The sequence below is a fragment of the Roseateles sp. AC306 genome (assembly GCF_979253795.1).
In genome coordinates this window covers 1-111,176 of record NZ_CEEDEB010000009.1, presented here as the reverse complement: position 1 = coordinate 111,176, position 111,176 = coordinate 1, and the positions used below count along the sequence as shown (strand labels likewise).

Below are 111,176 nucleotides of genomic sequence, written 5' to 3'. Positions count from 1 at the left end.
CGTCGCCGCCGGCCGCCCGCCCATCCAGGTGCATGCCCTGCCGCAAACGCTGGCCACGCTGCAACAGCACATCTTCAACGGCGCCATCTGGCCCGACTTCACGCGCCTGCCCAGCCGCGAGGCACCGGTGCTGAGCCTGCATCCCTTCCAGATCGGCGACCGCCTGGACCTCGGCGGCCGTGTCATCGAGGTACTGTCCGCCGTCCACACCGTGCCGGCGGTCGGCTTCGCCGTCGATGGTGGCGAGGCCAGCGGCCATGCCCATTGGGTCTTCACGGGCGACACCGGCCCCAACCCCGCGCTGTGGCGCCGCCTGGCTGAACTCCGCCTGTCCCACCTCGTCATCGAGACGGCCTTCAGTGACGACGAGGCGGAGGTCGCCCATGTCAGCCAGCACCTCTGCCCGTCCGACCTGGGACGGGAACTGGCCCAACTGGCCGGCAGCGTGGATGTACGCATCACCCACATCAAACCGGGCGAAGCCGAGGCGGTCATGCAGGGCGTGCAGACATTGAACAGCCCGCACCGCATCAGCGCGCTGGAGGCCGGGCAGGAGATGGCGCTGTAGGCGCAGGCGCTTTCATCCGTCAACGGCGCCTCGGGCGCCGTTTTTCATGGCTGACGTTTCTTGCTCTTCAGGTGACGCCTGACAAAACACGTCACGCCGAAATGACGTTTTTTGTCAGAACGGCGTCGCCAGGGCCTCCAACCGTGCGCTTTCGCACGCCACGGCGCGTCGTCTGGGCTGGCACGCCCCCTGCATTCATGGGGTCTGCCTCCCTCCCAAACACTCGCTGGAGTAACCGACATGCAACTGAAAGCACGCGCCCAAAAGGGCTTCACCCTGATCGAACTGATGATCGTCGTGGCCATCATCGGCATCCTGGCTGCCGTGGCGCTGCCGCAGTACCGCACTTACACGTCCCGCGCCAAGGCGGCCAACGCGATCACTGTGGGCGATGCCTACAAGAGCGCTGTCGCCTTGTGCATCCAAGAACAGGGCGGCAGTGCGACCGGTTGCGATCTTGGCTCGAAGGGCATCCCCGGCACCGTGAAAACCAAGGAAGTCGAGAAGGTTGAAGTCTCGGGCGGCAAGATCACCCTGACGCTGAACGACATCGGCAAGGGCACAGCTGGCAAGACCATCACGTTCGATGTGGCAAACGTTGTTGGCGACGCCGTGATCTGGACGACCGATACGACCATCGAAGCTGCCGACAATTCGGTTCTCATCGAATCGATCAAGAAGAACAACGCCAGCAGCTGATCATGACGCTGTAAGGTGCCGCCTCGGCGGTACAAACAAAGAAAGGGGCCTTGGCCCCTTTCTTTTTGCCTTGTGAATCCATGCTCAACCCGAGTCGACTGCAAAGCCTCGCCGCGCTGCTTGCGATCACAGCCTGGGTGCTGCTCGCCCACCCCTACGAGGGCCTGCGCCATGACGGCATCCTCTACTTCGGGCAGGTGCTGCTCAACTCTCGCGTCCCGGCGCTGAGCGACGACATCTTCTTCGCCGGCGGCTCGCAGGACCGCTACTCCATCTACTCCCACCTGATGGTGCCGCTCTACGAGCACCTCGGCGTGATGGCCGCGAATGTCGGCGTGCTGCTGGCCGGTTGGCTGCTGATGCTGAGCGCGGTGCTCGCCCTGCTGCGACGCTTCGCACCTACTCACCATCTCCCGCTCTGGGGTCTGCTCGCATTTGCCGTGATGTCTCCGGTCTACGGCGGCACCTGGGTGTTCAGCTATGGCGAGACCTTTGTCACCGCGCGCAATTTCGCGGAGCCCGCACTGCTGTGGAGCCTGGTGGCGCTGCTCGCCGGCCGGTGGCGGATCACGGTGGCCTTGCAGGTGCTGGCCGCGCTTTTCCATCCGCTGATGACTCTGCCCGTCATGGCGATGAGCTGGTGCTATCTGGCCGATACGGACCGGCGCTGGCTGTGGCTGCTCGCCGCGATTCCTATCGTGCTGATCGCCGCGCTCGCTGGCGTGCCGCCCTGGGACGGCTTGCTAAAAACCTATGACCCGTATTGGTGGGCGCTGGTCGAGACCGGCAACCGCCAGGTGCTGCTGGGCAACTGGACGCTCCAGGACAGGCTCAGCGTCGTGCTGGATGTCGCCGTGCTGCTGGCAGTGACTCGGCTCAGGCCGGCGGATGCATGGACCCGCCTGCTTTATGCCGTCGTCGCCACCACCGTCGCGTTCATGGGCCTGACCGCGCTTGCTGCGGACGGCTGGCACGCGGTGCTGCTGACGCAATTGCAGCTCTGGCGGGCGCATTGGGTGACGCATCTGCTGGCCATGGCGCTGTCGCCCTGGCTGCTCGCGCGCCTGTGGCGACTCGGCGGGCTGTGGCCGGCCAGCGCCTGTGCTTTGGCGCTGGCGCTGTTGAACGCCCACATCGGCATGGACCATGGCATCGCCGCCCTGGCCCTGTGGGCGTTGGCTTCGCTGGCGGCCTGGCGGGTGCACGAGGGGTCGCGGACCCTCGTGCGGCTGTCGTGCACCTGCATCTTGATGTGCGTGCTGGGCATGTCGGTCTATCAACTCGACGCGGCGGTGCAGCAGCAGAGCTGGCAGTTTCCCGAGACCGCCTGGAGTGACGGCCTCAGCAAGATGGCTGCCTTCCCGACCGTGGCGGCGTGCGGTTTCGCGGGGCTGATGTTCGTTGCGGCCAGGCGGCGTGTCGGCGCGCTGATCGCCCTCGGCCTGAGCGCGCTGCTGCTGATCGCCTCGGTCAGCGGCTGGGACCAGCGCCTGGACATCGTGCGCGCCGTGGAGTCTCCCGCCGCTTCCGCGCACCCCTTCGCCGCCCACCTGCCTGCCAACGCCAAGGTCTACTGGCCCCACCATCTCGTGCCGGTGTGGAGCCTGCTGGAGCGACCCAGTCACTACGCGCCGCAGCAAGGTGCCGGCGTGCTGTTCAACCGCGATACCGGGTTGCTGTTCGGCCCTCGCAAGGAGATGTACCGGCTGATCAACGACGATCACGAACGTTGCCTGACCGGCGCGTCGCTCAGCCGAAGCCGAGCCAACCGCCTCAGATGCGATGCGCCGGCGCCGCACCGTCTGACGGCGCTATGCAGCCAAGCCGATGCACCGGACTTCGTGGTGCTGCTAGGGCGGCTGCCGGTCGAGCCGCTGGCCACCTGGCGTCCACCCAAACACCGAGACCTGCCGCAGACCTATGCCCTCTATGCCTGCTCACAGCTCAAGCCCACCGAAGGCCTTTGACATGCCCACCAAACTGCGGGAGTTCCTGCTCTATTTCGCCGCCAGCGCCGCTGCGCTGGCGCTGGACACCGCCGTGTTCAGCCTGAGCCTGCGCCTGGGCGTGCACCTCGCCGTGGCCGCCTGCCTGGGCTTCAGCTTGGGCTTGATGCTGGTCTACACGATCAGCACGCGGGTAGTGTTCTCTCAGCACCGCTTGGCCGACCGCCGCAACGAGTTCGCGCTGTTCGCCCTCATCGGCGCGGCTGGCCTGCTGTTGACCGAGGCACTGCTGTGGCTGCTGGTCATGCAACTCGGCATGGCCCCGCTGGCGGCCAAGCTGACCAGCGCCGGCGGCGTCTTCCTCTTCAACTTCGCACTGCGCAAGGCCCTGCTGTTCACCGCCCGCGCCAAGGCGCTCAGCGCGCAGCCATGACCCAGCCCTCCACCCTGATCATCGGCGCCGGCCCCGCCGGCCTGACCGCCGGCCTCGAACTGCTGCGTGCCGGCTACCCGCAGGTCACCATCCTCGAGGCCACCCAGGAGATCGGCGGCATCTCCAAGACGGTCAACTACAAGGGCAATCGCATCGACATCGGCGGCCACCGCTTCTTCTCCAAGTCCGACTGGGTCATGGACTGGTGGCGCGACGTGCTCCCGGTCGCCAAGCCGGCCAACGGCAGCATCGACGCGCGACTGGCCTACCAGGGCAAGGAACGACTGCTCGGCGGGCATGAAGCCACGGCCAGCGAGGCCGACGACTCGGTGCTGCTGATCCGCAACCGCCAGTCGCGCATCTATTTTGGCGGGCAGTTCCTCGACTACCCGCTCAAGCCCGGCATGGACCTCGTGCGCAAGATGGGCCCGGCCCGCTGCCTACAGTTCGCCGGCAGCTACATGGCGGCCGCCGCGCGGCCCATCCAGCCCGAGCAGACGCTGGAAGACTTCTTCATCAACCGCTTCGGCCGCCAGCTCTATCTGCAGTTCTTCAAGACCTACACCGAGAAGGTCTGGGGCGTGCCCTGCCGCGACATCAGCGCCGACTGGGGCGCGCAGCGCATCAAGAGCCTGTCCATCGGCAGCGCGGCGAAGCAGGCGCTCAAGAAGATCGTCACCGGCAAGACCGACAGCCAGCACACCTCGCTGATCGAGAGCTTCCTCTACCCGAAGTACGGTCCCGGCCAGATGTGGGAGACAGCGGCGGCCGAGTTCGAGCGGCGCGGCGGCCGGTTGCTGCGCGGCTGGGCGGTGGATGAGATCCACCGCCAGGAGAGGCGCGTCGAGCGCGTCGTGGCGCGCGATGCCGAGGGCCAGCGCCAAAGCTTCAACGCCAACGCCGTCGTCTCGACCATGCCCATCCGCGAACTCGCCCAGGCCCTGCGCCCGGCACCCGACGCGCCGGCGCTGTCCATCGCCTCCGGTCTTGAGTACCGCGACTTCATCACCGTCGGGCTCCTCTACCGCCGCATGTCCCCCAAGGTCGCCGGCAAGGCCCGCTACGTATCGGACAACTGGATCTACATCCAGGAGCCGGGCGTCAAGGTCGGCCGCGTGCAGGTCTTCAACAACTGGAGCCCCTACATGGTGGCCGACCCCGACACGGTCTGGCTGGGGCTGGAGTTCTTTGCGCGCGACGACGACGAGTTGTGGGCCATGAACGACGAGGCCTTGAAGGCCCTCGCCGTGCGCGAGATGCAGCAGATGGGCATGGCCGATGAGGCCGAGCTGCTCGACGCCACCGTGCTGCGCCAGCCCAAGGCCTACCCGGGCTATTTCGGCTCGGCCTTCGAGCGCTTTGACGAGCTGCGCAGCTGGCTCGACGGCCTCGACAACCTCTTCCTGTGCGGCCGCAACGGCATGCACCGCTACAACAACCAGGACCACTCCATGCTGTCTGCGCGCCTCGCCGCGCAGGCCATCATGAACGGCGGCACGGGGCGCGACGCGATCTGGTCCGTCAACATCGACGACGACTATCACGAGGAAGCAGCGTCAGAAAAGTGAAGACCGGCGTGCCATCATCCGCGCCCATGTCGTCCCAGCCCCACGCCGCAGCGGCCGATGCCGCGCCTTTCAGCCTCGTCGTTGCCGCCGCGCTGCCCCCGCTGCTGGCCTTCAACCAGACGCCGGCCGCCACGCTCTACAACCAGTTGCTGGCGCTGGCCGGCTGGGGGCTGGCGCTGCTCTTCTGGGCCTCGTCGTCCCCGGGCTGGCGTGTCAGCCTGAAAAGCCCTGCGGCGCTGGCGATGGCGCTACTGCTTGTCGCGCCACTCACCTCCGTCACGTGGCGCGCGCTGCCGTTGTCGCTGGGTCTGGGCGCCACCGCGGTGATCGGCGCGGGGCTGGCCGTGCTGCTGCTGGCACAGGGCCTGTCGCGAGAGGCGCGCCACACCGCCGCCGAGGCACTGTGCTGGGGCCTGCTCGTCGCGGGCGTATTCAGCGTGGCCATCAGTCTGGTGCAGGTATTTGCGCCGCAGTGGGCCGACGGCAACGTCATCGCCCGCTCGGGCGTCGTGGGCAGCGCGGTCAGCAACCTGCGCCAGCCCAACCATCTGGCCAGCCTGGTGATGTGGTCGGCCATCGCCGCTGTCTTCATCACGGAAAAGCACGGCTGGCGCTGGCTGCTGCCGCCGCTGCTGTTCGCCTTTGTCTTCACCATCGTGCTGAGCGCCTCGCGCACCGGTTTCATCGGCATCGCCATGCTGGCGGTGTGGGGCCTGGTGGATCGCCGGCTGTCGCGCAGCGCCCGGCTGAGCCTGTTCGCCACCACACTGATGCTCGCCGCCAGCTGGTGGCTGATGGCGCAATGGGCAGCAGAAAGCGGCCATGCCTTCCGGGGCACGTCCCGGCTGGCCGAGGGCGCCGGCTCACCGTCGCGGCTGGCCATCCTGCGCGATGCCTGGGCGCTCACCGTCGCGAACCCGTGGCTCGGTGTCGGCTGGGGCGAGTTCAATTTCGCGTGGAGCCTGACCCCCTTCCCGACCCGGCCCATCGCCTTCTTCGACCACACGCACAACATCGCCTCGCAGCTCGCCGTCGAGCTGGGCCTGCCGTGGGCGGGCGCGGTGCTGGCGCTGCTGGGCTGGGCTCTGTGGAAGGCCTGGCGCGGTGCGGCGCTGAGTGCCGACGACGCACCGCTGCGTCGCGCGGCGCTGATGATCGTGCTGACCATCGCCCTGCACAGCCTGCTGGAGTACCCGCTCTGGTACGCCTATTTCCTGTTGCCGGCCTGCTTCGCCTTTGGCCTCGCGCTGCCGGTTGACGATACGTCGAAGCCGGCGCCGGCGGCACCCGGCATCTTGCTCGGCGCCTTGCTGATCGCCGGCAGCCTGTTTGCCGTCTGGGACTACCAGCGCATCGTCTCGATCTACGCGCCCGGCGCCCGCGCCGCGCCGCTCAACGAGCGCATCGCCACCGGCCAGGGCTCCCCGCTCTTCAGCCACCAGGCCGACTACGCTGCCGCCACCAGCCAGCCGCCTGGCGCCGAAGCCCTCGCCGCGTCCCGTCGCACGGCTTTCAGCCTTGTCGACGCCCGGCTGCTGATGCACTGGTCGCGTTCGCTCGAAGCCACCGGCGACCCCGAAGGCGCACGCTATGTGGCCGACCGCCTGCGCGAGTTCCGCAACCCGACGGGCGACAGCTGGTTCGAGAGCTGCATCGAACCGGCCTCGGCGCCGGTGATGGTGCAGTGCCAGCCCGCATCGGCCGTCATCGACTGGCGCAAGCTACGCTGACCAATCCCCCGACTTGCCGCCGTGCTTCTCCAGCACACGCACGTTGCCGATGACCATGCCGCGGTCGGCCGCCTTGCACATGTCATAAATCGTGAGCAAACCCACCTGCACCGCGCACAGCGCCTCCATCTCGACGCCGGTGCGACCCAGCGTCTCGACCTGAGCGCGGCACAGCACCCGGCTGGCGGGCTCGTCCAGCTCGAACTCGACCTTGACGCGCGTGATCGGCAGCGGGTGGCACAGCGGCACCAGGTCGGCGCAGCGCTTGGCGCCCTGGATGGCGGCGATGCGGGCCACGCCCAGCACGTCGCCCTTCTTGGCCGTGCCGCTGGCAATCAGCGCGAAGGTCTCGGGCCGCATGTGGATCTCGCCGGCCGCGACCGCGACACGGTGCGTCTCGGCCTTGGCCGACACGTCGACCATGTGGGCCTGGCCCTCGGCGTCGAAGTGGGTCAGTGGGGCGCTCATGTCAGCCGCGATTCATTTTCAGGAAACATTCATGGGGCAAGTTGAAGGCATCATAGACAGCCAGCCCGCGCTGGCCGGAGCCCCTGCCTGATGAAGAAGTCGTTCTCCCCCCGCCCCTTGCTCTCCCTGCTCGCGGCCGCCACGCTGGCCCTGCCGGGCGCACCGCTGAATGCGCAGGTCAACCTCCCGGCGCTCGGTGATTCGGTGTCGCAGGATCTCGACCTCGGCGCCGAGCGGCAGCTGGGCGAGCGCTACATGCGCCAGATCCGCCTCGACCCGGCCGTCGTGCAGGACCCGCTGCTGCGGGAGTACATGGCCACCATCTTCGATCCGCTGATCTCAGCGTCACGCAAGCTGGGGCACATCGGCGACGACATCCAGACTCGCTTCGCCTGGGAAAGCTTCCTGGTGGAGGACAAGAGCGTCAACGCCTTCGCGCTGCCGGGCGGCTTCATCGGCACCCACCTGGGTCTCATCGCGATGACGGTGTCGCGCGACGAGCTGGCCTCGGTGCTAGCCCACGAGATCTCGCACGTGACGCAGCGCCACATCGCGCGCCGCATTGCCGGCGACTCAAAGAACAGCATGATCGCCCTCGCCGGCCTGCTGCTCGGCGTGCTGGCCGCATCGCGCGGCAACATCGACATGGCCAATGCCGGCATCGTCGGCGGCCAGGCGGCAGCGCAGCAGATGTCGCTGAACTTCTCGCGCGACATGGAGCGCGAGGCCGATCGCGTCGGCTTCAACGTGCTCGTCGAGGCCGGCTTCGCGGGCAGCGGCATGGTCAGCATGTTCGAGCGCATGGAGCAGGCCTACCACCTGATGGACAACGGCGCCTACCCCTACCTGCGCTCGCATCCACTGACGAGCGAGCGCATCGGCGACGCCCGCACGCGCCTGGCGCTGGAGCCCTTCGCGCGCCCGCGTGGCCTGGCCGAGCATGCATTGATGGCGGCACGCGCGCGCGCACTCATGGACCCGCGCGTGGAAGCCTGGAAGGTGCTGGAGAACTACGACGCCGGTGCCCGCAACATCCGCGAAAGCGGCGGCTACGAGCAGCTCGGCGCGCGCTATGCGGCGACGCTGGCGTCCATCAAGCTGCGCAACTTCGACCGCGCGGAGGCGACGCTGCGCAGCGCCGAGGTGACGCTGCAGCTCATCAACCCCAGCCCCTCCGAGACGACCTCGGCCAGCCGGCAGTTGACTTATCTGCGCGCCGAACTGGCGCAGGCGCGCGGCCGGGCGATGGAGGGAGTCGCCGCGCTGGAGACGCTGGCGGGAGAGAAGTCCCGCCCGATGCTGATGCAGCGTGTGGGCCTGGCGCTGGTGGCGGGGCCGTCATCGCCCACCTTGCGCGAAGCGGCTGACGCGCTGCAGACCCATGTGAGCCTGGAACCTCGGGACTCCCTCGCCTGGGCCCAGTTGGCGCTGATCTGGCAGAAACTGGGCCAGCCGCTGCGGGCGGTGCGCGCCCAGGCCGAGGTCTACGCCGCCGCCGGCGACCTGAACGGTGCCATCGACCGCATGCGCTCCGGGCTGCGCCAGTCGCGCGGGCCCGATGCCGACCAGGTCGAGGCCTCGGTCATCGACGCCCGGCTGCGTGCACTCGTCTACGAGCGCCAGTCCCTCCTGGGCGAGATGTACCGCGGGCGCTACATCCCCCCGGACGTCGAACTGCCGAACTAGGCGGCAGCGCGCTGCTCTTCCTGATAAAGCGCGAACTCCTCGCGCGTCGCCCGTATCACCGCGTCGCGCTGGTTGATGCGGCGGTGAAAGGCTTTCACTGCCGGCCACGGCGCGAGGTCGACGCCGGCATGGGACGCCCAGTTCAGAACCACGGCGAGGTAGATGTCGGCGATGCCGTAGCCGCCCTCCAGGTGCTCATGCCGCTGCAGGTGCGCCTCCAGCACCGACAGCCGCAGGGCGGCCTTCTCCGTCGCATAGGCCTTCACGTCGGCGCTGGCTTTCGGGTCCAGCAGCGGCACGAACACCGCCTTGTGCAGCTCGGTGGCGATGAAGCCCAGCCACTGGCGCATGCGGGCCTGCGCATCCACCTCGGCGGGCAGCAGGCCGGCTGCTGGGAAGGCCTCAGCCAGGTATTGCAGCACCGCCGCGTTTTCGGTCAGCAGCCAGCCTGCTGGCGTCAGCAGCGCCGGTACCTGGCCCATGGGGTTGATCTGCCAGTAGTCGCGGCCATCGGCCGTGCGCTTGGACTTGTCGACGTGAATCAGACGCGCCTCGGCGTCCACTTCGTAGAGGACGATGCGGCTGGCCAGCGAACAGGCCATGGGGGAGAAGAACAACTCCATCTCAGTCTCCGACAGTGTTTTTGTACTATATTGAACAGAAATCAATCTGGTCAATGAATTTCATGCGTCGTGGTACAAAAATCTGAAGAGACCGGCAAACCTGCGCCGCGTCCACGCGGCCGGCCGCGCAGTTTTGACACCGATGCCACGCTGGCCCAGGCCACGCTGACCTTCTGGCAGCGCGGCTACGCAGCCACGTCGCTGGACGACCTGAGTGCTGCCACCGGCCTGAACCGGCCCAGCCTGTACGGCGCGTTTGGCGACAAGCACGCGCTGTATTTGCAGGCGCTCAAGCTCTACACCGAGCAGTCCGACGCGGCCATTGCGGCGGCGCTGGCGGGGCGGTCAGTGCGCGAGGGGCTGGTGCGCGTCTACGAGCTGGCCCTGCAGCTCTACTGCCCGGCCGACGCTGCCGCGCGGGGCTGCCTGCTGATCGGCACGGCAGCCACCGAGGCGCCGCGCGACGAGGCGATCCGCCAGGCGCTGGGTGATGCGTTGCGCGGCTTCACGGCCGCCTTCGAAGCCCGGCTGCGGCGGGCAATGGACGACGGCGAGCTGCCCGCCAGCACCGATGCCGCCATGCGCGCTCAGCTCGCCTCGGCGGTGCTGCATTCGATGGCGCTGCGCGCCCGCGCCGGGGATGCGCGCGAGGCGCTGGCGGCGCTCGCGCTGGCGGGCGTCGACATGGTCGTCAGTCGCTAGGGAACATGCGCTCGACGACGACGTCGATGGCCATGCCGCACAGGCTGTAGATCAGCGAGCCGATCAGCGCGGCCCAGAAGCCGGTGACGGCCAAGCCGTCCAGCAGCGACGCCGCCGCCCAGAACATCAGCGCGTTGATGATGAACAGGAAAAGCCCCAGGCTCAGCACCGTCACCGGTAGCGTCAGCAACACCAGGATGGGCCGCAGCAACGTGTTCAGCAGGCCCAGCACCAGCGCCGCGATCAGCGCCGAGGTGAAGCTCGTCACCACGACGCCGGGGTAGAGGTGGGCGACCAGCAGCAGCGCACCAGCCAGCAGCAACCAACGAACGAGGGTCTTCATGCCGCAAGCATATCGGGCCGTCAGGCCGCGCGGACTGTCGCGTGCTCGCGTCAATCCTCAAATGGGAATCGTTCGCATTCGTGTTAATATTTTTGTCCTGTCAACGTCTGCTGCTGCCCCGTCTTGAAGACCGCTCTCGCCTTTGTCGCCCCATCCCCGGTTGCCGCGCCCGTGCCGCACCTGGCAGTGGTGCGTACGCCGCGCGAGCCGCGAGCGAGCTATGCCGAGCTGTCCCGTGCGCCACGCAGCCGGCGGCTGCTGCTGGTGGGCATCGCGACCTTGCATCTGCTGGGCTTGTGGGGCCTGAGCCGCGTGCAGGATGTGAAGCGCATCGCGGCCCAGGTCGCGCCCATCGTCGTGCGCCTGGTGGCTCCCGCCGAGCCGCCCAAGCCACTGCCGCCCACGCCCGTGGTCATGCCCGAGATGAAGGCGCCCGCGCTGACGCTGATCGAGCCACCGCTGATCGCCATCGCCGCAGCGCCGGCCCCGTCGCCGGTCGTCGCCGCCCTGCCGCCACCGCCCCCCACGCCCACGCCTGTGCAGCTGACACCGGCCCCGCCCGTGCAGGTCACGCCGCCACCTGCGCCGCCGGCCCTCAAGCGAGTCCCGGCCAGTGCCGTGCGCTGGCTGAGGGAGCCGCGCATGACGGTGCCACTGATGTCCAAGCGACTGCGTGAGTCGGGCATCGTGCAGGTGCGTGTCGTCGTCGACGTGAACGGCATGCCGCGCGAGGTGGCATTGGCCAAGTCGTCCGGCTTCGCCCGCCTGGACGAGCAGGCGTTGCAGGACATCCGCAGCGCCCGCTTCGTGCCGCAGACCGAGAACGGTCAGGCCATCGAGTGGGAGGTCATCGCACCGATGTCCTACGAAGTCGACCGCTAGACCCCTTTTCCCTTCCCCCCTTCCAGCCATGCCGTGGGCGGTGCTTGACGCCGTCGTGGGCAAAGCCATGCCCATTCACGATCCATCGGAGAGATCCATGTCCCGCAACAACAACTCGAAATCGTCGGCGCTGCTGCCTCTACTTCCTCTTGGCGCGCTGGCCGCCGGCTTCGGCTTTGCCTCCGTGGCGCTCGGCCAGACGGCCCCCGCCAAGGAAGAGAACGTCCTGCCCGTCGTGCGCGCCAAGGCCAGCGCCGAGAAGCAAGGCAAGGACGACTACCAGGCCACCGAGACCCGCATCGGCAAGGGCAAGCAGGACATCCGCGACATCCCGCAATCGCTGACCGTCGTCACCGAGAAGCTGATGGATGACCGCAACTTCACCAACGTGAAGGAAGTGCTGAAGAACACCTCGGGCATCACCTTCCTGGCGGCCGAAGGCGGCGAGGAAGACATCAAGATTCACGGCATCTCGCTGCAGAGCACGGGCGACATCTTCATCGACGGCATGCGCGACCCGGCCTTCTACGACCGCGACACCTTCTTCCTCGACAAGCTGGAGCTGCTGCGCGGCTCGGCCTCGCTGCTGTTCGGACGCGGCTCCACCGGTGGCGCCGTCAACCAGGTGACCAAGCAGGCACAACTGGCCGACCAGAACCAGATCGACGTGTCCATGGGCAGCCACGGCGCTCTGCGCGCTATCGGCGACTTCAACCAGCGCACCGGCGAGAGCGCGGCTCTGCGCGTCAGCGCGATGGTCAACAGCGCCGACAGCAACGGCGCCGGCTCCAGGATCGACAAGCGCGGCGTGGGCGTGAACTACCGCTTCGGCGTCGACGAGACGGACGAGTTCGGCGTGACGCTGTACGGCCTGCAGAACGACAACGGCATGAACTACGGCGTGCGCTGGATCCGCCAGAGCCCGACGGACCCCATCGCCAACCAGGTCAACACCAAGATGGACCCGGACGCGTACTACGGCCTGTCCAGCGACTTCAATAAAGGCACGGCCTACTACGGCATGCTCACCCACACGCACCGCTTCTCCAAGGACACGGAGCTGATCACCAAGGTCCGCCGCGCCGAGTACACCCGCGACCAGCGCGCCACGCTGTGGAACTACGCCGCCGCCACGCTGCAGCCGGGCGGCCTGGCCGTCTCGCTGGACACGCTGAGCCCTGCCACCATCATCACGCGCGGCTTCCAGCCCAAGAAGCAGAACATGCAGACCGTGACGGCGCAGAGCGACCTGAACACCAGGTTCAAGGCGCTGGGCGTCGACCACACGCTGCAGGCGGGTGTCGATTTCGCGCACGAGAAGAAGCAGGTCTTCCAGCAGGTCTCGATCGCGCAGGGCGGCGTCGTGCCGGTGCGCCCCAACACGACGGTCGGCACGCCGTACGACGGCGCCAGCATCGACGAGAGCCAGCGCCGGTACCGCGACTTCAGCGCCTACACCTCCAAGGCCTATGGCGGCTATCTGCAGGACATGATTCAGGTGGCGCCGATGTGGAAGCTGCTGGCCGGCCTGCGCTATGACAACCTGAAGGGCGACTACGACGGCTTCGCCGTGCCGAACAACGCGCTGACGCCGGTCACGACGTCCACGTATCAGATGAAGATCTCCGAGGTGAGCAAGCGCGCCGCCGTGCTGTTCCAGCCGAACGAGCAGTGGTCCTTCCACCTGATGGGCGCCACGTCCTTCAACACCTCCGGCGACGCCTACTCGCTCAGCGAAGCCAATGCCGACGTACCGCCGGAAAAATCCGTCAACGTCGAACTGGGCGCCAAGTGGGACAGCGCCGACGGCAAGCTCAGCCTGCGTGCCAGCGCCTTCCGCAACACCAAGCTGCACGAGCGCAACCAGGACTGCCCGCCCGGCACGCAGAACTGCCCGGTCACGCTGTCCGGCAAGCGCCACGCCGCCGGCCTGGACTTCGACGTCGTCGGCCGCATCACGCCGCAGTGGGAAGTCTTCGGCAACTTCACGTGGATGCCGGTCGCCAAGATCGACATCTCCGGCGCCACAGGTGGCGAAGTCCAGGGCTCGCGCCCCTCGCTGACGCCGCGCTACTCCGGCAGCCTGTGGACGGCCTACCAGCTGCTGCCGCAGCTGCGCCTCGGTGCCGGCCTGAACGCCCGCAGCGGCCAGACGCCCAACCGCAACCCGGTCGGCATCGTCGCGCCCAAGTTCGTCACTGGCGATTTGATGGCTGAGTTCACGGCGGTGCCGGAGACGCTGCTGTTCAAGCTCTACGTCAGCAACGTGGCCAACAAGACCTATGCTGACCAGCTGTACACGTCGTTCTACGTGCCCGGCACCGGCCGCGTGACCAGCCTGACCGGCACTTACAAGTTCTGACCCCGACGGAGACCCGCGCCACGCCATGCTGCTGAAGATCCCCCAGATCCTCGACACCGGCGGCGCGGCTCGGGCCCGCGAACTGCTGGCCTCGGCCCCCTGGGCCGATGGCCGCGCGACCGCCGGCCGCCAGGCCGCGCAGGTCAAGAACAACGAACAACTCCAGTCCGGCAGCGAGCAGCACCGCGAGCTTCAGGCCCTGGTGCTGCAGGCGCTGGAGAAGCACCCGCTGTTCTTCTCCGCCACGCTCCCGAAACGCGTGCTGCCGCCGCTGTTCAACCGCTACGCCGGTGCCAGCAATGCCTACGGCAGTCACGTCGACCAGGCGGTGCGCTATCTGCCTGGCAGCGCACAGCGCGTGCGCACCGACATCTCCTGCACGCTGTTCCTCAGCGAGCCCGACGACTACGACGGCGGCGAACTGGTGATCGACACCACCTTCGGCGAGCAGCGCGTCAAGCTCGCGGCAGGCGACCTGGTCGTCTACCCCGGCACCAGCGTCCACCGCGTCGAGCCGGTCACGCGCGGCGAGCGTCTGGCCAGCTTCTTCTGGATCGAGAGCATGGTGCGCGCCGACGAGCAGCGCCGCCTGCTCTACGAGATGGACATGAGCCTGGTGCAGCTGCGCGGCGAACTCGGCGAAACGCCAGAACTCGTCCAGCTCACCGGCACATATCACAACCTCTTGCGCATGTGGGCAGACACATGAGCACACCGGCCATCGAGGCCCTGCCCGAGGGCCTGGCCAACCTGGCCGACTTCGAAGCGCCCGCCGAAGCCCGCGTCGGTGCCAACGCCTGGGCCTATCTGAACGGCGGTGCAGCCGACGAGATCACGCTGCGTGCCAACCGCGCCGCCTGGGATGCCATCCAGCTCCACCCGCGCGTGCTGCGCGACCTGTCCGGGGGCCACACGCGCGTGACGCTGCTCGGCCGCGAGCTGCAGCACCCCGTCCTGCTGGCGCCCATCGCCTACCAGCGCCTCTTCCACGCCGACGGCGAGAGGGCAATAGCCCACGCCGCCGCCGCGCAGGGCGCCGGCGTGCTGCTCAGCGCCCAGGCCAGCGTGCCCATGGAAGACGTGGCCGCACCCATGCTGGCCGACCCGACCGCCGGCCCGCTGTGGTTCCAGCTCTACTGGCGCGACGACCGCGACTTCATGCGTGCGCTGCTGAAGCGCATTGCGGCCGCCGGCTACCAGGCCGTGGTGCTGACCGTCGACGCGCCCGTGCATGGCGCGCGCGACCGCGAGCGACGCATCGCCTTCAAGCTCCCCGACGACATTCGCGCCGTCAACCTCGGCGGCCTCAAGAAGCCGCTCGACCTGCGGCCCGGCCAGAGCGCGCTGTTCGACGGCCTCATGCCGCGCGCCGCCACCTGGCGCGAGGTCGACTGGCTGCGCGCCGAAAGCCCGCTGCCGCTGCTGCTCAAGGGCGTCACGCATGTCGACGACGCACGCGACGCGCTGGCACGCGGCGTCACCGGCTTCGTCGTCTCCAACCACGGTGGCCGCGCGCTCGACACGCTGCCACCCACCACCGAGTTGCTGCCGCCGCTGCGCGCCGCACTCGGCCCCGACGTCCCCTTGCTCGTCGACGGCGGCATCCGCCGCGGCACCGACGTGCTCAAGGCCATCGCCCTGGGCGCCAATGCCGTGCTGCTCGGCCGCCCCTATGTGCACGCCCTTGCGGCCAGCGGCGCGTTGGGTGTTGCCCATGCGCTGCGCCTGCTGCGCGACGAGCTGGAGATCGCCATGGCCCTCAGTGGCTGCAAGACCCTCGCCGACGCCGGCCCGGCGCTGCTCTGGCCCGGCACCTTTCCCCAAAGGACTTCCTGATGAAACGCCTCCTCGCCACCCTCGCCCTCACCGCCTTCACGGGCGCCGCCTTCGCCCACGGCGCCGTCTCCTGCCCCGTCGTGCCCAAGGAAGAGAAGAAGGGCCAGATGGAACTGCAGAAGAAGCTCGAAGGCGACGGCTGGAAGGTCCGCAAGGTCCAGAACTACAACGGCTGCTACGAGGTCTACGGCTTCGACGGCCAGGGCAAGAAGGCAGAGGCCTTCTTCAACCCCAAGACCTTCGAGCGCGTCTACCCCGAAGGCGAGCAGCCCGCAGACAAGAAGTAAGCCGTGCGCATCCGCGTCTGGGACGTGCTCGTGCGCGTCCTGCACTGGACGCTGGCTGGCGCCGTCGCCACCGCATGGATCAGCGGCCACTGGCCGCCGCGCGGCTTCGATGCCTGGCACCACACCGCCGGCTACGTGGCCGGCGCCGCCGTCGTGCTGCGTTTGATCTGGGGCTTCGTCGGCGGCCGCTACGCGCGCCTCGCCCAGTTCGTGCGCGGCCCGCGCGCGGTGCTCGCCTATGCCCGTGCCATCCGCGCCGGCCGCGAGCCGCGTCACCTCGGCCATAACCCGCTGGGTGGCTGGATGGCGCTGGCGTTGTGGGCCACGGCCGCCGCGCTGAGCCTGAGCGGCTGGCTCTACACCACTGACTGGCTGTGGGGCTACGAGTGGCTGTCGGACCTGCATGCATGGCTTGCGTGGGGCATCGCAACCCTCGTCATAAGCCACCTCGGCGGCGTCGTCGTGACCAGTTGGCGGCACCGCGAGAACCTCGTGGCCGCCATGTTCAGCGGCGACAAGCGCGCAGCCAATGGCGACGACATTTGCTGACACAAATGCCCGCAGAACCCAGGACTGATGCGGCCCCGCGACAGGCAGGGCCCGAAAGGCCCGATTTCATGGGCCTCTGCGGGTCATCCCCTCTATGAAAGCCTTCTATTCCCCCAGGGAGCGCAGTACCATCGCCGCCGCAGGGTGCTAGCGAGTATTGAAGGTCTACTGGGCCTTCACCCACGCCCGGCACATCAACAACTTTTGATGGAGTGAATCGACATGGCAACTGCGAAGAAGGCCGCGCCCGCAAAGAAGGCTGCGGCTCCGGCGAAAAAGGCCGCACCGGCGAAGAAGGCGGCAGCACCTGCAAAGACGCCTGCAGCAAAGAAGGCAGCAGCGCCCGCAAAGGCACCTGCAGCGAAGAAGGCAGCTCCGGCCAAGAAGGCCGCAGCACCCGCCAAGAAGCGCACGCCCAACGCCGCCTTCATGAAGGCCCTCACCCCCAGCGCCGCTCTTGCGGCCATCGTCGGCGCAGCACCCCTGCCGCGTACCGACGTGACCAAGAAGGTCTGGGAGTACATCAAGAAGAACAAGCTGCAGGACGAGTTGTCCAAGCGCGTCATCAACGCCGACGCCAAGCTGAAGGAAATCTTCGGCAAGGCCAAGGCCGACATGTTCGAGATGACCAAGCTGATCAACAGCCACCTGAAGTGAATCGGCGCCGCGCTTGCGCGGCCTCGTGAACGCAAGCCCGGCACTGCCGGGCTTTTTTGTTTCTTGCCCAATGCCAAGCAACGCAGGGCGTGCGCGGCACACCTGCGTCGACGACGTCGTCGACGCGCCTTAAGTCAGCAAAGCCGTGAGGCTGGCCTGCAGGCGAGACACGTCGATGGGCTTGAGCCAGTAGTCGGTGAAGCCCGCAGCGCGCGCGGCACGCACAACCTCACCGGGGTTGTCGGCCGACAGGGCAATCCAGTGCGCGCCGTCCAAGGCGGCCGACAGGTCGGCATCCGCGGCGACGCGGGCACGCAGCTCCAGGCCCGTCATGTCGGGCAGGTTCATGTCGATGAGCAGCAGGTCGGGCCGGCATTCCGCCAGCGCCGCCAGCGCCTCGGCGCCGGTCTCGGCGCAGCGCAGTTCCCAGCCCGGCAGCATCCGGAACACCTCCTCCATCAGGATCAGATGGATGCGGTCGTCTTCGACGTAAAGCACCAGCGGCGCGGCGCGGTCGGGCATGGCAAATTGGGCGGACAGATACAGCGGTCGGCACGATAGCAGCAATGCCAGGGCGTTCGCGGGCCTCGCCTCGCCATCGTTTCCTGCGCTTTGCGTGATATTTCTCACCTGCCGCCCACCCTGTCTTCGGGGGTCTTCAACGCGTGGAAACCCTGGAATTCCCTAACACTAGGGATATGCGCCCCTGGTTTGGGGTGCGCCGTGTTTCCACAGGCCCTTCGATGTCCCTGATCGCCACCCTTGCTCTCGCCGTTTCCGCCGGTTCCACCCTGCCTGATTGCAGCTGGGACCGCCCGGGCGTCAACCCCTTCATGGGCGACGTGGTGGCGGCCGTGGACCGTTACCAGGACATCCCCGCCGCCACGCGCGACAAGCTCAAGGCGCGCATGAAGGCGCGCAGCTACGACGACATCGCCCTCATCGAGCGCGACACGATCAAGGGCCAGGCCAGCTACGCGCCGGAGATCCGCGACATGCACTTCGGCCCCGGCGCCGTCTGCAAGACGGTGACACGCGCCAGGTGGACGGCCAAGACCCAGGAGCGCGGCCTTGTCTACTGCGAGGACGGCCAGTGCATCCTCGTGCCCACCGTCTGCCGCAACGTCAGCCGCATCCGCCGCCTGGAGGCCAAGCCGGCCGCCGTGGCGCCGTCCGGCGCCGCCAACGTGGCCTCAGCGACCCGCGAGGGTGAGAACACACCGCTGGAGTTTGAAGCCCCTGCCGCCGGCCCCATGGCTGCGGCGGAGCCCGACAGCTTCTCCGGCCAGTCGGGTGGCGCGTCACTGGGCAGCGGCTCGGCGCCGGCCCAGGGTGGCAGCGGCTTCGCCGGCCTCGGCGGCGGCTCGCCCGGCCCGGTGGCCGGCTCTGGCGGCGGCATGCCGCCTCTGGCCAGCCTGGGCATGCCTTTGCTGCCGCCGGGCACGGTGCGCGTGGCCGAGTCGCCCAACCTGCCCGGCATCGCGCCCGCAGTGCCCGAACCGGGCACGTGGGCCATGATCGTCAGCGGCCTGCTTGTGATCGGCTTTCGCGCCCGTCAGCGCCGCCGCTGATCAACGCCTGAGCAGCGGCGCCAGGTAGCGCCCGGTGTGGCTGGCCTCGCAGGCCGCCACATCTTCCGGCGTGCCGGCCACCAGCAGCTGGCCGCCGCCGGCGCCGCCTTCCGGGCCCATGTCGATGAGCCAGTCGGCCGTCTTGATGACGTCCAGGTTGTGCTCGATCACGACGATGGTGTTGCCCGCGTCGCGGAGCTGGTGCAGCACCTTCAGCAGCAGCGCGATGTCGGCGAAGTGCAGGCCGGTGGTGGGCTCGTCCAGGATGTAGAGCGTGCGGCCGGTGTCGCGCTTGCTCAGCTCCAGCGCCAGCTTGACGCGCTGGGCCTCGCCGCCGGACAGCGTCGTGGCGCTCTGGCCCAGCTTCACATAGCCCAGGCCCACGTCAAGCAGCGTCTGCAGCTTGCGTGCGAGCGCGGGCACGGCGTTGAACAGGTTGAAGGCATCCTCCACCGTCATGTTCAGCACGTCGGTGATGTTCTTGCCTTTGTAGAGCACCTCCAGCGTCTCGCGGTTGTAGCGCCGGCCCTGGCAGACGTCGCAGGGCACGTAGACGTCGGGCAGGAAGTGCATCTCCACCTTCAGCACGCCGTCGCCCTGGCAGGCCTCGCAGCGGCCACCGGCGACGTTGAAGCTGAAGCGCCCCGGGCCGTAGCCACGTTCGCGCGCCGTGTTCATCTCGGCGAACAGCTCGCGGATCGGCGTGAACAGGCCCGTGTAGGTCGCCGGGTTGGAGCGCGGCGTGCGGCCGATGGGGCTCTGGTCGACGTTGATGACCTTGTCGAAAGCGTCCAGGCCCTCGATCTCGTCGTAGGCGGCCGGATCGGCGTGGCTGTTGTAGAGCTTCTTGGCGACGGCGGCGTAGAGCGTGTCGTTGACCAGCGTGCTCTTGCCCGAACCCGACACGCCGGTCACGCAGGTCAGTACGCCGACGGGGATGTCGACCGTGACGCCCTTCAGGTTGTTGCCGCGCGCGTTGACGATGCGCAGCCTCGGCTGGCCCTCGGCGACCTTGTGGCGCTGCGTGGGCACCTCGATGCGCGCCGCGCCGCTGAGGTAGCGGCCGGTCAGCGAGTTGGGGTCAGCCGCCACCTGGGCGGGCGTGCCCTGCGACATGATGTGGCCGCCATGCACGCCAGCACCGGGGCCGAGGTCCAGCACCCAGTCGGCGGCGCGGATGGCGTCTTCGTCATGTTCAACAACGAGCACCGAATTGCCGAGGTCGCGCAGGCGCCGCAGCGTGGCGATCAGCCGGTCGTTGTCGCGCTGATGCAGGCCGATGCTGGGCTCGTCGAGCACATACATGACGCCGGTCAGCCCGGAGCCGATCTGCGAGGCCAGGCGAATGCGCTGGGCCTCGCCGCCGGACAGCGTGTCGGCGCTGCGGTCCAGGCTGAGGTAGTTCAGGCCCACGTCGTTCAGGAAGCGCAGCCGTGACGCGATCTCGCGCACGACCTTGTCGCCGATGTCGGCCTTGTTGCCCTTGAGCTTGAGCGTCTCGAAGTAGTCCAGGCATTCGCGCAACGTCGAATGCTCGACCTCGAAGATCGGCCGGCCCTTGACGCCGGGCGGCGCGTCGGCCGGCTGCAGCACCACGTTGCGTGCCTCGCGGCGCAGGCGCGAGCCCTCGCAGGCCGTGCAGGGCTTGGCGGCCATGTAGCGGGCCAGGTCCTCGCGCACGGCCGCCGAGTCGGTCTCCTTGAAGCGACGCTGCAGGTTGGGCAGGATGCCTTCGAAGGGATGCTGGCGCTTGACGCTGCGCTTCTTGCCCGAAGCCGTTTCGGCCTGGTAGACGAAGCTGATGTCCTCGCTGCCCGAGCCGCGCAGCAGCACGTCCTGCGCGGCCGGCGGCAGGCTCTCCCACGGCGCCTCGACATCGAACTTGTAGTGCGCCGCGACCGACTCCAGCAGCGAGAACGTGTACGGGTTGCGGCGGTCCCAGCCCTTGACGGCGCCGCTGGCGAGCGACAGCGTCGGGAAGGCGACAACGCGGTCGGCGTCGAACACGGTGACCTGGCCCAGGCCCTCGCAGCTCGGGCAGGCGCCCACCGGTGAGTTGAACGAAAACAGGCGCGGCTCCAGCTCGGGCAGCGAGTAGGAGCAGGCCGGGCAGGCGAACTTGCTGGAGAACAGCGTCGTCTGGTCGCTGTCCATGTTCATGACGAGCGCCCGGCCTTCGGCCTGACGCAGCGCCGCCTCGAAGCTCTCGGCAAGGCGCTGGCGCAACTGATCGTGTGAATCAGCGCGCAGCTTGACACGGTCGATGACGACGTCGATGTCGTGCTTCTCGGTCTTCTTCAGCGCCGGGATCTCCGGAGCTTCCACCGTCGCGCCGTCGACGCGAAAGCGCACATAGCCCTGCGCCTGCAGCTCGGCGAACAGCTCGACGAACTCGCCCTTGCGGTCGCGCACCACCGGCGCGAGCAGCATCAGCTTGCTCTCGTCCGGCATGGCGAGCACGGCGTCCACCATCTGGCTGACGGACTGCGCCTCCAGCGGCAGGTCGTGGTCGGGGCAGAAGGGCGTGCCGGCGCGGGCGTAGAGCAGGCGCAGGTAGTCGTGGATCTCGGTGACCGTGCCAACGGTGGAACGCGGGTTGTGGCTGGTGGCCTTCTGCTCGATGGAAATCGCTGGCGACAGGCCCTCGATGATGTCCACATCGGGCTTGTCCATCAGCTGCAGGAACTGCCGCGCGTAGCTGGACAGGCTTTCTACATAGCGCCGCTGGCCTTCCGCGTACAGCGTGTCGAAGGCGAGCGACGACTTGCCGGAACCTGACAAACCGGTGATGACGACCAGCGCATGGCGCGGCAGATCAACGTCGATGTTCTTCAGGTTGTGGGTGCGCGCGCCGCGCACGCGGATGAAGCGGGATTCGGGAACTGCGGGCAAATCCGGGTGGGGCATGGCAATGTCTACAAGCGAACCGGCCATGATAGGCGGACGCTTCATCGCCGTCGCCTGCAGCTCAGCACGCGGCTCTTGCGCTTCATCGCAGCACCCTGGCGACGCACCGGTCCGTTGCCGAAACTCCTTCCATCGACACAGCAATCCCGCTGTGAAAACCCCGAAGGAAGCACCATGAAGACCACCGCTCTGATCCAGGCCGCCGCTGTTGCCGCATTTGCCTTGACCGCCTTCACGGCCAGCGCAGCGCCCCAGGAAGTGCAGAAGCTGCCCCGCGTCGTCATCACCGGCAAGGCCGTCAAGGAAGTTGCCCCCCAGGTGGCGCAATTGCCGCGCGTCGTCGTCACTGGTTATGCCGTACGTGAAGTGGCTCAGTTGCCCCGCGTGACCGTTATCGCCCGCCGCGCCTGAACTGCATGACGCTGGTCCTGAAACAACAGTTACGAGCCGAGTCGCCAGCGCAGCAGGCCGATAGCCTGAACTGCGCCGCCGAGTCGGCTTGTCTCTCGCGGCAAAAGCCGTTTCTGTGAAAGACAATCGGGCTTCTTAACGGAGCCTGCTTGTGAAAGAAGAGCTGCGCCAACGCCGGTCCTGGCTGGATGGCTTCATGGCCTATCCGGCCCCGGCAGGCCTGAGCGAAAACCAGCTTCGCGAAAACATCATCCTGCTGGACCAGGCGCTCTACGCGCTCTGGAACCTGGGCGACAACCTCCTCTTCGGCTGGACGCCCGAGGCGCGTGGCCTGCGCGCCATCGTCGCGCCCCATCCGATGCTGACGGAGTTCGCCCTGGGCGACGGCAACCTGCCTGAGGCAGAGCTGACGCGCCGCGCGCGCCTGCTCGACAAGCTGCTGTCCAACCAGGAGCACCTGGACGCCCACGCCTTCGACGCTGTCAGCGCCGCCCTGGGCGTGACGCCGCGCTTCATCGAGCTGCCCTTCGCTCCCGAGAAGGGACTGGGCCTGCCGCTGATCGCGGCCATCGCCGCGCGCTACGGCGTGCGCCTGGTGGAAGACCGCGCCGTCATCCTGTTCGACGCCGTCGGCTTCTCGCTGCTGACGCCCTTGCAGCAGGTGGTGCAGCTGAACAGCCTGTCCTGCTCGGTCAACGCGGCCTACGCCAAGCTGCTGGCCCAGGAAATCAACATCAACTTCGCCCGCACGACGACGGGTGACGGCTTCTACATCTGGAACCGCATGCGCGGCGTCGAGGCCAATGTGGAGCTGTACCAGCTGATGCAGTTCATCCTGGCCGACAACGCGCTGGCGCAGGAGCGTGCCACTCGGCCGGAGTCCGTGCCGCGCCTGCGCGCCTGCTTCCACGTCGGCTCGCACTACGAGTTCTATCAATCCGAGGGGCTCAACCCGACTTCGTTCAGCTACTTGGTGGGCCAGGTCACGATCGAGCTGGCGCGCATGGTGGAGAACGCCCAACCCGGGCAGATCCTCGTCGGCAAGTTCAACACGCTGATGCACGACGAGACGACCGGCGACGACGTGCGGATCGACAGCCTGGACTTCGTCGAGCGCACGCGCGCGCCGCTGCGCAGCCTGAACGGCCTGCGCCTGGCCGGCTCCGAGGTCGACGAGATCGCCTGCTACCTGACCGGCCGGCGCGACGCCACCGGCCTGTGGGGCATCAGCGAATACCAGATCGCCGACAAGCACGGCCTGATCCACCGCGTCTACAACGCCAAGATCAACATCCACCGCCGCAACGGCGAACCCATCTACCTCGGCCTGCGCGAGGAAGACCTGCCCCCGGACGCGCCGCGCACCGTGGCCGACACGGATTTCCAGCCACTGCCGGCCTGATCACGGCTTGACGGGCGCAGTGACCGAGACCCCTGTTCCCTTCGCTGCCGCTGGCGCCGCCAGCGCTCCCGGTGCGGCCGGCCAGCGCCGGCTGCTGACCCTGCTTTTCGTCGACCTGAGCGGCTCCACCGCCATGGCCGAGTGGATGGAGGCCGAGCATTACTCGGCCATGCTGACCGGCCTGCGCGGGCTGTACGAGCGCATCGTGCCCCACCACGGCGGCGTCATCGCGCGCATCCAGGGCGACGGCATGCTGGCCGTCTTCGGCTACCCCGACGTGCGCGAGGACGACGGCCGCCGGGCAACCGAAACCGCGCTGGAGCTGCACGCCGCCGTGCGCGGCATCATGCCGCCCGGCCCCCGCCCGGCCGACTTCCGCGGGCTGACGTTGCACAGCGGCGTCCATGCGGGCATCGTCCTCGTCAACGAGGGCGACCAGATGCGCGGCCGCTTCGAGCTGCTGGGCAATGCGCCCAACATCGCCGCCCGCCTGTCCGAGGCGGCACGCGCCGACGAGATCATCGCCAGCGAGGAAAGCCTGGGCCTGCAGAGCCAGTTCTTCGAGACCGGCCCGCGCTTCACCCTGCAGCTGCGCGGCCGCGCCACGCCGCTGGCGGCCTACCGCGTGCTCGGTCGGGCCGCCGTGGGGCGGCGTTTCGAGGCCAGCGTGCGCCGCGGCCTGGCGCCCTTCGTCGGCCGAGAGCTGGAGCTGGCCGCGCTGGAGGCGGGGCTGGCCCGCACGCTGGCGGGCCAGACGCTGTGGCTGGGCCTGCGCGCCGGCGCGGGCGTGGGCAAGACCCGGCTCACCGAGGAGTTCCTGCGCCACGCCGAGGACCAGTCCGACCGGCCCTGCCGCATCCACCGGGGCTACTGCGAGAGCTACCTCAGCGCCGAGCCGCTGCAGCCCTTCCTGCAGATGCTGCGCGGCATGGAGGGCATGGCCGACGCCCCTGCCGAGCTGTTGGCCGCCCAGCAGAGCGCCCCCGCGCAGCGGGCCAACGCCCTGCTCGACCTGCTGCTGGCGCTGGCCCGGCGCACGCCCCAGCTCGTCTTCATCGACGATCTGCAATGGGCCGACGACGCCTCGCTGCGCCTGCTGCACCAGCTGCGCACCGCCTGTTCGCGACAGGGCCTGCCATTGCTGCTGCTCACCGCCAGCCGCCCGCAACCGGCCACCGGCCTGCCCGGCGCGCACGACGACGACGCCCAGCACCTCATCGAGCTGCCGCCGCTGACCGAGTGCGAGTCCGCCCGCGCCGTGCACCAGTTGCTGCCTAAGGGCGACCCCTTCATCGCCGCCGAGGTGCAGCGCCACGCCGGCGGCAACCCGCTCTTCATCGAGGAGCTTTGCCACGCGGCCGTCGATGCCGGCGACAGCTTCGTCCAGGGCCAGAGCAGCTCGGCCTGGCTGGCCGCACTGGTCGAGTCCCGCGTCGGCCGTCTGCCGGCCGACCAGGCACGGCTGGTGCGCCTGGCGGCCGTCATCGGCAACGTCATCCCCGTGTGGCTGCTGGAGGCGCTGTCCGGCTGCGGCGAGCAGCACCCCGCCGTGCGCGCCCTGGCCGCCCAGGACTTCATCTTTCCGGACCAGGCCCCCGGCCAGCTGCGCTTCAAGCACGGCATCACGCGCGACGTCGTCTACGAGGCCACGGGCCTGCACGAGCGCCAGGCCCTGCACCGGCGCATCAGCACCGAACTGGCCGCGCGCGGCGGCGCCGAGAGCCAGCTGCACGAACAGCTGGCCTACCACGCGGCGGCCGCCAACGACTGGCCCGCCGCCGGCCTGCACGCCGAGGCGGCAGGCGACGTGGCGCTGGCCGCCTCGGCACTGGACCGCGCCAAGAAGCAGTTCCGCGCCGCCCTCGCCGCGCTCGAGTTCCTGCCCGATGACGCCGGCCGGCGCCGGCGCTGGGTGGCCGTCGCCCAGCGCCTGGGCATGGCCTGCGTGTTCGACGCCTCGCGCGACGACCTGCGCGTGCTCCGGCATGCCGCCGTGCTGGCCCAGGCCGACGGCGACCCCGGACTGATCGCCCGCACCGAATACTGGCTGGCCTATGTGGGCTACGCGCTGGGCGAGACGCGTGACAGCCTGCGCCACGCGCACGCCGCCGTCGAAACCGCCCAGGCCTGCGGCGACGAAGCGCTGCTGGCCCAGCTGCCCGGCACCGTCGGCCAGCTGCAGGCGGCCGCGGCCGATTACGCCGCAGCCCTGCCCATGCTGGACCTGGCCATCGCCCGCCAGCGCATGCGCGCCAGCAAGAGCGCCGTCAACCGCATCGGCCTATCCTTCTCGCTGTGCTGCCGCGCCTATGTGCTGGCCGACCAGGGCCGCTTCCAGCAGGCTCACGAGATCTTTGCCGAGGCGCTCACGCCGTTCGACGGCAGCGGTCACGCCGTGGAAGCGAGCATGCAGGGCTGGCGGGCCGCCGTGCTGCTGTGGCAGGGCCGCTGGGCCGAAGCGCGTGACGCCGCGCTGGTGGCCCACCGCGTGGGCGCCCAGGTGCGCAGCATGTTCACCTGCGCCATGGGCCAGGCCGCCAGCGCCTACGCCGCCTGGATGCACGAGGCCGACCCGGCCGCGCTGCAGCGCGTGCGCGACGCCACCGCCTGGCTCGCGCCGCGCGGCGGCGGCCTCTACAGCAGCTTCAACCACGGCTGGCTGGCCGACATGCTGGCCGCCCAAGGCGACGCCGTCGCGGCACGGCGCCATATCGCCATGGCGCTGAAGCGAGGGCGCCAGGACGACTGGATCGGCGGGGCGATGGCCTACCGCGCAGCGGCCAGACTGGCGGCGAACGCCGGGGACGCCGCACAGGCGCGGCGCTACCTGGCGCTGGCCCGGGGCGCGGGCGAGCAGCGCCAGTCCGATCACGAGGCCGCAGTGACAGCGCTGTTGGAGGCCGAGCTGAAGCTGGACGACGGCTGGCAGGCCGCGCTGGAACGCGCAGAACGCGCATTCGAACGCATGGACATGCGCGGATTCAGCGAGCGAGCGCAACGCCTTCGTGACGCCTGACCCACGGAAGTTACGACTTCCCAGTCACCTTCGCCGGCTACGTGAAACCGTGTATCCACAGAATCAGAACGATGTTTCATAGTTGCCTTGCGATGCGCGGCAGCCTTGCTGCGCCGACCTGACGTCGCCGCGCCCCAGCGCGCGGATCGACCGGTTGCGACCTGACGTCGGCACTGGTTCCTCCCACCCCACCGCTTACGCGTCGGCGCACTCCAGGCCCGCACGTGCAAGCCGGCTGCGCGTGCCTGGATGGATACCGCGCCGCCAAAACGACAGGAGACAAACCATGAACAAGATCACTCCCCCGCCGCTGCCGACCGTCCGGTCCGCGGCTGCCGCAGGCGCGGCCGTATCGCTGCTGCTGGCCGCCTCGGCCGCTCACGCGGTCGACTGGCCCTCGGGCTATTCCAAATGCGCCGACGAAGGCGAAACCTGCAAGGCCGGCACTGCCACGCGGCCGGTGTCCTTCGGCATCAAGGACAAATGGGTCATCAAGAACCTGAGCGGCAACGTGGCCTGCACCGTGGCGACCTTCGGCTCGGACCCCAACCCTGGCATCACCAAGAAGTGCGCGGTCGGACCGGTGGGCAGCCCCGCGCCGACCCCCGCCCCGACGCCTGCGCCCACGCCGGCTCCAACCCCTGCGCCGACCCCCGCACCTTCACCGGCCCCGACGCCAGCACCTGCGCCGGCCGGCGCCAGCGGCGGCTATGCCGGCACCGTGACCGGCGGCGGCGCCAAGACCGCCGTGAACGTCAGCACGGCCGCGCAGATGCAGGCGGCCCTCAACGCCTATGACGGCAGCTCGGGCCTGGTGTTGCGCTACACGGGCACGTTCGACTTCGGCAGCATCACCGACTCTTGCGCGCAATGGCAGAAGCCGGCCGGCACCGTCGTCGAAATCAAGAACAAGAACAACGTCACCATCGAGGGCACCAACGGCTCGGCAGCCAACTTCGGCCTCGCCATCAAGGCCGCGGCGCAGAACATCATCATCCGCAACATGACCATCGGCCTGCTGCCCGGCTCCATCGACGCCATCGGCATCGAAGGCCAGAGCGGCGGCATACCGGGCTACATCTGGATCGACCACAACACGCTGTTCAGCAGCACCAAGGAGTGCAGCGGCGCGGGTGACCTGGAGTTCGACGGCCTCATCGACAGCAAGGCCGGCGCCCACCACATCACCTACTCGTACAACTACATCCACGACCACCAGAAGGTCGGCCTGATCGGCTCCAGCGACAGCGACGCCAGCGACCGCTACATCACCTTCCACCACAACCACTACAAGAACGTCACGTCCCGCCTGCCACTGCAGCGCGGCGGCTACACCCACCTCTACAACAACCTCTACAGCGGCGTGAAGACCTCGGGGGCGAACATCCGCATGGGCGGCTACTCGCTGATCGAGAACAACTGGTTCGAGAACGCACAGAACCCCGTGACCTCGCGCGACAGCTCGTCCATCGGCTACTGGCAGCTGCGTGGCAACAACATCACCAGCCCGGCGGACTTCGCGACTTACGGCATCACCTGGGTGGCCAGTGGCTCCTCGCCGTCGCGCGACGCCACCGACTGGACGACGACCGCCAACTTCCCACTCGGCATCCCCTACAGCTACTCGCCGCAGGCGCCGTCCTGCGTGAAGCAGAAGCTGCCGGCGGCGGCCGGGGCAGGGACGAACTTCGCGAAGGTCAGTTGCTGACCCAGCGACGAGCCGGCGCCCTCGCAACGCGGGCGCCGGCTTGCTCGGATCCGTTCATCCATGGTCGGAAAGAGGATGAACGCCCGGCAGGCCGCGACCTTAGGATCCGCGGCCTGCCATGACCACCCCGCTGCACGACCGCGACTTCATCATCCTCTACGCTGCGCTGGACGCAATCCGGGTGTGAGGTTTGGCGTTGCCTGTCGTCCTGTCCGCGCCGTCACCTGGGCAGCGGCTCTTTCGACGCCACTTCGGCAAGCTGGGTGTATTTGATGCGCGTGTCGAGCTGTCCATCCTTGTCGATGTCCACGTCGGCGTACTGCAGGACGCCCAGCGCGAAGTACTCCACCCGCAGCGGCTTGCCGGTGGCGGGGTTGATGTACTCGGTGGTGTCCAGAATGCCGTGCGTGAACGTGGAGCGCATATCCGGGTAAACGTCGCCATCCGTGTCGGACAGCGTCAACTCGACATTGCCGTTCTTCAGCCACTGCTTGGTCTCGAAGACGCCGTCGAAGTTGTCGTCCGACTCGGCGGACTCGATGTGCCCGCGCGCGTCGTAACGGGCCACGTAGTCGACCTTGCGATCGAGGTTGCGGTCCATCTCCATCTTGATCGGCATGCCGTTGGGGGAGAAGGTCCACCGCTCGTCGAGCTCGCCGTCGCGGTTGTAGTCGATGCCGTCCGTGCGGGCCGGTACCCGGTACATCGCGTAGGTGGCCGCCACACCGATGACCAGTCCCAGCGCGAGGCCGGCCCAGCCGCGCGACTTGCGACCCGGCGCGTCCGCAGCTCGGGGAGTCGACTCGACCTGCGTCGTTTCCCAGCGGTCGATGACGGCACGCGCTGCCGCATGGTCTTCTTCCGCCACCGCCAGCCGCACCAAGCCGCTGGCCGGAATCTCGCCCACCGCGCCTTGCAGTGACTCGCCGTGGATGTGCGCGGTGATGCCTTCCTGCTTCAACAGGTCCACCAGCATGTGGGCTTCAATGGCGCTGGCTGCTTCGTAAAGAGTCTTCATGTCTTGTTGAATGGTTGTACGGCGATCAATGCCAGCCCAGCTTCACACCGCCAACGCCACCACCGTCGGCGCCCCGGTGAACCGCATCACACCCGCATCCAGCACCGCCGCGACCACACCCAGCATCACCCCCATGCCCATGCCATAGCCCGAGCAGGCGTGCGGCGGCGGGCCTTGGGGGTCGGCGCGGTCGCCGCCGAAGGCGACGTGGTGGCGCAAGGGGTCTTGCTGCGTGGCCGAGCCCAGGCCGACGATGACGACGCGGCCCTGCTCCACATTCACGGCGCCGAGCCTGTGCGCCACGCGGGCCTTGCGCCAGATCTGGAAGGGCGTGGGGCGCTGGTTGAGCGTTGCGACCATCGTCGGGCGCAGGCGGGCGACGGCCTCGGCGTAGGGGCGCAGGCCGGTCTGCGCATCCGGCTTCACCTCGTTCCACTGCGGCTGCAGCTCCCAAAGCTTGCGCGTCTGCACCCAGGCGGCCAGCACGGTCAACAGGTTGGCGTGGGTGGTGGGCGGGAAGCCCAGCATGATGCCGGCCAGCGTGCGTGCGGGCAGGTCGGGCGCCGCGTCGGGCACCGCCTTGGCGGCGGCGACGATCTTCTGCGCCAGCGGCGGCAGTTGCGCACCGGGTTCGGCCAGCCAGGCCTCGACGCCAGCCAGGAAGCGCTTTCCGGCGGCGCGGCCTTCGGACTTGACGGCATCGGTCGGGTAGGGGCCGAAGACGTGGCGTGACACCTTGAACAGGTCGCGCGGGCAACGCGGCGCCACGCCGTGCGCGGGAGCTTCGGCATGGAACTCGGTGCCCCAGATGTGGCGACCGTCGGGCTGGCCGAACCAGAGCTGGCAGAGCTTGGCCAGCACGCCTTCGCTGAGGCGCTCGAAGTCCAGCGGCGTGTCGGTGGGCAGGTCCTTGGGCTTCTGGCTTTCCGGGAAGGCGGCCAGCAGTTCGCGCGCCTCCTTCTTCAGCTGCGCCAGGCCCGCCTTGGCGACCTGGTAGGCCGTGGCATAGCACTGCGCCTCGCTGTAGGCCTCGATGGCGGCGTTGATGGCTGGGGCCTGCTCGCGGTGGCCGGTGTCGTCGTCCAGGCCCAGGTAGCCCACGCCGATGGAGTCGTGCATGCGCTCGCCGTAGCCGCTGTTGGAGTAGCGGTCGGGGGCGTTCCTCAGCACCTCGCAGACGCGCTCGGCCGCACCCACCAGCACGCCATAGGCCGTGTCGACGACACCACCCGGCTGGGCGCGCACCCAGGCCCAGGCGCTGTCGCGGGTGGTGGTGTCTTCCAGCCAGCGCTGCCAGGCGACCATGTCCTGCGGGTCGGGCGCGCGCTCGGGCACCGGCGTGGGCGCCGGCAGCGGCAGGGCCAGCTCGACCAGGCCCGGCAGCGACTTCAGCGCGGCGATGGACGGCACGTAGAAATAGGCGCCCCATTGCAGCGTGACGAAGGGCTCGGGGCCAAGGTCGATCTCGTAGGGCTTGCCGGCATGCTCGAACGGGAACAGACGCGGGCCGGCGCTGCCGTCGACAACGCCGAGCAGTGGATCGCTCTGCGCCGAGTAGCCGCCGCTGGCATTGCCGCCGGCCACCCAGCGCTGCACCACCTCGAACTGCTCGGCCAGGTGGGCGTTGTAGGCCATGAAGACCAGGCCGCGGTCGTCGTCGTCCGGTGCGTCGGCATGCACGGGCGCGCCGTAGCTCATGCCGCGCCGCAGTATGCGCGGCATGCGGCTCTTCGCGAACGCGGTGCCCGCCAGGTCGCGCGGGTTGACGCGACGGATGTGCGAGTGGAAGGGGCAGGCCGAACCCTGAGCGTCCTTGGCATAGTTGAAGTCGTTGGTGGTGTCGGGCGCGTCAGGTGACGCCAGCGGGCGGCCGTCCTGGAAACGGCCCATGAGCTTGGCCAGCACGAGGTCATGGTCCACGCCGATCTTCCTGGCTTCCTGATACGTGCGGCGGCTGAAGCGGCCGGTGTACTGGCGCAGCTTGCGCACGACGAGAAAGCTGCCACGGTCCAGCAGCGCGTCGGGTTGCTCGGGCACGGCGTAGCCCTTGTCTCGCTCGGTCGGGAAGCCCTGCAACACCTCGCCCGTCTTGACCCTGTCGTCCCACGACTGCCCCGAGGCGTCGCCGCCCAGCACGGGCTGGCTGATGCCGTCCCTGAAACCAAAGTGCTCCTTGTCGGCGGCGTTGCTGCGCATCGGCTCGATGGCCATCAGCGCCAGGCCGGTGCCCACGGTCAGCGCATCGGCCAGCGCACGCAGGCGCTGCTCGTCGGCCGCTGTGAAGTTCTCGCCCGGCTCGGCGGCGGGGAAGCGCAGCTGCACCAGCACATGGGCGTTGGCCGGGTCGATGCGGTCGATGCCGTTGACGTGGGCGCTAAGCACCCAGTGCGCCGGGTGGTTGTGGCGCACGTCGCCCAGCAGGCCGGCGCGCGCGGCCATGCCCTCCTTGAAGGCCTGCGGGAAGCGCTCCAGCCGCGCGGCCGGGATGCCCAGCGCCTTCAGGCCAGCCAGCGTCAGCGCCACCTGGCGCCAGACGTTCAGCTGTGCGGCGTCCTCGTTGTCGCGCTGCACGGGCGCGGTGCTGAGCCAGGCGACGGCTTGAGACGGCTGGGCCACGCGCAGCAGCACCAGGCCGCCGCGGTTGCCGGGCGGCTTGGTCAGCAGGCAGCACTGCAGGTCGCCTGGCTTGAGCGACAGCTCGCGCGCCCGCACCACGGGCTCCGGCAGCGCCTGCTCAAACCAGCCCAGCATCTCGTAATGGCGCTGGCGCAGCGCGCCACCGGGCGTCTTGCCGCCGTCATTGGGGAACTGCCTGGCCGTGTCCAGCTCCTTCAGCTCGAACAGCACGTCGTGCGTGGCACGCAGCAGGCAGGCGCGGTCGCTCGCCTGCGCGCCGAAGAAGCGCTGCAGCGTGAAGAGGCCCGCCAGCGGCACCAGGCCGCGCGCGGCCATCGCAAAGCGCTCCTTGTCGCCGGTGGGCAACGGCGCCGTCTCGCCCGAGGCCGGCGCGCGCAGACGGTTGAAGGCCAGCTCGTTGGCGCGGCCGCGCTGGGCGGCCTCCAGCCTGGCGAGGTATTCACCGTCACCCACGCTGCGGCCGGACTCGATGAACAAAAAGTCCGCCGACACCTCGTGCGCCCGCACCCAGCGCGCATAGGTCTCGAAGCTGCAGTCGCGCGACAGCGTGTAGCCCTCGGTGTGGCAGAGCATCAGGTCCAGCGTGGAGCCGAGCTGATCCCAGATGACCCGCATGTACGGCTCCCAGCCGCCGTCAAAGTTGACGCTGAGCAGCAGGCGGTCGGGTGCGCCATTTGCAGGATCGGCGCCGTCGACGATGCTCCAGCGGAACGAGTGGACGATGCGCCAGCGGGCGACGATGTCGGTGTAGGGCGAGGCCGGCGCGCTCGACTCGCGCGAGCCCAGGCGCAAACCGTTCAGCGTGCGCAGCACCTTGCGCAGCCGGTCGACATAGGTGAGCACTTCGAGTGCGTCGACAAAGCCTGGCTTGATGTCTGCCAGCAGGTTCAGGTCCGTGATGCCGCCCAGCTGGACGTCGTTGCCGCGTGCCATATTGGTCTCTCCCTAAAAAACGAGCGCGCGCAGTATGCGGCCCGGCATGGAGCGGCATCCCGGCTGCCGCCCACAAGCTTGATTAGGACCGCCATCGCCGCCGGCTGCAATTCATCCGCGAAAAGTGGCGACCTATCGCAAACCCGCAGACGCGCCCAGCCTCGGCGCGCAAAGTCCGCTCCATCGAACACGGGAGCGCCACATGAACCGCATCAGCACCACCACCGCCCAGTCCACCCGCCTGCAAGCCGCCAGCGCGGCTGTCCTCGTCGCCCTCATCGCGCTGACCGGCGCGACCTGGATGACGATCACCGCGCCGGCCGAGCCGACCGTCGTCCTTGAACGCGTGGTCATCGAAGGCTCGCGCACGGACGACACGACAGCCGAGGTGCAGCAGCTGCCGCGCGTCGTCATCGTCGGCAAGCGGGATGCGGCAGCCGACGGCACGCAGGTGGCCGCGGCCGGCACGGGCGGTATTCGCTAAGGCCGATCGCTCGGTGCGCCCTGGTCGCACTTGAGGCAGTTCAGCCGCTGGCCGATGACGCCGGCCCGACCCTCGGGCGTCAGCGTCCAGGGCCGGTTCTGCCACGGCGGGTCATGGCGCGTGTGCTGGTTGTGGCCACAGGCCAGCTCGGCGACCCAGTGGCCCTCTTCGTCGAGATGGAACCCCGTGATGGGCTGCTCCATCAGCGTCCCAAAACCCGCAGGATCTCGCTGCCATAAGCCTCAAGCTTCTTGGCCCCCACGCCGCTGATCTCGCCCAGCTCCACCAGGTCGCCCGGCACCTGCCGCGCCATCTCGGCCAGCGTGGTGTTCTGGAAGATCACATAGGCCGGCAGGCCATGCTCCTTGGCCACCTCGGACCGCCAGGATTTCAGCGCCTCGAAGCGCTCCTGGGCCTCGGCGTCGAGCCCCAGCGACGGATCGACCTTGGGCTTGCCCGTGCTGCTGCGTGAAGACTTGCCGCGCGGCTTCTTCTCCTCGGCCTCGCGCAGGCGCAACTCCACCTCGCCCTTGAGCACTGCCCGAGCGCTGTCTTGCAACGCCAGCGTGTTGAACTCGCCCTCCGCGGCCACGTGGCCCAGCGAGATCAGCTGGCGCAGCACGGCCCGCCATTGCTGCTCGGACAGGTCCGACCCGCAAGCCCAGGTGGACAGCCTGTCGTGCCCGTACTGCTTGGTCTTGTCGGTTGCCTTGCCGCGCAGCACGTCGATGAGATGGCCGGCGCCAAAGCGCTCGCCACGCTGGTGGAAGCGGTAGATGCAGCTCAGCAGCTTGCGCGCGGCCTCGGTGCCGTCCCAGGTTTGCGGCGGGTTCAGGCAGTTGTCGCAGTTGCCACAGCGCGTGCTCTCCTCGCCGAAGTAGCTCAGCAGGCGCACACGCCGGCAGTCGGTCGCCTCGGCCAGCGCCAGCAGCGCATCCAGCTTGCCGCGCTGGCCCTGCTTGAAGACCTCGTCCGCCGGGCTGTCGTCGATCATGCGGCGCTGGTTGACGACGTCGGCCAGGCCGTAGGTCATCCAGGCCTCGGCCGGCGCGCCATCACGGCCGGCACGGCCGGTCTCCTGGTAGTAGCTCTCGATGTTCTTGGGCAGGTCCAGGTGGGCGACGAAGCGCACGTCGGGCTTGTCGATGCCCATGCCGAAGGCGATGGTGGCCACCATGACCAGGCCTTCCTCGCGCAGGAAGCGGTCCTGGTGGCGGCGGCGCACGTCGGCGTCCAGGCCGGCGTGGTACGGCAGCGCCTTGATGCCCTCGCTCTCCAGCCACACCGCCGTCTCGTCGACCTTCTTGCGGCTCTGGCAGTAGACGATGCCGGCCTCGCCCTCATGCTCGTCGCGCACGAAGCGCAGCAGCTGCTCGCGCGGCGAGGCGGTCTTCTCGGCGATGAGATAGCGGATGTTGGGCCGGTCGAAGCTGCTGATGAAGACGCGCGCGTCCTGCAGCTGCAGGCGCTGGATGATGTCGGCGCGCGTCAGGTCGTCGGCCGTGGCCGTCAGCGCGATGCGCGGCACCTCGGGGAAGCGCTCGTGCAGCAAGCTCAGCTGCAGATATTCCGAGCGGAAGTCGTGCCCCCACTGGCTGACGCAATGCGCCTCGTCGATGGCGAACATCGACAGCAGACCGCGCTCCCGAAGCGATTCGAGCTGGGCCAGGAAGCGCGGTGTCGTCAGCCGCTCGGGTGCGGCGTAGAGCAGGGTCAACCGCCCGCTCATCATTTCGCGCTCGATGCGGCTGGCCTCCTCGCCGGTCTGGCTGCTGTTCAGGAAGGCGGCATGCACGCCAGCTTCTTCCAGCGCGCCGACCTGGTCGTGCATCAGCGCGATCAGCGGGCTGACGACGATGGCCACGCCCTGGCCGCGCGTGTGGCGCACGATGGCCGGCACCTGGTAACACAGGCTCTTGCCGCCACCCGTGGGCATCAGCACCAGCGCGTCGCCACCGGCGGCCACCTGCTCGACGATCTCCGCCTGCTGGCCCCGAAAGGCCGTGTAGCCGAAAACTGCTGACAGGACCTGGTGTGCAGCGGATTGCAGGTCGGCGGAGGGTTCGGGAAGATGCACGGGCGGGTTCATTCAACCTGGATTCGGCAGTAGGGCGCGCCCGAGGGGCTGGCGAGGCGGGCTGCTGGCAAGGCGCGACGACGAAGTGGGCTCGTGCCCACAAGGAGGAGCAACGCCGCCAGCGGCCCGAAGCGACAGACCAGCGGGCGGGCAGCGCTCTTCACCGAAGTGGTGAAGGTGGCCATGGCCGAAAAGTGTTGATTGGAGAATCATTCCGATGAGTAGCAAGCGGCCAACTGCCGAATGCAGGTTCACCATTGTCCCAGGAGCTTTCCAATGACCACACCCGCCGAGCTGCGCGAGCGCTTGATCCGCAATTTCAACGACGTGCCGCGCGAGCGCTTCGTGCGCCCTCCCCGCTATGACAGCGAGAACGCCAGCCTGACCAAGGGCACCGCTGCCAAGAAGCTCGGCGCCAGCTCCGACATCGTCGCGCCCGGCCAGATGAGCTGCCCCTACCACCTCCACCATGCGGAAGAGGAGATGTTCATCGTGCTGCAGGGCGAGGGCACGCTGCGGGTGGCCGGGGAGCTGGTGCCCATCAAGGCCGGCGACGTCATCACCATCCCGCCGGGGCCGGAGTACCCGCACCACATCGTCAACACCTCCGGCGCGCCGCTGCACTACCTCAGCATCAGCACGATGGAGAAGCCCGAGGTCTGCGAATACCCTGACTCGGGCAAGGTCGGCGTGTTCTCGACGGACCTGCGCCTGCTGCAGCGGCGCGAGGCGGGGCTGGACTACTGGGACGGCGAGGCCTGACGCTGCCGCCCGGGTGCAGTCCGAGCGCTGCTCCCTGCTCCGACAATCTGCGCATGCCCCATGCCGTGTCTGTTCTTCGCGCTGCCCGTCTCGCGGGCGCCACCAAGCCGTTCATGGCTCGCGGTGGCTTCAAGCGCGAGCGCTGCGAGGGCTGCCGGCTGGTGCCGACCCACTGCATGTGCGCCTTGCGCCCTTCGGTGAGCACACGCGCTGCGGTGTGCCTGCTGATGGCCGACATCGAGCCGCTGAAGCCGACCAACACCGGCTGGCTGATTGCGGACACGGTCGCGGACACCTTCGCCTTCAGCTGGTCGCGCACCCAGCCCGATCCCGCCCTCATTGCCCTGCTGAGCGACCCGATCTGGGATTGCTACGTCGTCTTCCCGGGCCAATACGCCGCGCCGGAACGTGTGGTGCAGGCCGTCCAGCCGCGCGCCGCCGGCGAGGGCGGCGCGGCCAAGCGGCCGCTGTTCATCCTGCTGGATGGCACCTGGTCCGAGGCGCGCAAGATGTTCAGCCGCAGCCCCTACCTGAACCACATGCCGGTGCTCAGCCTGGCGCCCGCCGAGGCCTCGCAGTACCGGCTGCGCCGCTCACGTTGCGGCGACCATTTCTGCACGAGCGAGGTGGCCGCGCAGTGCCTGGATCTTGCGGGCGACGAGGCGGCCGGGAAGACGCTCGACGCCTACCTGGGTGTCTTCACGCACCACTACCTTCAGGCGAAGAACCAGTTGCCCATCGCCTGGGAAAGCCGGGCCCATCAGCTTTTGGACGAGGCAGTCAATAGTGCGGCGGTAGCTCGTCCCGCAGATTGACCTGAGCGCCGGGCTCGACGGTGGCGCGGTTGCGCAGCTCCACCAGCTCGCGGACGAGCCGATCGATCTGGGCCTGCTGGCGCACGACGACGGCATTCAGCTGCTCGACGGTGTCCTCGGCAAAGCTGGCCTTGATCTCGAGGTCGGTGAGGCGTTGTTCCAGGGTATGCAGGTCGTCCATGCGGCTATTGGATCAGGCCAGCGCGTCCAGCGCCTCGGCCCATTTGGCCGCAACCTTGGCATAGCCGTCGCGAGTGGGGTGGATCTCGTTGGCCCAGTCGCCGGACTTGCCTGCGCTGCCTTCGTCCGCCAGCACGAGGTTGGCGGCCTGGCTGTCGATGACCTGGATGGGCCCGGCGCCGGGATGGCTGACGCTGCGCTGCGCCGCCAGGTCCAGCAGCAGCTGGCCCAGCCGCTTCATCAGCAGCTCGCCGACGGCCAGCCAGACGTTCTCGGGCACGTCGAAGGCAACCATCGCCGGCTGTAGCCACGGCCCGAAGCCCGCACCCGCCGGCGCGGGGCGCGGGCGCAGCAGCGCGTAGTTGTGCAGCAGCAGCGGCGTCTGCTTGTTGACGCCGCGGTCGCGCAGGTCCATCAGCCCGGCGAAGACGGCGCCCAGGTAGACGCTGAAGGTCTGCCAGCCCTCGGCGCTGAGGTAGCTGCCGGCTTCGCCCGCCACGCCTCGCTCGGCGGGAGTCAGCAGCAGGCGCTGGGCACGCGGGGCGGTGGGCGGCGAGCCGATGGCCTCGATGAGGTCGTTGCCGCCGCCGGAGACGAGCACGGCGCTCCAGCGCGTCGCGACATTGCCGCTCAGCTGGTTGGCAAAGTTGGGCGCGCGCACGTTGTCCACCATGCGCTTGAGCACCGCCCCCGGCGCCGCGCAGTTCACCGCCACCGCGCCGCGCTCCAGGCGCAGCTCCTCCAGCACGTTGGTGGTCAGGTAGGGCGGAATGGCCCCGAGCGAAAACCACGAGTCGCCCTGCGCCAGGAAGCACTGGCCGTAGAGGTCCAGCGGGAAGGGCGTGTCGCCGCCGAGGTCGTAGGGGCTGATGATCTTGACGGGGTGCGGCATGGCGGTCTCCGGTGAGACCGGGAGTGGAGTGCGGACGCGCAGCGGGCGCAACCCCAACCATGACTAGCGCTCCTGCCGCTTTTCGCCTTTGGCCGAGATCGACCCCATGCCCGACACCGAGCGCTGCACGCTCGGGTTGCCAAAGTAGTCCACCGAGCCGACGCCGGAGATGTGGGCGGCCAGGTCGTCGGTCACCCAGAGCAGCACATTGCCGATGCCACTCACGTTGACGCGCGCCCGCTGCGCCTGAAGGCGGTCGGCAATGACCTTGCCCTTGCCGGAGATCTGCAGGGCCACCTCCTCCACGCGGCCGCCGAGCTGGCCGTCGCCGGCGCCGCTGATGCCGAAGGTCAGCTGGCGGGCCTGAAGCTGGTCCATGCGCACGCTGCCGGCGCCGCTGATGGTCAGCTTGAGCTGGTCGACGCGCATCGGGCCGAGCACATGCACGTCGCTCGCGCCGGAGACCGACAACTGGCGCAGCTGGCGCAGCTCGACCTGCACGAACAGCTTGTCGCTGTGCCAGAACTTCCAGCCCCCGGCGGGGTGGACGATGAGCTGGCGGTCCCGCAGATCGACCTTGACGCTGCGCTGCACCTCGTCGTCACCGGAGACAAAGGCCTGGTCACGGTCGCCCTGCACGACGATGACGCGCGCCGCGCCGCCCAGCTCCACGCGGTCGAACGGGCCAGGCGCGTAGACCCTGCCGGGCCCGGCCGGCGGCGCAGGGGGCGCCGGCCGTTCGGCTTTCTCGGCCTTCTCAGGCTTCTCCGGGCGCTCGGGCCTCTCCGGCCTCTCGGGCTGTTCGGGCGACGCGCTCTGCGCGTGCGCCAGGCTCGCGGCGAAGCACAAGGCAAGCAACCAGGTTTTCACAGCGACTGCTCCCTCAGCATCTTGGACACCTCGCGGTTGGCCGTGATGCGGCTGCCGTCACGCAGCTGCACGACGAGCTGGGAGTTCTCGTCCGGCGTCATGCTGTCGACGAAATCGAGATTGACGATGCAGCCGCGCTGCACGCGCAGGAAGCGCGTCGGGTCCAGCCGCGTCTCGAAGCTCGCAATCGGCAGGCGCACGAGAAAGCTGCGGCCCTTGCTGGTGATGGCGGTGTATTTGTTGTCGGAGCGCAGGCTCTCGATGTCGCCCACCTGAAGCGGGAAGATCTTGCCCTGGTCGCGCACCAGCAGGCGGGTCAGCGGCGCGTCGGCGGGCGTGCCCAGGGCGTGGGCAACCTCGGCGGTGGTGGGCGCCGCATCGCGCAGCACATGGGCCACGGCCTCGTCGAAGCGCTCGCGCGAGAAGGGCTTGAGCAGGTAGTCCACCGCATGCAGCTCGAACGCCGTCAGCGCGTGCTCGTCATAGGCCGTGGTGAAGATGATGCGCGGCTGGTGGGCGTCGTGCTGGATCTCGCGCACGACCTGCAGCCCCGTCATGCCGGGCATCTGGATGTCGGTCAGCACCAGGGCGGGCTTGAGCGCGCGGATCTGCGCCAGCGCGTCGTCGCCGTCTTCACACACGGCCACGAGTTGCAGGCCCGGCGTGGCCTTCACCCAGTCGGCCAGCGCCTCGGCGGCGAGGTGTTCGTCTTCGGCGATCAGGACGGTGGTGGTGCTCATGTCTGTGGGATGAAGAGGTCGACGCGGAAGCCGGCGCCGGGGGCGGTGTGGATGCGCAGGCGGGCGCGGCCGTCGTAGTCGAGCGCGAAGCGCTTGCGCAATGCGGCCAGGCCCACGCCGCGGCGCTGGCCGGGCTGGGGCTCCAGTGCCTCGGGCTCGCAGCCCGGGCCGTCGTCGGCCACGGCCAGGTCCAGGCCCTGGTTGAGGGCGTTGCGGCGCGCGGTGATCGTCACGCAGCCGCCGGCCTTGCGAGGCGCCACGGCGTGCAGGATGGAGTTCTCCACCAGCGGTTGCAGCGTCAGCGGCGGCAGCTCGTCGGCCAGCGTGCGCTCTTCCAGCTGCCAGTCCACGCGCAGCCGGGTGCCCAGGCGCAGGGCTTCGAGCGCCAGGTAGTCGCGCAGGAAATCGATCTCGTCGGACAGCATGACGCGGTCCTCGGCGCCGCGCTTGGTGTCCAGCACATAGCGCAGCATGGACGCGAACTTCAGCAGCGCGGCCTCGGCGGCAGCCGGGTCCTTGCGGGTCAGCGCGATCAGCGAGTTCAGCGTGTTGAACAGGAAATGCGGGTTCAATTTGCCGCTGATGGCCGACAGCTCGGCCCGGGCCAGCGCGCTCTCGGCCTGGGCCGCCGCCACCGCCGCGCCGCGCGCCGCCCGCGACTGCAACACCGCCGTGAAGGCCGTGGCAATGGCCGCGTAGACGACCAGGCCCCAGACCGAATGCCACAGCAGGCCGGCCACCAGCACGGCGCCGGCATGGTCTGCCCCGAACAGTGCGGTGTTGACGGCGAACTCGCCCGCCTGCCAGCAGGCCGAGAACACCACCGCCGCCAGGATGTGCGCCATGGCCGTGGCGGAGGGGCCGGCATCACCGGCATGCAGGCGGCGCGCCACCGGCCAGATGGCGATGCCCAGCAGCATGGGCGCCCACAGCATGGTGGTGGCCTGGTAGACGGCCAGCCAGAACGGGTCCAGCCCGCGGTCGAACTCGCTGCCGGCCAGCACGAACAGGCACCAGGCCAGCGCGCAGCCGCCGGCATACGCCAGCCACAACCGCCGGTTGGGGCGGCGGTTGCTTTGACGTGGGGCCAGGCTGTTCATGGCTTCATCTTAGGGAGACGTGCCGGCCGGCTGTGGGGTGGGGAGACGAAGTGCGGGCCTCGGGGTGCGGGATGCGGGATGCCGGGAAGGGATGACCCGGCCGGGCCGGGCTACTGCTGACCCGCTCGGGCGGGTGCGTCGGCATAATTCGCACCCTTCCCCATCGAATTCGGACGAGCGTCATGGCCAGCGTCAACAAAGTCATCATCATCGGCAACGTCGGCAAAGACCCCGAGGTTCGCTACAACCCCAGCGGCGGCGCTTGGGTCACCCTCAGCCTGGCCACCACCCGCAACTGGAAGAACCGCGAAAGCGGCGAGCGCCAGGAAGAGACCGAATGGCACCGCGTCGTCTTCAACGACCGCCTGGCCGAAATCGTCGGCGAGTACGTCAAGAAGGGCCGCCCTCTCTACGTCGAAGGCCGCCTGAAGACCCGCAAGTGGCAGGACAAGGAAGGCCGCGACACCTACACGACCGAAATCATTGCGCAGGAGATGCAACTGCTCGGCGGCCGTGACGGCCAGGGCGGTGGCGATGAAGGCGGTGGCGGCGCCAGCTACGGCCGTGGTGGTGGTGGCGGCGGTGGTGGTGACGAGTACGGCGGTGGCGCTCCGCGTGCCGCTGCGGCCCGCCCCCCGGCAGCGGCTCGGCCCCCGGCTCAGCGCGCTCCGGCCCCGGCGCCCAAGGCGTCGACGGGGTTTGATGATATGGATGACGATATTCCGTTCTGACGCTTTGCTTCAGACGAGTGAAAAAAGGCCCGAACGGCAACGTTACGGGCCTTTTTTCCGCGTTGCACGCCTTGCAGGCATCGCTTAGTGAATCGGATATCCTAGCCAAATCGAATAAGCAGAAATGTCAGTAGACACGCTTCCTGGAATAGAGTTTGAGAAAGCAGTTGCCGCGCTTCAGGCGCAAATCGATCCCGCATCCGAAGTAACTCACAATCAACTTCTGTTGAATAGGTTAGGCCACCTTCGACAATTCGATATTGTCATTCGAGGCTTTTTTGCTGGCCAGCCAATGCTAGGAATAATAGAGTGCAAGGATCAGACGAGAAAAGTCGGAACGCCAGACATTGATGCTTTTGTTACTAAATCGCAGGATGTGAACGCGAATTTCAAAATCGTCATTTCTCGGAACGGGTTTACAAAGCCCGCGTTGGCTCAATGCTCACACAATGGTATTCAAGCACTTTCCTTGTTAAATGGCGATCCTGCCAATCGTAAATTCTTCATCGGTACTCACTGGAAGGCTGATATTGCGCACTGGAGTCAAATATCGGTCGGTTTGCATTTTGAGAAAGACCCAGGAGTCCCTATACGATTCAATGCTAATGAAATCGAAATTGGTGGGAAAAAAGTAATTGATTGGTTCACAAACTACTTGCTAGATCATGAAGGCAAATCCGAAGATTTTGGTTGGGTCGTCGATATTTCAGTTGTTTTTGACAACGCACAGACCGTAGAAATACAGTCAAATATCAAATATCCCTGCTTAGCAATTTCATTTAAAGCTGAACGCGTTTGCGAAAAGCTTGAAAGACTCGTGGGAATTAGCGGGACAGGCTTCTTAAACTGGAATTCAGGACAAGCGACTTTTCCTGCTGGAACTTCGATCCAAACGGACCCAGTTCCCATGGATTTCAGCCAATGGAAACCAAGGTTAAACACAGAGAGAGCGCCCTCCGGATTTCTTGAAATGCATATATTTGCTCATAAATCCCAGTTTGAGCGCGTTCCGGATGCTATTCAACTTGACGCGCTTTGATCAACTTCGATTGATATTGGGCGGCCCGCATGAAGCGGCGGTTAGGGTTTCATTCGACGGTTCCAATCGCGGTAGTTTGCAAAGCGCGCCGCGAGTGCAGCGAGCAGTACTCGACGAACAGTGCGTGCCAACGGACAAGCCGGAAATTGGCCAGACAGCCAGCTTGCGTCAGGCCGCTCTCAAGGTGGCGGACGGTGTCGCGAAGTCGTCTCTGGGGCACTGGAAGTCCTTTGAGGCTGAACACGCGCAATCCTTACGCCGCACTCGCCGCACGTCGACATCGAGGGCGCGTGAGGCGCCCCGAGGGCAAGGGCTAAGGCGCCTTCGGCCGATGATCAAAGCTGAGCACCCGAGCCAGCCGCCACCCGCCGGCTTCGCGCTTCCACAGGTGCACGAACTTCGCCTCCTCCGAGCCGGGTTCGCCTTTGCGGGCAAAGACGTGACGCCCGATTTGCACGGCGCCATAGCCCTGCATCGGATAGACCTCCAGGCTCCCCGGGACCAACGTACGCGTGACGCCGTTGTCGCGGGGGCAGGACTTCAGGACCTTCACCGCCTCGCCAAAACTCGCGCCGGCCTTGTCGTGATAGAACTCGGCGTCGTCGGTGAACAGGGCCCTGAACTTGGCGGCGTCGCAGGTCAGGAAGGCCGCGTCGAACACCGCGGCGTCCATGCCGGCGAGTTCGTCATACAGGGGCCCCGAACGAGCCGTGTCCTGCGCGAGGCAGGGCAGAGCAAAGGTGGCGGAGAAGAGCACGGCCAGCAACTGGCGTGAATGGCCGTGAAAGCCGGCAGCGCGTGGCTGCATCGAAATATTGCGCACGAGGGCTCCTTGCAAGGCTGCACGATCGGCAGTTTGCAAGGAGCCCTGCTCCTCAGCGTGCGCGACGCGACAGGCCGCGCGCGCCGAAGGACAAGCGGGAGATTCGCCAGACAGGCCGTTCCCGCGGGCGCGCCAATGCAGCCAGCGGCTGCCTCAGCGGCACCAGCCGCAACTGCGGCCTATATCCGCCCCATCAGCAACAGCACCACCAGGATCAGCAATACGACGCCGATCGTGCCTGACGGGGCGTAACCCCAGCCGCGGCTGTGTGGCCATGCGGGGATGGCTCCAAGGAGCAGAAGAACGACAACGATAAGAAGGATCAAGCCAAGACTCATGGTGGTCTCCTGTTGGCTGGTGAAAGGCCACGCATGCGGGTGGCCGGCCGTGACTCGAATGTCAGCTGCCGACGAGCGCGCAGGTGTAGGAGCGCAGCGCGAACCGCCCGTAGGCTGAGAGCACCGGCGCGCGGCCTTTGCTCACGCTGGTCGGCTCGCCAGGCCTGTGTCGTACCCGCCCTGCGCAGCGCTCGCCGCAGGGGCCGTGATGAGCACCACCCGCAGGCGCCCCCGGCCCCACCCCGGTGCCTCTCGGGGGTCAGGTCTGCACTGCCGTGCTCACGCCCGCCCTCGCAGCCCTCGCCGGAACCCACTTGACCCCCTAGAAACACCCCGACATGCGGGGGCCTGTAACGAAGTTGGCACAGAACCCGCTCTTGCCTCTTCGACAAGCAACGTCATTGCTTGCGAGAGGGAGGAACCCATGCGCGCGAACTTTGTTGTCCTTTCTGCCCTTGCGGCCGCCGTTCTGCTGAATGCGGCCGCAGCTTCTGCCACCGTGCTCACCGTCACGCCGGCGGCGCCGGTGCTCGGTGGGGTATCGGCGGCGGGTGCGCCCGACGTGACGCCGGCCGCGACCTTCACGAACATCCTGAGTACCGACTTCGGGTCGACCTCCACGACGGTCACCGAGAAGGTCGTGCAGACGGCGCCCACCACCACCTCCAGCGGCCTGGCCTATGTGTACGACGTCACCACGGTGAACAACACGCGCACGGACACGCTGGGGTCGGCCGACTTCTTCTACTGGAGCCAGGCGCTGACAGGCAACACCCCGGGCAATGAGTTCCTGACCTTCAGCGCGACCGTGACCGGCACGGCGCCTCTGAGCGCCACGCTGAGCATCTACAGCAGCGGCAGCTACACGCCGGTGGCATCGCCCTTCGGCACCAGCGTGCCGGCGTTGCCGTCCTACTACTTCCGCCTGGCCGGGGCCGATGCCTGGACGCTGCTGGGTTCGTCCAGCGGCACCAGCGCCGACAGCAACACCTATGGCGGCGAATCGGCAGCCGTCGCGTTGAACATCACCGCCTCGACAAGCTTCGAGGTGGCCGTGTTCGCGGGCAGCAACGTCGACTTGTCGAACGTGAGCGTGAGCCTGGTGTCGGCGTACTACGACGTGCACGACCTCACCACGCCGCTCGGCTCCACCGTCACCAAGACGCTGGTGGGTGCCGAGCTGCTGGCGCCCGTGCCCGAGCCCGAGACCTACGCGCTGATCCTCGCCGGCTTGCTGTTCGTGAGCCTGCGGGTGCGCGCCGAGCGCCGCTGAATCGGCGCCTCAGCCGGCCCTCGCCGCGCTCGGCGCGTGGCCGATCACCCGCTTGAACGCGCGGCTGAACGAGGCCTCCGACTCATAGCCCAGCCGGTCGGCCGCCGTGGCCACGCGCATGCCGTCCTGCGCGATCCAGCGGCGGGCCTGGAACATCTTGACCTTGGCGACGTACTTGGCCGGGCTCTCGCCCATGGTGCGGGTGAAGGCGTCGGCAAAGCGCGAGCGGGACGCGCCCATCAGCCCGGCCAGGCGGGGCACGCTCCAGTCGCCTTCGGGCTCGGCGTGGATGGCGGCGATGACCTTGCCGATCTTTGGGCAGCGCACGGCGGCGACCCAGCCGGTCGAGTCGTTGCAGCCGCATTCCACCCAGGCGCGGATGAGGCTGGCGGCCAGCGCGTCGGCCAGCCGGGCCAGGATGCCGCAGGCCCCGATGCGGTCCAGCGCCACCTCGCGCTCCATGGCGTCCAGCAGCGCGGGCACGGTGGCGTCCTTGGTGGCCAGGTCGCCGGTCAGCATCAGCGGCGGCATCATGGCGATGAGGGGGTGCAGCGGGTCGAGGTTGAAGCGCAGCGCGCCGCAGAACATCACGTCCCTGGGCGGGCCTTCCGAGCTGTCGGCCGGGGGCGGGCCGCCCACCAGATAGATGTTCTCGGACACGGCCACGCGCGACAGCGAATCGATGTCCACCGTGGGCACGTCGGGCGCGCTGGCCAGCACGTGGAAGCTGCCGTGGGGTAGCAGCACGGCGTCGCCGGGGTTCAACCGCACCCAGTCCGTGCCGGCAGTGCGCAGCCAGCAACCGCCGCTGCCGACGAAGTGAAAGCGTGCCGCGCGCTGCGCCGGGAAGGCCACGGCCCAGGGCGCGCGCATGATGCAGCGGCCGTACTCGACACCGTCCAGCCGCAGGCCGAGCAGGATCTGCGTCAGCGAATCCGGACCGTTGGGAAGTGCGGTGATGCTGGAGGATTGGTCAAGCATTTGGGCTCTTTCGGCATTCAAACGCCGGAATGCTAGACCTAGCATCCCCTTCCGTTCCTCTGAAGGGGTTTGAGTTGTCCTCCTCGTCCTGCACCACCTGCCCGGCCGCAGCGGCCCTTCCGCCCGCCGCGGCACCGGCTTCCAACTGGCCCGCCATCGCCTCGCTGACCATGGGTGTGTTCGGCCTCGTCATGGCCGAGTTCCTGCCGGCCAGCCTGCTCACCGCCATGGCCACCGACCTGGGCGTGAGCGATGGCGCGGCCGGCCAGGCCGTCACGGCCACCGCCCTCGTCGGCGCCATCGCCGCGCCGTCGCTGCCGCTGCTGACACGCAAGCTGGACCGCAAGCGCGTCATGCTCGCCTTCACGGTGCTGCTGCTGCTGTCCAACGCGCTGGCCGCCACCGCCAGCAACCTGGCCGTGCTACTGGTGGCGCGGGTGATGCTGGGCGTGGCGCTGGGTGGGTTCTGGTCAATGTCTGCCGCGCTGGCGATGCGGCTGGTGCCGGACGGCCAGTTCGCGAAGGCCATGTCGGTCATCCTGGCCGGCGTGTCCATCGCCACCGTCTGCGCAGCGCCGCTGGGCGCGTGGATGGGCGACGTGTGGGGCTGGCGCAGCGCCTTCATCGCGGCCGGCGCGGTGAGCCTCGTCACGCTGGCGGTGCAGGTGCTGACGCTGCCCGCGCTGCCGCCGCGCGACAAGCCCGACCTGCGCGTGCTGGCCGAGCTGCTGCGCCGCCCGCCGGTGCGCGTGGCGCTGCTGGCGGTGCTGCTGGTCATCTCCGGCCACTTCGCCGGCTTCACCTACATCCGGCCGCTGATGGAGCAGGTGACGCACCTGTCCGTGGGCGCGATTTCGGGCGTGCTGCTGGGCTATGGCATCGGCGGCTTCCTGGGCAACTTCGCGGGCGGCTGGCTGGCCGGGCGCAGCGAGCGCGCGGCCATCGTGGCCGGCGGCGTGCTGATCGCGCTGCTGGCGGCCCTGTTGCTCGTTGCCGGCAGCTCGCCCATCGTCACGGCCGTGGCGGTCACGCTGTGGGGCTTTGCCTTCGGCGCCTTCCCGGTGGGTTTCCAGACCTGGATCGTCCGTGCCGCGCCCGACCAGGCCGAAGGCGCCGGCGGGCTGATGGTGGCGGGCTTCCAGATCGCCATCGCCAGCGGCGCCATCGGCGGCGGGCTGCTGGTGGACCGCATCGGCGCGCTCGGCGGCCCGGCCTTCGCGGTCGTCGCGTTGACGCTCGGCACGCTGCTCACGTTGCGCCACGGGCCCCGTGCCGCCGCGAAGGTGCCAGCATGAACCGCCGCCTCACTCTCGCCGCCCACCCGCAGGGCCTGCCGGGGGCGGAGCACTTCCAACTCGACACCCAGCCCGTGCCCGAGCCGGCGGACGGCCAGGTGCTGCTGCGCACGCTCTACCTCTCCGTCGACCCCTACCAGCGCAACCTGATGGCGTCGGTCGGTCCGGGTTATGCGCCGCCGGTGCCGCTGGGCGGCGTGATGGTGGGCGGCACGGTGAGCCGCGTCGTGAACTCACGCAACGCCGCCTTCAACGAAGGCGAACTGGTGCTGGCCAATGCCGGCTGGCAGGACTACGTCGTCAGCGACGGCAGCGACCTGCTGGCGCTGGGGAACATGGCCCAGCCTTCGCTCGCGCTGGGCGGCCTGGGCATGCCAGGCTTCACGGCCTATGTCGGCCTGCTGGACATCGGCCAGCCCCAGCCAGGCGAAACCGTTGTCGTGGCGGCAGCGACCGGCGCGGTCGGCAGCGTCGTCGGCCAGCTCGCCAAGCTCAAGGGCGCCCGCGTCGTCGGCATTGCCGGCGGGGAAGACAAATGCCGCCACGCCGTCGACGTGCTGGGCTTCGACGCCTGCCTGGACCGTCACGCGCCCGACCTCGCCGCGCGGCTGGCGGCGGCCTGCCCGCGGGGCATCGACGTGTATTTCGAGAACGTCGGCGGCGAGGTGTTCAACGCCGTGCTGCCGCTGCTCAACCTGCACGCCCGCGTGCCGGTCTGCGGCTTCATCGCCCACTACAACGACGGCGCGCCCGCGCGCGGGCCTGACCTGGCCACGCTGCTGGCCAAACGCATCCGCATGCAGGGCTTCATCATCCTGGACCACTTCGGCCCGCGGTTTGACGCCTTTCGCAAGGAGATGAGCGCCTGGCTGGCGGAAGGCCGCATCACGCTGCGCGAGGACATCGTCGACGGGCTGGAGCAGGCGCCGGCTGCACTGGCCAGGCTTCTGCGCGGCGGCAACTTCGGGAAGACGGTGGTGCGGGTGGCAGCGGAGTGAAGCGCTGACGGTCAGGCGGCCTTCTTGCCCGTTGCCTTCGCCGGAGCCTTAGCTGATGTCTTGGCGGCTGTCTTGGCAGCCGACTTCTTCGCAGGCGCCTTGGCTTTACCCGCCTTGCCGCCCAGGCTCTGGCGCAGCAGCTCGGTCAGGTCGACGACGTTGCTGCTGCCGGTGTCCGGCGCTTCCTCGAATGGCTTCACCGTCGCCTTCTTGCCGGCCTTGGCCTTGGCGGCCACCAGGGCGTGGATGGCGGTGGTGAAGTCGTCCTTGAACTCCTCCGGCTTCCAGGGCGCGGTCATCTCGGCAATGAGCTGGCGGGCCATCTTCAGCTCGGCCGGTTTGAGGCCGGCCTCGCCCGCCTTGGGCAGGTCCAGTGCGTCCGGCGAGCGGATCTCCGCGGCCCAGCGCAGCGTGCCCAGCATCAGCGCCGGGCCGGTGGGGATCAGGGCGGCCAGGTGCTCCTTGTTGTGCAGCACGAAGCGCGCGATGCCGATCACACCGGCTGCCTCCAGCGCCTCGCGCAGCAGCGCATAGACGCGCTGCGCCTTGGCATCGGGCGACAGGTAATAGGGCTTCTCGATGTAGACGAAGGACACGTCCGTCGCCTTCACGAAGGCCTCGATCTGGATGGTCTGCGTGCGCTTGGGGTAGGCGTCCTTGATCTCGTCGTCGGACAGCACGACGTAGTCATCGCCTTCGAGCTTCACACCCTTGACGATGTGCTCCTTGGCGATTTCCTTGCCGGTGCGCTTGTTGATGCGCTTGTAGCCGACAGGGTCCATGCTGCGCTTGTCCAGCCAGTCGAAGTCGACTTCCTGCTCGCTCGTGGCCGTGTGCAAGGCCACCGGCACATGCACGAGGCCGAAGGAGATGGCGCCCTTCCAGATGGCGCGCGGGCCGCCGCCTTGATGCTCAGCCATTACTCAGCCATCACTTCAACTGCGCAGCGCGAGCGTGGCGCTGCCGGCCGATGCGAAGTAGCTCGTCTGCACGGTCGGCTTGGGCGCCTGGTCGGGCGACGGCAGGGGCGCCGGCACTTCCTTGCGGCAGGCCGTCAGTGCTGCCATGGCGACGAGCGCGCCGGTCATCAGCTGGGCGAAGCGTGGCTTCATGGCGGGCTCCCCACAAAGGCGTCAGATACCCCAGGGGGCACCGTAGTGGTCGTACACGCCGCGGCCGTACTCGTCGGTCCAGCTCGGTGCCGAGTCCTTGGCGTAGCGCGGGCCGCTCTTGATCTGGTCCATGTCGAGATTGACGACATAACCGTCCTTCTCGGTGTCATAGGTCAGCATGCTCCAGGGCAGCGGGAAAAGGTCGGTGCCCAGGCCCAGGAAGCCGCCGAACTCCAGCGCGGCGTGGCGCACCAGGCCGCTGCGCTTGTCGATGGTGAGGTCGTCGATGCTGCCGAGCTTTTCGCCGGCCAGGTTGTAGACGGCGGTGCCCTCGACTTTGGACGAGGAGATGTTGGGATGCAGGCTCATGGGGGTTCCTCAGAAAGCGTTGCAACCACTATCGGCCGCAAGGTCACACGGGGCGATCAGCCTGCGGGCGGTCCGGTTGTAGGTGCCGGCCGACCCCTGCCGGACAACACGCGCAAGGGCCGTCAGCCGGGCTGCCGTATTTCCGCTGTCTGTCCGCTTTTTGTCTGATACGCGGTGACGAACGACGCCGACAACGCAGGCGAGGCGCCTTGTCCATCATTTGCTCCAACAAAGCTTGTTGCCCGGAGACCTCCCATGACGTCCCGCCTGATCGCCCCGCTGCTCTGCCTGTGCCTCGTGGGCCCGGCTCACGCCCAGGTGCAGAACGTTGCCGCCAACGGCACCGCGCTGGCAGGCCAAGGCCAGGCCATGGCGGCCGCCGACCCCGAGCTGAACTGGCGCGACCCGCAGTGGCTGGCCAAGCAGCGCGAGCGTTCACGCTGGCGCTATCAGCTTGGCCTGGAGCAGCAGGTGCGCTCACCCGTTCAACTTGGCCCCCAGGCCGCCGTGCGCGAAGCCGTATGGGCCGGTGTGAGCTACGACCTGACAAGCCGACTGAGCGGTGGCGTGGAGGCTCCGGTCTGGCAGCGTGACACCGGCTGGGCATCGCGCATGAATTTCCAGCGGCCCAAGAACGACGGCGTGGCCGGCTTGCGCGGTGCGCTGTCGTACAAGCTCAGCTCGCAGAGCAAGCTGATGCTGCGCCCGCAGGCCCGCCGCGTGATGGTGACCTACGCGGCCACCTGGTGAGGGCGGCGGCGTTCCCCAGGAGAGGGGAAGCCACCCTCGTGCGGCAGCCGCGGGTTTGAGCAGAATCGGCCCCTTCGCCCTTTCTGCTCTTCTGCCACCGCCCGCCATGAAAACGCTGCTGATCTACGAAGACCTCGTCGCCCTGAACCGTGAACAGCACCGCCAGCTCAAGCTGGCGCCGCCCGCCCAGCCCTTCGGTTTTGCGCGCGAGACCAACTCCGTGCTGATCGCGGCCAGCGAGCTGCCGTTTGCGGTGCTGGACTTTCCCTGCGTCTTCATCGAGGTGGCCGACGGCCACAGCATCGCGGCGCTGGTGGGCCTGCGCGACCACGAGAACCTGTTCGTGCAGCCCGATGGCAGCTGGGCGCGCGGCGCCTATCTGCCGGCGTTCTTCCGCCGCTACCCCTTCGTGCTGGCCGAGACCGAGGGCGACCCGACCTTCACCGTCTGCCTGGACCGCGCCTGCGTGGGGCTGAACACCGAGCAGGGGGAGGCATTGTTCGGCACCGACGGCCAGGAGACACCGTGGCTGGAGGAGATCAAGCGCTTCCTGCTGAGCTTTCGCAGCGAGATGGCCGCCAGCCGCGACTTTGCCAACCAGCTGGCCGCGCTGGAGCTGCTGCAGGACGGCGCCATCGAGTACACGCTGGACGGCCAGAAGAGCGCGCTGCGCGGCTTCAAGACCATCAACGAGGCCAAGCTGCGCGCGCTGGACGCGGCCACGCTGGCGGACCTGGCCGCCAAGGGCTGGCTGGGCTGGGCCTATGCCCACCTGCTGTCCATCCAGCAGGTGCAGCGCCTGGCGCAGAGGCTGGATGAGCGCCGCGCGCTGGACACGGCGGAGCGCGACGCGGCGCCAGCCACTCACTAGGCCGGGGCGCGACCCATGGCTCGCCGGGCGTCAAAGCCCGCCGCGAACCGCTCGGCCGTAGGCTTCTACGCCCTTCGGCCCTGCGGTATACGCGCCGCCGATGTAGTCGCCAAACTCGACGATCCATGCGTTCTGCGTGTTGCTGGCCTGCTCGGTTGCGGTGTGGTACAGAAACAGGACGCCCCACAGCTGCGACGACGGCACCGCCCCGAAGATCGGGTCCACGCAAGGCACGGCGATGCAGCGTACCGTGCCCCCGCGCCGGATGGTGAGGAGTTCCGAGACGGTCGGAATGCGCCAGTCGCAGTGCCTGGCAAAGCAGGCGGCGCTCGACGGGTTGTCTGTCTTGGCGCCGTTGAGCCTGGCCAGAAAGTCGTTGAACAGCGTTCCGGTCGGCCCGGTCCCGTTGCTGGCTGCGGAGCTAAAGGTATAGCGATTGACCACGCAGTGCGGATTGCCAAGGTCGATGGCGGAACAGGCGACCTTCTTTTCCCATGTCAGGCCCGTCGTGTTGTCGCTCACGGTGCCGTCCCCGTTGTCCACCAGGCGCGGCCCCGCGAGCCTGCACTTCCACGCGCCATTCACGCGCACCGCCGTGTCGTCGGCCGCGCATCCGGTCAGGTCCGACAGCCCCACCTTGGCGTTGATCTGGGTCTGCAGGCCGTCCAGCGACAGGCGTTGCGCAGCGGCGCCGCCTGCCACGGCCAGGACCATGACTCCCAGCAGCGCACGCCACGCCAGTTGGGTTCTACCCGTCAAGTTCTTCATCTTTCACTCCTTGGTGGTTGAGAGGAGGTGGCCGCAGCCACCGTTGAAAAATACAAAAGCGCGGGTTTCGCCACCGTCGGCAGCGAACCTCTCCGCTGCGCCGGCGGCGCTCAGCAGTGAGAGCTGCCGACGTTCTTCGAGCGTTTCCTGAGCACTGCGAAACACGCAGCCAAGGCGGCAGCCAGCAACGCCACGCTGCCGGGCTCCGGGACGGTGCCGCCTCCGACGGATTTCGCGCTCGCCGTGACGATGTCATCGGCGTTCCAGAGGAACTGACCCGTGCCGTTCAGGTCCGTGCGCAGGCTTGCCGAACTGAAGGTCGACGTTCCATCGACGAGGCCGAGGAAATAGACCCGGGTGCCGTCGGCCAGGGTCTGCTGCAGGTCCACCTTTGAAAGGCTGACGGCGAGATTGCCGACCATCAGCCGGAAATCGTCATCCAGCAGTTCGTCGATGGCCATCACGTACAGGCCGATGGCATGGGCCGCGCTGAATGCCATCTGGAAGCCGTCGCCCTGCTGCAGCACGCCGCCGTCGTCGGTGCCCAGGAAGTTGGCCCCCGAGGTCGTCGCGGCGCCGCTGCTGACCTGAAGACTCACGCCACCCAGGTCGTAGCTGAATTGAATGCCGCCCGTGCGGGTGTTGCTGACGATGGCCGTGTCGGCAGCAGGCCCGTCGAAGTCCAAGGTCGAGACCGAGATGCCCGGCAGCGCCGACACCGCCGAATCGAAGGCCGCACGGTCGGTGTAGGCCACCGGCACAGCCTGCACGCCAGTCGTTGCCAAAGCGCCGGCGCTGGCCAGCGCGAGGGCCCAACGTTTCCATGGCCTGCCCGCGTCCTTGGGTTGCATCGCCGATGCTGAAACTGCGGCTTTGGCGGCGATCCAAGGCTTGAAGCTTGAGTTCATGTGTGTCCTCCCGCGGATGCGCAGCCCCGTCATTTGCGGATCAAAGCGCCCCACCTGGCTAAACGGATTGCCGGTCACTGACCTATCAAGGCATCGCGCATCGTTGTGCTGAGGCGCTGGCGGCGCCAGCCGCATCTGGCGGAGCAGATGCCAGGACGTGCTGAGGCGACTCGCGTTTCCTTGCATGCGAACGGCGTGGTCCTTTGGCTACTTTTGGCGCTTCGAACCGTTGACGCAATGAACAGCCGTGCCGGGAATGCGAGCGCCACGGCACGCTACGCAACAGGCGCCTTCGCGGTACTGAGCCCGCGCCTAGAAGCGTTCAACATCAACCTCAGGCGTCTGCTCGCTCAGCGCCCGACCGGCAAGCATGGTTATCCTGCCGCCCCATGTACGCGCCCTTCTTCGGCTTGAGACAAGCGCCGTTCTCGATCGCGCCGGACCCGCACTACCTGTTCATGAGCGAGCGGCACCGCGAGGCGCTGGCCCATCTGCTGTATGGCCTGGATGGCGGCGGCGGCTTCGTGCTGCTGACCGGCGAGATCGGCGCCGGCAAGACCACCGTCTGCCGCTGCTTTCTGGAGCAGATCCCGGCGAACTGCAACGTCGCCTACATCTTCAATCCCAAGCTCACCGTCCCTGAGCTGCTGCAGGCGATCTGCGACGAGTTCCATGTCCCGGTGCCGCCGGGCGCGCAGACGGTGAAGGGCTATGTCGACCCGCTGAACGCCTTCCTGCTGGCCCAGCATGCGGCGGGCCGCAACAACGTGCTGATCATCGACGAGGCGCAGAACCTGTCGGCCGACGTGCTGGAGCAGCTGCGCCTGCTGACCAACCTCGAGACGGCCGAACGCAAGCTGCTGCAGGTGGTGCTGATCGGCCAGCCCGAGCTGCGCGGCATGCTGGCCCGGCCCGAGCTGGAGCAGCTGGCGCAGCGCGTGATCGCCCGCTTTCACCTGGGCGCGCTGTCCGAGCCCGAGACGGCGCAGTACATCCGCCACCGCCTGAACGTGGCCGGCCTCACCGGCGCGCTGCCCTTCGACGGCAAGACGCTGCGTCTGATCCACCAGCTCACGCGCGGCGTGCCGCGCCGCATCAACCTGCTCTGCGACCGCGCACTGCTGGGTGGCTACGCCAGCGGCCAGGCGGAGGTCACACGGGCCATCGTGCGCCGGGCCGCCGCCGAGGTGTTCGGCGTGCAGCAGGCCGCGCCCGTGCCCCGGCGCGTATCGGTCGGCCTGGGCCTGGGGGTGTTGGCCGCAGCCGTGGCCGGGGCCGGGCTGACCTGGAGCCTGCAACAGCAATGGCGGGCCGGGCGCGGCGACAAGGCCGGCGCAGCGGTGGTGGCGGCCACGTCGGCGAGCGCTGCCTCCGCTGCTGCATCCTCTGCCGCGAGCGCGCCGACCGTGGCGCTGGCGGCCAGCGCCCCCGCGCAGCCGGCCTCGGCCGCCAGCAGCCCCGAGCCGCTGCAGCTGGCCGACTGGACGCCGCAGAACAGCGACGCCTGGGCCGCGCTGGCCGAGGCCTGGGGCCTGCCGTTGCCGGCCGGGGCAGACCCCTGCACCGCCGCCGCCCAGCGTGGCCTGCAGTGCTACCGCAGCAACAGCGGCAGCCTGTCGCTGATCCGCCTGATCGACCGCCCGGTGCTGCTGACACTGCGGCGCCCCGGCCAGCCGCAGGCCCTGGCCGCGCTGGTGGGGCTGGATGGCCCGAACGCCACGCTGGTGGTGGACGGCAAGCCGCGCCAGGTCACGCTGACCGACCTGGCCGGCGCCTGGCGCGGCGAGTTCACCACGTTCTGGCGCGTGCCGCCGGGCTATGCCAACCGCGCCGACAACATCGGCCCGCTGCGCGACTGGCTGGCCACGCAGCTGGCCGGCATCCCGGGCATGGCCGCCTCCACGCCGAACGGCTGGGCCGAGCTGAGCCGCCAGGTGCAGGCCTTCCAGGCCAGCCAGGGCCTGCAGCCGGACGGCCGCATCGGCCCGGTCACGCTGATGCAGATCAACCGGGCAACAGGCGTGGCCGAACCTCGCCTGGACCCCCGATCGACCGACTGAACCGCCATGTCCTACATCCTCGACGCCCTGCGCCGCGCTGAAGCCGACCGCGAACGCGAGCGCGGCCAGGTGCCCGGCCTGCACACGCAGGCCCTGGCCGACAGCCAGGCCGCGCGTGCCGCCGGCCAGCGCCGCTGGCTGCCCTGGGCCGGCGGCGGCCTGCTGCTGCTGGCCGGCATTGGCGCCGGCAGCTGGTGGGCGAACGGCGCGCGTGACGACCCGGCACCGGTCGCCGCGGCCGTGCCCGTGCGCCAGACCGCACCTGTTCACGCCCCTGTTCCCGCACCTGTTCCCGCCCCAGCGGCCACAACTCCCGCCACGCCAACGGCAGTCAGCGAACCGCCGCCTCCCGCGGCCTCGGCCTCGCCCTATCTGCCGCCCGCACCGCCGCCGGACGTCGTGGCTGCTACTGCCCCTGCCGCCCCTGCTGCCAAGACACCACGGCCCAGCGTGGCCGCGCCCGCCCCGACCCCGGCGCCCGTGGCCGAAGCCCCCATCCCCCGGCTGGCCGAGCTGCCCGAGACAACGCGCCGCGAGTTGCCCAGGCTGGTGATCAGCGGCTCGGTCTATTCAGACGACCCGGCCAGCCGCTTCGTCATCGTCAATGGCGAGGTGATGCGCGAAGGCGCCAAGCTGGGCGCCGACCTGGTGCTGGAGCAGATCCGCGCGCGCGAACTGGTGTGGCGCTTCAAGGGCCAGCGCTACCGGCAACCCGTCTAGCGGAGCGGCGGAAAGCGAATCGCACCTTCGGCAGGCAACTTGTGCATGCACGCAACGAAGAGCGGGCTGACGAGCCAGCCGTTCAGCCAGGACCTCAGCGACGGCAGATCCAGCGTTGCGAACCATCCCGGCTCCACCGCGGCGAACTGGCGAACGAAGGGCATCACTGCGAGGTCGGTGGCGCAGGGCGTGGCGCCGCCCAGGCAGGGCGCGCCGTGCAGCCGCGCCTCCAGCGGTCGCAGAAGCACGTCCAGCGCCCGGTTGCGATGTGCGTCGGGCGTGAGGGTGTCACCCGCGTAGCGCTGGGGGTACTTCCAGCGGTCCAGGTGATGCTTGAAGTCGCCGTCGTTTCGGCGTAGCAGGTCCAGGTTCCCGGGCGACTGCGCCCGCGCCCACCAGCCCTGCGCATCGGGCCCGGCCAGCGCCCAGCGCATGATGTCCCAACTCTCCTCGATCACGCTGCCATCGGGCAGCTGCAGCACCGGCACCGTCGCCTTGGGCGACAGGGCCAGCAAGCTCGCCGGCTTGTCGCGCAAGCTGACCTCCACCGCCTCGAAGGCACGCCCGGCCTGCAGAAGCGCCATCCGTGCCCGCATCGCGTAGGGGCAGCGGCGAAAGGTGTAGAGCCGCGGCAGCTGTAGGCCGGGCGTGGCAAGCGGTGCGTGCGGTGTCGGTGTCGATGGGTGCATGGGTCGCTGAAGTGTGGCGGCGGCCAGCAGAGGCGTCGATAGCGGGTCGAGCCCTTGATAATCGAAATCCGACCCCCGCCTGCTCGAGATGTCTGCCTTCACCATGGATAAATTCTTGCTGCAGCAGCAGGTATTGGAACGGCTCGCCGAAGACCTGCTGCAAGCCGAACAGGCGGCGCGGGCGGCCCATGAGACGGCAACCCACGAAGAAAACATCGCCGAAAACAAGTACGACACATTGGGTCTTGAAGCCGCTTACCTGGCCACCGGCCAGGCTCGTCGCGCCGAAGCCATCCGCCAGGCGATGGCCGTTTGGCGCCAATTCCGCCCACGCCCCTACGACGCCAGCAAAGGCATACAGCTCGGCGCGCTGGTCTGCCTGGTCGACTCCGACGACAGGCAGCAACAGCTATTTCTCGGCCCGGATGGGGGCAGCATGAAGCTGGTCAGCGGCGCGCAGTCCATTCAGGTCATCAGCTGCGAATCTCCGTTGGGCAGGGCGGTGCTGGGCAAATGCGAGGGTGATGAGGTGTCGATACAGGTCGCTCCAAATCGACAGCGGTTTGAAGTGCTGCGGGCTCATTGAGCCGCGAGCAAGTTCGCGCCGAATCGATTTCTGCGCGCCTGTCCAGCATCGGCTGCGGGCTCAACCACCCAGCAGCCGCATCAACGGCGCTGAAGTGGCGGCCAGCGCGCTGTCGTCCTGCTCGTCCTTCAACGCGACACCGCTCAGTTGCCGCGTTCGCGCCTCGCGCAGCAATGCATGCAGCTTGGCGGCGGCAGCGGCCGGCGGCAGGCCTTCGGGGCGCACATTGGAGATGCAGTTGCGCTGGGCATCCACCAGGCCCGGGCGCGGTGCCCAGCTGAAGTAGACGCCCAGGCTGTCCGGCGCGCTCAGGCCCGGGCGCTCGCCGATCAGCACGACGACGCAGCGGGCCTTCAGCAGCGCGCCCGCCTCGTCGCCGAGGGCCACGCGGGCCTGCGTCGCGACGACCGGCGGCGCCCAGGTCCAGCCGCCCTCGCTCAGCAGCCGTTCACGCAGCGCGGCGAACAGCGGGAGGGCCTGGCGCTGCAGCGCCAGGGCGGAAAGGCCGTCGGCGAGGACGAAGGCGAGGTCGGTCTCGGCGGCTTGCAGCGCCGTCAACGTGGCGACGCTGGCTTCGCTGAGGCGCCGGCCGAGGTCGGGCCGTTGCAGATAGCCCGCCCGGTCCGCCGCCTGGCTTTGCACCCGCAGTGGCGTCTCGCCCAGCGCGCGCAGGCCGGTCAGCAGTGCATCCACATCCAGCGGCGCATGCACCGCGTCGCGCGCCTCGGCATGGGCCTGCTGGAAGGCCAGGTGGGCGCGCGTCGGCAGGCTGACACCGGCGCGACCCAGGGCGATGCGGGCGGCGGTGTAGCGGCGCAGGACGGCCCAGGGCTGGTCGACGACGGGCGGCTTCATGAGCGGGCCAACAGCGCGGCGAAGCGCTCCGGCAGGGCGTCGGCCAGCGCGAGCTGGCCGTCGAAGATGCCCGTGCGCTGCAGCCAGGCCTCGAACTCCGGCGCCGGCCGCAAGCCCAGCAGGCGGCGCATCGCCAGCGCGTCGTGGAAGCTGGTGCTCTGGTAGCCCAGCATGATGTCGTCGGACCCCGGCACGCCCATGATGTAGTTGCAGCCCGAGGCGCACAGCAGCGTGAGCAGGCTGTCGACGTCGTCCACATCGGCCTCGGCATGGTTGGTGAAGCACACATCCACGCCCATGGGCAGGCCCAGCAGCTTGGCGCAGCAGTGGTCCTCCAGACCGGCGCGAACGATCTGCTTGCCGTCGAACAAATACTCGGGCCCGATGAAGCCGACGACGCTATTGACCAGCAGCGGTTCGAAGCGCCGCGCCACCGCGTAGGCGCGGCACTCCAGCGTCTGCTGATCGCAGCCGTGGTGGGCGCCGCTGGACAGGGCGCTGCCCTGACCGGTCTCGAAGTACATGACCTGCCGCCCGCCGCGCTTCAGTGCCAGTGCGGCCTGCTGCGCTTCCTCTATCAGGGCCAGCGTGATGCCGAAGCCCCGGTTGGCGCCCTCGGTGCCGGCGATGGACTGGAACACCAGGTCCACCGGCGCGCCGCGCTCCATGGCCGCCAGCGTGGTTGTGACATGCGTCAGCACGCAGCTCTGCGTCGGGATCTCGTGGTGCGTGATCACGGCGTCCAGCATCTGCACGAGGCGCATGACCTGGGGCAGGTTGTCGGTGGCGGGATTGATGCCGATGACGGCGTCGCCCGCGCCCATCAACAGGCCGTCGAGCAGGCTGGCGGCAATGCCGGCTTCGTCATCGGTCGGGTGGTTGGGCTGCAGCCGCGTGGCCAGGCGCCCGCGCAGGCCCAGCGTGCTGCGGAACTGCGTGACGACCTCGCAGCGGCGGGCGATCAGCATCAGGTCCTGCACGCGGCAGAGCTTGCTCACGGCGGCGGCCATCTCGGGCGTGAGGCCGTTGGCGATCTGCGCGGGCTCCACGGCATCGGCCAACAGCGCGTCGCGCAGGCCGCCCACGGTGAGATGCGAGATCGGCGCGAAGGCGGCGGCGTCATGCGTGTCGACGATGAGGCGGGTCACTTCGTCGCTCTCGTAGGGCACGACGGCTTCGTTCAGGAAGGTCTTGAGTGGCAGGTCCGCCAGCGCCAATTGCGCCGCGACCCGCTCACGCGCATTCACCGCCGCCACGCCGGCCAGCTCGTCGCCCGAGCGGCGCGGGCTGGCCTTGGCGAGCAGCGTGCGCAGGTCGGCGAACTGGAAGCGCTCGGTGCCAAGGGTGTGGGCGTAGGCCATGCCGAAGTGTGCGCAAAACCCGTGCCGGCTGCATGACAAAGCAGTGACGCAGGCACATCCCCAGGTGCCGATTACCGAGGCTGCAAGCTTGGGATGTTCGCTGCGCGCCCGACTGCCGAACATCGCGCCCTTTTGGACGAGGAGGCATGGCCCCGATGCGAGACGGCATCACCGGTTTGAACGCTGCGCTCATGGCGCTGGCATCGACGCTGGCCGCTGCGGCGCCGCCCGCGCCAGGGCTGGCCGCAGACCGCACGGCCGTGGGCCAGCTGGTCAACGCCGTCAGCCTGGACGTGATGACCGAAGCCACGTTGACGGCCTGCGACGCCGTGGGCGCGCCCTCGTTCATGCAGCTGCGCCCGGCCTGGGTGGCGTGGCGCGAGAGGCACCAGCTGCCGCAGCTGAAGGCGGTGCTGGTCAGCGCGAACCGGCGCAAGAACTTTGGCCGTGCGCCGTCCTGGGACGAGATCACCGAGCCGATGCGGGCGCGGGTGCTGGGCGACCCCAAGCCCGAGCAGGCCTGCGCCGCGCTGGTGCGCGACCTGCAGTCCCCCGGCATGGACGCGACGGCGCTGTTCCCGCAGGCCGCCGCCGCAGCGGCGGACCTGCTGCGCGCCGAAGTGGCGTCGCGGCCCTCCGAGCTGCCGGCCGCTGCGGCGCCCGATGGCGCCCAGGTGCTGCTGCCGACCCAGATCGCAGCGCTCGCCGGCCAGCACAAGGGCGGCTGGAGTTCCAAGTCCGCCGACGAGGCGCAGCGCGAGCACGGCTTCGTCTACGTGAAGGGGCGGGTCAAGCGCTGGTCCCAGGACCGCGACGGCGACCGCTTCAGCCTGGTCATCGACGACGGCGAGCGCATCTCGGCCGCCAAGTTCTATCTCGATTTCGACGCCGACGCCTGGGTGGGGCGCGAGGTGGTGCTGCGCGGCGTGGTCACGTCGCTGCGGTCCTACGCCGCCGACCTCAAGCGCGCGGCGCTGGTGGCCGACGCGTCTCGCCTGGTGCCGTCGCCGCTGGCCCAGGAGTCGCTGGGCCGCAAGGAGGTGATCCTGCAACGCGTGATGAGCCCGCCCGGCCGCGGCCTGGCCGACAAGGATCTGGCCGCCGTCGTCATCGAGGGCAAGGCCAACTACAACTACGGCACGAGCTGGGAGGAAGACGTGCGCTTCCTGCTGCGCGACGGCACGGCCTACCGCCGCACCGACATGCCGCCCGACCAGCTCGACATCGCCGCCTCGCGCAAGCTGGAGCCGCAGCAATGGGGCCGCTGGCGCGCCAAAGGCAAGGGCTACGAGATGCAGGCGCAGGACTTCGACGGCCGCCCCGCCGGCGGCTGGGAGGCGGGCCAGCACTACGCCGTCAAGCCCTGGCCCCAGGACACACGGCTGGACGGCTACTTCAGCCGTGGCACGTTCAGCGGCAGCCAGATCACGGGCGGCGTGTCGTCCAGGCGCGCCATCCGCTTCACGCGCGATGGCCGCTTCGAGCGCAGCTTCAGCTCTTTGGGCACGTCGGGCAGCCTGGCGGCCATCAACGGCGCCAACATCTCCATGTCCTCGCGCGCCGACGGCAAAGGCAGCAGCAGCACCGCCGGCGGCACGGTGTCCGGGCCGCTGGGCACCGCCACCGCGACCAGTGGCACGAACACCAAGGACGACGGCGCCAGCCGCCGCGGCCGCTACCAGCTGAGCGGCTTCGTGCTGACGCTGGACTACGACGACGGGCATCAAGAGCGGCTGCTCAGCTTCCCTGTGCACGGCGATGGCAAGACCGTCTACGTGGGCAGCGGCAGCCTCAGCCGCGACAAATGAAGCGCCGATGACGAAGATCGCATGGCTGATGAGCCTGGCGCTGCAAGCCGGCAGTGCCTGCGCCGCCACGGCCGGGCAGAGCCTGCTGACCGACCCCGCCGCGATGACCCAGCTGATCAGCGCGGTGAGCCTGGACGTGATGACCGAGGCCTCGCTGGACGCCTGCCATGACGTCGGCGCGCCGGCCACGGCGCAGGCGCGCGCCGCCTGGGTGGCCTGGCGGGAACGCCATCAGGTCGCGCCGCTGCGCATGGTGTTGATCTCGCTGAAGCAGCGGGACAGCGGCAGCGTCCCGCCCTGGAGCCGGCTCACCGAGCCGATGCGCCAGCGGGTGCTGGGCGACGCCGAGCCCGACCGCATCTGCGCCGCCCTCGGGCAGGACCTGCAAGGCGCCAGCATGGACGTGAGCGCGCAGTTCCCACAGGCCCGGGCCGTGGCCCAGGGGTTGCTGCAACTCAAGCTGGCCTACAAGCCCACGCTGCCGGACATGGCGCCGGGCGTGCCGCGGGGCCAGGTGTTGCTGCCCAGCCAGATCCCGGCGCTGGTCAAGCAGCATGGCCGCTGGTCCGCGATCAGCGACGAAGCGGCGAAGAAGCGGCTGGGTCTCGTCTACGTCAAGGGCCGCGTGGAGCGCCATGGCAGCGACGGCGACCGCTACCGGCTCGTGCAGGACCAGGGCGAGCGGCGCTCGACGCACACCATCTCGCTGGATGTCAGCGCCGAGCCCTGGGTCGGCCGCGAGGTGGTGCTGCGCGGCGTGTTCACGTCGTTGGACAACAGCTACGTGAACCTGGCCGCAGCGGCCGTCGTCACCGATTCGACGGGCCTGACACCCTCGCCCCTGCCGCAGGAGCCGCTGGAACGCCAGGAGGTGCTGCTTCAGCGGGTGACCAGCGCCCCCGGCAGGGGCTTGGCCGACAAGGAGTTGGCGGCCGTCGTCATCCACGGCGAAGCCAACAACCTCAACGGCACGCGCTGGGAGGAGGACGTGCGCTTCCTGCTGCGCGACGGCAGCGCCTACCGCCGCAGCGGCATGCCGCCGGACCAGCTCAACGTGAGCGCCTCGCGGCAGCTCGAACCGCAGCAATGGGGCCGCTGGCGCGGTGCCGACGGGCGCTACGAAATGCAGGGCCAGGACGACGATGGCCGCCCCGACGGCGACTGGCAGGCCAAGCAGCACCACGCCGTGAAGCCCTGGCCGGCGGGCACGCGGCTGGAAGGCAGCTTCAGCCGCGCCAGCTTCACCGGCAGCCTGGTGCTGGGCGGGCGCTCGTCATCGCAGACCTTGCGCTTCACGCGCGACGGCCGCTTCGAGCGCAGCTTCAGCGCCACCTCCAGCACCGGCACGCTGGCCGCCACGCTGAACAACACCGTCATCGTCGGCTCGGCGCATGGCGATGGCAAGGGCAGCAGCAGCGTCGGCGGCGGCTCCGTGGGCACGGGCCCAATCGGCGGTGCTGGTGGCTCTGGCGGCACTGCAGGCGCCTACAGCTCCCGCAAGGCCGATGACGGCGCCAGCCGCCGCGGCCGCTATCAGCTCAGCGGCTATGCCCTCACGCTGGACTACGACGACGGCCGCCAGGAGCGCCTGCTCAGCTTCCCCGTGCACGGTGACCACAAGACGGTCTACGTCGGCGACGGCAGCTACAGCCTCGACAAATAGCTTCCCCTCTTTTTCCTGGAGATTCAATTGTCCCGACTGCCCCTCCTTTCCCTTCGTGCCGCCGGTCGCCTCGCGCTGGCGGCCCTGGCCTGCGCCGCCGGCACGGCCAGCGCCCAGGTCGGGCCGTCCCTCAGCCTGGCCGAGCAGATGCGCAGCATGATCGGCAAGCCCGCCGCGGCCGGAGGCGCAGGCGGCGCGGCCATGCCCGCCTTTGGCGCCACGCGCGCAGCGCCGCTGACCGCCGGCGATGCGCCCATCGTGGCCAGCGGGCCGGCGCAGGTCCGTCAATCGGCCACCGAGCTGGCTCAGCGCTTCCCCGCCGCCCACCGCGCCGCCATGACCAAGGCCTTCGAGGAGTCCTTCCTGTTCTGGCAGAAGCTCGAGACCCAGCTCGGCCTGACGCCCAACGACGTCGGCGCCGCCACGGCCGCCTTCATCGCCGGCAACTACAGCGCCTTCATGCAGCAGCCCGTGGCGGACGAGGACTTCAAGGCCCTGGTGACGCAGATGCAGGGCCTGCTCGCGGGCAACCCCGGCTTCACGCAGACCAGCCCGGCCGCCAAGCGCGCCATGTACGAGCAGCTGGCCATGGTGGGCACCTTCATGGTGGTCTACCGCGAGCACCTGAAGAGCAAGCCCAGCACCGGCGAGGAGGCCAACTTCCGCAACACCGCCAAGGCCAATCTCGAAGCCGGCCTGGGCCTGGCGGTGGAGCGCATCCAGATCGGGCCGCAGGGGCTGGTGGCGCGCTGAACGGCCCGGCCGCTCAGGTGTAGGTGCCGGTGGCGGACATGTGCAACCGCCACCGCGCATCGGCCAGCCAGCGCCACCGCCGCGCGCCGTGCACGGCCTTGTCCGCCCGCATGCCTTTCGCCCAATCGGTGGCGCACCCGCCTGCCCAGTAGACGTCACCGCCAAAAAGCCGCTGCGTGATGAACCAGAACTCGGCATCGCTGAACACGTCCGGCACCGGGCTGCGCAGCAGCACCTCGGCCTGCGTCCACGGCGTGGGGAAGAAGGGCTGCCCGGGGTCGAACAGGCGCTCGGCGTAGGTCGGGCCGCTGCCGTCGTTGGGCTCGCCGCGCGCGTCGCCCAGGTGCTGGCCGAAGAAGGCCTCGGCGGCCTGCCGCCAGGCCTTCGCCCTGAACGGCCGCCACCAGCGGCGGCCCGGCTGCCAGGGCCACAGCTCGCCCGGCCAGACCGGCTGCGCCCCGAGTTCGGGCGGCCCCAGCAGCGCGCGCCGCTGCGCCTCCGGGCAGGCCGGCCAGACGCGCTCCAACGAGGCTTGCAGTTCGGCGGGGAGCTGGCGCAGGTCGAGATCGGGCATGCGCTGCGGACGTTAACGGTCGACGAGGCTTCGCCAGCGCCTGAAGTTAGGGGCGCAATTTCGCTCACTTGTCCCGGTTCACCGACCCGTCGTACCCACCCCCCTACATCCGAACTCCTCGCTGGCTAACCCTCTTGCCCTCGCGAGGGGGCGTGCCTAGCGTCGGTCTCCCACAAAACCCATGGAGACAACATGACCCACCCTGTCCGCAGCTCACTCGCCGCCGCAGCTCTTGCTGCCTTGTTGGCAGGCCCCGCCAGCGCCGTCACCTTCAGCGACGCTTTCTTCTTCGGCGACAGCCTGTCAGATACCGGCAACATCCTGAAGCTCACCAACGGCGGCCAGCCGATTGCGCCGTACTTCACCGGCCGCTACTCCGACGGCCCGGTCTGGGTCGAGTACCTTGCCGCAGGCATCGGCCATGCAGATGCCGCCAAGGCCAGCAGCACGGGCGGCAACAACTACGCCTATGGCGGTGCGCTCACGGCCGGCGGCAGCCTCCCCAGCGTGCTGGCCCAGATCGGCACGTTCAGCAGCGCCCATGCCGTCGCCGACCCGAATGCGCTCTATGTCATCGTCGCCGGCGGCAACGACATGCGCGCCGCACGCAGCGGCAACCCGGCCAACATCGGCGCCGCCGCAGTGGCCGCGACGGACAACCTCAAGACCGCCATCGGCTTGCTGGCTGGCAAGGGCGCCAAGAACATCCTCGTGGCAAACCTTCCCGACCTGGGTGCAACGCCCGAGGCCATGATGCTCGGCCTGACCGGCGTCTCCACCCAGGCTACCGACGCCTTCAACTCCCTCATGGGCGGCGTGGTCGGCTACGGCCAGGGCATCGGCCTGAACATGAGCTTCTTCGACTTCGCCGGCCTGGCCACCGCCGTGCGCACGGACGCTCTCACCAACGGCGGCGCGCTCTACGGCATCACCAACGTCACCACGCCCTGCGGCACGTTCCAGTTCTCGCCCGGCACCTCTTGCGCCGTCTCGCAGTTCTCCGACGCGCTGCATCCCTCGGCAATCTCGCACCAGATGATGGGCGCCGCAGCCATCGCCGCCGTGCCCGAGCCTGAAACCTACGGCCTGATGGCGCTGGGCCTGGGCGTCGTCGGCTTCATGGCGCGGCGTCGCCGGCAAGCGGCTTGAATTGAGCCCCGTGGGCCGCGACAGCCTGGAAGAATCGCGGCCCATGAAGCTCACCCAAACCCTGCCCGTCTTGGCCGCCGCCGCGATCTCCAGCACCGCCCTCGCGGGCGACGGCCAGTTCCAGCTGCTCGTGCTGGCCATGCCCACCAAGTACCACTACGAGTACATCCCGGTGGCACGCGAGAGCTTCGAGAAGCTGGCCAAGCTGCACGCCTTCGAGCTGACCTGGGCCGCCCAGCCCTGGGCCTTCGAGGGCGACCTGAGCAAGTACGCGGCCGTGGTGCTGCTGAACAGCTCGGGCGAGGAGTTCAACGAGGCCCAGCGCGCCGGCCTTGAGCGCTACATGAAGGCCGGCGGCAACGCCGTCGTCGTGCACCGCGCCATCATCAGCAAGCCCGGCCTGTGGCCCTGGTACGAGAAGCTGGTTGGCCGCAGCTTCGTCATCCACCCCATGCTGCAAACGGCGGTCGTCACCAAGGCCGACCCCGCCCACCCCGCCACCTTCGGCCTGCCGGACAAATGGATCTGGAGCGATGAGTGGTATGAGTTCAGCAACCCGCACGGCGTGACCGTGAACCCCGTGCTGGCGGTGGACGAGCGCACCTACGACCCGAAGAAGATCTGGCCCGGCCAGGTCGCCAACGGCATGGGCGCCAACCATCCGGTGAGCTGGTGGCAGGGTTACGAGAAGGGCCGCGTGTTCGTCACGGCGCTGGGGCACAACGCCGAGATGTACAAGGACGCGAGATACCTGGACCACCTATGGGGCGGCATGTGGTGGGCGGCAACAGGCTACGGCATGCCGAAACGGCCGTAATCACTCACAGCCATGAGCGCGTCTGCCGGGCAAACTGCGCCGCCATGAAGCGCCGCCTGTTGAACCTGCTTGCCCTGTCGACCCCACTGCTGCCGGCGCTCGCCCGGGCCGCCACCGCAGCGACCGTGCTGCCGCTCTGGCCCGAGGGCGTGCCCGCCGCCGTGCGCGCCGATGCGCCCGCCACGCGAGGCGACCTCGGCCCCGAGCGCGTCGACGCGAACGGCGGCATTGCCAACGTCTCGGTGCCGACATTGACCGTCGTGCCGCCCGCAGTGGACCGCCCCAACGGCACGGCCGTCATCCTGTGCCCGGGCGGCGGGTACCGCTATCTGTCGTGGCAGCGCGAGGGCCTGCAATACGCCGCGTGGCTCAGCACGCTGGGCATCACCACCTTCATCCTCAAGAGCCGCCTGGAAGAGTGGGGCCACCCCGCGCCGCTTCAGGACGTGCTGCGCGCCATCCGCCTGGTGCGCTCGCGCGCGGCCGAGTTCGGTGTCGACCCGAAGCGCATCGGCGTGATGGGCAGCTCCGCCGGCGGACACCTGGCGGCCAGCGCCAGCACCCTGTGGGACCACCCCGACGGCCGCACCGGCGCCGTGCTGGACAACAGCGTCAGCGCCCGGCCCGACTTCGCCGTCCTCGTCTACCCCGTCATCACGATGACCGACCCCGCCGCCCACGCCGGCTCGCGCCGCGCACTGCTGGGCGGCGCGCCTGCTCCAGCGCTGCTGGCACTGATGTCCGTCGAGCAGCAGGTAACCGCCGCCACGCCGCCGACGCTGCTGCTGCACACGCAGGGTGACAAGACGGTGCCGGTGGACAACAGCATCCTGTACTACCAGGCCCTCACGCGAGCGGGTGTGCCGGCCGAGCTGTATTTGTTCGAGCAGGGTGGGCATGGGATTGGCATGCGGGATGGGTTGGGCACGGCGTCGGCGTGGCCGAGGCGGGCAGAAGATTGGTTGCGCATGCGAGGGCTGCTGGGCAAGGACGGGGCGCGGTGAGGCGGCGTGAACAGCTGAATGACGTGGCGCTGGCCGGCACCCTGCCCCCGTGGGAGCATCTGCCGGTGTGGTTGGCCGTCAGAAACGCGGCGAAATCAAAGCGACTCAAGCTCGGTCAACATCTGCTCCAACGGCCCCTCAACAACACCCCAAACGATGGCATCGTCGATTTCGGCATAGCCGTGCGCCAACTGGTTGCGAAGGGCCACGGCCTGGTTCAGATCGGCGATGCGTGACGCCAGGCCGGGGTCCAACTGGCGCACCCGCCCCAGGGCTTCGCCAAGGATCAGGAATTGACGCTCGACTGCGGAGCGCAGCAGCTCGTCACCCAGGTAGTCGTCAAGAGATTTGCCGGCAGTGAATCGCAGCGCACGCGCTGCGGCTTCCTTGGCATCCCAGATGTACTTGCGCAGGTCAGGCGCCATAGACCGGCTGTCGCTCTGCGCTCACCCGTTGCTTGAAATACGGATTGCGGATCGCTCGCTCCACGACCAAGTCGACGGGCCGGGCGAACAGCCGTTCCAGGCCGCGCTTCAGTTCGAAAAACGCTTCGGCATAGCGCACGGGCGGCAGGTCTTCGAACACGACGAGAAAGTCAAGATCGCTGGACCTGGCGTCGAAGTCCTCCCGGACGGCGGAGCCGAACAGGTCCAGACGCCGCGCGTGGGCTTGCTTGCAAAGCTCTGCAATGGCTTCGCTCCGCTCGGTGACCAGGGCCGGGACTTGCATGAGCGGATTCAAGCCGTTGCGCGGGGCCGCGTCAACGTCAGACGTCGATGTTCCCAGCGCGCAAGGCGTTGGTCTCAATGAAATCCCTCCGCGGCTCCACCTCGTCGCCCATGAGCATCGTGAAGACCTTGTCCGCCTCGATGGCGTCGTCGATCTGCACGCGCAGCAGGCGGCGCACGTTCGGGTCCATGGTCGTTTCCCACAGCTGCTCGGGGTTCATCTCGCCCAGGCCTTTGTAGCGCTGGCGGCCGACGGCGCCCTCGGCTTGGCTCATGAGCCAGGCCATGGCGGCCCGGAAGTCGTCGACCTTGCTTTCCTTGGCCTTCTCGCCCTCGCCCTTGCGCACCATGGCGCCGGCCTGGATGAGACCTTGGAAGCTCAGGCCCGCGTCGGCCAGCACTTCGTAGTCGGCGCCGTGCACGAAGTCCGCAGAGATGACGCTGGCACGCACGTTGCCGTGGTGGGTGCGGGCGATCTTGAGGAAGAGCTTGTCGGTACGCGGGTCGGTCTCGACCGTCACCAGCGCGTCGTGCAGCAGGCCCTTGAGGCTGGCGGCGCTGGCCTCGGCGGCTTCAGCGGTGTCGAGGTCCAGCGCGAGGCCGTTGGCCAGCACGTGCAGGGCTTCGATGTCCATCCAGTTGGACAGGCGGCCGATGACGGCTTGAGCCGCAACGTACTTGCGGGCCAGCGTGTCGAGGGTGTCGCCCTTGAGCGTGTTGCCGGTGCCGGTATCAAGTGACGCGTCTTGCAGCGCGACCTTGAGCAGGAAGCTGTCCAGCTCGGGCGCGTCCTTCAGGTATTGCTCGTGCTTGCCGACCTTGACCTTGTACAGCGGCGGCTGGGCGATGTAGATGTGGCCGCGCTCGCAGAGCTCGGGCATCTGGCGGTAGAAGAAGGTCAGCAGCAGCGTGCGGATGTGGGCGCCGTCGACGTCCGCGTCGGTCATGATGATGATGCGGTGGTAGCGGAGCTTGTCTGGGTTGAAGTCGTCGGTGCCGGCGCCGCGGCCGATGCCGGTGCCTAACGCGGTGATCAGCGTGATGATTTCATTGCTGGTCAGCAGCTTCTCGTAGCGGGCTTTCTCGACGTTCAGGATCTTGCCGCGCAGCGGCAGGATGGCCTGGAACTTCCGGTCGCGGCCCTGCTTGGCGGAGCCGCCGGCGGAGTCGCCCTCGACGATGTAGATCTCGCACTGGGCGGGGTCTTTTTCCTGGCAGTCGGCCAGCTTGCCGGGCAGGCCCAGGCCGTCGAGCACGCCCTTGCGGCGCGTCATCTCGCGGGCCTTGCGCGCGGCCTCGCGGGCGCGGGCGGCGTCGAGGATCTTGCCGCAGATGATCTTGGCGTCGAGCGGGTTCTCGAGCAGGTAGTCGGTCAGCAGGCGGGAGACGATGTCTTCCACCGGGCCGCGCACTTCCGAGCTGACGAGCTTGTCCTTGGTCTGCGAGCTGAACTTGGGCTCGGGCACCTTGACCGAAACGACGCACGCCAGGCCTTCGCGCATGTCGTCACCGGCGACCTCGACCTTGGCCTTCTTGGCCAGGTCGTTGTCGTCGATGTATTTGTTGATGACGCGGGTCATCGCGGCGCGCAGGCCGGTCAGGTGGGTACCGCCGTCACGCTGCGGGATGTTGTTGGTGAAGCAGAGGACGTTCTCGTTGAAGCCGTCGTTCCACTGCATCGCCACTTCGACGCCGATGTTGGTCTGCTGGTCGCTCATCTTGTCGCCCTGGGCGTGGAAGATGTTCGGGTGCAGCGTGGTCTTGCCCTTGTTGATGAACTCGACGAAGCCCTTCACGCCGCCGGCATAGGCGAAGTTGTCTTCCTTGTTGTTGCGCTCGTCGACCAGGCGGATCTTGACGCCGTTGTTCAGGAACGAGAGCTCGCGCAGGCGCTTGGCGAGGATGTCGTAGTGGAAGTCGTTGTTCTGCTGAAAGATCTCGGTGTCGGGCAGGAAGTGCACTTCGGTGCCGCGCTTGTCGGTCTCGCCGGTGATCTTCATCGGGCGGGTTTCGAAGCCGTTGACCACGACGCTTTCAGCGTCCTGCGGCACACCCTTGGCGAACTCGAGGAAGTGGACCTTGCCGTTCTGGCGCACGGTCAGGCGCAGGAACTTGCTCAGGCCGTTCACGCAGGAGACGCCCACGCCGTGCAGGCCGCCGGAGACCTTGTACGAGTTCTGGTTGAACTTGCCGCCGGCGTGCAGCTCGGTCAGTGCAATCTCGGCGGCAGAGCGCTTGGGCTCGTGCTTGTCGTCCATCTTGACGCCGGTGGGGATGCCGCGGCCGTTGTCGATGACGGAGATGGAGTTGTCGGTGTGGATGGTGACGACGATGTCGTCGCAGTGGCCGGCCAGGGCCTCGTCGATGGAGTTGTCCACCACTTCGAAGACGAGGTGGTGCAGGCCGGTGCCGTCGGACGTGTCGCCGATGTACATGCCGGGGCGCTTGCGCACGGCTTCCAGGCCTTCCAGGATCTGGATGGAGTCGGCGTCGTAGACCGCGCCCGACTTGGCCTCGGCGGCGGCGGCCGCCTGCTGCTTTTCGTTCAGGCCATCGGGGTGGTCGGCGCTGCTGGAAACATCACTCATCGGGAACTCTCTCTCACTCGCGGGCCGCAAATTCACGGCCCTTTAAAAGCACTGAAGCGGGCCGAAGCCCGCTGTGTCCAAGTCAGGTCGTGACTCAGATCCTCATTGGCATGACCACGTACTTGAAGCCCGTCGTGTCGGGAATCGTCAAGAGCGCGCTGGAGGCGCTGTCGTTCAGGTCGATGCAGACCATGTCCTGGCTCATGTTGGCCAGGGCATCCATCAGGTAGGTCACGTTGAAGCCGGTCTCGATCTTGTCGCCGGCGTAGTCGATCTCGATCTCTTCCTTGGCCTCTTCCTGCTCGGCGTTGCTGGACGCGATGCTCAGCAGGCCCGGCTCGAAAGTCAGCCGCACGGCCTTGAACTTCTCGCTGGTCAGGATGGCCGCGCGCTGCAGGCTGGACAGCAGCGTGGTGCGGCCCAGCGTGAGGCGGAACTTGTGGTTCTTGGGGATGACGCGGTTGTAGTCGGGGAACTTGCCCTCGACGAGCTTGGTGACGAACTCCATGCCACCGAAGCTGAACTTGGCCTGGTTGCCGGCGAAGCGCATCTCGATGGCAGCGTCTTCTTCACCCTTGCCATCCTTCAGCAGGCGCTGCAGCTCCAGCACGGTCTTGCGCGGCAGGATGACTTCCTGCTTGGGGATGTCGGTGTCCAGCTCGACCTGAGCCAGCGCCAAGCGGTGGCCGTCGGTGGCGACCAGCGTCAGGTTCCTGCCTTCGGCGACGAACAGGATGCCGTTCAGGTAGTAGCGGATGTCATGCACCGCCATCGCGAAGTGAACCTGGTTGATCAGGCCCTTGAGCGCCTTCTGCGGCACGCTGAACGCCGGGCCGAAGTCGGCGGCTTCCTGCACGAGGGGAAAGTCGTCGGCCGGCAGCGTCTGCAGCGTGAAGCGGCTCTTGCCGCCCTGCAGCGTCATCTTGTTCTGGTTGCTGGTCAGGCTGACGACCTGGTCGTTAGGCAGGGCGCGCAGGATGTCGATCAGCTTGCGCGCGCCCACGGTGGTGGACAGGTTGCCGGCGTCGCCGTCGAACTGCACGGTCGTGCGCACCTGGATCTCGAGGTCGCTCGTCGTCAGCTCCACCTGGTTGCCGGTCTTGCGGATCAACACATTGGCCAGGATGGGCAGCGTGTGACGCCGCTCGACGATGCCGGCCACTGCTTGCAGCGCGCCGAGCACCTGATCCTGGGGAGCTTTCAAAACGATCATGTAGGCCTCTTTGGAGGAGATCTTTGGTGGGAAATTCGGCTGGGCCGGTAACCCAAAACCGCGCGCGCGCGTGAAGCTCGGATTGTCGCCCGGAAACGGTGCCCGCCCGGGCTGGCAGGGTTGCCAGGGTGATGCGGGTCAACCCGAAGCAGCGATGCGCCTCAGCCCTTCAGCGTCTGCTCCAGCACGTGCAGCTGCTGGTTCAGCTCGGTGTTCTTCTGCCGCTCGCCACCGATCTTTCGCACCGCGTGCAGCACCGTCGTGTGGTCCCGCCCGCCGAAGAGTTCGCCGATCTCGGGCAGGCTCTTCTGCGTCATCTCCTTGGCCAGGTACATCGCAATCTGGCGCGGCCGGGCGATGCTGGCCGGGCGCTTCTTGGAGTACATGTCGGCGATCTTGATCTTGTAGAAGTCGGCCACCGTCTTCTGGATGTTCTCCACACCGATCTGGCGGTTCTGGATGGAGAGCAAGTCCTTCAGCGCCTCGCGGGCCAGCGTGATGCTGATCTCCTTGTGCGAGAACTTGGCATAGGCCAGCACCTTGCGCAGCGCGCCTTCCAGCTCGCGCACGTTGGCGCGCACGTTCTTCGCGACAAAAAAGGCGACGTCCTCAGGCATGGGCGTGCCCTCGGCCTCGGCCTTCTTGATGAGGATGGCGACGCGCATCTCAAGCTCGGGCGGCTCGATGGCCACCGTCAGGCCGGCGTCGAAGCGGCTGGTCAGGCGCTCGTCGATGTCCACCAGCCCCTTGGGGTAGGTGTCCGACGTCATGATGATGTGCGCCTTCTTGGCCAGCAGCGCCTCGAAGGCGTTGAAGAACTCCTCCTGCGTGCGGTCCTTGCCGGCGAAGAACTGCACATCGTCGATCAGCAGCAGGTCCAGCGAGTGGTACTTGGCCTTGAGCTCGTCGAAGGTCTTGCGCTGGTAGTTCTTGACGACGTCGGAGATGAACTGCTCGGCATGCAGATAGAGCACGCGGGCGTCGGGCCGGTCCTTCAAGAGCGCGTTGCCGACGGCGTGGATCAGGTGGGTCTTGCCCAGGCCGACGCCGCCGTAGATGAACAGCGGGTTGTAGGTGATGCCAGGCGCGCCGGCCACATGCAGCGCGGCGGTGCGGGCCATCTGGTTGGCGCGGCCGGGCACCAGCGTGTCGAACGTCAGCTGCGGGTTGATGCGGTGCTTGGCCGAGGCGGGCGCCTGCGACGGCAGCATGATGCTGCTGGCAGGCGGCGCGCTCACGGGCCGCAGCGCGGCGCTGGGCTCGGCCGGCGCGGCTGAAAGCTGCTGCTGATGCGCTGCGGAGACGGCAGCCGACATCACGCTGGGCACGGCGATGGGCGCGCTGGACGCATCGCGCGCCACCAGGGCCAACTCCAGCCGCGTCGGGCGGCCGGCCAGCTCGGTCAGGATGGCCTCGATGCGGGCTGCATATTGGCGGCGGATCCAGTCGCGCTTGAAATGGTTGGGCACCTTCAGCGTGGCCACCAGCGCGCTCGCGGCATCGGCGCCTTCGCCGGCGACGGTGGCCGGCGGCAGCGGGCGGATCCAGGTGTTGAACTGCTGCTCGGGCAGTTCGGTAGCCAGGCGCTCGCAGCCACGCCGCCAGAGATCTGACGCCCAATCCGCCGAATTCATGCCCCCTGCGTCAGTCATTTCGCCCGTTGCCAAAGCCTGTACCCCGTCCACCCAGTGTTCTTCTTCGCTCATTGTGGAAAACTTCTTTTCGAGCGGCCGGATTGTACGGACCCGGGCCTGCCGAAGGACGGGTTATCCACAGAATTTGGCGGGGGGTCAATCCCTGGCAAACCCCGCTTGAGACTGGCGACTTATTGACCGGTGCCGCCGCATCTGCTGTAATGCCGGGTTTTCGCGCACTGCGATTCGTTCGCCGTGCGCTTTTCTTGTCGGGCACCAACCGCTGTGCCCGGACGAACCGAACAAACCCTCCAAAGAGGTCTCCCCATGAAGCGTACCTACCAAGCCTCCAAGACCCGCCGCGCCCGCACCCATGGCTTCCTCGTGCGCATGAAGACGCGTGGCGGCCGTGCCGTCATCGCCAATCGCCGCGCCAAGGGCCGCAAGCGCCTGGCCGTCTAAGCCCCGTTGATTGAAGACGGCGCCCCGTGCGTCGTCAGCTTCCCGGGCATCCGATGATCGGCAAGCTGAACCGCCCGGTGGACTTCGAGCGTGTGCTCGGCCGTCAGAGCCGGGCGCGCAGCGCGCATTTCGCGCTGCACCACCTCTCGGCCAATCCGGCGCCCAGCGCCTGGCATGCCGCCCAGTTGCGCACAGCCTCAGCCAAGTTATCAACAGGCGATTCACAGCCTGTCCCCAACGCTGTGGAACAAGACCCGCCCAACGCGCCTGAAGGTTGCTGGGTGGGCATCGTCGTGCCCAAACGGCATGCCAAGCGTTCGGTGACGCGTGCGCTCTTGAAGCGGCAGATCCGTGCCGCATTTGCCGAGCGTCCCGGCATGCCGCCGGGTTTGTGGGTTGTGCGCTTGCGTTCTCCGTTTGACCGCCAGAAATTCCCCAGCGCCGCGTCCGACGCGCTGCGCGCTGCGGCCCGTGCCGAGCTGGCGCAGCTGCTGGACAAGGCCCTGAAGCCAGCCTCGGCCAATTCCGGTAGCGCCGCATGAATCCCGGCTGGCCTGCCCGTGCGCTGATGGCCCTGGTGCGTGGCTACCGGCTCATGCTCAGCCCCTGGCTGGGCAATGCCTGCCGCTTCGAGCCCACCTGCTCGCGCTACTCGCTCGCCGCGCTGGAAAAGCACGGCGCACTGGCCGGCAGCTACCTGACCGTTCACCGCATCCTGCGCTGCCAGCCGCTGTGCAAAGGCGGGCACGACCCCGTGCCTGACAATGCGCCGCGCCTGTTTTCCCGCCTGATTTCCCCTGTGCCTTGCGCACCGTCTTCCTCTTCCGAGTCCCTCCATGACTGATATTCGCCGCACCGTGCTGTGGGTGGTGTTCACCATGTCCCTCGTCCTGCTCTGGGACGGCTGGCAGAAGCACAACGGGCATCCCTCGATGTTCAGCCCCCAGGCGCCCAAGGCGGTCGCAACGGCACCTGGCGACCCCGCTTCCAGCGGCGTGCCGACCAGCTCGACAGGCTCGGCCAGCACCGCCCAGGCCCCGGCCGTCACGGCCCCTGGGGCGGCACCGTCCGAGAAGGTCACCATCCGCACCGACGTGCTGACGGTCACGGTCGACACGCTGGGCGGCGACATCGTCCGCGCCGAGCTGCCCAAGTACCTGACGTCGCCGGACCCGACGGTCACCGACCAGCTGCTGCAGATGGTGCATCTGCAGAAGAAGCCCGAGTTCAAGCCCGAGCCCGTCGTGCTGTTCAACGCCGGCCAGCATTACCGCGCCCAGACCGGCCTGGTGGGCGGCGCCGGCCCGCTGCCGACGCACAACACGCCGATGACTGCTGTAGAAGGCCCGCGCGAGCTGGAAGCCGGCCAGAACGAGGTCAAGCTGCGGCTTGAATCGGCCGAGGTCGGCGGCGTGAAGCTGGTCAAGACCTTCACCTTCAAGCGCGGCGTCTACACGGTCGGCGTCACGCACGAGGTCGTCAACGTCGGCGCGGCGCCGGTCACGCCCCAGGTCTATCTGCAACTGGTGCGCGATGGCAGCACGGTCACCGGCGGCGCGGCCTTCACGCCCAGCTTCACCGGCCCGGCCGTCTACAACGACAAGACCAAGTTCCACACGATCAAGTTTGAGGACATCGACAAGAACAAGGTCGACATCGAGAAGCAGGCCAACGACGGCTGGGTCTCGATGGTGCAGCACTATTTCGCCAGCGCCTGGCTCGTCAACGAGCCGGGCAACCGCGAGTTCTTCGTGCGCAAGCTGCCCGGCCAGGCTGGCGTGCGCGGTGACACCTATGCCACTGGCATGGTGTTCACGCTGCCGACGCTGGCCCCGGGCGCCAGCACCACTCAGCAGGCCACCCTCTTCGCCGGCCCGCAGGAAGAGAACAACCTCTCCGCACTGGCTCCCGGCCTGGAGCGCGTCAAGGACTACGGCGTGCTGACCATCCTGGCCGAGCCGCTGTTCTGGCTGCTCGACAAGCTGCATGGCTTCATCGGCAACTGGGGCTGGACCATCGTCGCTCTCGTGCTGCTGCTGAAGATCGCGCTGTACAGCCTGAACGCCAGTGCCTACAAGTCGATGGCGCGCATGAAGGCCGTCGCGCCGCGCATCAACGACATGAAGGAGCGCCTGAAGGACAAGCCGCAGGAGATGCAGCAGGAGATGATGAAGATCTACCGCGAGGAGAAGATCAATCCCATCGGCGGCTGCCTGCCCATCTTCCTGCAGATGCCCATCTTCATGGCCCTGTACTGGGTGCTGCTGTCCACCGTCGAGATGCGCCAGGCGCCGTGGATGCTGTGGATCACCGACCTGTCGGTGCGCGACCCCTACTTCATCCTGCCGCTGCTGATGATGCTGTCCAGCCTGTTCCAGGTCTGGCTCAACCCGCCGGCGGCCGATCCGATGCAGCAGAAGATGATGTGGATCATGCCCGTCGCCTTCGGTGTCATGTTCTTCGTCTTCCCGGCCGGCCTGGTGCTGTACTGGCTGACGAACAACATCCTGTCCATCGCCCAGCAATGGATGATCAACAAGCGCCTGGGCGTGAACTGAAGCACGTGAATCTGCACAGCCCCCGCAGCCGGGGGCTGTTTTCGGCCTGCTGATCGCAGTTCAATCGCTTCGCGGGGCAGAGAACAACGGCCCGGACGGGGCTCACGAGAGCACCCGACCCGAGCCTCCCCCGCGCCAATTCCGCCAGCAGCCACCTTCGGGTGGCTGTTTGCTTTGGCCGCCGACAATTGCGTCCATGCTCGCCCGCCACGCCGACCCCATCGCCGCCATCGCCACCGCCCCGGGGCGAGGCGCCGTTGGCATCGTGCGTGTGTCATCGCCGCAAGACCTGGCCCCGCTGATAGCAGCCGTCTGCGGCCGGACGCTGAAACCGCGCGAGGCGACCTATCTGCCCTTCCACGACGCAGCCGGCACGCCCATCGACCAGGGCCTCGCGCTGCACTTCCCGGCGCCGCATTCCTACACCGGCGAACACGTGCTGGAACTCCAGGCCCATGGCGGCGCGGTCGTCATGCAGCTGCTGCTGGCGCGCTTGATCGAAGCTGGCGGCAACGTCAGGCTGGCTGAGCCGGGTGAGTTCACACAGCGCGCCTTCCTGAACGGCAAGCTCGACCTGGCGCAGGCCGAGGCCGTGGCCGACCTCATCGACGCCAGTACCGAGGCCGCCGCCCGCAGCGCGAGCCGGGCGCTCGGCGGCGCGCTCTCGCACGAGGTCGACGTGCTGCGCGACCAGCTCATCCAGCTGCGCATGCTGGTCGAGGCGACGCTGGACTTTCCCGAGGAGGAAATCGACTTCCTCGAAAAGGCCGACGCCTTCGGCCGTCTGGACCGCCTGACGGAACAACTGAACGCAGTGCAGGCCCGCACGCGCCAGGGCGCACTGCTGCGCGACGGCCTGAAGGTCGTGCTCGCCGGCCAGCCCAACGTGGGCAAAAGCTCGCTGCTGAACGCACTGGCCGGCGCCGAGCTGGCCATCGTCACGCCCATCCCCGGCACGACGCGCGACAAGGTCAGCCAGACCATCCAGATCGAAGGCGTGCCGCTGCACATCACCGACACGGCCGGCCTGCGCGACGTGACGGCGGACGAGGTCGAGCGCATCGGTGTTTCACGCTCATGGGACGCGATTGCGGATGCCGACGTCGTGCTCTTCCTGCACGACCTGGGCCGCGTCGGCCAGGCCGACTACGAGGCCGAGGACGAGCGCATCCGCGCCCGGCTGAGTAGTGTGGATGCGGGCCGCATCGTGCAGATCTTCAACAAGGCCGACCTGGCCACGGCGCCTGAAGGCGAGATCGCGCTGAGCCTGAAGACGGGCGAGGGCCTGGAAGCGCTGCGGCAACGCCTGCTGAAGACTGCAGGCTGGCAGGCCGTGCCGGAAGGCCTGTTCATCGCCCGCGAGCGCCATGTGCAGGCGCTGGCACGCACGGCCGAACACCTGATGCTGGCGCGCGAGGTCGCCGCTCAACGCGACGCGGCGCTGGACCTGCTGGCTGAGGAGCTGCGCCTGGCGCATGACGCGCTGGGCGAAATCACCGGCGCGTTCTCGGCGGATGAGCTGCTGGGCGTGATCTTCAGCAGCTTTTGCATCGGCAAGTGACGCTCAGCGCCCCGCGCTGACGAAGGTCATCTTGCCCTTGCCACCACCACTGATCTGCGTGCTCGCTGCCAGCTTGGCCTTTGCTTCCGCGTTGCCGCGCAGGAAGGCGTCGAAGAAGGTCAGCTCCCAGCTGTAGGCCTCGCGCTCGGCGGCCGGGGAAAGCAGGTGACCTTCGCCAGGCAGTTCGACGGCCCACGCCGGGCCGCCGAGGCGGCGGACGCCGGCGCGGACGGCGTCGGGTGAGACGCTCTTGTCCTGGTCGGCATAGACGGCAAAGAAGGGCGCCTTGACGGCGGCCAGGCCACCGAAATCCTCGCCCAGGTGCCAGGCTTCCGTCTTGAACGGCCAGAAGCCGAAGGTCGTGCCCATGAAAGGCACGAGGCCGAAGCCGGCCTTGATGCGCGGCTCGCGCGGGTTGTGGGCGGGGTACTTCGGGTCCATGCCGCCGAGCAGGGCCAGCACGGTCAGGCCGCCGGCGCTGGCGCCGGAGGCGCCGATGCGTTCGCGGTCGATAGCGGGGCCGAAGACGGGGTCCTTCAGCACGTGATCCAGCGCGGCGCGCACGCCCGCTTGGCGCAGTGCAACCGACTCGGGATAGCCCGGCGCGCGGCTGTCGCCGTGGAAGAGATTGACGACGATGTAGCCATGTGAGGCCAGCAGCTTGAGATGGCCCAGGTGCCACAGGCCGTGGGTGTTGTAGCCCCCGGAGTAGACGATGAGCGGGTACTTGGCGGCCGGGTCGGCCAGCAACGGTTTTTCCGCCGGGCCCTGCATGTGGGGCACTAGGGCGTCGCCGGTTTCCTTGTAGGGAAAGGCGTAGTCGGGCCGGGGGTTGCTGGCGGGCGTTGGGTAGAGGATGTGCAGCACGACCGGCTGCGGCTTGCCGACGAGGGCGCCGGCGCCCGGCTGGCTGGCGGGCACGCTGACCTGCAGCTGCGGCACGGCCTGCGGCTGGGTCAGGATGGCCGACAGGTAGGCGCCGTCCTTGCTGCCGTTGAGGTAGTCGATCAGCGGCCTGCCGCCGGGCACCGTGACCTGCAGGTTGGTGGAGCCGACGGCGAACGGGCCGGGGCCGGCGGCGGCAATCTCGGCGGCCTGCGCGGACGCAGCAAGGCACAGGCTCAGCAGCAGGGACGAAAAAAGGCGCATGGCGTCGTCGGGGTGGGTCAGCGAGGGTGCGGCAATGTCGCCGAAACGCCCGCTGATGACAACGGTGTCTGCTAGGGGTTTGCAGCCTTCCAGCGTGAGTAGGCATCCAACGCCTTCTGCGGCCACACGCCCCACCAGGTGTAGCCATTGCGGCGGCCCTTGGAGATCTCGTTGACGTCGTCGTGGATGGTCTTGCCCCAGTCGCCAAAGATCGGACGGCCGGTGGGAATGTCGTACAGGCGCGACCACAGCGGGCCGGCGCCGGGCTGGGCGATGAGCTTGCGGCCGTCGGGTGTCATCGTGAAGGCGTGGTCGCGCAGCGCATGAGCCTTCAGCCAGGCGATGCCTGACTCGATCGCCGCCTTCATTGCGGGCGTCGGGCGCGGCTGCTGCATCAGGAAGAGCAGCACGCCGGCGCTTTCGGCGCTGGCCAGGCTGCGCGGCTCATAGTTGCGTGCGGAGATGGGCGCCAGCGTGACGGCGTCGACCTGCTGCGGCCAGATCGTCAGGCGGCCGTCGACCTTCACCTGGGCGGATACAAGAAGGTCTACCGCGCGGGCCGCAGCAGTGCCGGCCTGTCGGCGCAGCGGCCTGGGGACGAAGGCGAAGCCGGGCGCCGCCTCGGCCACGTCCTGCAGCAGCCGCGCGGCCTCGGCGACCGCGTCGTCGTTGAAAGTGATGCCGTCGTGGAAGCCGCCTTCCAGCGGATAGTTCTGCGGCCAGCCGCCGTTGGGGTACTGGGCCATCAGCAGGTAGCGCAGCCCCAAGAGGATGGCGGCCTGGTAGGCGCCGCTCGGGCGCTGCTGGTTCACGCGCGCCAGGAAGCGGATCTCGCTGTGCGTGGCGTCGTTGTCCAGCGTGCCGACAAAGGTCCAGAAGCGGTCGCGCGGCTCGTCGAAGCTGCCGCTGCCGACGGTCATGGTCTCGGCGTTGTTCGAGTACCGCTGGCCGGGCAGGCGCGGCGGCTTGCTGCGGTCCTGGTTCTTGCTCCAGCCGCCGCTGGGGGTCTGGAAGCTGACGATGGTCTCGGCGATCACCGCCGCTTCCGCCGAGCCGTACCAGGCGTCGTCGCGGTCCAGCGGCGCGTTCATCTTGCCGGCGGTGGGCGGCGGGGGCACGGTGTCGCCGGCTTTCAGCTCGCGCGCCAGCGTGGCGCGGTCCAAGGCCATCTGGCGGTCGGAGCGCTCCAGGTAGGCCCGCCAGGCGGGGCGCTGTGCGGCGGGCAGTTCCGCGAGGCGCGCGGCGCTCACCTCGGGCGCCGGCGTGTTGTGGCCGATGACGGCGGCGAGCAGGGCGCCCGGTGCGAAAGCGAGGGCGAGCAGCAGTCTTTTCATGGCAGCGGCAGCAGGCCTTCAGCGCGCACGGTCCAGGCGCCATCCTTGGGGAAGCCGGGCGCGGAGCCGGCCGGTGCGCCGTCCCAGCCTCCGGCCATCAGGCCCAGCGCCATCAGGTAGGCCGAGTTGGTGGGCAGGTAGGCCACGGCGCCCTCGGGGTCGCGCGGGCGGTGGCTGTAGCCGCTAGGCATGAAGCGGGCGGCAGGCGCGGTGTTGCCGAGGATGGCGACGGCTCGCTCGGGCTCGCCCAGCCGTGCGGCGGTGAGCGCGCCCTGCCCCATCTGCCAGCTGACCCAGCCGCCATCGGCACCGCGCTGCTCGTGCACGGCATGGAAGGTGCGGCGCGCGGTCTCGATGTCGATCTTGGGCGTGGCCGGCAGATAGCCCAGGGCCAGCAGCATGGACGAGGGCGCCCCCTGCTTGCCGGGCTTGAAGAGGTCGCGGATGCCGGCGATCTCCAGGTAGCGCCCGTCCTGCTGCGGCAGCGGGGCGAGGTTGCTGATGACCTCCGCCCAGCGCGGTTCGGGCGCCAGTCCCAGGCGCTGCCGCCATTGCTGGGCGACCTGCAGGCCCCAGTACCAGAAGGCGACCTCGAAGGTCGGGTCGCGCACCAGCTCCACCGACGTGCTTTCGCTGACGTTCTTCAGCGGCGGGCCCAGGTGGTAGACGCCGGTGGCCGGGTCGCGCTGGGCAAAGGACGCCAGGAACTTCGCCGACTCGAACACCATGTCGCCATAGCGCTGCAGTGTTTCCTTCGTCGGCTTGGCGCGGTAGACCAGCTCGGCCAGGTAGATGGGGTTGGGCTGGTTCCAGATGATGTAGGGGTTGATGCCGCCGGGCGTCGGGCGGCCGTCCAGGCCCGACATCTTGGGCCAGCGCACGCCGTCGAAGCCCTCGCTCTTCGCCTGCGCGATGCCCTTGGGCAGCTGCTTCAGATACCAGCCCAGGCCCTTCTCCAGCAGGTCCACATGGCCCCACTGATAGAACTGCGCGGCGTGGAAGGCATAGACCTCGGAGTTGTGCTTGCCGAACCAGCTCAGGTGCTGCAGGCCGGTCTCGGCGGGCGGGAAGCTGCCGGCGTAGTTGACGCGCATCAGGTAGAGCGACTGGATGGTGCGGCGCTCGATCTCTTTCGCGCGCGGGTCGGTGGCGGCGCTGAGGTCGACCATGCCGCCCTTCGTCCAGTAGGCGGCCCACGCCTGCTTCGATGAGGCGAGCGTGCTGTCGACGGTTTCGTTAGGTGCCGGATGCTCGGCGTCGGCAAAGGCGGCCGTGAAGGCGAGGGTGTCGCCACTGGTCGCGCGCAGGCGGTAGTCGTGCGGCGCAGCCAACTGCGGCGTGGACGCGCTGACCAGCTCGGCCGGCGTGGACCAGCGCAGCTCGGTGTCGTAGCGCGTGCCGTCGGCTTGGCGGGCGATGCGGGCATGGCCGGGCGCGACCTGCGTCAGCGTGCTCTGGTGCCGGGCCGGCTGCTCCCAGATGAAGGGCGGCTTGTGGGCAATCGAGGTGCGGTAGGCGTAGGGGAAGCGCAGGCGCACCTGCAGCTCGCCGCTGGCGATCAAGGGCGAGCGGGCCTGCACGGCCAGCACGGCGGCGCTGCCATGCGCGGCCGTCAGCACCTCCAGCGGCTGGCCGCGCACGAGCAGGCGGCTGGTGACGATGCCGGTCCACAGGTCGAGCGTCTGGTTGATGCCGGCGATGTCCTCGGTGCGCAGCGGCTCGCCGTGCAGCGTGAAGGCGAACTGGCCCAACGGCATGGGCTGGGGGTTCTCGCGGTAGTAGCGGCCCGCGGGGGTGTTCTGCTGCGTGGGGTAGAGGATCTGCCGGCCATGGAAGGGCACAGGCGCCAGCGTGTCCTCGAAGCGCAGGTTCTCGGGGTTGGGGAAGCTGTGCCAGGACCAGCTGTTGCGCGTCTCCAGCGGCAGGCCGTTGTCGTAGTAGATGCGCTCCAGCGTCTGCAGGCCGGTCACGTCGACGGTCAGCGCAAAGTCGCCGTTACCGACGCTCAACGCGGACTCGGGGTTGATGCCGGTGTTGCGCACCTGGTGGCGGGCGACGACGGCGGCGCGGTCTATCGGCGTGTTCGGCTGGGCTTGCAGGGCCGGGGCCAGAGCAAGAAGCAGAGGCAGCAGGGTGCGGGCGAGCATGCCGCAATGTCGCCGAAATCCGCAGCAGTGGCCGCGCAAGTGCGTGACCGCTTGGCCACCGCCTCTACATGGCTGCGGTCGCAGGCACCAGCACCGACATCTGCACGGCCTCGAGCGAGCTGGTGCTCTCCGCCGTGCCCGCCGGTTCTGGCATCAACAGGCCGGCAGGCACTGGAGCACCCAGCAGCGGCAGGCCGTCAGCCGTCCATTCGAAACGCTGGGCGCGCACGCTGCGCCGCGACCAGCCGCCACCGGAGCGGTCGATGGCGTGATAGACGATCCAGTCCTCGCGGCCATCGGGCGACTTGACGAAGCTGTTGTGCCCCGGGCCGAACACGCCGTGCGCCGGCCGGGCGGCAAAGACCGGCTCCGGGCTCTTGAGCCAGGACGATGCCGAGAGGATGTCGCCGCCGTTGAAGCGCAGCAGGCCCAGGGCGTAGTGGTCCGTCCAGCTGGCACTGGCCGAATAGCTGAGGAACAGGCCGCTGTCGCCATACAGCACCGCCGGCCCTTCCAGCAGCGGGGCACCCTTGCATTCCCAGGCGAGGTCGGGTGCGGCGATCTCGTGCCGCTCGCCGCTGATCGTCCAAGGGTCGCTCATGGCCGCGATGTAGAGCACCTGCGGGAATCCGTCGTCTTCGTTGCGCCAGCCCGACCAGACAAAGTAGAGCTCACCATCGTTCTTGACCGCGATGCCGTCGATGGCCCAGCTGTCGGTCGCGTCGGCGACGCGGCCCTTGAAGGTGTATTCGCCCTGCGGGTCGTCGGTCTTGGCCTCCAGCGCATACATGCGGTGGTTGCGGTTCTCGCCGTCGCTGGCGGCGAAATAGATGTACCAGCGGCCGCGCACGAATTGCAGCTCGGGGGCCCAGATCTCGCAGCTCCAGAGCGTGCCGACCTCCGGTTCGAAGACGTTGACGGCCTCGGCCTTGCCGATGTCCTGCAGCCGCTCGGCCCGTGCGACGCCGAGGAAGACGTCACCGACGCTGCGGCAGTAGTAGTAGTAGCCGTTGGCGTAGACCACGGAAGGGTCGGCCGACCCCGCTGGGATCGCCGCAGCAACGATCGGGTTCGCGAAACAGGCCGACGGCACGGCTGCGGCGACGGGCAGGTGCGCGGCGTTCGTCGGGCCGACTTCGATGGCGGCTTCCGAGGCGCGAGCGGGCCGGCGGCGGCGCGGCTGTGAGATGACTTTCGGGTGCATGACGGGCGGAAATGCGAAGACAGGCTTGCAGCATGGCCGCATTGGCGCCAGGCCATTGTTGAAGAGTGCCGCATTTCGGCGCCTGTTCGCGGCGCTGCTTTGCAGATGGCCGCCTGCGTGAATTCCGCAACGCTCGACCGCCAGCGCGGGCGGGCGTTCAAGCGTCGTTGAACAAGGTCTCCGCCACGAACAACCCCGGCTCCACCGCCATGCCGAACAGGCTGCCGGACAGCGGCTTGGCCATCAGCTCGGCCGTGGTGAGGCCTTCACGCGCCGTCGTCACAAGCATCTGGTCTCCGGCGGGGCCACCGAAGGCCGGGCAGGTGGTGTTGCTGACCGGCACCGAATGGCGTCCCAGCGCGCGGCCATCGGGCGCGTAGCGGGCGACGGTGCCGGCGCCCCACTCGGCATTCCACAGGCAGCCCTTGGCGTCGATGGTCGAGCCGTCGGGGTAGCCATCGCCGGCCTCCTTCTTGACGAACAGGCGCGGCTCGCTGACGCGGGCGCTGGCCGAGTCGTAGTCGCAGACCATGATGCGGCGCGTCGGCGTGTCGCAGTAGTACATGCGCCGGCCGTCCAGGCTGAAGCAGATGCTGTTGGCAATGGCGACGCCGTCCAGCGGCAGGCGACGCAGGCCGTGCGCCTGCGTGTATTGGTAGAAGCCGCCCACGGGCTGGCGCGGCTCGACCTCGTACAGCGTGCCGAAGACGAAGGCACCGCTGCGGTCGCAGCGGCCGTCGTTGGCGCGGTTGGTGGGCAGGTTCACTTCCAGCGGCGCAAGCGTCTCAGGCTCGGCGGCGATGCTGCCGGTGGCCTGCAGATCGGGCAGCGTCAGCCGGGCGACGCGCTTGGCCATGGCCAGCACGATGGCGCCGGAGCGGCCGTGCACGAAGCAGCCGACGCGCTCGGGCAGGCGCACCTGCAGCGTGGCGCTGGCGCCGGGTGTCCAGGCGTAGATGCAGGCGCCCTCGATGTCGGTCCACCACCAGCGGCCGCTCGGCGCATGCCACTGGATGCCTTCGCCAAGGCTGTTGGCCTGCGCGAGGGCGAGGGAAAAGGGATGTTCAGTGCTCATCGGAACGGACTTCCAAGGCCGCGCGGGCCTGCTTGCGGGCGAGGGCGCCGGCGTGGCGGCGGCGCTCATCGGGAGTGAAGGGGCGCAGCGGCGCCACGGGCACGGGCTTGTTGTCGTCGCCCACGGCCACCATCGTGAAGTAGCAGCTGTTGACGTGCCGCACCTCCTGCGTGCGGATGTTCTCGGCCACGACCTTGATGCCGACTTCCATCGACGAAGTACCGGTCATGTTGATGCAGGCCAGAAAGGTGACCAGCTCGCCGACGTGGATGGCCTGGCGAAAGATCACCCGGTCCACCGACAGCGTGACGACGTAGCGGCCGGCATAGCGGCTGGCGCAGGCGTAGGCCACCTGGTCGAGCAGCTTGAGGATGTTGCCGCCGTGGACGTTGCCGGAGAAGTTGGCGGTGTCCGGTGTCATCAGCACCGTCATCGTCAGTTGGTGGGCAGGCAGGTCCATGGCTGTGTCGAGGGTTCAGCTGAAGACGTGGATTGTCGTGCTGCGGAACACCTCGCCCGGCCTCAGCACGGTGCTGGGCCAGTCGCTGCTTTCTTCGTGGTGCGGTGAGTCGGGGTTGTGCTGGGTCTCCAGGCACAGGCCATCGCCCTGGCGATAGATGCGGCCGTTCGGCCCCGCCAGGCTGCCGTCCAGGAAGTTGCCGGAATAGAACTGGATGGCGGGCTCGCTGGTCAGGATGTCCATGCGGCGGCCGGAGTGCGCGTCTTCCAGCGTGGCGGCGGGGCGCAGGCCGTCGGCGTTCAGTTCGCCGTCGAGCAGCCAGTTGTGGTCGTAGCCCTTGGCGCGCAGCAGCTGCGGGTGGGACTGGCGAATGCGGGCCACGATGGGCATGGCCTCGCGGAAGTCGAAGGGCGTGCCCTCCACGGCCGCGTGCTGCTGCGGAATCAGGTGCTCATCGACCTCGCTGTAGCGCGACGCGGGGATGGTCAGGCGGTGGCGCAGCACGCTGCCGTCGCCCGCGAGGTTGAAGTAGTCGTGGTGCGTCAGGTTGACGACGGTGGCGCGGTCGGTCGTGGCCGTGTAGTCGACACGCCAGCGGTTGTCGGTGGCGCTGACCGAGTAACGAACATAGACCCGCAGCTCGCCGGGGAAGCCTTGCTCGCCGTGCGGGCTGGTGTAGCTGAACAGCAGCGCGGCCGCCTCACCGGCGCGGGGTTCGGCGGGCACCGCCGTCCACAGGCGATGACCGAAGCCCTCGGTGCCGCCATGCAGGCAGTTGGGGCCGTCATTGCGGCCGAGCGCGTGGGTCTGGCCGTCCAGCTCGAAGCTGGCGCCGGCGATGCGGTTGCCGTAGCGGCCGACGATGATGCCGAAGGACGGGTTGCGGTGGACGTAGTCGTCCAGGTTGTCGAAGCCGAGCACGACGTTGCCGCACTGCCCTTGAGCGTCCGGCACCCACAGGCCGGTGACGATGCCGCCCAGCGTGATGGCGGTCAGCGTCAGGCCCAGGCCGTTGCTCAACGTGTATTCATGGACGACGCGGCCATCGGGCAGGTGCCCGTATTCCCGGCAATCCACGCTCATGCCCAGCCCCCGTCGACGACGAAGTCCTGCGCGGTGCACATGGCCGAGTCATCCGCGGCCAGGAACAGCGCCATCGCCGCGATGTGCTGCGGCATCAGCGGCTCGTTGATGCACTGGCCCTTGGCGATCTCGACCTTGGTCTCTTCGGTGACCCAGAGCTTCAATTGCTTCTCCGTCATCACCCAGCCCGGCACCAGCGTGTTGACGCGGATCTTGTGCGGGCCAAAGTCGCGCGCCAGGCAGCGCGTCAGTCCTTGGGCCGCTGCCTTGCTGGCCGTGTACGCCGGCATGCCACCTTGCTTGAGCATCCAGCTGATGGAGCCGAAGTTGATGATCGAGCCGCCGCCTGCCGCCTTCATGTCGGGCAGCACGGCTTGCGCGGTGAAGAACTGGTGCTTGAGGTTGACGGCGACGCTGGCGTCCCAGAACTCGGACGTGGTGTCCTCGACGGCGTGGCGCTTGTCGTTGGCAGCGTTGTTGAGCAGCACGGTGAAGGGGCCCGTGCGCTCGCGCAGTGCAGCGATTGCCCCGCGCAGCGACTCGACGTTGGAGAGGTCGGCGGCAGCAAACTGCGGCGCGTGGCGCGAGCCGGCCAGGCGGGCCGCGAGCGCGTGGCCTTCCTCGGCAGCCAGGTCGATGAAGGCCACCTTGGCGCCTTGTTCGGCAAAGGCTTCCACCAGCGTTTCGCCAATGCCGGTGGCCCCGCCGGTGATCAAAACGCCTCGGTCCTGGAGGCTGGGATAACGCGCGTAGGAACTCAAGGGACTGTCTCCGATCGGCTGCTGGCCGGCTTCTCTGGCCGGGTTGTGGCCAGATTATTAGTCATACTTTTTTGTTTGCAAAGTCGTTGAATTTCGGGTTTACCCCGATGATCAACGTTAAATAGTCATACTTTAATTGCGCCATGCCAGCGACAACAGCCGGCCCTGCGCCGCGCGTCGACGCTTGATCCAACTTCCCCCAGAGACAAGGGACCGCATCATGAGCGCCTCCACCACGCGACCGTACCGGGGTGTCTTCCCCGTCGTGCCGACCATCTTCCACGCCGACGGCACGCTGGATGTTCCCGGCCAGCTGCGCTGCATCGATTTCATGATCGACGCGGGCTCCACCGGCTTGTGCATCCTGGCGAACTTCTCCGAGCAGTTCGTGCTGTCGGACGCCGAGCGCGAGACGCTGACCCGCGCCATCCTGGAACACGTCGCCGGCCGCGTGCCCGTCATCGTCACGACGACGCATTACTCGACGCAGATCTGCATCGAACGCAGCCAGCTGGCGCAACAGCTCGGCGCGGCGATGGTGATGGTCATGCCGCCGTACCACGGCGCCACCTTCCGCGTGTCGGAAGGCCAGATCGAGAGCTTCTACCAGCGCCTGTCCGACGCGATTGCGATTCCGATCATGATCCAGGACGCCCCGGTGGCCGGGACGCCGCTGTCGGTGCCCTTCCTCGCGCGCATGGCTTCAACAATAGCCAACGTGAAGTACTTCAAGCTGGAGATGCCGCAGGCCGCCAGCAAGATGCGTGAGCTGATCCGCGTCGGTGGCGCCGCCATCGAAGGCCCGTGGGACGGCGAGGAAGCCATCACGCTGCTGGCCGACCTGGACGCCGGTGCCACCGGCGCGATGACCGGCGGCGGCTTCCCTGACGGCATCCGGCTCATCTTCGACGCCTTCCACCGTGGCGACCGCGAGGAAGCGGTCGTCCAGTACGGCCGCTGGCTGCCGCTGATCAACTACGAGAACCGCCAGGGCGGCATCCTGACGGCGAAGGCGCTGATGAAGGAAGGTGGCGTGATCAAGAGCGATGCGCCGCGCCATCCGTTCCCCGAGATGAGCCCCGAGACCCGCGCCGGTCTGCTCGACGCCGCCAAACGACTCGATCCCCTGGTTCTGCGCTGGAGCAAGTGAATGCGCGCCCTGATGGCGCTGGTGGCCGCGCTGGCCCTGTGCCTGGCCGCGCGCGTGGACGCCGTCGAGCCGCAGGCCGAGCCTGGCGCGCATGACCCGACGCTGCTGATCACCGCCGACCGCTGGTTCGTCTTCACCACCGGCCGCGGCCTGCAGCGGCTGGAGTCCACCAACGAGGGCAAGACCTGGCGCCGCCTGGCGCCGGTGTTCAGCCAGCCGCCCGCCTGGTGGGCCGAGGCAGTGCCCGAGCACAAGGGCGTGGACGTCTGGGCACCCAAGCTCTTCCAGCACCAGGGCCGCATCTGGCTGCTGTACTCCATCTCCACCTTCGGCAAGAACCGCTCGGCCATCGGCCTGGCCAGCAGCGACAAGCCGGACAGTGGCGAATGGCGCGACGACGGCCTCGTCGTGGCCAGCGTGGCGACCGACAACTTCAACGCCATCGACCCCGATCTGTTTCTCGACCGCGACGGCAAGCTGTGGCTCAGCTACGGCTCCTTCTGGGGCGGCCTGCGGCTGACGGAGCTGAGTACGGACACACTGCGCCCCGTCGGCAGCACGCGCTTCATTGCCCGCAGTCCCGCCATCGAGGCACCCACCATCACGCGCCGTGGCGATTGGGTCTACCTGTTCGCTTCGTATGACCTGTGCTGCAAGGGCGCCGATAGCACCTACAACGTCCGCGTAGGCCGCGCCCGCAGTGTGACCGGCCCCTACCTTGACCGCGACGGCAAGGACCTGATGGACGCTGGCGGAACCAAGCTGCTCGCGGCCAGCGGCGCGCGCTGGAAAGGCCCGGGCCACCAGGACGTCGTCGGTGACTGGCTCGTCCACCACGCCTACGACAGCGAGCGCGGTGGCAAGCCGCATCTGCGCATCAAGCGACTGAGCTGGACCGACGACGGCTGGCCCGTGATCGCACAAGAAGATTGAACCGGAGACACCGACGTGGCTGGCCTGAAGTTGGAGAACGTCTGCAAGCGCTATGGCGCGGTGCAGGTCATCGAGAACCTGTCGCTGGACGTGGCCGAAGGCGAGTTCGTCGTCTTCCTGGGCCCCTCGGGCTGCGGCAAGACCAGCCTGCTGCGCATGGTGGCCGGCCTGGAAGAGGTGTCGGGCGGGCGCATCTTCATCGGCGACAAGGACGTGACCGTCGCCCCGCCTGGGCAGCGCAACCTGGCCATGGTGTTCCAGCATTACGCGCTCTACCCGCACATGACCGTGCGCGAGAACCTCGCGTTCGGACTGAAGAACATCGGCGTCCCGGCCGACGAGATCGCCAGGCGCATCACCGAGTCGGCCCGCATGCTGGAGCTCGACACGCTGCTGGACCGCAAGCCCGCGCATCTGTCGGGCGGGCAGCGCCAGCGTGTGGCGATTGGCCGCGCGGTGGTGAAGGAGCCGGGGATCTTTTTGTTCGACGAACCCTTGTCGAACCTGGATGCGGCTTTGCGCGGACGCACGCGGCTGGAGCTGGCGCAACTGCACCAGCGCCTGGGCGCGACCATGGTGTTCGTCACGCACGACCAGATCGAGGCGATGACCTTGGCGACGCGCATCGTCGTGATGAAGGGCGGCGCTATCGAGCAGGTGGCGACGCCGGCGGAGCTGTATCGGCGGCCGGCAACGCGGTTTGTGGCGAGCTTCATCGGGACGCCGGGCATGGGCTTCGTGCCGGTCGAGCGGGCGGCGGATGACGGCGGGCGTGCTGTGGTGACGGTGCCAGGTGGTGCTTCAGTCACGACGCGTGTTGCAGCTGATGGCTTGGCGTCGCAGGGGCTGGTGCTGGGGGTGCGGCCGGAGAACCTGCGTGTGGCGGAGCAAGGGCCTTTGCGCGGCCGCGTCGAGCTGGTCGAGTTCCTTGGCGAACGGACATTGGCGCATCTGAAGCTGGAGGGCGGTACGGCGTTGATCGTGACGGTGCCAGCGGGGGTTTCGGTGCGGCTTGGGGCGCATGTGGCGGTCAGCGTTGACGTGGCTGAGGCGCATTTGTTTGATGAAGGTGGACTCGCTCACCACGCGCGGGAGGCGCTTCAATGAGTGCCTTTGCGGCCAGGCCCAGCCGGGATTTCGTCCCGGCGGCCGACCTACTTTTTGCGCCGCCAAAAAGTAGGCAAAAAGCTCTCCCCTGCGAAACCGGCCCTGCGGGCTGCCCTGCGATGCTCGAAGCCCAGGGCTCGCGCAGAACTCACTTCGCTACGCTGCGTTCAAACAACCGCGCGAAGTCAGATGTCGAAGCGCGCTTCGCGCGCGCCCTGGGCTTCTGCGCTTCTCGGCGGTTTAGAAGGGGAGGCTCCGAAACAGCCAACAGCCAAACCCGGATTCCGGGTGGTGGATGTATTTCGTATGCCCCCTTTAGCCCCGCCGAGGAACGGAAAGACTTGAGGCCGCGTGCGGAGCACGCTTCAAGAACTGACTCCGCACGGTTGTTTGAGCAGAGCGTAGCGGCGCGAGTTCCGGGCGGGGCCTCAAGGCTTGAGTACCGCAGGGAACCCGAAGCGCAGCGCAGGGCGGGGCGGTCGGGGGGAGCTCTTTGCCTACTTTCTGGCGGCCCAGAAAGTAGGTCGCCCGCCGGGGCGAAAACCGAAGGTTTCGCTAAATCCCGGCAACAGTCTCATGCGCTGCTGGAGGTCTCGGCATGAGCGCTACCTCCGATGTCGGCCTCCGCGCCTCCCGCCCCCACTACGCCCTCTTCGTCCTCCCCTTCGTCTCCCTCTACGCATTGATGCTGCTCTGGCCCCTGGCCAAGGGCATCTGGACGAGCTTCCACGACCACGACCTGCTCTCCGACGACAGCTTCTGGGTCGGCTTGGGCAACTACAAGGAACTCTGGGCAGACGAGGTCTTCCACCAGGTCGTCTGGAACACCATCCGTTTCGTCGCGATCAGCACCCCCATCTTTGTCATCCTGTCGCTGATGCTGGCCATCGCGCTCAACCGACCCGGCCGCCTGGCCACCTTTCTGCGCGCCACCTTCTTCTGCGCGTCGGTGTTCTCGGTCACGCTCATCACGCTGGTCTGGAAGCTCGCGTTGATGCCCGAGCGCGGTCTCATCGCCCAGGCCTTCACAGCGATGGGCCTCCCCGAGCTGCCACTGCTGACCAGCGACCACCTCGCGCTGCTCACCATCGCCCTCGTCACCGTCTGGTGGATCATCGGCCTACCGATGATCCTGTTCCTGTCGGCGCTGCAGCAGATCCCGTCGGACATCTACGAAGCCGCAGCCCTGGACAACACCTCGCGCTGGCGCGTGCTGACGCACATCACGCTGCCCAGTCTGAAACGCGCCATCGTGCTGGTGGCGCTCATCGAGGTCATCCGCCAGTTCCAGGTCTTTCCGCAGATCATGCTGATGACCAACGGCGGGCCCAACAACACCACGCGGTCCATCGTCCAGTTCACCTACGAGCAGGCCTTCATGCAGCTGTCGCTGGGCTATGCCACGGCCACCTCGCAAGTGCTGCTGGCGATCATGCTCATCGGTGTCTCCACCCAGCTCTGGCTGGAACGTGACGGCAAGGGAGCCAAGCGATGAACCCGCTGCTCAGACGCGGTTGGTTCGACCGCTTCGTCATGGCCGCGCTCACGCTGCTGGCCCTGGCCTGGATGGCACCGCTGCTGTGGGTGCTGGCGCTGTCCTTCAAGCCCAACGAGTTCCTGCTGCGGCACACCGACGTGTTCCTGGCGCCGCCCTACACGCTGGCCAACTACCTGGACATTCTGCAGACGTCGCAGGTGTTCCGCTGGCTGGGCAACAGCGCGCTGGTCGCCCTGCTGCAGACGGTCGGCGTGCTCGTGCTGTCGTCGCTGGCGGGCTACGGCTTCGCGCGCTGCGAGTTCCCGGGCCGCAAGTGGCTGTTCGCTCTCGTCATGTTCGGCCTGGCCGTGCCTGCGCAATCCGTCTTCATCCCGCTGCACCGGCTGTTCTCGGAGTGGAACCTGCAGAACACCATCGCCGGCCTGGCATTGCCCGGGCTGGCCGCGCCCTTTGGCGTCTACCTGATGACGCAGTACTTCAAGGCCATCCCCGCAGAGCTGGAAGAGGCCGCGATGCTGGACAACGCGTCGCGATTCAAGACCTTCCTGACGATCATCCTGCCGCTGACATTGCCTGCACAGGCGACGTTAGGCATCTTCACCTTCCTGGCCTGCTGGAACGACTACCTGTGGCCGCTCGTCATCGCGACGCAGCCCGACATGTACACGCTGACGCGCGGGCTGGCCTCCACGCAGACCAACTTCGCTCAGTCGGAAGGGCTGGGCTTTCTGATGGCGCAGGCGGTGTTCGCCGGCGTGCCCGCGCTGATGCTGTATCTGTTCTTCCAACGCCACCTTGTCACTGCGGTCGCCGGGACCGGCAAGTCATGATGAAGCGCGCAGCTCTTCTTGTCAGCATCGCGCTGCTCGCAGCCTGCGGTGCCCGCACGCCGGAGGCCGGCAAGACCGAGATCACGTTGATGCGCTTCTTCGGCAGCTGCGAGTCGCAGTACGGCCAGGTCCAGAAGACGGCCGAGGGCGTCGGCGAGTGCGGCATCGTCACGGCGCTGGTCAACGAGTTCAACGCAACGAACACCGACGGCATCGTCGTGCGCACGCAGATCGGCGAGTGGGGGCCGTACTACGACCAGCTCACCGCTCGCCTCGTCTCCAAGGACATCCCGGCCATCGCCGTCATGCACGAATCGGCGCTCGGCGACTACGTTCGCCGCAAGCTGGTGCTGCCGCTGGACGATGACTTCAAACGCGCTGGCGTGCCGGTGGACGACTTCACCGAGCACGCGCGCAAGGGCACCACGTTCAATGGCCAGACCTACGCGCTGCCCTTCGACACCTGGGCTTGGCTGTGGCACATCAACACCAAGTTGATGAAGCAGGCCGGGCTGACGAGCGCCAACGGCGAACCGGTGCTGCCCCGCTCGCCCGACGAACTGCTGGCGCAGGCGCGCCAGTTCAAGCAGAAGACCGGCAAGCCCTTCTTCGCCTGGGCCGTGGCCAATGAGACGGCGGCGAACAACCGCACCTTCCAGTCGCTCGTGGCGCAGCAGGGCGCGGCGCTGTTCGCGGCCGACGGCAAGAGCATCCACATGCAGCAGCCCGCCGTGACGAAGGCGCTGACGCTGATGCAGACGCTCTACAAGGAGGGCCATGTGCGGCCCAACCTTGACTACGCTGCCGCCAACCAGGCCTTCCTGAACGGCGAGGCGGGCGTCGTCGTCGTCGGCACCTGGACCATCGACCAGTTCCTGCGTGAGTCCAAGAAGGCCGACTCGCCGCTACAGGGCGGCTACGCGGTGCGCCCGTTTGCGCAGCTCTACGACAAGCCCGCCGTGTTCGCCGACGGCCATTCGTGGGCGCTGTTCAAGGGTGGCACGACCGACGCCAAGGGTCACGAGGCGGCCGTGAAGTTCCTGAAGTTCGTCTGGGACCACAGCGCCGAGTGGTCGCGCACCGGCCATCTGCCGGTCAGCAAGACGGTGGCGCAGAGCGAGGCCTTCCGCGCGCTGCCGCAGCGCGAGTCGCTGGCCGAGATCACGCACACGGGTGCCTCCATGCCGGGCAACGTGCCCACGCAACGCAATATCGAGCTGCTGATCGGCGAGGACGTGGCGAACTTGCTGATGTCCGGCAAGCCCATCGCGGACGTGCAGGCCAGCGTGGAAAAGCGCGTCAACAAGGCATTGCAGAAAGCCCGTCGATGACCTTCCAAGCCTCCCTCACCGTCGACCGCGATTTCGACCTCGCGCCGCTGGACCGCCGCCTGTTCGGCGTGTTCGTCGAGCACCTCGGGCGCTGCGTCTACTCGGGGCTTTACGAGCCGACGCATCCGACCGCCGACGAAGACGGCTTCCGCAACGACGTCGCCGAGCTGACCAAGGAGCTGGGCGCCACCCTCGTGCGCTACCCCGGCGGCAACTTCATGTCGGGCTACAACTGGGAAGACGGCGTCGGCCCTCGGGCTGAGCGCCCGCGCCGGCTGGACCTGGCCTGGTTTTCGACCGAGACCAACCAGGTCGGCACGCATGAGTTCATGGCCTGGTGCCGCAAGGTCGGTATCGAGCCGATGTTCGGCGTCAACCTGGGCACGCGCGGGCCGGACGAGGCGCGGCGCTACGTCGAGTACTGCAACGTCCCCGGCGGCACGGCGCTGTCCGAACAGCGACGCGCCAACGGCGCGGACGTGCCCTTTGGCATCAAGTCCTGGTGCCTGGGCAACGAAATGGATGGCCCCTGGCAGATCTGCCAGAAGACGCCGGACGAGTACGGCCGGATTGCCAAGGAGACGGCCAAGGTCATGCGCTGGGTGGACCCGTCCATCGAGCTGTTCGTGTGCGGCTCGTCGGCCCACGACATGCCGACCTACGGCATCTGGGAAGACCGCGTGCTCGACCACTGCTACGAGTTCGTCGACTACATCTCGCTGCACAGCTACTTCGTCAAGCCGCCCATCGCGCTGGGTTCGGACATGAGCACCGAGACCTTTCTCGCGCAGATCGAGACGAATGCGCGCTACATCGACGACACCGTCGCCATCGCCGACTCCGTGGCCGCGCGCAAGCGGTCGAGCAAGCGGCTGATGCTGTCCTTCGACGAGTGGAACGTCTGGTACCGCGCCCGTCACGGCGAGCACCTGCGGCAGGCCGGCTGGCCGGAAGCGCCGCGGCTGCTGGAGGAGATCTACACCGCTGAGGACGCGCTGCTGATCGGCGGCATGCTGACGATGATGATGAACCACGCCGACCGCCTCAAGGTGGCCTGCATGGCGCAGCTGTGCAACGTCATCGCGCCCATCATGACCGAGCCGGGCGGGCCGGCGTGGCGGCAGACGATTTTTCACCCGTTCGCGCAGGCGGCGCGCTGGGCGCGGGGCCAGGTGCTGCGGCCTGTCATCCGGTCGCCTGGTTATGCCAATGCCCGGCACGGCGAGCTGCCCTATCTGTGCGCCAGCGTCGTCGATGACATGTCCACCGGCCAGACGGCCGTCTTCCTGCTCAACCGCAGCCTGACGGACGCGATGGACCTGTCCATCACGCTGCGCGGCCTCGGCGTCGAACGCTGGCTCGTGCAGGCCGAGCAGCTCGACTGCGCCGACCTGCACGCCAGCAACACCGCCGATGCGCCCGCCCGCATCGCGCCCGAGCCGCTGCCGGGCGTCCTGATCGATGGCGAGCAGCTGCGCGTGGTGCTCAAGCCCGCCTCCTGGAACGTCATCGTCACCCGATCCCTTCGCCCATGAACGCCTGGCACAACCCCCTCGTCGAGCAGCGCGCCGACCCCCACCTGAGCCTGGTCGACGGCCGCTACTGGTTCACCGCGTCGGTGCCGAGCTACGACGCCATCGAGATCCGCAGCGCCGACAGCATCGCCGGCCTGTCGACGGCACCCACCCAGGTGATCTGGCGCGCCCACGCGAGCGGCCCGATGAGCTTTCACGTCTGGGCGCCGGAGCTGCACCGCATCGACGGCCGCTGGTTCGTCTACTTCGCCGCTGCTGAGCGTGACGACATCTGGAAACTGCGCATGTACGTCCTCGAATGCGAAGGCGCAGACCCCATGCGCGACACGTGGGTGGAGCGCGGCCAGATCGCCACGCCCGAGGAAGGCTTCTCGCTGGACGCGACGCCCTTCGAGCACAACGGCCGCCGCTACCTCTGCTGGGCGCAGAAGAGCCCGCCGACCGAAAGCAATCTCTACATCGCCGAGCTGGCCAAGCCGTGGACGCTGAAGACCGAGCCGGTCGTCATCACGCGGCCCGAGCTGGCCTGGGAACGCATCGGCTTTTGCGTCAACGAAGGCCCCGCGCTGCTGAAGCGCCACGGCCGCGTCTTCATCGCCTACTCGGCCGCCGCGACCGACGCCAACTACTGCATGGGCCTGCTGTGGGCGGACGAGAACGCCGACCTGCTCGACCCATCGAGCTGGCACAAGTCGCCCACACCGGTGTTCTGCACGCATGAAGCCGTCAGCCAGTTCGGCCCCGGCCACAACAGCTTCACGACGACGCCCGACGGCAAGACGGACCTGCTCGTCTATCACGCCCGCAGCTACCGCGACATCGTTGGCGACCCGCTCAACGACCCCAACCGCCACGCGCGCGTGCAGGCCTTCGGCTGGCGCGACGACGGCTTCCCCGACTTCGGCACGCCGGTCGCCGACGGCCCCTATTCCCTTGGAGACTGACATGCGCCTCATCGCTTCATTCCTGCTCGCCGTGCCCGCGCTCGCCCAGGCACTGAACAGCCCCGACGGCCAGCTCCAGGTGGACGTGTCGGTCAATGCCGAACAGCAACTCGTCTACACCGTGCAACGCGCCGGCCAGCCGGTGCTGCTGGCCTCGCGCCTGGGCCTGGTGCTGGAGCAGGGCGACTTCGCCAACGGGCTCAAGCTCGTCGCCACGTCGCCGGTCAAGGCCCACCGCGAGCAGTACACGCTCGCCGCCGGCAAGAAGAGCCGCATCGACTACCGCGCCAACGAGCAACGCTTCACCGTCGCCAACGCCGCCGGCCAGAAGTTCGTGCTGACGCTGCGCGCCTCCAACGACGGCCTGGCACTGCGCTACACGGTGGACGGCGCGGGTCGCAAGCAATTCAAGGACGAGCTGACCAGCTTCGCCTTCGCGCCGGAAGCTCGCGCCTGGCTGCAACCCATGTCGGTCGCCAAGACGGGCTATGCGCGCACCAACCCGTCCTATGAAGAGCACTACCAGGCCGACATCCCTGTCGGCACGGCGGCGCCTTCGCCTGCGGGCTGGGTGTTCCCCGCGCTGTTCCGCTCGGGCGCCAACTGGGTGGCACTGACCGAGGCGGGCATGGACGGCCGCTTCCACGCCTCTCGCCTGGGCAGCGACGTCACCGGCGGCACTTACCGCATCGGCCTTCCGGAGCCCAGCGAGGTCTTTACCGGCGGTCATCTGCTGGCTGACGTGAACGGGCCGCTGACAACGCCCTGGCGCGTGTTGGCCATCGGCCCGCTGAAGACCGTCATGGAGTCCACGCTGGGCACCGACCTCGCAGCGCCCGCCGTCGCCTTCGACAAGAAGAAGGTCCAGCCCGGCCACGCGTCCTGGAGCTGGGCCATCCTGAAGGACGACGCCACCGTCTTCGACGTGCAGAAGCGCTTCGTCGATTACGCCGCCGACATGGGCTGGAACTACACGCTGGTGGATGCCTACTGGGACCGCAAGATCGGCGACGCCAAGATGAAGGAATTGGCCGACTACGCGAAGACGAAAAACATCAGCATCCTCGCTTGGTACAACTCCTCGGGCGCCTGGAACGACACCGACATGAGCCCCAAGAGCGCGCTGCTCACCAAGGCCGCCCGCGCCAAGGAGTTCGCGCGGATGAAGGCCATTGGCGTGAAGGGCCTGAAAGTCGACTTCTTCGGCGGCGACGGTGCCTCCATGATTGCCTATTACGTCGACCTGCTGAAGGAAAGCGCGCAAGCCGGCTTCCTGATGAACTTCCACGGCGCGACGCTGCCGCGCGGGTGGGGCCGCACCTATCCCAACCTCATGACGGTGGAGGCGGTGAAGGGCTTCGAGTTCGCCACCTTCGACCAGAAGGACCAGGACCCGGTGGCCCGACATTCGGCCATGCTGCCGTTCACACGCAACCTGTTCGACCCCATGGACTTCACGCCCATGGTGTTCGGCGACATCCCGAAGATCAAGCGCGCCACGCGCAACGGCTTCGAGCTGGCGCAGAGCGTGCTGTTCCTGTCCGGCATCCAGCACTACGCCGAAACGCCCGACGGCATGGCCACCGTGCCGGCCTATGTGAAGGGCTTCCTGCGCGAGCTGCCGCGCCACTGGGACGAGGTGCGCTTCCTGGACGGCGAGCCCGGCAAGTTCGCGGTGATCGCGCGCCGCGCCGGCACGCAGTGGTATGTCGCCGGCTTCAACGCCGACGAGCAGCCGCGCGACGTGCAGCTCGACCTCGGCTGGCTGGGCGGGCGCGAAGGCCAGCTCATCACTGACGGCGCCGGCGAGCGCGAGTTCGCTGAAGGCAAGCTCGCTGCCCCGGCGGCCAAGCTGACGCTGGCGCCCAAGGGCGGCTTCGTCGCGCGCTTTCGATAATGAAGGCCCTACTGACCAGCCTGGCGCCCATGCGAACCCGAGCGGACCACTCCACCTACAGCGCCCAGACCGAAGGCAAGGGCAAGAGCCAGCACGGCCGCATCGTCAGCGAGCTGGGCCTGTCCATCGTCGGCGGCGAGCTGCAGCCCGGCGACAAGCTGCCGGCCGAGGCGCTGCTGCTGGAGCGCTACGAGATCAGCCGCCCGGTGCTGCGCGAGGCCGTGCGTGTGCTGGTCGCCAAGGGCCTGGTGGTGTCGCGCCAGCGTGCCGGCGCCATCGTGCGGCCGCGCAACGAGTGGCATCTGCTGGACCCGGACGTGCTGTACTGGCTCATCCAGGCCCGCCCGCAACGCGACTTCGTGCAGACGTTGCTCGAAGTGCGCCAGATCTTCGAGCCCGCCGCCGCCGCACTGGCGGCACGCGCCGCCACGGATGAGCAGCTCGCATCCATCGCCAAGGCCTACGACGGCATGGCCGCAGCGCGCACGACCGAAGAGCTGCTGGAACCCGACCTCGCCTTCCACCGCCGCATCGCCGAGGCCACCGGCAACGACCTGCTGGCCTACATCGGCAACATGCTGTCGCTGGCCCTGCGCGAATCCATCACGCTGTCCAGCCAGCTGCCCAACACGCACGAGCTCTCGCTGCCGCGCCACAAGGCCATCCTGACGGCCCTGCAGGCCCGCGACCCGCTCGGCGCCCGCCAGGCGACGCTGGTGCAGCTGGATGAAACCGGCGACGACATCAACAGCGTGCTGGCCAACGACGGCAGAGTGAACCTTGCGTGAAATGAAGCCCCTCGTCCAAGGCTTACCTTGGCCGGTCCCCCAAGTGGACGGCGATGCTTGCCGGATTGAGCGGCAAGCACATCGCCATGACGGGCCGGCTTGGGAGCGGCCCGGCGCTCGGCCCGAAGCAATGCACTACGGCCGCCGCGAGTGCGGCATGGATAACTGACATGGCCCGCGATAGCGACGACGACGGCGGCCTGACCGACGCCAGCCCCAACCCGAACTGGTTCCTGCGCGCGCGCCTGAAAACGCGCCAGCTGCTGTTGCTGATCGCGCTGGACGACGAGCGCAACATCCACCGCGCCGCCGAAGTCCTCTGCATGACCCAGCCGGCTGCCTCCAAGCAGCTCAAGGACCTGGAGGACATGCTGGACGTGAAGCTCTTCGAGCGCCACCCGCGCGGCATGGAGCCCACGCTCTACGGCGAGACCATGATCCGCCACGCGCGCATGGCGCTAACGTCTTTGTCGGCTGCACACGACGACATCGTCGCGCTCAAGCACGGTCTCTCCGGCCAGGTGGAGGTGGGCGTCATCATGACCCCTGCCATGGGCCTGCTGCCGCGCGCCATCTCGCGCATCAAGCTGCAGGCGCCCCGCCTGCGCATCGGCGTGCACATGGAGAGCAGCAAGGCCCTGCTGGACATGCTGCGCCGGGGCAAGCTCGACTTCATGATCGGCCGGATCATCGAGGACGAAGGCGCTGCCGGCATGCATTACGAGGAGCTGACGGTCGAGCCCGCCTGCGCCGTTGCACGCGTGGGGCACCCGCTGCTGAAGGCGGACAACCTGAAGCTCGCCGACCTCGCCAACCAGCCCTGGATACTGCCGCCCCAGGGCAGCGTGCTGCGCCACCGCTGGGAACTGATGTTCCGCCGCGCCGAGCTGGAGCCACCGGCGAACAACGTCGACACGACGGCCTTGCTGTTGATCACGGCCTTGTTGCAGCAGACGGATTCACTGCACGTGATGCCCGTCGAAGTGGCACGTTATTACGCGTCGCTGAATGTGCTGGCCATCTTGCCCATCGAGCTGCCCTGCCACATGGATGCGTTCGGGATCATCACGCGGGAGGGGCATCTGATGTCGCCGGGGGCGAGGCAGCTGCTGCATGAAGTTCGACTGGCTGCGCGGGATCTGTACTGACGTTGGGTTGGGTGGTTAGGTTGTCTATGCGGAGCGCGCGCGTGCTCGTTGCATTGCCGGGAGTCCGTCCCGGCGGCCGGGTAACTTTCTTCTGCGGGGCCAGAAGAAAGTCACCAAAGAAAAGGCCCTGAACCGCACACCATCGCGGCGCCGCCATGAGCGGCGCGCGAAAACAAGCGGCGGCATTGCGCCCAGATGCGACCCGCTTCGCTCTCGCTGCTGTCCCTGTGACGAGCACCATCCATCGCTTCTGCACGCCCGTTAACGCCGGCTGCACGCCGGGCTTATCAGGAAGCCAATGCAGCGCCGCGCGGGCGGCGCGACTGTTATGTGTTGGGACGGCTGGGCGTTGGCTCAGTCTTCGTCGGGTTCGGCGAACCTGGCCTGAAACGCCTCAGCGAACTCAGCCGACGCGCTGAACGTCAGCGTCACCGTGACCCAGCCGCCTGCCTCGTGCTGCACCAGCAGCTCGTGGTCCCAGGCGTTGCCGTCCTCGACCGGTCCCTGCCGGCCACCGAACTCGGCGTGGGCCCAGGCCAGCACCTGTTCCACCTCGGCCATCACAGCCGCATGCTCCTCCTCACGCGTGGAAGCCATGGCTTCCAGCGTGAAGATGCCGTCGGAGCTGTCGGTGAGGTCGAAGGTGAAGTGGTGCATGGGGTGGAAGCGTAGTGCGCCTTCGGGCGCTGCTCTGGATGCTTTGGCGGACAGCAGTGCTCGCTCGGTGCATTGCCGGGAATCCGTCCCAGCAATGCACCGAGCGGACACGCTCTACGCAAAACCAAGCGAACAACGAGTCAGGGCTTGCCCGCCGTAGCCGCCGGCAACGCCTTCAACACCCCTGGAAGTGGCGTTGCCGCCCCCACCATCGCCGCCCCCTTCGCAGCCGCCTCCGCCTTCAGCCCAGCCAGCCGCTCGACCGTGTCCGGATGGCTCTGCAACCAAGCCGTCCCCGCCGGCGCATCGTCAGCCTGCGGCATCACCTTGAACAGCGTGACCAGGCCGCCCGCATGGCCGTAAAGCGCGAGGCTGGCGGCCAGCGCCTCGGCATCGGCCTGCCGCTCGGCGTCGCGTGAATAGCCCAGCAGCGCCAACTGCGCGGCACCGCCCAGCAGACTTTGCGCGGCCTGCGCGCCGCCTTCGGGCGTCACCACCATGAGCACCAGCGACACCGCCAGGCCGTGCCCCATGTTCGCGGCCACGTGCCGGTGCTTGACGTGGGCGATCTCGTGGGCGAGCAGCGCTGCCAGGGCCTGCTCGCTGTCGAGCTTGCGCAGCAGCCCGTGGAACACGCGGATGCGGCCGCCCACCGTTGCATAGGCGTTGACAAGGTCAGAGGCGTCGTCGCTGACCACCACCGTCATGCCGGGCGGCAGCGCCATCACTGCCGACACCCGGTCGGCGAGCGCCTGCAATGCGGCCCGACGCTCGCGCGATGCGGCTCCCGCAGCAGAGGTCAGATCTTTCTGTTCATCGTCGAACACCCGCTCGGCCAGGGCGACTTCGTACTTGAAAGGCAGCCTGGGTGCAAGCCAGCGGGCAGACACACCCGCCACGAGCACCAGCAAGGCCAGCGCCGCGAGGCTGGCGGCCGCCAGCCAGGCCAGCTCGCGCAGCGGGTGGTCGTCGCGCTCCAGCAGGTCCTCCGGCGGCAGCCGGTTTTCCAGGCGCGGCGGAGTCATGCAGGCGCGTGCGTGGTCACAAAGCCGGCGTGGGCGATATCACCACGGGCTGAGCCTCGATCAGCGCTGTGCCGAACGCCATGATTTCCACGGAAGGCGTAGAGGAGCCGGCGATGGTGGTGCTCTGGAAGCGCACGCCGATGACGAGCGTGCTGCCGGCCGCCTGTGCCTGGGCTTTCAGGCGCAGCAGCGCCTCGCGGCGCGCCCGCTCCAGCAGCGTCTCGTAGCCCCGAAATCGCCCACCGAAGAAAGAGCGGAAGCCGGCCACGAAGGTCTTGAAATAGTCCGACGAGATGACCACGCCACCCGTGACCAGTTGCGCCGAGCCGGCCACCACGCCCTCGGGCACATAGCGCGTACTCAGCGCCACCACCCCGCGCAGCGCCTGCTCACGCTCACGGATGCTTTGGTAATGGCGGCGCTCCAACCAGCGACCGACGCCATAGCCCAGCAGCAGCAGGCCCAACGGCAGCCACAGGTTGACGGTCTCGAACAAGAAGTTCGTCATGATGATCAGTGCGCCGCGACCGTCAGGCCAGCTCCACCGTCACCGCCGAGCCATAGGCCAGGATCTCGGCCGCGCCCATGGTGATGCTGGTGGTGACGAAGCGCACGTTCAGCACCGCATTCGCGCCCACGGCACGGGCCTCCGCCGTCATGCGCTCAACCGCTTCTGCACGCGCCTCCTGCATCAGGTCCGTGTACGCCTTGAGTTCGCCGCCGACGATGTTCTTCAGCCCCGAGAGGAAGTCCTTGCCGACATGCTTGGCGCGCACGGTGCTGCCTTGCACGATGCCCAGGTGCGCGGTGATGCGGTGGCCAGGGGCGGTTTCGAGGTTGCTGATGAGCATGGTGGCGGGCTCCCTTGACATTTGAGGCCGCGATGATGCACGACGCAGCGCGAGCTCAAGTCCACCGCCCATGGAAGGATTCCCCTTCCGCCCCCCTCCCGCGGCGCCTTCTGCGCGCACGGAAGATGGCCATCAATGTGCGCAGCTAGGCAGCGCGCAAGTCCTGCAGCTGCGCCAAGGTCGCGCGCACCACATCGTCCACCAGATCGAGCACCCGCTTGCGCTCGGCCGCGGTCGCCGCAGCCGAGGCAGCGCCAGGTTGCTGCACGCCCAGCAGCACATGAAACGGCAGCCCCAGCGATGCGCCAGCCATGGGGCCGCGCGGGCCATCCGGCAAGCCGCCCTGCGGTGTGCAAGGGCGCGGTGTCAGGTCGACCATCGTGCCGACCATGCGGATTGCACGACCGTCGGCGGCGCGCTCGATGACGCGCCCACGGGACTGCACCTGCCGATAGCCCGAGCCGTTGCTGCGCAGCCGGAACGTGCACTCATAAGTGGGTTCGGCGCCACGCATGTGCGCGCGCATGACCGTCAGCATGCCTTCCAGATCGGCGGGATGCACGCGGCAGCGCCAGAAGTGCGTGCTGTCGGGGCTGTGAGGATCGGGAAAGCCGAGCCGCACTTTCCACTGCGGCGAATACTGGACCGTCTCCAGTTCGGGGCGAAGATCCCAAAGACCCAGCTCACCCGCGTCGACGGCCTCTTGCAGGCGCAAGGCCTGTTCCTTCGTGTCCATGAGCGGGATTGTCATGGCCCGATCCCGCGCAAGCCCACATCGCACCAGCCTGCCGGCACCCGCGAGGTGCACTCCACCACGGAGCAGCGGATCTTGAAGCTTGGGGCCGAAGGCCCGCCCGCCGATCAGGGCTTGCAGCCGACCGAGGGATTCGCCTTCGGCCCTGTCTTTGTCTGCTCGATGAACGGAATCGTCCCGTCGGCCCGGTACTGAAACTCCTCGATGGCCACCGACCGCCGGTACTCCCCGCCGCCCGGCAGCTCCGCGTTGTGATACGCGATGTAGCTCTTGCCGTTGAAGTCGAAGATGGCCTGGTGGATGGTGGGCGTCTTCAGGTTCTTGGCCATGATGACGCCGCGCGGCGTCCACGGGCCGGTGGGCGAGGGCCCGGTCAGATAGGCCGTCTGCTCGGGGAAGAACTCCGAGTAGCTGAGGTAGTAGGTGCTCTTGCCGTCGACCTTGCGCTTGTGCAGATAGGGTGCCTCGACGAAGTCCTTCACCGGCAGCACCTGGATGGGCCCGTCCAGCTCGGTCATGTTGGCCTTGAGCCTGGCGTACTTCAGCACCGTGTTGCCCCAGTACAGCCACGCCTGGCCGTCGTCGTCGACGAACACGGTCGGGTCGATGTCGTCCCAGGCGATGTCGGTCTGCTTGGTCATGTCGTTGGTGATGAGCGCGGAGCCGCGCGCATCGACGAAGGGGCCGGTGGGTGAATCCGACACCGCCACACCGACCGCGAAGCCCGGCACAGTCGCGTGCTCGACCGTCGAATAGAACCAGTACCGGCCGTCGCGCTTGACGATGTCCGATGCCCAGGCGCGGCCCTTGGCCCAGGTGAAAGTCCGGGCCTTCAGCGGCACCCCTTCGTCCTTCCAGTTCGCCATGTCGCAGGTCGAGAACACGCGCCACTCGTGCATGACGAAGTCCTTGCCTGCGGGCAGGGCCTCGTCGCGGCCGGCGAAGAGGTAGACGCGGCCACCGTCGACCAGCACGGCGGGGTCGGCCGTGTAGAACGGCGCGAACAGCGGGTTGGTGGCGGCATGGGCCGCGCCGCACGCCAGGGCGGCGGCCAGCAGGATCTGCTTGATCATCAGGCCTGGACTTTCTTGAGAGACAAGAGGCGTTGCACGGCGCAGAACACGAACAACAGCGCGCCGATGACGATCTTGGTCCACCAGGAGCTGAGCGTGCCGTCGAAGGCGATCAGCGTCTGGATCAGGCCGAGCACCAGCACGCCGGACAGCGCGCCGGCCACATAGCCATAACCACCCGTCAGCACGGTGCCGCCAATGACGACCGCCGCAATCGCGTCCAGCTCCACGCCCTGCGCGTGCTGGCCATAGCCGCTGAGCATGTAGAACGCGAACAGCAGGCCGGCCAGCGATGCGCAGAAGCCACTGAGGCCATAGACGGCGATCTTGGTGCGGCCGACGGGCAAGCCCATCATCAGCGCCGACTGCTCGCTGCCGCCCAGCGCGTAGACGGTGCGGCCGAAGGCGGTGCAGTGCGCCACCCACAGGCCCATGCCCAGCATGGCCAGCGCGATGACGGCACCGGGCGACAGGAAGGCGCCTGCGAACAGCGGGATCTGCGTCTGCGACAGCGTGACGAAGAGGGGTGCGTCGATGGTGATGCTGTCCACGCTGATCAGGAAGCACAGGCCGCGCGCCAGGAACATGCCGGCCAGCGTGACGATGAAGGGCTGCAGCTTGAAGACGTGGATGACCACCCCCTGCAGCGCGCCGAAGACCGTGCCGCCGAGCAGCGCCACGAGGATGACCAGCTCCGCCGGCCACTGCGCGACCTGCAGCAGCCAGGCGGCGACCATGGTGGTGAGCGCCAGCACCGAGCCCACCGACAGGTCGATGCCGCCGGACAGGATGACGAAGCTCATGCCGACCGCGATGACGAGCAGGAAGGCGTTGTCGATGAGCAGGTTGGACACGACCTGCGTGGAGGCAAAGCCCGTGTAGTTGGCCGCGCCGGCAATGAAGAGCACGGCCATCAGCACGACGCTGACCCAGCTGGTGAACGAGGGGGCGGCCATGGCCGATCTCAAGGCTTTCATGCCTTCCTCCAGGTGGACCACGCAGACGACTGCGAGATGCAGACCGCGAACACGACGACGGCCTTGACAACCATGGTGACCTGCGGCGGCACGCCCATCGCGTAGATGGTGGACGTGAGCGTCTGGATGATCAGCGCGCCGATGAGGCTGCCGGCGAGGCTGAACTTGCCGCCGCTGAGCTGGCCGCCGCCGAGGGTGACGGCGAGGATGGCGTCCAGCTCCAGCAGCAGGCCGGCGTTGTTGGCGTCGGCGCTCTTGATGTTGGACGAGATCATCAGCCCGGCCAGGCCCGCGCCGAGGCTGCAATACACGTAGACGAAGAAGACGATGGCCGCCGTGCGCACGCCGGCCAGGCGCGCGGCAACGGGGTTGATGCCGACCGTCTGGATGAACAGGCCCAGCGCCGTGCGCTTCATCAGCAGCGCCGTGAGGCCGCCCACGGTGGCGACGACGAACAGTGACACCGGCAGGCCGAGCAGGTAGCCGCCGCCCAGCCAGAAGAAGCTGGCGGGTTCGTAGACGGTGATGATCTGGCCGTCGGTCAGCAGTTGCGCCAGGCCCCGGCCGGCGACCATCAGGATCAGCGTGGCGATGATGGGCTGCAGGCCAAGGGCCGACACGAGCAAACCGTTCCACAGGCCGCACAGCAGCGCGGCGCCCAAGGCGGCGATGAAGGCGACGGCCAGACCATGCGAGCCGACCAGCACGCAGGCGACGGTGCCGGCGATGGCGACGACGGCGCCCACCGACACGTCGATGCCGCGCGTGGCGATCACCAGCGTCATGCCGAGCGCCGCGAGCATCAGCGGGGCGGCGCGGTGCAGGATGTCGATGAGGCTGCCGTAGAGGTGGCCGTCCTTGATTTCCAGATGCAGGAAGCCCGGCACGAAGAGGGCGGCGACGGCGAGCAGCAGCGCGAGCGCGGCGAGAGGCCGGAAGAGCGGATGGCGCCAGAGGGCGGCGCGCGCGTGCGGAGAAGACATGGCTAGCGGGGGAGAACTCATGGGGTCGTGAAATGCAGCGCCGTCGCGTCGCCACGGTAGAGGACGGAGCGGGGCTTGTTTGCGCTGCGGCCGGCGGCGTCGACCAGCGTCACATTGAGGCGACGTTGCGCAACCAGGCCGGGGAAGCGGCCCTCCCGCGCGCCGACGTGCAGCACCCGCCGGGCGTCGTCCCAACGCAGCGTGACGGTGGCGCGCTCGCCGCTCTCGTAGCGGTAGGTCTCGCCATCGTCTTCGTAGAGCGTGAACTGCGCGTCGGCGCCGGGGTAGATGCGGATGTCGTAGGGCGCGCCCGGCTGCTGGCCGACATGCTCGATGACCGGGCCCAGGGGCACGATGCTGCCGGCACGCACGAACAGCGGGAACTGGTCCAGCGGGTACTCCCGGGCCACCGTCTCGCCGCCGGCGTGGCGGCGGCCGCTCCAGAAATCGAACCACGCGGCACCCGCGGGCAGCAGCGTGGCTTGGCGCTTGTCGATGTGGCGCTGCTCGTCGGCAAGCGCTCGCAGCTGGCCGGGCGTGCGCCAGGCCAGCCGCAACTTGCGGCCGCCGCCGTCCTGGTAGAACTCGATACGCAGCTTCACGGCCTGGCCGGCGTTCAGCATGACGCGCTTGCCCTCGAAGCGCGCGGCGCCGTTCTTCCAGTCGTCGACGACGAGCTTGTCGTCCAGCCAGAGCCGGAAGCCGTCGTCGCCTTCCAGGCCGATCTCGTACTCGCCGGCCTCGGGGGCGAGGAGCGTGCCCTGCCATCGTGCCGAGAACTGGTTGAGGCTTTGCAGGCCGGGCGGCACGCTGCCGAGCGGCGCGGGCGGCCAGTCGTGGGCGACGGGGCCGTCCACCGTGCGGCTGGCCGGCTTCTCGAAATTCATGCCGGCAAAGTACGCCAGCTCCAGACCCGGTTCGCCGGCAGGCGTGCGCAGCGCGCTGGCGGGAATGGTGGCGGCGGGCGGCACCTCGGCATAGAGCGTGGAGCGGGTGACGGGCTGCACGAGGAAGGCCGGGCCGAACATGTAGGTGTCGTCCACCTTGCGCAGCGGCTTCTCGTCGGGGAAGTCCATGGCCAGGCCGCGCATCATCACGTAGCCCTGCTCGTGCGCGCGCCAGGCCAGGCCGTAGAGATAGGGCAGCAGCCGGTAGCGCAGCTGGGCGGCGCCCAGCAGCGAGCGATAGACTGCCGGGTCCAGCGTCTTGTACAGATAGGGCTCGCGCTCGACGTCCGTGCCGTGGATGCGGTAGATGGGGTTGAAGATGCCGAACTGGTTCCAGCGCGCGTACAGCTCGCGCCAGGCGGGGTTGCGCTCGCCGCCGGGGTAGGGCACGAAGAAGCCGCCGGTGTCCTGCGACCAGTAGGGCGTGCCGGCCATGCCGACGTTCAGGCCGCCGGCGATCTGTGCGCGCAGCGTGGCCCAGCTGGCCGTCGTGTCGCCCGACCACGGCAGCGCGGCGTAGCGCTGCTGGCCGGCCCAGGCGGAGCGGGTCAGCGTCATCGCACGCTTGTTGCTGCTGGCCCGCTGGCCTTCGTAGACGCCGCGGGTGGTGACCAGGCTGTAGACGTTGAGGTAGCGCGTGAAATCACCCATGGCATTGCGGCCCAGGCGCTTGATGTCGGCCTCGACCTCGCCGGCGTCATGCGCGGCGCCGCCCACCTCGACCTCGGTGCCGTCCATCCACAGCGCGTCCACGCCGATGTCCAGCAACCCCTTCTTGGTGTGCTTGAAATAGATGGCCCGGCCCTCGGAGCTGAAGGCGTCGTAGATCTGCGCCTTGCCCGAGATCCAGTGCTTGGGCGCAAAGCGAAGCCCCTTGGCATCGAGCGCTTTGGCCAGTGCGGTGTCGTCACCGACCGACGGCCAGATGGAGATCATCAGCTTGGTGTTCAGCTCGCGGTGCAGCGTGTCGACCATGCCGCGCGGATTGGGGAAGCGCTCGGCGTTCCAGGTCATGCCGCTCCAGGTGCCGTCCTTGTCACCGCCCCAGTACTGCCAGTCCTGCACGATGGTGTCGAGCGGGAAGTGCTCGGCACGGAAGCGGCGCGCGACGCCGAGCAACTGCTGCTGGGTCTTGTAGCGCTCCTTGCTCATGAACAGGCCGAAGGCGCTCTTCGGGAACATCGGTGCCGCGCCGGTCAGCTGGCGGTAGCCCGCCATCACGTCGTCCATCGTCGTGCCGGCCACGAGGTAGTAGTCGGCGCCGGCCGGCGCACTCTCGGCCCAGAAGCGGGCGCCTTGCGCGTCGTCGGTGAAACGCATCTTGGAGTACACGTCCCACAGCACGCCCCAGCGGCGCGTCGAGACCATGAAGGGCAGCACGATGCCGATATTGGTCTGCACCATCAGCACGTCACGGCCGCGGTAGTCCATGTAAGACTCGTTGTACTGGCCCAGGCCGTAGAGCGACTCGTCGGCCGTGAGGCTGAAGGCCTGCGTCATCGCGTAGCTCGGCGCGCCGGAGAACTCTGCCGGCGTGAGCTGGGCGGGCGCCTGCTCGCGCGTGAACAGGCTGCCATCGGGCCGGTAGAAGGCCACCGCGCCGCTGCGCTTGTCGATGTCGACGCGCAGGGTGGCGCTGGTCAGCACCAACGTTTCTGCAGCGTCCTTCACTTCGAACGGCACCGCCTGGGGAGTGGCCACGACGACCAGACTCGGCTGCGTCGCATGGCTCTGGCCGAGGTGGGCGGTCACGCGCACGAGACCGGGGCCGTAGAACAACACGTTGCGGGTCAGGGTGCCGATTTGAAGTTGCACGCCCGCATCGAGACGCGTCCACGCGAAGCCCTGCGCGGCGGCGGGCAGCGGCTCGCGCAGCGTCTGGCCGTTGGCGTCCAGGCCCGTGCTGGCGGAAGCAGCGCCCGCGCACAACAGCCACGCGGCCAGCAGCGTGCTAAAGGGAAGGCGGGAGGCGAACCCAGTCATGCGTCAGCCGCTTCGACTGACGCCGGCTCGGCGGCGATGACTTCGAGCACGCTGCGTTCGTCCAGCTCGCCGCGGCGGTATTCCCCGGCGGCGCGGCGGTCGCGCATCACGACGACACGGTCGCTGCAATGCAGGACCTCGGGCAGTTCGGACGAGATGAAGAGGATGGCCATGCCCAACTGACCGTTCTCGTCTTCCTTGTGGGCGAGCGCGCGCACGGCGTCCATCAGGTCTTCCTTGGCGCGTACATCGATGCCGCGCGTGGGCTCGTCGAGGATGAGCACGGCCGGCTCGGTTGCCAGCCAGCGGGCGAGCAAGGCCTTCTGCTGGTTGCCGCCGCTGAGCTGGCCGATGGGTGTGTCGGCGTTCGGCGTCTTGATGCCCAGGCGCTTGATGTAGTCGTCCGCCAGGGCCTGCTGCTGCTCACGGTTCATGACGAGGCGCAGGCCGTGGCGGGCCTGCAGGGCGAGCAGGATGTTGTCGCGCACCGAGAGGTCGAGGATGGCGCCTTCATGCTTGCGGTCTTCGGAGCAGAAGGCGATGCCGGCGGCGATGGCCTGGCGCGGCGAGTGCCAGCGGTCGCTGTGCTCGCCGGTCTCGACATGGCCGGCGTCGGCCGTGTCAGCGCCGAACAGCAGGCGCGCGGCTTCGGTGCGGCCGGAGCCGAGCAGGCCGGCCAGGCCCAGCACTTCGCCGCGCCTGAGCTCCAGGTCGAGCGGGTGCAGCGCACCGCGCCGGGCCAGCCCTTGCGCCTTCAACACAGGGGTGCCGGTTTTCGGAGCGCGGCTGTCCAGGCGGCTGGGCTGCTGGTCGGGCGGCGCACCCACCATCTTGTTGACGAGGGCCAGGCGGCTCAGGTCGCTCGCCAGGTACTCGCCCTCGGTCTCGCCGTTGCGCATGACGGTGATGCGGTCGGCCAGCGCGTAGGTCTGGTCCAGGAAGTGGGTGACGAAGAGGATGGCCAGGCCCTGGCCGCGCAGGCGCTTCAGCACGGTGAACAGGCGCTGCACGGCGGCGTCATCCAGGCTGGAGGTGGGTTCGTCCAGGATGAGCACCTTCGCCTGCACGCGCAGCGCGCGGGCGATGGCCACCATCTGCTGCACCGACAGCGAATAGCGCGACAGCGGCGCGGTGACGTCGATGTCGAGGTCCATCTGTGCGAGCACGCGTTTCGCTTCGGCGTTGACGGCGGGCCAGTCGATGCGTCCCCATTTACGAGGGAAGCGGCCGGCGCAGATGTTCTCCGCCACGCTGAGATTGGTGCAGAGGTTGACCTCCTGGTAGACGGTCTGGATGCCGAGCTGCTGGGCGTCTTCGGTACGTCTGGGGGCGATGGTTTCGCCGTTCAGCACGATGGTGCCGGCTTCCGGTGTGTAGAGGCCGGTGAGCACCTTGATGAGGGTGGACTTGCCTGCGCCGTTCTGGCCCATCAGCGCGTGGACTTCGCCGGGGTAGAGGCGCAGGCTGACGTCGGTCAGGGCTTTGACGCCGGGGAAGGATTTGTGGATGCCGGAGAGGGCGAGGACGGGTTGGGAATTCATGTCGGTTGCCTGTTCAACGGCTGGTCGATGCCTAGGCCCATGCCGGGATTTCGCCCCGGCGGGCGAGTCACTTTCTGGTCCGCCAGAAAGTAACCAAAGAGCTCCCCCCG

Annotated in this window: 103 protein-coding genes and 2 pseudogenes (1 of these 105 running past the window's edge); 56 read left to right on the top strand and 49 right to left on the bottom strand. The window is 68.3% G+C overall.

Translation table 11 applies throughout. The features are described from left to right. The 6 genes from AC0IZJ_RS17950 to AC0IZJ_RS17925 all read left to right on the top strand — a co-directional run. On the top strand, window positions 1-568 hold the 3' portion of the coding sequence (locus AC0IZJ_RS17950; protein WP_471852495.1) for an MBL fold metallo-hydrolase. 218 nt of this gene lie to the left of the window's left edge; 568 of the gene's 786 nt are visible here — the last part of the coding sequence; its start codon lies beyond the left edge, outside the window; its stop codon occupies window positions 566-568. Window positions 569-808: 240 nt separating this feature from the next. After that, window positions 809-1,267, top strand: a complete 459-nt coding sequence (locus AC0IZJ_RS17945; protein ID WP_471852494.1) for a pilin — start codon at window positions 809-811, stop codon at window positions 1,265-1,267. Window positions 1,268-1,347: 80 nt separating this feature from the next. Then, window positions 1,348-3,234, top strand: a complete 1,887-nt coding sequence (locus tag AC0IZJ_RS17940) for a hypothetical protein (protein ID WP_471852492.1) — start codon at window positions 1,348-1,350, stop codon at window positions 3,232-3,234. Window position 3,235: 1 nt separating this feature from the next. Continuing rightward, window positions 3,236-3,646, top strand: a complete 411-nt coding sequence (locus AC0IZJ_RS17935) for a GtrA family protein (protein ID WP_471852489.1) — start codon at window positions 3,236-3,238, stop codon at window positions 3,644-3,646. Then, window positions 3,643-5,214: an NAD(P)/FAD-dependent oxidoreductase gene (locus AC0IZJ_RS17930; protein WP_471852487.1), complete on the top strand. Its 1,572-nt coding sequence runs from the start codon at window positions 3,643-3,645 to the stop codon at window positions 5,212-5,214. The genes AC0IZJ_RS17935 and AC0IZJ_RS17930 overlap by 4 nt, the downstream gene beginning before the upstream one ends. Window positions 5,215-5,240: 26 nt before the next feature. Further along, on the top strand, window positions 5,241-6,944 hold the full coding sequence (locus AC0IZJ_RS17925; protein WP_471852485.1) for a PglL family O-oligosaccharyltransferase: 1,704 nt from the start codon (window positions 5,241-5,243) through the stop codon (window positions 6,942-6,944). Here AC0IZJ_RS17925 and moaC read toward each other — a convergent pair. Further along, entirely contained in the window at window positions 6,936-7,412 is a 477-nt protein-coding gene (gene moaC / locus AC0IZJ_RS17920; protein WP_471852483.1) for a cyclic pyranopterin monophosphate synthase MoaC, read from the bottom strand. The two genes, AC0IZJ_RS17925 and moaC, sit on opposite strands and share 9 nt — an antisense overlap. A 90-nt stretch (window positions 7,413-7,502) precedes the next feature. On the opposite strand from moaC, the gene AC0IZJ_RS17915 reads away from it, so the two are divergent. Continuing rightward, entirely contained in the window at window positions 7,503-9,098 is a 1,596-nt protein-coding gene (locus AC0IZJ_RS17915) for a M48 family metalloprotease (RefSeq protein WP_471852481.1), read from the top strand. Here the strand turns inward: AC0IZJ_RS17915 and AC0IZJ_RS17910 are convergent. Continuing rightward, on the bottom strand, window positions 9,095-9,721 hold the full coding sequence (locus tag AC0IZJ_RS17910) for a glutathione binding-like protein (protein ID WP_471852479.1): 627 nt from the start codon (window positions 9,719-9,721) through the stop codon (window positions 9,095-9,097). The two genes, AC0IZJ_RS17915 and AC0IZJ_RS17910, sit on opposite strands and share 4 nt — an antisense overlap. A 69-nt stretch (window positions 9,722-9,790) precedes the next feature. Between AC0IZJ_RS17910 and AC0IZJ_RS17905 the strand changes: the two genes are divergently transcribed. Then, a complete protein-coding gene (locus AC0IZJ_RS17905; RefSeq protein WP_471852477.1) occupies window positions 9,791-10,423 on the top strand; it encodes a TetR/AcrR family transcriptional regulator in 633 nt (210 codons plus the stop codon). Here AC0IZJ_RS17905 and AC0IZJ_RS17900 read toward each other — a convergent pair. Then, entirely contained in the window at window positions 10,413-10,766 is a 354-nt protein-coding gene (locus tag AC0IZJ_RS17900) for a phage holin family protein (protein WP_471852474.1), read from the bottom strand. The two genes, AC0IZJ_RS17905 and AC0IZJ_RS17900, sit on opposite strands and share 11 nt — an antisense overlap. Window positions 10,767-10,889: 123 nt before the next feature. Here AC0IZJ_RS17900 and AC0IZJ_RS17895 point away from each other — a divergent pair, with 123 nt between their 5' ends. The 7 genes from AC0IZJ_RS17895 to AC0IZJ_RS17865 all read left to right on the top strand — a co-directional run bounded on the left by AC0IZJ_RS17895 (window position 10,890) and on the right by AC0IZJ_RS17865 (window position 17,339). Continuing rightward, window positions 10,890-11,648, top strand: coding sequence for a TonB family protein (locus AC0IZJ_RS17895; RefSeq protein ID WP_471852472.1), 759 nt, complete (start codon window positions 10,890-10,892; stop codon window positions 11,646-11,648). A gap of 97 nt (window positions 11,649-11,745) precedes the next feature. Continuing rightward, complete coding sequence (locus AC0IZJ_RS17890) at window positions 11,746-14,010, top strand: TonB-dependent receptor (protein WP_471852470.1); 2,265 nt, start codon at window positions 11,746-11,748, stop codon at window positions 14,008-14,010. Between the two features lie 25 nt (window positions 14,011-14,035). Then, window positions 14,036-14,719, top strand: a complete 684-nt coding sequence (locus AC0IZJ_RS17885; RefSeq protein ID WP_471852467.1) for a Fe2+-dependent dioxygenase — start codon at window positions 14,036-14,038, stop codon at window positions 14,717-14,719. Next, a complete protein-coding gene (locus AC0IZJ_RS17880; RefSeq protein ID WP_471852465.1) occupies window positions 14,716-15,846 on the top strand; it encodes an alpha-hydroxy acid oxidase in 1,131 nt (376 codons plus the stop codon). The genes AC0IZJ_RS17885 and AC0IZJ_RS17880 overlap by 4 nt, the downstream gene beginning before the upstream one ends. Continuing rightward, window positions 15,846-16,133, top strand: a complete 288-nt coding sequence (locus AC0IZJ_RS17875; protein ID WP_471852464.1) for a PepSY domain-containing protein — start codon at window positions 15,846-15,848, stop codon at window positions 16,131-16,133. Before AC0IZJ_RS17880 ends, AC0IZJ_RS17875 begins: the two co-directional genes overlap by 1 nt. Window positions 16,134-16,136: 3 nt before the next feature. Continuing rightward, window positions 16,137-16,682: a cytochrome b/b6 domain-containing protein gene (locus AC0IZJ_RS17870; protein WP_471852461.1), complete on the top strand. Its 546-nt coding sequence runs from the start codon at window positions 16,137-16,139 to the stop codon at window positions 16,680-16,682. A 222-nt stretch (window positions 16,683-16,904) separates the two neighbouring features. Then, complete coding sequence (locus tag AC0IZJ_RS17865) at window positions 16,905-17,339, top strand: SWIB/MDM2 domain-containing protein (RefSeq protein ID WP_471852459.1); 435 nt, start codon at window positions 16,905-16,907, stop codon at window positions 17,337-17,339. 129 nt (window positions 17,340-17,468) lie between these two features. Here the strand turns inward: AC0IZJ_RS17865 and AC0IZJ_RS17860 are convergent, their stop codons facing one another. Then, window positions 17,469-17,861, bottom strand: a complete 393-nt coding sequence (locus AC0IZJ_RS17860) for a response regulator (protein WP_471852456.1) — start codon at window positions 17,859-17,861, stop codon at window positions 17,469-17,471. Between the two features lie 221 nt (window positions 17,862-18,082). Here AC0IZJ_RS17860 and AC0IZJ_RS17855 point away from each other — a divergent pair, with 221 nt between their 5' ends. Then, window positions 18,083-18,910, top strand: a complete 828-nt coding sequence (locus AC0IZJ_RS17855) for an MHFG family PEP-CTERM protein (RefSeq protein ID WP_471852453.1) — start codon at window positions 18,083-18,085, stop codon at window positions 18,908-18,910. Here the strand turns inward: AC0IZJ_RS17855 and uvrA are convergent, their stop codons facing one another. Continuing rightward, on the bottom strand, window positions 18,911-21,817 hold the full coding sequence (uvrA, locus tag AC0IZJ_RS17850) for an excinuclease ABC subunit UvrA (protein WP_471852708.1): 2,907 nt from the start codon (window positions 21,815-21,817) through the stop codon (window positions 18,911-18,913). Between the two features lie 174 nt (window positions 21,818-21,991). Between uvrA and AC0IZJ_RS17845 the strand changes: the two genes are divergently transcribed. The 4 genes from AC0IZJ_RS17845 (at window position 21,992) to AC0IZJ_RS17830 (ending at window position 28,354) form a co-directional block, all read left to right on the top strand. Next, window positions 21,992-22,228 carry a hypothetical protein gene (locus AC0IZJ_RS17845; RefSeq protein WP_471852450.1) on the top strand — a complete coding sequence of 79 codons (237 nt, stop codon included), beginning with the start codon at window positions 21,992-21,994 and terminating at the stop codon, window positions 22,226-22,228. 151 nt (window positions 22,229-22,379) lie between these two features. Then, window positions 22,380-23,630: a hypothetical protein gene (locus AC0IZJ_RS17840; RefSeq protein ID WP_471852448.1), complete on the top strand. Its 1,251-nt coding sequence runs from the start codon at window positions 22,380-22,382 to the stop codon at window positions 23,628-23,630. 19 nt (window positions 23,631-23,649) lie between these two features. Beyond that, window positions 23,650-26,646 (top strand): ATP-binding protein, encoded by a 2,997-nt coding sequence (locus AC0IZJ_RS17835; RefSeq protein ID WP_471852446.1) that lies wholly within the window; start codon window positions 23,650-23,652, stop codon window positions 26,644-26,646. 286 nt (window positions 26,647-26,932) lie between these two features. After that, the gene (locus tag AC0IZJ_RS17830) at window positions 26,933-28,354 is read left to right on the top strand and encodes a pectate lyase family protein (RefSeq protein ID WP_471852443.1); all 1,422 of its coding nucleotides are present in this window, start codon (window positions 26,933-26,935) and stop codon (window positions 28,352-28,354) included. A 220-nt stretch (window positions 28,355-28,574) separates the two neighbouring features. Here AC0IZJ_RS17830 and AC0IZJ_RS17825 read toward each other — a convergent pair whose 3' ends face one another. Both AC0IZJ_RS17825 and AC0IZJ_RS17820 read right to left on the bottom strand, forming a co-directional pair. Further along, window positions 28,575-29,372, bottom strand: a complete 798-nt coding sequence (locus AC0IZJ_RS17825; RefSeq protein ID WP_471852442.1) for a putative signal transducing protein — start codon at window positions 29,370-29,372, stop codon at window positions 28,575-28,577. A gap of 42 nt (window positions 29,373-29,414) precedes the next feature. Continuing rightward, the gene (locus AC0IZJ_RS17820; RefSeq protein ID WP_471852440.1) at window positions 29,415-32,942 is read right to left on the bottom strand and encodes a hypothetical protein; all 3,528 of its coding nucleotides are present in this window, start codon (window positions 32,940-32,942) and stop codon (window positions 29,415-29,417) included. A gap of 202 nt (window positions 32,943-33,144) precedes the next feature. On the opposite strand from AC0IZJ_RS17820, the gene AC0IZJ_RS17815 reads away from it, so the two are divergent. Next, on the top strand, window positions 33,145-33,426 hold the full coding sequence (locus AC0IZJ_RS17815) for a hypothetical protein (RefSeq protein WP_471852438.1): 282 nt from the start codon (window positions 33,145-33,147) through the stop codon (window positions 33,424-33,426). On the opposite strand, the gene AC0IZJ_RS17810 is transcribed toward AC0IZJ_RS17815, so the two are convergent. Next, complete coding sequence (locus AC0IZJ_RS17810) at window positions 33,423-33,629, bottom strand: DUF3565 domain-containing protein (protein WP_471852435.1); 207 nt, start codon at window positions 33,627-33,629, stop codon at window positions 33,423-33,425. The genes AC0IZJ_RS17815 and AC0IZJ_RS17810 overlap by 4 nt on opposite strands. Beyond that, entirely contained in the window at window positions 33,629-35,515 is a 1,887-nt protein-coding gene (gene recQ / locus AC0IZJ_RS17805) for a DNA helicase RecQ (RefSeq protein ID WP_471852433.1), read from the bottom strand. The genes AC0IZJ_RS17810 and recQ overlap by 1 nt, the downstream gene beginning before the upstream one ends. Before the next feature lie 264 nt (window positions 35,516-35,779). Here recQ and AC0IZJ_RS17800 point away from each other — a divergent pair, with 264 nt between their 5' ends. Next, a complete protein-coding gene (locus AC0IZJ_RS17800) occupies window positions 35,780-36,265 on the top strand; it encodes a cupin domain-containing protein (protein WP_471852431.1) in 486 nt (161 codons plus the stop codon). A 53-nt stretch (window positions 36,266-36,318) separates the two neighbouring features. After that, entirely contained in the window at window positions 36,319-37,080 is a 762-nt protein-coding gene (locus tag AC0IZJ_RS17795) for a tRNA-uridine aminocarboxypropyltransferase (protein WP_471852429.1), read from the top strand. Here the strand turns inward: AC0IZJ_RS17795 and AC0IZJ_RS17790 are convergent. The 5 genes from AC0IZJ_RS17790 to AC0IZJ_RS17770 all read right to left on the bottom strand — a co-directional run bounded on the left by AC0IZJ_RS17790 (window position 37,046) and on the right by AC0IZJ_RS17770 (window position 40,862). Continuing rightward, complete coding sequence (locus AC0IZJ_RS17790) at window positions 37,046-37,261, bottom strand: SlyX family protein (RefSeq protein ID WP_471852426.1); 216 nt, start codon at window positions 37,259-37,261, stop codon at window positions 37,046-37,048. The two genes, AC0IZJ_RS17795 and AC0IZJ_RS17790, sit on opposite strands and share 35 nt — an antisense overlap. 12 nt (window positions 37,262-37,273) lie before the next feature. Next, entirely contained in the window at window positions 37,274-38,152 is an 879-nt protein-coding gene (locus AC0IZJ_RS17785) for a hypothetical protein (RefSeq protein WP_471852424.1), read from the bottom strand. A 63-nt stretch (window positions 38,153-38,215) separates the two neighbouring features. After that, the gene (locus AC0IZJ_RS17780) at window positions 38,216-39,022 is read right to left on the bottom strand and encodes a head GIN domain-containing protein (protein WP_471852422.1); all 807 of its coding nucleotides are present in this window, start codon (window positions 39,020-39,022) and stop codon (window positions 38,216-38,218) included. After that, the gene (locus tag AC0IZJ_RS17775) at window positions 39,019-39,762 is read right to left on the bottom strand and encodes a LytR/AlgR family response regulator transcription factor (protein ID WP_471852420.1); all 744 of its coding nucleotides are present in this window, start codon (window positions 39,760-39,762) and stop codon (window positions 39,019-39,021) included. Before AC0IZJ_RS17775 ends, AC0IZJ_RS17780 begins: the two co-directional genes overlap by 4 nt. Continuing rightward, the gene (locus AC0IZJ_RS17770; RefSeq protein WP_471852418.1) at window positions 39,759-40,862 is read right to left on the bottom strand and encodes a sensor histidine kinase; all 1,104 of its coding nucleotides are present in this window, start codon (window positions 40,860-40,862) and stop codon (window positions 39,759-39,761) included. Before AC0IZJ_RS17770 ends, AC0IZJ_RS17775 begins: the two co-directional genes overlap by 4 nt. A gap of 182 nt (window positions 40,863-41,044) precedes the next feature. Here AC0IZJ_RS17770 and ssb point away from each other — a divergent pair, with 182 nt between their 5' ends. Both ssb and AC0IZJ_RS17760 read left to right on the top strand, forming a co-directional pair. Next, window positions 41,045-41,593: a single-stranded DNA-binding protein gene (gene ssb, locus AC0IZJ_RS17765; protein ID WP_471852416.1), complete on the top strand. Its 549-nt coding sequence runs from the start codon at window positions 41,045-41,047 to the stop codon at window positions 41,591-41,593. A gap of 124 nt (window positions 41,594-41,717) precedes the next feature. After that, complete coding sequence (locus AC0IZJ_RS17760; protein WP_471852413.1) at window positions 41,718-42,632, top strand: restriction endonuclease; 915 nt, start codon at window positions 41,718-41,720, stop codon at window positions 42,630-42,632. 313 nt (window positions 42,633-42,945) lie between these two features. Here AC0IZJ_RS17760 and AC0IZJ_RS17755 read toward each other — a convergent pair whose 3' ends face one another. Both AC0IZJ_RS17755 and AC0IZJ_RS17750 read right to left on the bottom strand, forming a co-directional pair. Then, window positions 42,946-43,455 (bottom strand): nuclear transport factor 2 family protein, encoded by a 510-nt coding sequence (locus tag AC0IZJ_RS17755; protein WP_471852411.1) that lies wholly within the window; start codon window positions 43,453-43,455, stop codon window positions 42,946-42,948. Window positions 43,456-43,634: 179 nt separating this feature from the next. Continuing rightward, window positions 43,635-43,793: a DUF3309 family protein gene (locus tag AC0IZJ_RS17750; protein WP_471852408.1), complete on the bottom strand. Its 159-nt coding sequence runs from the start codon at window positions 43,791-43,793 to the stop codon at window positions 43,635-43,637. 424 nt (window positions 43,794-44,217) lie between these two features. On the opposite strand from AC0IZJ_RS17750, the gene AC0IZJ_RS17745 reads away from it, so the two are divergent. Then, on the top strand, window positions 44,218-45,066 hold the full coding sequence (locus AC0IZJ_RS17745; RefSeq protein ID WP_471852405.1) for a PEP-CTERM sorting domain-containing protein: 849 nt from the start codon (window positions 44,218-44,220) through the stop codon (window positions 45,064-45,066). Window positions 45,067-45,075: 9 nt separating this feature from the next. On the opposite strand, the gene AC0IZJ_RS17740 is transcribed toward AC0IZJ_RS17745, so the two are convergent. Next, on the bottom strand, window positions 45,076-46,047 hold the full coding sequence (locus AC0IZJ_RS17740) for an AraC family transcriptional regulator (RefSeq protein WP_471852402.1): 972 nt from the start codon (window positions 46,045-46,047) through the stop codon (window positions 45,076-45,078). A gap of 74 nt (window positions 46,048-46,121) precedes the next feature. Between AC0IZJ_RS17740 and AC0IZJ_RS17735 the strand changes: the two genes are divergently transcribed. Together AC0IZJ_RS17735 and AC0IZJ_RS17730 are read left to right on the top strand one after the other, a co-directional pair. Continuing rightward, the gene (locus tag AC0IZJ_RS17735; RefSeq protein WP_471852399.1) at window positions 46,122-47,342 is read left to right on the top strand and encodes an MFS transporter; all 1,221 of its coding nucleotides are present in this window, start codon (window positions 46,122-46,124) and stop codon (window positions 47,340-47,342) included. Continuing rightward, a complete protein-coding gene (locus AC0IZJ_RS17730) occupies window positions 47,339-48,340 on the top strand; it encodes an NADP-dependent oxidoreductase (protein ID WP_471852396.1) in 1,002 nt (333 codons plus the stop codon). The genes AC0IZJ_RS17735 and AC0IZJ_RS17730 overlap by 4 nt, the downstream gene beginning before the upstream one ends. Window positions 48,341-48,351: 11 nt before the next feature. On the opposite strand, the gene ku is transcribed toward AC0IZJ_RS17730, so the two are convergent. The 3 genes from ku to AC0IZJ_RS17715 are packed head-to-tail and all read right to left on the bottom strand — an operon-like array spanning window position 48,352 to window position 49,821. After that, complete coding sequence (ku, locus tag AC0IZJ_RS17725; protein ID WP_471852393.1) at window positions 48,352-49,260, bottom strand: non-homologous end joining protein Ku; 909 nt, start codon at window positions 49,258-49,260, stop codon at window positions 48,352-48,354. Between the two features lie 15 nt (window positions 49,261-49,275). After that, window positions 49,276-49,452 carry a hypothetical protein gene (locus AC0IZJ_RS17720; RefSeq protein WP_471852391.1) on the bottom strand — a complete coding sequence of 59 codons (177 nt, stop codon included), beginning with the start codon at window positions 49,450-49,452 and terminating at the stop codon, window positions 49,276-49,278. Window positions 49,453-49,473: 21 nt separating this feature from the next. After that, window positions 49,474-49,821, bottom strand: a complete 348-nt coding sequence (locus AC0IZJ_RS17715) for a PRC-barrel domain-containing protein (RefSeq protein WP_471852389.1) — start codon at window positions 49,819-49,821, stop codon at window positions 49,474-49,476. A gap of 255 nt (window positions 49,822-50,076) precedes the next feature. Here AC0IZJ_RS17715 and AC0IZJ_RS17710 point away from each other — a divergent pair, with 255 nt between their 5' ends. Further along, window positions 50,077-50,571: a hypothetical protein gene (locus AC0IZJ_RS17710; RefSeq protein ID WP_471852387.1), complete on the top strand. Its 495-nt coding sequence runs from the start codon at window positions 50,077-50,079 to the stop codon at window positions 50,569-50,571. 106 nt (window positions 50,572-50,677) lie between these two features. Continuing rightward, entirely contained in the window at window positions 50,678-51,442 is a 765-nt protein-coding gene (locus AC0IZJ_RS17705; protein WP_471852385.1) for a SapC family protein, read from the top strand. 30 nt (window positions 51,443-51,472) lie between these two features. Here the strand turns inward: AC0IZJ_RS17705 and AC0IZJ_RS17700 are convergent, their stop codons facing one another. Continuing rightward, window positions 51,473-52,210 carry an Lcl C-terminal domain-containing protein gene (locus AC0IZJ_RS17700; RefSeq protein WP_471852383.1) on the bottom strand — a complete coding sequence of 246 codons (738 nt, stop codon included), beginning with the start codon at window positions 52,208-52,210 and terminating at the stop codon, window positions 51,473-51,475. Between the two features lie 110 nt (window positions 52,211-52,320). Beyond that, entirely contained in the window at window positions 52,321-53,196 is an 876-nt protein-coding gene (locus tag AC0IZJ_RS17695) for a PEP-CTERM sorting domain-containing protein (RefSeq protein WP_471852381.1), read from the bottom strand. A gap of 311 nt (window positions 53,197-53,507) precedes the next feature. Here AC0IZJ_RS17695 and AC0IZJ_RS17690 point away from each other — a divergent pair, with 311 nt between their 5' ends. After that, window positions 53,508-55,178 carry an ExeA family protein gene (locus AC0IZJ_RS17690; protein ID WP_471852379.1) on the top strand — a complete coding sequence of 557 codons (1,671 nt, stop codon included), beginning with the start codon at window positions 53,508-53,510 and terminating at the stop codon, window positions 55,176-55,178. 6 nt (window positions 55,179-55,184) lie between these two features. Beyond that, window positions 55,185-55,898 (top strand): general secretion pathway protein GspB, encoded by a 714-nt coding sequence (locus AC0IZJ_RS17685; RefSeq protein WP_471852376.1) that lies wholly within the window; start codon window positions 55,185-55,187, stop codon window positions 55,896-55,898. Here the strand turns inward: AC0IZJ_RS17685 and AC0IZJ_RS17680 are convergent. After that, the gene (locus tag AC0IZJ_RS17680) at window positions 55,895-56,587 is read right to left on the bottom strand and encodes a glutathione S-transferase (RefSeq protein WP_471852374.1); all 693 of its coding nucleotides are present in this window, start codon (window positions 56,585-56,587) and stop codon (window positions 55,895-55,897) included. The genes AC0IZJ_RS17685 and AC0IZJ_RS17680 overlap by 4 nt on opposite strands. 103 nt (window positions 56,588-56,690) lie before the next feature. On the opposite strand from AC0IZJ_RS17680, the gene AC0IZJ_RS17675 reads away from it, so the two are divergent. Continuing rightward, entirely contained in the window at window positions 56,691-57,173 is a 483-nt protein-coding gene (locus AC0IZJ_RS17675) for a GreA/GreB family elongation factor (protein ID WP_471852707.1), read from the top strand. 60 nt (window positions 57,174-57,233) lie between these two features. Here the strand turns inward: AC0IZJ_RS17675 and eutC are convergent, their stop codons facing one another. Beyond that, window positions 57,234-58,028: an ethanolamine ammonia-lyase subunit EutC gene (eutC, locus tag AC0IZJ_RS17670; protein WP_471852372.1), complete on the bottom strand. Its 795-nt coding sequence runs from the start codon at window positions 58,026-58,028 to the stop codon at window positions 57,234-57,236. Next, window positions 58,025-59,389, bottom strand: coding sequence for an ethanolamine ammonia-lyase subunit EutB (locus tag AC0IZJ_RS17665; RefSeq protein WP_471852371.1), 1,365 nt, complete (start codon window positions 59,387-59,389; stop codon window positions 58,025-58,027). Before AC0IZJ_RS17665 ends, eutC begins: the two co-directional genes overlap by 4 nt. 146 nt (window positions 59,390-59,535) lie before the next feature. On the opposite strand from AC0IZJ_RS17665, the gene AC0IZJ_RS17660 reads away from it, so the two are divergent. From AC0IZJ_RS17660 to AC0IZJ_RS17650, 3 genes are read left to right on the top strand one after another with little or no spacing between them, the layout of a single operon-like run. After that, complete coding sequence (locus AC0IZJ_RS17660; RefSeq protein WP_471852368.1) at window positions 59,536-61,197, top strand: hypothetical protein; 1,662 nt, start codon at window positions 59,536-59,538, stop codon at window positions 61,195-61,197. 7 nt (window positions 61,198-61,204) lie between these two features. Beyond that, complete coding sequence (locus AC0IZJ_RS17655) at window positions 61,205-62,860, top strand: hypothetical protein (RefSeq protein ID WP_471852366.1); 1,656 nt, start codon at window positions 61,205-61,207, stop codon at window positions 62,858-62,860. Window positions 62,861-62,887: 27 nt separating this feature from the next. Continuing rightward, window positions 62,888-63,613 (top strand): DUF6683 family protein, encoded by a 726-nt coding sequence (locus tag AC0IZJ_RS17650; RefSeq protein WP_471852364.1) that lies wholly within the window; start codon window positions 62,888-62,890, stop codon window positions 63,611-63,613. A gap of 13 nt (window positions 63,614-63,626) precedes the next feature. Here the strand turns inward: AC0IZJ_RS17650 and AC0IZJ_RS17645 are convergent, their stop codons facing one another. Then, window positions 63,627-64,187, bottom strand: coding sequence for a hypothetical protein (locus tag AC0IZJ_RS17645; protein WP_471852362.1), 561 nt, complete (start codon window positions 64,185-64,187; stop codon window positions 63,627-63,629). Window positions 64,188-64,379: 192 nt separating this feature from the next. On the opposite strand from AC0IZJ_RS17645, the pseudogene AC0IZJ_RS17640 reads away from it, so the two are divergent. The 4 genes and pseudogenes from AC0IZJ_RS17640 to AC0IZJ_RS17625 form a co-directional block, all read left to right on the top strand. Beyond that, window positions 64,380-65,222 (top strand): annotated as a pseudogene (locus tag AC0IZJ_RS17640) (SGNH/GDSL hydrolase family protein); the annotation flags it as partial. Window positions 65,223-65,240: 18 nt separating this feature from the next. Then, a pseudogene (locus tag AC0IZJ_RS17635) lies at window positions 65,241-65,336 on the top strand (PEP-CTERM sorting domain-containing protein); the annotation flags it as partial. Window positions 65,337-65,379: 43 nt separating this feature from the next. After that, complete coding sequence (locus AC0IZJ_RS17630) at window positions 65,380-66,153, top strand: ThuA domain-containing protein (RefSeq protein ID WP_471852360.1); 774 nt, start codon at window positions 65,380-65,382, stop codon at window positions 66,151-66,153. Between the two features lie 44 nt (window positions 66,154-66,197). Beyond that, the gene (locus AC0IZJ_RS17625; protein WP_471852358.1) at window positions 66,198-67,157 is read left to right on the top strand and encodes an alpha/beta hydrolase; all 960 of its coding nucleotides are present in this window, start codon (window positions 66,198-66,200) and stop codon (window positions 67,155-67,157) included. A gap of 95 nt (window positions 67,158-67,252) precedes the next feature. Here AC0IZJ_RS17625 and AC0IZJ_RS17620 read toward each other — a convergent pair whose 3' ends face one another. From AC0IZJ_RS17620 to dnaA, 5 genes are all read right to left on the bottom strand, one after another. Then, window positions 67,253-67,582 carry a HepT-like ribonuclease domain-containing protein gene (locus AC0IZJ_RS17620; protein WP_471852356.1) on the bottom strand — a complete coding sequence of 110 codons (330 nt, stop codon included), beginning with the start codon at window positions 67,580-67,582 and terminating at the stop codon, window positions 67,253-67,255. Beyond that, the gene (locus AC0IZJ_RS17615) at window positions 67,572-67,886 is read right to left on the bottom strand and encodes a nucleotidyltransferase family protein (RefSeq protein ID WP_457388782.1); all 315 of its coding nucleotides are present in this window, start codon (window positions 67,884-67,886) and stop codon (window positions 67,572-67,574) included. The genes AC0IZJ_RS17620 and AC0IZJ_RS17615 overlap by 11 nt, the downstream gene beginning before the upstream one ends. Before the next feature lie 37 nt (window positions 67,887-67,923). Further along, a complete protein-coding gene (gene gyrB / locus AC0IZJ_RS17610; protein WP_471852354.1) occupies window positions 67,924-70,473 on the bottom strand; it encodes a DNA topoisomerase (ATP-hydrolyzing) subunit B in 2,550 nt (849 codons plus the stop codon). Between the two features lie 94 nt (window positions 70,474-70,567). After that, window positions 70,568-71,686 carry a DNA polymerase III subunit beta gene (dnaN, locus tag AC0IZJ_RS17605; RefSeq protein ID WP_471852352.1) on the bottom strand — a complete coding sequence of 373 codons (1,119 nt, stop codon included), beginning with the start codon at window positions 71,684-71,686 and terminating at the stop codon, window positions 70,568-70,570. A 161-nt stretch (window positions 71,687-71,847) separates the two neighbouring features. Next, complete coding sequence (dnaA, locus tag AC0IZJ_RS17600; RefSeq protein ID WP_471852349.1) at window positions 71,848-73,320, bottom strand: chromosomal replication initiator protein DnaA; 1,473 nt, start codon at window positions 73,318-73,320, stop codon at window positions 71,848-71,850. Between the two features lie 327 nt (window positions 73,321-73,647). Here dnaA and rpmH point away from each other — a divergent pair, with 327 nt between their 5' ends. The 5 genes from rpmH (at window position 73,648) to mnmE (ending at window position 77,901) form a co-directional block, all read left to right on the top strand. Continuing rightward, window positions 73,648-73,782, top strand: a complete 135-nt coding sequence (rpmH, locus tag AC0IZJ_RS17595) for a 50S ribosomal protein L34 (protein ID WP_457425074.1) — start codon at window positions 73,648-73,650, stop codon at window positions 73,780-73,782. 26 nt (window positions 73,783-73,808) lie between these two features. Beyond that, window positions 73,809-74,324, top strand: coding sequence for a ribonuclease P protein component (locus AC0IZJ_RS17590; RefSeq protein ID WP_471852346.1), 516 nt, complete (start codon window positions 73,809-73,811; stop codon window positions 74,322-74,324). After that, window positions 74,321-74,626 (top strand): membrane protein insertion efficiency factor YidD, encoded by a 306-nt coding sequence (gene yidD, locus AC0IZJ_RS17585; RefSeq protein WP_471852343.1) that lies wholly within the window; start codon window positions 74,321-74,323, stop codon window positions 74,624-74,626. Before AC0IZJ_RS17590 ends, yidD begins: the two co-directional genes overlap by 4 nt. After that, window positions 74,619-76,340, top strand: a complete 1,722-nt coding sequence (gene yidC / locus AC0IZJ_RS17580; RefSeq protein ID WP_471852340.1) for a membrane protein insertase YidC — start codon at window positions 74,619-74,621, stop codon at window positions 76,338-76,340. Before yidD ends, yidC begins: the two co-directional genes overlap by 8 nt. Before the next feature lie 196 nt (window positions 76,341-76,536). Continuing rightward, on the top strand, window positions 76,537-77,901 hold the full coding sequence (gene mnmE, locus AC0IZJ_RS17575) for a tRNA uridine-5-carboxymethylaminomethyl(34) synthesis GTPase MnmE (protein ID WP_471852338.1): 1,365 nt from the start codon (window positions 76,537-76,539) through the stop codon (window positions 77,899-77,901). A 3-nt stretch (window positions 77,902-77,904) separates the two neighbouring features. Here mnmE and AC0IZJ_RS17570 read toward each other — a convergent pair whose 3' ends face one another. The 8 genes from AC0IZJ_RS17570 to AC0IZJ_RS17535 form a co-directional block, all read right to left on the bottom strand. After that, a complete protein-coding gene (locus AC0IZJ_RS17570) occupies window positions 77,905-79,050 on the bottom strand; it encodes an alpha/beta hydrolase family protein (protein WP_471852335.1) in 1,146 nt (381 codons plus the stop codon). 71 nt (window positions 79,051-79,121) lie between these two features. Continuing rightward, window positions 79,122-80,384 (bottom strand): pectate lyase, encoded by a 1,263-nt coding sequence (pelA, locus tag AC0IZJ_RS17565; RefSeq protein ID WP_471852333.1) that lies wholly within the window; start codon window positions 80,382-80,384, stop codon window positions 79,122-79,124. After that, the gene (locus AC0IZJ_RS17560) at window positions 80,381-82,531 is read right to left on the bottom strand and encodes a hypothetical protein (protein ID WP_471852331.1); all 2,151 of its coding nucleotides are present in this window, start codon (window positions 82,529-82,531) and stop codon (window positions 80,381-80,383) included. Before AC0IZJ_RS17560 ends, pelA begins: the two co-directional genes overlap by 4 nt. Before the next feature lie 64 nt (window positions 82,532-82,595). After that, complete coding sequence (locus tag AC0IZJ_RS17555; protein WP_471852329.1) at window positions 82,596-83,735, bottom strand: glycoside hydrolase family 43 protein; 1,140 nt, start codon at window positions 83,733-83,735, stop codon at window positions 82,596-82,598. Between the two features lie 157 nt (window positions 83,736-83,892). Further along, window positions 83,893-84,810: an SMP-30/gluconolactonase/LRE family protein gene (locus AC0IZJ_RS17550; RefSeq protein ID WP_471852327.1), complete on the bottom strand. Its 918-nt coding sequence runs from the start codon at window positions 84,808-84,810 to the stop codon at window positions 83,893-83,895. Next, window positions 84,800-85,270 (bottom strand): acyl-CoA thioesterase, encoded by a 471-nt coding sequence (locus AC0IZJ_RS17545; protein WP_471852324.1) that lies wholly within the window; start codon window positions 85,268-85,270, stop codon window positions 84,800-84,802. The genes AC0IZJ_RS17550 and AC0IZJ_RS17545 overlap by 11 nt, the downstream gene beginning before the upstream one ends. Before the next feature lie 15 nt (window positions 85,271-85,285). Continuing rightward, window positions 85,286-86,353, bottom strand: a complete 1,068-nt coding sequence (locus tag AC0IZJ_RS17540) for an aldose epimerase family protein (protein ID WP_471852322.1) — start codon at window positions 86,351-86,353, stop codon at window positions 85,286-85,288. After that, on the bottom strand, window positions 86,350-87,114 hold the full coding sequence (locus AC0IZJ_RS17535; RefSeq protein WP_471852320.1) for an SDR family NAD(P)-dependent oxidoreductase: 765 nt from the start codon (window positions 87,112-87,114) through the stop codon (window positions 86,350-86,352). Before AC0IZJ_RS17535 ends, AC0IZJ_RS17540 begins: the two co-directional genes overlap by 4 nt. A gap of 220 nt (window positions 87,115-87,334) precedes the next feature. Here AC0IZJ_RS17535 and AC0IZJ_RS17530 point away from each other — a divergent pair, with 220 nt between their 5' ends. The 11 genes from AC0IZJ_RS17530 to AC0IZJ_RS17480 all read left to right on the top strand — a co-directional run bounded on the left by AC0IZJ_RS17530 (window position 87,335) and on the right by AC0IZJ_RS17480 (window position 100,275). Further along, window positions 87,335-88,264: a dihydrodipicolinate synthase family protein gene (locus AC0IZJ_RS17530; RefSeq protein WP_471852317.1), complete on the top strand. Its 930-nt coding sequence runs from the start codon at window positions 87,335-87,337 to the stop codon at window positions 88,262-88,264. Continuing rightward, a complete protein-coding gene (locus tag AC0IZJ_RS17525; protein WP_471852315.1) occupies window positions 88,265-89,197 on the top strand; it encodes an arabinan endo-1,5-alpha-L-arabinosidase in 933 nt (310 codons plus the stop codon). It abuts the gene before it with no gap. A gap of 15 nt (window positions 89,198-89,212) precedes the next feature. Further along, a complete protein-coding gene (locus AC0IZJ_RS17520) occupies window positions 89,213-90,304 on the top strand; it encodes an ABC transporter ATP-binding protein (RefSeq protein WP_471852313.1) in 1,092 nt (363 codons plus the stop codon). 598 nt (window positions 90,305-90,902) lie between these two features. Then, window positions 90,903-91,799 (top strand): carbohydrate ABC transporter permease, encoded by an 897-nt coding sequence (locus tag AC0IZJ_RS17515; RefSeq protein ID WP_471852311.1) that lies wholly within the window; start codon window positions 90,903-90,905, stop codon window positions 91,797-91,799. Beyond that, window positions 91,796-92,632 carry a carbohydrate ABC transporter permease gene (locus tag AC0IZJ_RS17510; protein WP_471852309.1) on the top strand — a complete coding sequence of 279 codons (837 nt, stop codon included), beginning with the start codon at window positions 91,796-91,798 and terminating at the stop codon, window positions 92,630-92,632. The genes AC0IZJ_RS17515 and AC0IZJ_RS17510 overlap by 4 nt, the downstream gene beginning before the upstream one ends. Beyond that, window positions 92,629-93,963, top strand: coding sequence for an ABC transporter substrate-binding protein (locus AC0IZJ_RS17505; protein WP_471852307.1), 1,335 nt, complete (start codon window positions 92,629-92,631; stop codon window positions 93,961-93,963). The genes AC0IZJ_RS17510 and AC0IZJ_RS17505 overlap by 4 nt, the downstream gene beginning before the upstream one ends. Continuing rightward, window positions 93,960-95,498 carry an arabinosylfuranosidase ArfA gene (arfA, locus tag AC0IZJ_RS17500; RefSeq protein ID WP_471852305.1) on the top strand — a complete coding sequence of 513 codons (1,539 nt, stop codon included), beginning with the start codon at window positions 93,960-93,962 and terminating at the stop codon, window positions 95,496-95,498. The genes AC0IZJ_RS17505 and arfA overlap by 4 nt, the downstream gene beginning before the upstream one ends. Beyond that, complete coding sequence (locus AC0IZJ_RS17495; protein ID WP_471852303.1) at window positions 95,495-96,442, top strand: glycoside hydrolase family 43 protein; 948 nt, start codon at window positions 95,495-95,497, stop codon at window positions 96,440-96,442. Before arfA ends, AC0IZJ_RS17495 begins: the two co-directional genes overlap by 4 nt. A gap of 1 nt (window position 96,443) precedes the next feature. Further along, window positions 96,444-98,339 carry a glycoside hydrolase family 97 protein gene (locus AC0IZJ_RS17490; RefSeq protein ID WP_471852301.1) on the top strand — a complete coding sequence of 632 codons (1,896 nt, stop codon included), beginning with the start codon at window positions 96,444-96,446 and terminating at the stop codon, window positions 98,337-98,339. A gap of 29 nt (window positions 98,340-98,368) precedes the next feature. Next, window positions 98,369-99,127, top strand: a complete 759-nt coding sequence (locus tag AC0IZJ_RS17485) for a FadR/GntR family transcriptional regulator (protein ID WP_471852299.1) — start codon at window positions 98,369-98,371, stop codon at window positions 99,125-99,127. 170 nt (window positions 99,128-99,297) lie between these two features. Continuing rightward, window positions 99,298-100,275, top strand: a complete 978-nt coding sequence (locus AC0IZJ_RS17480; RefSeq protein ID WP_471852297.1) for a LysR family transcriptional regulator — start codon at window positions 99,298-99,300, stop codon at window positions 100,273-100,275. 354 nt (window positions 100,276-100,629) lie between these two features. On the opposite strand, the gene AC0IZJ_RS17475 is transcribed toward AC0IZJ_RS17480, so the two are convergent. The 10 genes from AC0IZJ_RS17475 to AC0IZJ_RS17430 all read right to left on the bottom strand — a co-directional run bounded on the left by AC0IZJ_RS17475 (window position 100,630) and on the right by AC0IZJ_RS17430 (window position 111,066). After that, the gene (locus tag AC0IZJ_RS17475) at window positions 100,630-100,932 is read right to left on the bottom strand and encodes a hypothetical protein (RefSeq protein ID WP_471852295.1); all 303 of its coding nucleotides are present in this window, start codon (window positions 100,930-100,932) and stop codon (window positions 100,630-100,632) included. Between the two features lie 140 nt (window positions 100,933-101,072). Then, window positions 101,073-101,957 (bottom strand): M48 family metallopeptidase, encoded by an 885-nt coding sequence (locus tag AC0IZJ_RS17470; protein ID WP_471852293.1) that lies wholly within the window; start codon window positions 101,955-101,957, stop codon window positions 101,073-101,075. A 16-nt stretch (window positions 101,958-101,973) separates the two neighbouring features. Further along, window positions 101,974-102,465, bottom strand: a complete 492-nt coding sequence (locus tag AC0IZJ_RS17465) for a YbjQ family protein (RefSeq protein ID WP_471852291.1) — start codon at window positions 102,463-102,465, stop codon at window positions 101,974-101,976. Window positions 102,466-102,487: 22 nt separating this feature from the next. Beyond that, window positions 102,488-102,808 carry a YbjQ family protein gene (locus tag AC0IZJ_RS17460; RefSeq protein ID WP_471852289.1) on the bottom strand — a complete coding sequence of 107 codons (321 nt, stop codon included), beginning with the start codon at window positions 102,806-102,808 and terminating at the stop codon, window positions 102,488-102,490. Between the two features lie 145 nt (window positions 102,809-102,953). After that, window positions 102,954-103,523 carry a PAS domain-containing protein gene (locus AC0IZJ_RS17455; RefSeq protein ID WP_471852286.1) on the bottom strand — a complete coding sequence of 190 codons (570 nt, stop codon included), beginning with the start codon at window positions 103,521-103,523 and terminating at the stop codon, window positions 102,954-102,956. Between the two features lie 146 nt (window positions 103,524-103,669). Beyond that, window positions 103,670-104,635 carry a glycoside hydrolase family 43 protein gene (locus tag AC0IZJ_RS17450; protein WP_471852284.1) on the bottom strand — a complete coding sequence of 322 codons (966 nt, stop codon included), beginning with the start codon at window positions 104,633-104,635 and terminating at the stop codon, window positions 103,670-103,672. Next, window positions 104,635-105,612 carry a galactofuranose ABC transporter, permease protein YjfF gene (gene yjfF / locus AC0IZJ_RS17445; protein WP_471852282.1) on the bottom strand — a complete coding sequence of 326 codons (978 nt, stop codon included), beginning with the start codon at window positions 105,610-105,612 and terminating at the stop codon, window positions 104,635-104,637. Before yjfF ends, AC0IZJ_RS17450 begins: the two co-directional genes overlap by 1 nt. Further along, entirely contained in the window at window positions 105,609-106,616 is a 1,008-nt protein-coding gene (locus AC0IZJ_RS17440; RefSeq protein ID WP_471852280.1) for an ABC transporter permease, read from the bottom strand. Before AC0IZJ_RS17440 ends, yjfF begins: the two co-directional genes overlap by 4 nt. Next, complete coding sequence (locus tag AC0IZJ_RS17435; protein ID WP_471852277.1) at window positions 106,613-109,525, bottom strand: glycoside hydrolase family 31 protein; 2,913 nt, start codon at window positions 109,523-109,525, stop codon at window positions 106,613-106,615. The genes AC0IZJ_RS17440 and AC0IZJ_RS17435 overlap by 4 nt, the downstream gene beginning before the upstream one ends. Next, window positions 109,522-111,066: a sugar ABC transporter ATP-binding protein gene (locus AC0IZJ_RS17430; RefSeq protein ID WP_471852275.1), complete on the bottom strand. Its 1,545-nt coding sequence runs from the start codon at window positions 111,064-111,066 to the stop codon at window positions 109,522-109,524. Before AC0IZJ_RS17430 ends, AC0IZJ_RS17435 begins: the two co-directional genes overlap by 4 nt. Window positions 111,067-111,176 lie beyond the last annotated feature (110 nt).

Excerpts from the sequence above, each read along its gene's own strand:
- AC0IZJ_RS17945 (WP_471852494.1), top strand. The coding sequence starts at position 809 with ATGCAACTGAAAGCACGCGCCCAAAAGGGCTTCACCCTGATCGAACTG.
- AC0IZJ_RS17940 (WP_471852492.1), top strand. The coding sequence starts at position 1,348 with ATGCTCAACCCGAGTCGACTGCAAAGCCTCGCCGCGCTGCTTGCGATC.
- AC0IZJ_RS17935 (WP_471852489.1), top strand. The coding sequence starts at position 3,236 with ATGCCCACCAAACTGCGGGAGTTCCTGCTCTATTTCGCCGCCAGCGCC.
- AC0IZJ_RS17930 (WP_471852487.1), top strand. The coding sequence starts at position 3,643 with ATGACCCAGCCCTCCACCCTGATCATCGGCGCCGGCCCCGCCGGCCTG.
- AC0IZJ_RS17925 (WP_471852485.1), top strand. The coding sequence starts at position 5,241 with ATGTCGTCCCAGCCCCACGCCGCAGCGGCCGATGCCGCGCCTTTCAGC.
- moaC (WP_471852483.1), bottom strand. The coding sequence starts at position 7,412 with ATGAGCGCCCCACTGACCCACTTCGACGCCGAGGGCCAGGCCCACATG.
- AC0IZJ_RS17915 (WP_471852481.1), top strand. The coding sequence starts at position 7,503 with ATGAAGAAGTCGTTCTCCCCCCGCCCCTTGCTCTCCCTGCTCGCGGCC.
- AC0IZJ_RS17910 (WP_471852479.1), bottom strand. The coding sequence starts at position 9,721 with ATGGAGTTGTTCTTCTCCCCCATGGCCTGTTCGCTGGCCAGCCGCATC.
- AC0IZJ_RS17900 (WP_471852474.1), bottom strand. The coding sequence starts at position 10,766 with ATGAAGACCCTCGTTCGTTGGTTGCTGCTGGCTGGTGCGCTGCTGCTG.
- AC0IZJ_RS17890 (WP_471852470.1), top strand. The coding sequence starts at position 11,746 with ATGTCCCGCAACAACAACTCGAAATCGTCGGCGCTGCTGCCTCTACTT.
- AC0IZJ_RS17885 (WP_471852467.1), top strand. The coding sequence starts at position 14,036 with ATGCTGCTGAAGATCCCCCAGATCCTCGACACCGGCGGCGCGGCTCGG.
- AC0IZJ_RS17880 (WP_471852465.1), top strand. The coding sequence starts at position 14,716 with ATGAGCACACCGGCCATCGAGGCCCTGCCCGAGGGCCTGGCCAACCTG.
- AC0IZJ_RS17875 (WP_471852464.1), top strand. The coding sequence starts at position 15,846 with ATGAAACGCCTCCTCGCCACCCTCGCCCTCACCGCCTTCACGGGCGCC.
- AC0IZJ_RS17865 (WP_471852459.1), top strand. The coding sequence starts at position 16,905 with ATGGCAACTGCGAAGAAGGCCGCGCCCGCAAAGAAGGCTGCGGCTCCG.
- AC0IZJ_RS17860 (WP_471852456.1), bottom strand. The coding sequence starts at position 17,861 with ATGCCCGACCGCGCCGCGCCGCTGGTGCTTTACGTCGAAGACGACCGC.
- AC0IZJ_RS17855 (WP_471852453.1), top strand. The coding sequence starts at position 18,083 with ATGTCCCTGATCGCCACCCTTGCTCTCGCCGTTTCCGCCGGTTCCACC.
- uvrA (WP_471852708.1), bottom strand. The coding sequence starts at position 21,817 with ATGCCCCACCCGGATTTGCCCGCAGTTCCCGAATCCCGCTTCATCCGC.
- AC0IZJ_RS17845 (WP_471852450.1), top strand. The coding sequence starts at position 21,992 with ATGAAGACCACCGCTCTGATCCAGGCCGCCGCTGTTGCCGCATTTGCC.
- AC0IZJ_RS17830 (WP_471852443.1), top strand. The coding sequence starts at position 26,933 with ATGAACAAGATCACTCCCCCGCCGCTGCCGACCGTCCGGTCCGCGGCT.
- AC0IZJ_RS17825 (WP_471852442.1), bottom strand. The coding sequence starts at position 29,372 with ATGAAGACTCTTTACGAAGCAGCCAGCGCCATTGAAGCCCACATGCTG.
- AC0IZJ_RS17820 (WP_471852440.1), bottom strand. The coding sequence starts at position 32,942 with ATGGCACGCGGCAACGACGTCCAGCTGGGCGGCATCACGGACCTGAAC.
- AC0IZJ_RS17815 (WP_471852438.1), top strand. The coding sequence starts at position 33,145 with ATGAACCGCATCAGCACCACCACCGCCCAGTCCACCCGCCTGCAAGCC.
- AC0IZJ_RS17810 (WP_471852435.1), bottom strand. The coding sequence starts at position 33,629 with ATGGAGCAGCCCATCACGGGGTTCCATCTCGACGAAGAGGGCCACTGG.
- recQ (WP_471852433.1), bottom strand. The coding sequence starts at position 35,515 with ATGAACCCGCCCGTGCATCTTCCCGAACCCTCCGCCGACCTGCAATCC.
- AC0IZJ_RS17800 (WP_471852431.1), top strand. The coding sequence starts at position 35,780 with ATGACCACACCCGCCGAGCTGCGCGAGCGCTTGATCCGCAATTTCAAC.
- AC0IZJ_RS17795 (WP_471852429.1), top strand. The coding sequence starts at position 36,319 with ATGCCCCATGCCGTGTCTGTTCTTCGCGCTGCCCGTCTCGCGGGCGCC.
- AC0IZJ_RS17790 (WP_471852426.1), bottom strand. The coding sequence starts at position 37,261 with ATGGACGACCTGCATACCCTGGAACAACGCCTCACCGACCTCGAGATC.
- AC0IZJ_RS17785 (WP_471852424.1), bottom strand. The coding sequence starts at position 38,152 with ATGCCGCACCCCGTCAAGATCATCAGCCCCTACGACCTCGGCGGCGAC.
- AC0IZJ_RS17775 (WP_471852420.1), bottom strand. The coding sequence starts at position 39,762 with ATGAGCACCACCACCGTCCTGATCGCCGAAGACGAACACCTCGCCGCC.
- AC0IZJ_RS17770 (WP_471852418.1), bottom strand. The coding sequence starts at position 40,862 with ATGAACAGCCTGGCCCCACGTCAAAGCAACCGCCGCCCCAACCGGCGG.
- ssb (WP_471852416.1), top strand. The coding sequence starts at position 41,045 with ATGGCCAGCGTCAACAAAGTCATCATCATCGGCAACGTCGGCAAAGAC.
- AC0IZJ_RS17760 (WP_471852413.1), top strand. The coding sequence starts at position 41,718 with ATGTCAGTAGACACGCTTCCTGGAATAGAGTTTGAGAAAGCAGTTGCC.
- AC0IZJ_RS17750 (WP_471852408.1), bottom strand. The coding sequence starts at position 43,793 with ATGAGTCTTGGCTTGATCCTTCTTATCGTTGTCGTTCTTCTGCTCCTT.
- AC0IZJ_RS17745 (WP_471852405.1), top strand. The coding sequence starts at position 44,218 with ATGCGCGCGAACTTTGTTGTCCTTTCTGCCCTTGCGGCCGCCGTTCTG.
- AC0IZJ_RS17740 (WP_471852402.1), bottom strand. The coding sequence starts at position 46,047 with ATGCTTGACCAATCCTCCAGCATCACCGCACTTCCCAACGGTCCGGAT.
- AC0IZJ_RS17730 (WP_471852396.1), top strand. The coding sequence starts at position 47,339 with ATGAACCGCCGCCTCACTCTCGCCGCCCACCCGCAGGGCCTGCCGGGG.
- ku (WP_471852393.1), bottom strand. The coding sequence starts at position 49,260 with ATGGCTGAGCATCAAGGCGGCGGCCCGCGCGCCATCTGGAAGGGCGCC.
- AC0IZJ_RS17720 (WP_471852391.1), bottom strand. The coding sequence starts at position 49,452 with ATGAAGCCACGCTTCGCCCAGCTGATGACCGGCGCGCTCGTCGCCATG.
- AC0IZJ_RS17715 (WP_471852389.1), bottom strand. The coding sequence starts at position 49,821 with ATGAGCCTGCATCCCAACATCTCCTCGTCCAAAGTCGAGGGCACCGCC.
- AC0IZJ_RS17710 (WP_471852387.1), top strand. The coding sequence starts at position 50,077 with ATGACGTCCCGCCTGATCGCCCCGCTGCTCTGCCTGTGCCTCGTGGGC.
- AC0IZJ_RS17705 (WP_471852385.1), top strand. The coding sequence starts at position 50,678 with ATGAAAACGCTGCTGATCTACGAAGACCTCGTCGCCCTGAACCGTGAA.
- AC0IZJ_RS17700 (WP_471852383.1), bottom strand. The coding sequence starts at position 52,210 with ATGAAGAACTTGACGGGTAGAACCCAACTGGCGTGGCGTGCGCTGCTG.
- AC0IZJ_RS17690 (WP_471852379.1), top strand. The coding sequence starts at position 53,508 with ATGTACGCGCCCTTCTTCGGCTTGAGACAAGCGCCGTTCTCGATCGCG.
- AC0IZJ_RS17685 (WP_471852376.1), top strand. The coding sequence starts at position 55,185 with ATGTCCTACATCCTCGACGCCCTGCGCCGCGCTGAAGCCGACCGCGAA.
- AC0IZJ_RS17680 (WP_471852374.1), bottom strand. The coding sequence starts at position 56,587 with ATGCACCCATCGACACCGACACCGCACGCACCGCTTGCCACGCCCGGC.
- AC0IZJ_RS17675 (WP_471852707.1), top strand. The coding sequence starts at position 56,691 with ATGGATAAATTCTTGCTGCAGCAGCAGGTATTGGAACGGCTCGCCGAA.
- eutC (WP_471852372.1), bottom strand. The coding sequence starts at position 58,028 with ATGAAGCCGCCCGTCGTCGACCAGCCCTGGGCCGTCCTGCGCCGCTAC.
- AC0IZJ_RS17665 (WP_471852371.1), bottom strand. The coding sequence starts at position 59,389 with ATGGCCTACGCCCACACCCTTGGCACCGAGCGCTTCCAGTTCGCCGAC.
- AC0IZJ_RS17660 (WP_471852368.1), top strand. The coding sequence starts at position 59,536 with ATGGCCCCGATGCGAGACGGCATCACCGGTTTGAACGCTGCGCTCATG.
- AC0IZJ_RS17655 (WP_471852366.1), top strand. The coding sequence starts at position 61,205 with ATGACGAAGATCGCATGGCTGATGAGCCTGGCGCTGCAAGCCGGCAGT.
- AC0IZJ_RS17645 (WP_471852362.1), bottom strand. The coding sequence starts at position 64,187 with ATGCCCGATCTCGACCTGCGCCAGCTCCCCGCCGAACTGCAAGCCTCG.
- AC0IZJ_RS17630 (WP_471852360.1), top strand. The coding sequence starts at position 65,380 with ATGAAGCTCACCCAAACCCTGCCCGTCTTGGCCGCCGCCGCGATCTCC.
- AC0IZJ_RS17625 (WP_471852358.1), top strand. The coding sequence starts at position 66,198 with ATGAAGCGCCGCCTGTTGAACCTGCTTGCCCTGTCGACCCCACTGCTG.
- AC0IZJ_RS17620 (WP_471852356.1), bottom strand. The coding sequence starts at position 67,582 with ATGGCGCCTGACCTGCGCAAGTACATCTGGGATGCCAAGGAAGCCGCA.
- AC0IZJ_RS17615 (WP_457388782.1), bottom strand. The coding sequence starts at position 67,886 with ATGCAAGTCCCGGCCCTGGTCACCGAGCGGAGCGAAGCCATTGCAGAG.
- gyrB (WP_471852354.1), bottom strand. The coding sequence starts at position 70,473 with ATGAGTGATGTTTCCAGCAGCGCCGACCACCCCGATGGCCTGAACGAA.
- dnaN (WP_471852352.1), bottom strand. The coding sequence starts at position 71,686 with ATGATCGTTTTGAAAGCTCCCCAGGATCAGGTGCTCGGCGCGCTGCAA.
- dnaA (WP_471852349.1), bottom strand. The coding sequence starts at position 73,320 with ATGAATTCGGCGGATTGGGCGTCAGATCTCTGGCGGCGTGGCTGCGAG.
- rpmH (WP_457425074.1), top strand. The coding sequence starts at position 73,648 with ATGAAGCGTACCTACCAAGCCTCCAAGACCCGCCGCGCCCGCACCCAT.
- yidD (WP_471852343.1), top strand. The coding sequence starts at position 74,321 with ATGAATCCCGGCTGGCCTGCCCGTGCGCTGATGGCCCTGGTGCGTGGC.
- yidC (WP_471852340.1), top strand. The coding sequence starts at position 74,619 with ATGACTGATATTCGCCGCACCGTGCTGTGGGTGGTGTTCACCATGTCC.
- mnmE (WP_471852338.1), top strand. The coding sequence starts at position 76,537 with ATGCTCGCCCGCCACGCCGACCCCATCGCCGCCATCGCCACCGCCCCG.
- AC0IZJ_RS17570 (WP_471852335.1), bottom strand. The coding sequence starts at position 79,050 with ATGCGCCTTTTTTCGTCCCTGCTGCTGAGCCTGTGCCTTGCTGCGTCC.
- pelA (WP_471852333.1), bottom strand. The coding sequence starts at position 80,384 with ATGAAAAGACTGCTGCTCGCCCTCGCTTTCGCACCGGGCGCCCTGCTC.
- AC0IZJ_RS17560 (WP_471852331.1), bottom strand. The coding sequence starts at position 82,531 with ATGCTCGCCCGCACCCTGCTGCCTCTGCTTCTTGCTCTGGCCCCGGCC.
- AC0IZJ_RS17555 (WP_471852329.1), bottom strand. The coding sequence starts at position 83,735 with ATGCACCCGAAAGTCATCTCACAGCCGCGCCGCCGCCGGCCCGCTCGC.
- AC0IZJ_RS17550 (WP_471852327.1), bottom strand. The coding sequence starts at position 84,810 with ATGAGCACTGAACATCCCTTTTCCCTCGCCCTCGCGCAGGCCAACAGC.
- AC0IZJ_RS17545 (WP_471852324.1), bottom strand. The coding sequence starts at position 85,270 with ATGGACCTGCCTGCCCACCAACTGACGATGACGGTGCTGATGACACCG.
- AC0IZJ_RS17540 (WP_471852322.1), bottom strand. The coding sequence starts at position 86,353 with ATGAGCGTGGATTGCCGGGAATACGGGCACCTGCCCGATGGCCGCGTC.
- AC0IZJ_RS17530 (WP_471852317.1), top strand. The coding sequence starts at position 87,335 with ATGAGCGCCTCCACCACGCGACCGTACCGGGGTGTCTTCCCCGTCGTG.
- AC0IZJ_RS17525 (WP_471852315.1), top strand. The coding sequence starts at position 88,265 with ATGCGCGCCCTGATGGCGCTGGTGGCCGCGCTGGCCCTGTGCCTGGCC.
- AC0IZJ_RS17515 (WP_471852311.1), top strand. The coding sequence starts at position 90,903 with ATGAGCGCTACCTCCGATGTCGGCCTCCGCGCCTCCCGCCCCCACTAC.
- AC0IZJ_RS17510 (WP_471852309.1), top strand. The coding sequence starts at position 91,796 with ATGAACCCGCTGCTCAGACGCGGTTGGTTCGACCGCTTCGTCATGGCC.
- AC0IZJ_RS17505 (WP_471852307.1), top strand. The coding sequence starts at position 92,629 with ATGATGAAGCGCGCAGCTCTTCTTGTCAGCATCGCGCTGCTCGCAGCC.
- arfA (WP_471852305.1), top strand. The coding sequence starts at position 93,960 with ATGACCTTCCAAGCCTCCCTCACCGTCGACCGCGATTTCGACCTCGCG.
- AC0IZJ_RS17495 (WP_471852303.1), top strand. The coding sequence starts at position 95,495 with ATGAACGCCTGGCACAACCCCCTCGTCGAGCAGCGCGCCGACCCCCAC.
- AC0IZJ_RS17490 (WP_471852301.1), top strand. The coding sequence starts at position 96,444 with ATGCGCCTCATCGCTTCATTCCTGCTCGCCGTGCCCGCGCTCGCCCAG.
- AC0IZJ_RS17485 (WP_471852299.1), top strand. The coding sequence starts at position 98,369 with ATGCGAACCCGAGCGGACCACTCCACCTACAGCGCCCAGACCGAAGGC.
- AC0IZJ_RS17480 (WP_471852297.1), top strand. The coding sequence starts at position 99,298 with ATGGCCCGCGATAGCGACGACGACGGCGGCCTGACCGACGCCAGCCCC.
- AC0IZJ_RS17475 (WP_471852295.1), bottom strand. The coding sequence starts at position 100,932 with ATGCACCACTTCACCTTCGACCTCACCGACAGCTCCGACGGCATCTTC.
- AC0IZJ_RS17470 (WP_471852293.1), bottom strand. The coding sequence starts at position 101,957 with ATGACTCCGCCGCGCCTGGAAAACCGGCTGCCGCCGGAGGACCTGCTG.
- AC0IZJ_RS17465 (WP_471852291.1), bottom strand. The coding sequence starts at position 102,465 with ATGACGAACTTCTTGTTCGAGACCGTCAACCTGTGGCTGCCGTTGGGC.
- AC0IZJ_RS17460 (WP_471852289.1), bottom strand. The coding sequence starts at position 102,808 with ATGCTCATCAGCAACCTCGAAACCGCCCCTGGCCACCGCATCACCGCG.
- AC0IZJ_RS17450 (WP_471852284.1), bottom strand. The coding sequence starts at position 104,635 with ATGATCAAGCAGATCCTGCTGGCCGCCGCCCTGGCGTGCGGCGCGGCC.
- yjfF (WP_471852282.1), bottom strand. The coding sequence starts at position 105,612 with ATGAAAGCCTTGAGATCGGCCATGGCCGCCCCCTCGTTCACCAGCTGG.
- AC0IZJ_RS17440 (WP_471852280.1), bottom strand. The coding sequence starts at position 106,616 with ATGAGTTCTCCCCCGCTAGCCATGTCTTCTCCGCACGCGCGCGCCGCC.
- AC0IZJ_RS17435 (WP_471852277.1), bottom strand. The coding sequence starts at position 109,525 with ATGACTGGGTTCGCCTCCCGCCTTCCCTTTAGCACGCTGCTGGCCGCG.
- AC0IZJ_RS17430 (WP_471852275.1), bottom strand. The coding sequence starts at position 111,066 with ATGAATTCCCAACCCGTCCTCGCCCTCTCCGGCATCCACAAATCCTTC.